108 protein-coding genes and 2 pseudogenes (1 of these 110 only partly in view) are annotated in these 113,454 nt (G+C 60.1%); 57 read left to right on the top strand and 53 right to left on the bottom strand.

Annotated features, from left to right (window positions below; genetic code table 11):
* The 6 genes in view from MF268_RS04140 to MF268_RS04115 are tightly spaced (at most 7 nt apart) and all read left to right on the top strand, a layout consistent with a single transcriptional unit that may run on beyond the window.
* Positions 1 to 306: the end of a TRAP transporter substrate-binding protein gene (locus MF268_RS04140; protein ID WP_238369654.1), read on the top strand. Its footprint begins 711 nt before the window's first position; the window shows 306 of its 1,017 coding nt (coding positions 712–1,017); its start codon lies off the left edge, out of view; its stop codon occupies positions 304 to 306.
* A complete protein-coding gene (locus MF268_RS04135; protein WP_238369653.1) occupies positions 306 to 839 on the top strand; it encodes a TRAP transporter small permease in 534 nt (177 codons plus the stop codon). Before MF268_RS04140 ends, MF268_RS04135 begins: the two co-directional genes overlap by 1 nt.
* Complete coding sequence (locus tag MF268_RS04130) at positions 836 to 2,113, top strand: TRAP transporter large permease (protein WP_238369652.1); 1,278 nt, start codon at positions 836 to 838, stop codon at positions 2,111 to 2,113. The genes MF268_RS04135 and MF268_RS04130 overlap by 4 nt, the downstream gene beginning before the upstream one ends.
* Positions 2,114 to 2,120: 7 nt before the next feature.
* Positions 2,121 to 2,660 (top strand): VOC family protein, encoded by a 540-nt coding sequence (locus tag MF268_RS04125; RefSeq protein WP_238369651.1) that lies wholly within the window; start codon positions 2,121 to 2,123, stop codon positions 2,658 to 2,660.
* Positions 2,660 to 3,925: a ribulose-bisphosphate carboxylase large subunit family protein gene (locus tag MF268_RS04120; RefSeq protein ID WP_238369650.1), complete on the top strand. Its 1,266-nt coding sequence runs from the start codon at positions 2,660 to 2,662 to the stop codon at positions 3,923 to 3,925. Before MF268_RS04125 ends, MF268_RS04120 begins: the two co-directional genes overlap by 1 nt.
* Entirely contained in the window at positions 3,925 to 5,133 is a 1,209-nt protein-coding gene (locus MF268_RS04115) for a four-carbon acid sugar kinase family protein (protein ID WP_238369649.1), read from the top strand. The genes MF268_RS04120 and MF268_RS04115 overlap by 1 nt, the downstream gene beginning before the upstream one ends.
* A gap of 39 nt (positions 5,134 to 5,172) precedes the next feature.
* Here MF268_RS04115 and MF268_RS04110 read toward each other — a convergent pair whose 3' ends face one another.
* On the bottom strand, positions 5,173 to 5,895 hold the full coding sequence (locus MF268_RS04110; RefSeq protein WP_238369648.1) for a GntR family transcriptional regulator: 723 nt from the start codon (positions 5,893 to 5,895) through the stop codon (positions 5,173 to 5,175).
* A gap of 178 nt (positions 5,896 to 6,073) precedes the next feature.
* Here MF268_RS04110 and dctP (MF268_RS04105) point away from each other — a divergent pair, with 178 nt between their 5' ends.
* Genes dctP (MF268_RS04105) through MF268_RS04085 form a run of 5 tightly spaced genes read left to right on the top strand, consistent with a single transcriptional unit; the run spans position 6,074 to position 10,134 of the window.
* Complete coding sequence (gene dctP, locus MF268_RS04105) at positions 6,074 to 7,063, top strand: TRAP transporter substrate-binding protein DctP (RefSeq protein ID WP_238369647.1); 990 nt, start codon at positions 6,074 to 6,076, stop codon at positions 7,061 to 7,063.
* 10 nt (positions 7,064 to 7,073) lie between these two features.
* Complete coding sequence (locus tag MF268_RS04100; RefSeq protein WP_238369646.1) at positions 7,074 to 7,592, top strand: TRAP transporter small permease; 519 nt, start codon at positions 7,074 to 7,076, stop codon at positions 7,590 to 7,592.
* The gene (locus tag MF268_RS04095) at positions 7,589 to 8,878 is read left to right on the top strand and encodes a TRAP transporter large permease (protein ID WP_238369645.1); all 1,290 of its coding nucleotides are present in this window, start codon (positions 7,589 to 7,591) and stop codon (positions 8,876 to 8,878) included. Before MF268_RS04100 ends, MF268_RS04095 begins: the two co-directional genes overlap by 4 nt.
* Before the next feature lie 9 nt (positions 8,879 to 8,887).
* Positions 8,888 to 9,757 carry an alpha/beta hydrolase gene (locus MF268_RS04090; protein WP_238369644.1) on the top strand — a complete coding sequence of 290 codons (870 nt, stop codon included), beginning with the start codon at positions 8,888 to 8,890 and terminating at the stop codon, positions 9,755 to 9,757.
* A complete protein-coding gene (locus MF268_RS04085) occupies positions 9,754 to 10,134 on the top strand; it encodes a RidA family protein (protein ID WP_238369643.1) in 381 nt (126 codons plus the stop codon). The genes MF268_RS04090 and MF268_RS04085 overlap by 4 nt, the downstream gene beginning before the upstream one ends.
* Positions 10,135 to 10,192: 58 nt before the next feature.
* Here MF268_RS04085 and MF268_RS04080 read toward each other — a convergent pair whose 3' ends face one another.
* Together MF268_RS04080 and MF268_RS04075 are read right to left on the bottom strand one after the other, a co-directional pair.
* Positions 10,193 to 11,323, bottom strand: a complete 1,131-nt coding sequence (locus MF268_RS04080; RefSeq protein ID WP_238369642.1) for an FAD-dependent monooxygenase — start codon at positions 11,321 to 11,323, stop codon at positions 10,193 to 10,195.
* A gap of 75 nt (positions 11,324 to 11,398) precedes the next feature.
* Entirely contained in the window at positions 11,399 to 12,346 is a 948-nt protein-coding gene (locus MF268_RS04075) for a cupin domain-containing protein (protein WP_238369641.1), read from the bottom strand.
* Positions 12,347 to 12,433: 87 nt separating this feature from the next.
* Here MF268_RS04075 and MF268_RS04070 point away from each other — a divergent pair, with 87 nt between their 5' ends.
* Complete coding sequence (locus MF268_RS04070; protein ID WP_238369640.1) at positions 12,434 to 13,243, top strand: IclR family transcriptional regulator; 810 nt, start codon at positions 12,434 to 12,436, stop codon at positions 13,241 to 13,243.
* Between the two features lie 6 nt (positions 13,244 to 13,249).
* On the opposite strand, the gene MF268_RS04065 is transcribed toward MF268_RS04070, so the two are convergent.
* From MF268_RS04065 to MF268_RS04055, 3 genes are all read right to left on the bottom strand, one after another.
* Positions 13,250 to 14,077, bottom strand: coding sequence for an IclR family transcriptional regulator (locus tag MF268_RS04065; RefSeq protein WP_238369639.1), 828 nt, complete (start codon positions 14,075 to 14,077; stop codon positions 13,250 to 13,252).
* Positions 14,078 to 14,152: 75 nt separating this feature from the next.
* Positions 14,153 to 14,536, bottom strand: a complete 384-nt coding sequence (locus MF268_RS04060; protein WP_238369638.1) for a RidA family protein — start codon at positions 14,534 to 14,536, stop codon at positions 14,153 to 14,155.
* Positions 14,529 to 14,861: a hypothetical protein gene (locus MF268_RS04055; RefSeq protein WP_238369637.1), complete on the bottom strand. Its 333-nt coding sequence runs from the start codon at positions 14,859 to 14,861 to the stop codon at positions 14,529 to 14,531. Before MF268_RS04055 ends, MF268_RS04060 begins: the two co-directional genes overlap by 8 nt.
* A gap of 137 nt (positions 14,862 to 14,998) precedes the next feature.
* Here MF268_RS04055 and MF268_RS04050 point away from each other — a divergent pair, with 137 nt between their 5' ends.
* From MF268_RS04050 to MF268_RS03980, 15 genes are read left to right on the top strand one after another with little or no spacing between them, the layout of a single operon-like run.
* A complete protein-coding gene (locus MF268_RS04050) occupies positions 14,999 to 15,259 on the top strand; it encodes a recombinase-like helix-turn-helix domain-containing protein (RefSeq protein ID WP_238369636.1) in 261 nt (86 codons plus the stop codon).
* A 14-nt stretch (positions 15,260 to 15,273) separates the two neighbouring features.
* Entirely contained in the window at positions 15,274 to 16,329 is a 1,056-nt protein-coding gene (locus MF268_RS04045; RefSeq protein WP_238369635.1) for an aromatic ring-hydroxylating oxygenase subunit alpha, read from the top strand.
* The gene (locus MF268_RS04040; RefSeq protein ID WP_238369634.1) at positions 16,329 to 16,964 is read left to right on the top strand and encodes a pentapeptide repeat-containing protein; all 636 of its coding nucleotides are present in this window, start codon (positions 16,329 to 16,331) and stop codon (positions 16,962 to 16,964) included. Before MF268_RS04045 ends, MF268_RS04040 begins: the two co-directional genes overlap by 1 nt.
* Positions 16,965 to 16,993: 29 nt before the next feature.
* Positions 16,994 to 17,773: an ABC transporter ATP-binding protein gene (locus MF268_RS04035; RefSeq protein WP_238369633.1), complete on the top strand. Its 780-nt coding sequence runs from the start codon at positions 16,994 to 16,996 to the stop codon at positions 17,771 to 17,773.
* A gap of 24 nt (positions 17,774 to 17,797) precedes the next feature.
* Positions 17,798 to 18,790 (top strand): ABC transporter substrate-binding protein, encoded by a 993-nt coding sequence (locus tag MF268_RS04030; RefSeq protein ID WP_238369632.1) that lies wholly within the window; start codon positions 17,798 to 17,800, stop codon positions 18,788 to 18,790.
* Between the two features lie 2 nt (positions 18,791 to 18,792).
* Complete coding sequence (locus MF268_RS04025; RefSeq protein ID WP_238369631.1) at positions 18,793 to 19,668, top strand: ABC transporter permease; 876 nt, start codon at positions 18,793 to 18,795, stop codon at positions 19,666 to 19,668.
* A gap of 3 nt (positions 19,669 to 19,671) precedes the next feature.
* Positions 19,672 to 20,526: an alpha/beta fold hydrolase gene (locus tag MF268_RS04020; protein WP_238369630.1), complete on the top strand. Its 855-nt coding sequence runs from the start codon at positions 19,672 to 19,674 to the stop codon at positions 20,524 to 20,526.
* Positions 20,523 to 21,455 (top strand): VOC family protein, encoded by a 933-nt coding sequence (locus MF268_RS04015; protein ID WP_238369629.1) that lies wholly within the window; start codon positions 20,523 to 20,525, stop codon positions 21,453 to 21,455. Before MF268_RS04020 ends, MF268_RS04015 begins: the two co-directional genes overlap by 4 nt.
* A 3-nt stretch (positions 21,456 to 21,458) precedes the next feature.
* A complete protein-coding gene (locus tag MF268_RS04010; RefSeq protein WP_238369628.1) occupies positions 21,459 to 22,250 on the top strand; it encodes an SDR family oxidoreductase in 792 nt (263 codons plus the stop codon).
* Entirely contained in the window at positions 22,216 to 23,922 is a 1,707-nt protein-coding gene (locus MF268_RS04005) for a thiamine pyrophosphate-binding protein (RefSeq protein WP_238369627.1), read from the top strand. The genes MF268_RS04010 and MF268_RS04005 overlap by 35 nt, the downstream gene beginning before the upstream one ends.
* On the top strand, positions 23,922 to 24,743 hold the full coding sequence (locus tag MF268_RS04000; protein ID WP_238369626.1) for an aspartate dehydrogenase: 822 nt from the start codon (positions 23,922 to 23,924) through the stop codon (positions 24,741 to 24,743). The genes MF268_RS04005 and MF268_RS04000 overlap by 1 nt, the downstream gene beginning before the upstream one ends.
* Positions 24,744 to 24,750: 7 nt before the next feature.
* The gene (locus MF268_RS03995) at positions 24,751 to 26,247 is read left to right on the top strand and encodes an aldehyde dehydrogenase (protein WP_238369625.1); all 1,497 of its coding nucleotides are present in this window, start codon (positions 24,751 to 24,753) and stop codon (positions 26,245 to 26,247) included.
* Positions 26,244 to 26,990: an SDR family oxidoreductase gene (locus MF268_RS03990; RefSeq protein WP_238369624.1), complete on the top strand. Its 747-nt coding sequence runs from the start codon at positions 26,244 to 26,246 to the stop codon at positions 26,988 to 26,990. Before MF268_RS03995 ends, MF268_RS03990 begins: the two co-directional genes overlap by 4 nt.
* 8 nt (positions 26,991 to 26,998) lie before the next feature.
* Entirely contained in the window at positions 26,999 to 28,282 is a 1,284-nt protein-coding gene (locus tag MF268_RS03985; protein ID WP_238369623.1) for an FAD-dependent oxidoreductase, read from the top strand.
* Positions 28,279 to 28,740: a flavodoxin domain-containing protein gene (locus MF268_RS03980; RefSeq protein WP_238369622.1), complete on the top strand. Its 462-nt coding sequence runs from the start codon at positions 28,279 to 28,281 to the stop codon at positions 28,738 to 28,740. Before MF268_RS03985 ends, MF268_RS03980 begins: the two co-directional genes overlap by 4 nt.
* 143 nt (positions 28,741 to 28,883) lie before the next feature.
* Here MF268_RS03980 and MF268_RS03975 read toward each other — a convergent pair whose 3' ends face one another.
* Positions 28,884 to 29,468 (bottom strand): TetR/AcrR family transcriptional regulator, encoded by a 585-nt coding sequence (locus MF268_RS03975; RefSeq protein ID WP_238369621.1) that lies wholly within the window; start codon positions 29,466 to 29,468, stop codon positions 28,884 to 28,886.
* Between the two features lie 169 nt (positions 29,469 to 29,637).
* Here MF268_RS03975 and MF268_RS03970 point away from each other — a divergent pair, with 169 nt between their 5' ends.
* Genes MF268_RS03970 through MF268_RS03960 form a run of 3 tightly spaced genes read left to right on the top strand, consistent with a single transcriptional unit; the run spans position 29,638 to position 33,432 of the window.
* Positions 29,638 to 30,132, top strand: a complete 495-nt coding sequence (locus tag MF268_RS03970) for a (2Fe-2S)-binding protein (RefSeq protein WP_238369620.1) — start codon at positions 29,638 to 29,640, stop codon at positions 30,130 to 30,132.
* Positions 30,129 to 31,187: an FAD binding domain-containing protein gene (locus MF268_RS03965; RefSeq protein WP_238369619.1), complete on the top strand. Its 1,059-nt coding sequence runs from the start codon at positions 30,129 to 30,131 to the stop codon at positions 31,185 to 31,187. The genes MF268_RS03970 and MF268_RS03965 overlap by 4 nt, the downstream gene beginning before the upstream one ends.
* A complete protein-coding gene (locus MF268_RS03960) occupies positions 31,180 to 33,432 on the top strand; it encodes a xanthine dehydrogenase family protein molybdopterin-binding subunit (RefSeq protein ID WP_238369618.1) in 2,253 nt (750 codons plus the stop codon). The genes MF268_RS03965 and MF268_RS03960 overlap by 8 nt, the downstream gene beginning before the upstream one ends.
* 67 nt (positions 33,433 to 33,499) lie before the next feature.
* Here MF268_RS03960 and MF268_RS03955 read toward each other — a convergent pair whose 3' ends face one another.
* Positions 33,500 to 33,811 (bottom strand): ArsR/SmtB family transcription factor, encoded by a 312-nt coding sequence (locus tag MF268_RS03955; protein WP_238369617.1) that lies wholly within the window; start codon positions 33,809 to 33,811, stop codon positions 33,500 to 33,502.
* A 121-nt stretch (positions 33,812 to 33,932) separates the two neighbouring features.
* On the opposite strand from MF268_RS03955, the gene MF268_RS03950 reads away from it, so the two are divergent.
* The 3 genes from MF268_RS03950 to MF268_RS03940 are packed head-to-tail and all read left to right on the top strand — an operon-like array spanning position 33,933 to position 37,043.
* Positions 33,933 to 34,850, top strand: coding sequence for an MBL fold metallo-hydrolase (locus MF268_RS03950; RefSeq protein ID WP_238369616.1), 918 nt, complete (start codon positions 33,933 to 33,935; stop codon positions 34,848 to 34,850).
* A 9-nt stretch (positions 34,851 to 34,859) separates the two neighbouring features.
* Entirely contained in the window at positions 34,860 to 35,243 is a 384-nt protein-coding gene (locus MF268_RS03945) for a rhodanese-like domain-containing protein (protein WP_238369615.1), read from the top strand.
* Between the two features lie 3 nt (positions 35,244 to 35,246).
* Positions 35,247 to 37,043 (top strand): SulP family inorganic anion transporter, encoded by a 1,797-nt coding sequence (locus MF268_RS03940; RefSeq protein ID WP_238369614.1) that lies wholly within the window; start codon positions 35,247 to 35,249, stop codon positions 37,041 to 37,043.
* Positions 37,044 to 37,052: 9 nt separating this feature from the next.
* On the opposite strand, the gene MF268_RS03935 is transcribed toward MF268_RS03940, so the two are convergent.
* Positions 37,053 to 37,961 carry a LysR family transcriptional regulator gene (locus MF268_RS03935; protein WP_238369613.1) on the bottom strand — a complete coding sequence of 303 codons (909 nt, stop codon included), beginning with the start codon at positions 37,959 to 37,961 and terminating at the stop codon, positions 37,053 to 37,055.
* Between the two features lie 163 nt (positions 37,962 to 38,124).
* Between MF268_RS03935 and MF268_RS03930 the strand changes: the two genes are divergently transcribed.
* Positions 38,125 to 38,547 (top strand): DoxX family protein, encoded by a 423-nt coding sequence (locus tag MF268_RS03930; protein WP_238369612.1) that lies wholly within the window; start codon positions 38,125 to 38,127, stop codon positions 38,545 to 38,547.
* A gap of 66 nt (positions 38,548 to 38,613) precedes the next feature.
* Positions 38,614 to 39,438 (top strand): 4,5-DOPA-extradiol-dioxygenase, encoded by an 825-nt coding sequence (gene ygiD / locus MF268_RS03925; protein ID WP_238369611.1) that lies wholly within the window; start codon positions 38,614 to 38,616, stop codon positions 39,436 to 39,438.
* A gap of 31 nt (positions 39,439 to 39,469) precedes the next feature.
* On the opposite strand, the gene MF268_RS03920 is transcribed toward ygiD, so the two are convergent.
* The 9 genes from MF268_RS03920 to MF268_RS03880 form a co-directional block, all read right to left on the bottom strand.
* Positions 39,470 to 40,162, bottom strand: a complete 693-nt coding sequence (locus tag MF268_RS03920; RefSeq protein WP_238369610.1) for a GntR family transcriptional regulator — start codon at positions 40,160 to 40,162, stop codon at positions 39,470 to 39,472.
* A gap of 117 nt (positions 40,163 to 40,279) precedes the next feature.
* Positions 40,280 to 41,086: an XdhC family protein gene (locus MF268_RS03915; protein ID WP_238369609.1), complete on the bottom strand. Its 807-nt coding sequence runs from the start codon at positions 41,084 to 41,086 to the stop codon at positions 40,280 to 40,282.
* Positions 41,083 to 42,264, bottom strand: a complete 1,182-nt coding sequence (locus MF268_RS03910) for a vWA domain-containing protein (RefSeq protein WP_238369608.1) — start codon at positions 42,262 to 42,264, stop codon at positions 41,083 to 41,085. Before MF268_RS03910 ends, MF268_RS03915 begins: the two co-directional genes overlap by 4 nt.
* Positions 42,261 to 43,136, bottom strand: a complete 876-nt coding sequence (locus MF268_RS03905) for an AAA family ATPase (protein ID WP_238369607.1) — start codon at positions 43,134 to 43,136, stop codon at positions 42,261 to 42,263. Before MF268_RS03905 ends, MF268_RS03910 begins: the two co-directional genes overlap by 4 nt.
* A gap of 112 nt (positions 43,137 to 43,248) precedes the next feature.
* Positions 43,249 to 45,669 carry an aerobic carbon-monoxide dehydrogenase large subunit gene (locus MF268_RS03900; protein WP_238369606.1) on the bottom strand — a complete coding sequence of 807 codons (2,421 nt, stop codon included), beginning with the start codon at positions 45,667 to 45,669 and terminating at the stop codon, positions 43,249 to 43,251.
* The gene (locus MF268_RS03895) at positions 45,666 to 46,160 is read right to left on the bottom strand and encodes a (2Fe-2S)-binding protein (protein WP_238369605.1); all 495 of its coding nucleotides are present in this window, start codon (positions 46,158 to 46,160) and stop codon (positions 45,666 to 45,668) included. The genes MF268_RS03900 and MF268_RS03895 overlap by 4 nt, the downstream gene beginning before the upstream one ends.
* A 13-nt stretch (positions 46,161 to 46,173) precedes the next feature.
* Entirely contained in the window at positions 46,174 to 47,028 is an 855-nt protein-coding gene (locus MF268_RS03890; RefSeq protein WP_238369604.1) for an FAD binding domain-containing protein, read from the bottom strand.
* 144 nt (positions 47,029 to 47,172) lie between these two features.
* Positions 47,173 to 48,288: an MHYT domain-containing protein gene (locus MF268_RS03885; RefSeq protein WP_238369603.1), complete on the bottom strand. Its 1,116-nt coding sequence runs from the start codon at positions 48,286 to 48,288 to the stop codon at positions 47,173 to 47,175.
* Positions 48,289 to 48,363: 75 nt separating this feature from the next.
* The gene (locus MF268_RS03880) at positions 48,364 to 49,728 is read right to left on the bottom strand and encodes an aminotransferase-like domain-containing protein (protein WP_238369602.1); all 1,365 of its coding nucleotides are present in this window, start codon (positions 49,726 to 49,728) and stop codon (positions 48,364 to 48,366) included.
* Positions 49,729 to 49,858: 130 nt separating this feature from the next.
* Between MF268_RS03880 and MF268_RS03875 the strand changes: the two genes are divergently transcribed.
* The 4 genes from MF268_RS03875 to MF268_RS03860 all read left to right on the top strand — a co-directional run bounded on the left by MF268_RS03875 (position 49,859) and on the right by MF268_RS03860 (position 54,115).
* The gene (locus MF268_RS03875) at positions 49,859 to 51,154 is read left to right on the top strand and encodes a hydroxymethylglutaryl-CoA reductase, degradative (RefSeq protein ID WP_238369601.1); all 1,296 of its coding nucleotides are present in this window, start codon (positions 49,859 to 49,861) and stop codon (positions 51,152 to 51,154) included.
* 37 nt (positions 51,155 to 51,191) lie between these two features.
* Positions 51,192 to 52,232 carry a TRAP transporter substrate-binding protein DctP gene (dctP, locus tag MF268_RS03870; RefSeq protein WP_238369600.1) on the top strand — a complete coding sequence of 347 codons (1,041 nt, stop codon included), beginning with the start codon at positions 51,192 to 51,194 and terminating at the stop codon, positions 52,230 to 52,232.
* A gap of 72 nt (positions 52,233 to 52,304) precedes the next feature.
* Entirely contained in the window at positions 52,305 to 52,793 is a 489-nt protein-coding gene (locus tag MF268_RS03865) for a TRAP transporter small permease subunit (protein ID WP_238369599.1), read from the top strand.
* A complete protein-coding gene (locus tag MF268_RS03860) occupies positions 52,793 to 54,115 on the top strand; it encodes a TRAP transporter large permease (protein WP_238369598.1) in 1,323 nt (440 codons plus the stop codon). The genes MF268_RS03865 and MF268_RS03860 overlap by 1 nt, the downstream gene beginning before the upstream one ends.
* A 73-nt stretch (positions 54,116 to 54,188) precedes the next feature.
* On the opposite strand, the gene MF268_RS03855 is transcribed toward MF268_RS03860, so the two are convergent.
* The 3 genes from MF268_RS03855 to MF268_RS03845 all read right to left on the bottom strand — a co-directional run bounded on the left by MF268_RS03855 (position 54,189) and on the right by MF268_RS03845 (position 57,252).
* A complete protein-coding gene (locus tag MF268_RS03855) occupies positions 54,189 to 55,727 on the bottom strand; it encodes a tripartite tricarboxylate transporter permease (protein WP_238369597.1) in 1,539 nt (512 codons plus the stop codon).
* Between the two features lie 9 nt (positions 55,728 to 55,736).
* The gene (locus MF268_RS03850) at positions 55,737 to 56,168 is read right to left on the bottom strand and encodes a tripartite tricarboxylate transporter TctB family protein (protein ID WP_238369596.1); all 432 of its coding nucleotides are present in this window, start codon (positions 56,166 to 56,168) and stop codon (positions 55,737 to 55,739) included.
* A gap of 94 nt (positions 56,169 to 56,262) precedes the next feature.
* Positions 56,263 to 57,252, bottom strand: a complete 990-nt coding sequence (locus MF268_RS03845; RefSeq protein ID WP_238369595.1) for a Bug family tripartite tricarboxylate transporter substrate binding protein — start codon at positions 57,250 to 57,252, stop codon at positions 56,263 to 56,265.
* Between the two features lie 182 nt (positions 57,253 to 57,434).
* On the opposite strand from MF268_RS03845, the gene MF268_RS03840 reads away from it, so the two are divergent.
* From MF268_RS03840 to MF268_RS03830, 3 genes are read left to right on the top strand one after another with little or no spacing between them, the layout of a single operon-like run.
* The gene (locus tag MF268_RS03840; RefSeq protein ID WP_238369594.1) at positions 57,435 to 58,106 is read left to right on the top strand and encodes a response regulator transcription factor; all 672 of its coding nucleotides are present in this window, start codon (positions 57,435 to 57,437) and stop codon (positions 58,104 to 58,106) included.
* On the top strand, positions 58,099 to 59,502 hold the full coding sequence (locus MF268_RS03835; protein ID WP_238369593.1) for a sensor histidine kinase: 1,404 nt from the start codon (positions 58,099 to 58,101) through the stop codon (positions 59,500 to 59,502). Before MF268_RS03840 ends, MF268_RS03835 begins: the two co-directional genes overlap by 8 nt.
* Positions 59,502 to 60,551, top strand: a complete 1,050-nt coding sequence (locus MF268_RS03830) for an ABC transporter substrate-binding protein (protein ID WP_238369592.1) — start codon at positions 59,502 to 59,504, stop codon at positions 60,549 to 60,551. Before MF268_RS03835 ends, MF268_RS03830 begins: the two co-directional genes overlap by 1 nt.
* An 82-nt stretch (positions 60,552 to 60,633) precedes the next feature.
* Here the strand turns inward: MF268_RS03830 and MF268_RS03825 are convergent, their stop codons facing one another.
* The 4 genes from MF268_RS03825 to MF268_RS03810 all read right to left on the bottom strand — a co-directional run bounded on the left by MF268_RS03825 (position 60,634) and on the right by MF268_RS03810 (position 68,375).
* On the bottom strand, positions 60,634 to 61,614 hold the full coding sequence (locus MF268_RS03825; protein WP_238369591.1) for a zinc-binding dehydrogenase: 981 nt from the start codon (positions 61,612 to 61,614) through the stop codon (positions 60,634 to 60,636).
* A 13-nt stretch (positions 61,615 to 61,627) separates the two neighbouring features.
* On the bottom strand, positions 61,628 to 62,230 hold the full coding sequence (locus MF268_RS03820; RefSeq protein ID WP_238369590.1) for a TetR/AcrR family transcriptional regulator: 603 nt from the start codon (positions 62,228 to 62,230) through the stop codon (positions 61,628 to 61,630).
* A gap of 138 nt (positions 62,231 to 62,368) precedes the next feature.
* The gene (locus MF268_RS03815; protein WP_238369589.1) at positions 62,369 to 62,902 is read right to left on the bottom strand and encodes a VPLPA-CTERM sorting domain-containing protein; all 534 of its coding nucleotides are present in this window, start codon (positions 62,900 to 62,902) and stop codon (positions 62,369 to 62,371) included.
* A 64-nt stretch (positions 62,903 to 62,966) separates the two neighbouring features.
* Positions 62,967 to 68,375 carry a LamG-like jellyroll fold domain-containing protein gene (locus tag MF268_RS03810; protein ID WP_238369588.1) on the bottom strand — a complete coding sequence of 1,803 codons (5,409 nt, stop codon included), beginning with the start codon at positions 68,373 to 68,375 and terminating at the stop codon, positions 62,967 to 62,969.
* A gap of 117 nt (positions 68,376 to 68,492) precedes the next feature.
* Here MF268_RS03810 and MF268_RS03805 point away from each other — a divergent pair, with 117 nt between their 5' ends.
* Entirely contained in the window at positions 68,493 to 69,395 is a 903-nt protein-coding gene (locus MF268_RS03805) for a LysR family transcriptional regulator (protein WP_238369587.1), read from the top strand.
* A gap of 117 nt (positions 69,396 to 69,512) precedes the next feature.
* Here the strand turns inward: MF268_RS03805 and MF268_RS03800 are convergent, their stop codons facing one another.
* From MF268_RS03800 to MF268_RS03730, 15 genes are all read right to left on the bottom strand, one after another.
* Entirely contained in the window at positions 69,513 to 69,878 is a 366-nt protein-coding gene (locus MF268_RS03800) for a GMC oxidoreductase (RefSeq protein ID WP_337926789.1), read from the bottom strand.
* A 506-nt stretch (positions 69,879 to 70,384) separates the two neighbouring features.
* Positions 70,385 to 71,323, bottom strand: coding sequence for a carbohydrate kinase family protein (locus MF268_RS03795; RefSeq protein WP_238369585.1), 939 nt, complete (start codon positions 71,321 to 71,323; stop codon positions 70,385 to 70,387).
* A gap of 77 nt (positions 71,324 to 71,400) precedes the next feature.
* Positions 71,401 to 72,870, bottom strand: coding sequence for a mannitol dehydrogenase family protein (locus MF268_RS03790; protein ID WP_238369584.1), 1,470 nt, complete (start codon positions 72,868 to 72,870; stop codon positions 71,401 to 71,403).
* Between the two features lie 25 nt (positions 72,871 to 72,895).
* Positions 72,896 to 73,669, bottom strand: coding sequence for an L-iditol 2-dehydrogenase (locus MF268_RS03785; RefSeq protein WP_238369583.1), 774 nt, complete (start codon positions 73,667 to 73,669; stop codon positions 72,896 to 72,898).
* The gene (locus MF268_RS03780; protein ID WP_337926781.1) at positions 73,666 to 74,670 is read right to left on the bottom strand and encodes an ABC transporter ATP-binding protein; all 1,005 of its coding nucleotides are present in this window, start codon (positions 74,668 to 74,670) and stop codon (positions 73,666 to 73,668) included. Before MF268_RS03780 ends, MF268_RS03785 begins: the two co-directional genes overlap by 4 nt.
* 11 nt (positions 74,671 to 74,681) lie before the next feature.
* The gene (locus MF268_RS03775; protein WP_238369582.1) at positions 74,682 to 75,512 is read right to left on the bottom strand and encodes a carbohydrate ABC transporter permease; all 831 of its coding nucleotides are present in this window, start codon (positions 75,510 to 75,512) and stop codon (positions 74,682 to 74,684) included.
* Between the two features lie 10 nt (positions 75,513 to 75,522).
* Entirely contained in the window at positions 75,523 to 76,389 is an 867-nt protein-coding gene (locus tag MF268_RS03770; RefSeq protein WP_238369581.1) for a carbohydrate ABC transporter permease, read from the bottom strand.
* Between the two features lie 107 nt (positions 76,390 to 76,496).
* On the bottom strand, positions 76,497 to 77,798 hold the full coding sequence (locus MF268_RS03765; protein ID WP_238369580.1) for an ABC transporter substrate-binding protein: 1,302 nt from the start codon (positions 77,796 to 77,798) through the stop codon (positions 76,497 to 76,499).
* Positions 77,799 to 77,915: 117 nt separating this feature from the next.
* Entirely contained in the window at positions 77,916 to 78,947 is a 1,032-nt protein-coding gene (locus MF268_RS03760) for a LacI family DNA-binding transcriptional regulator (protein ID WP_238369579.1), read from the bottom strand.
* 271 nt (positions 78,948 to 79,218) lie between these two features.
* Positions 79,219 to 80,643 (bottom strand): gamma-aminobutyraldehyde dehydrogenase, encoded by a 1,425-nt coding sequence (locus tag MF268_RS03755; RefSeq protein WP_238369578.1) that lies wholly within the window; start codon positions 80,641 to 80,643, stop codon positions 79,219 to 79,221.
* A 12-nt stretch (positions 80,644 to 80,655) separates the two neighbouring features.
* Positions 80,656 to 81,462 carry an ABC transporter permease gene (locus MF268_RS03750; protein ID WP_238369577.1) on the bottom strand — a complete coding sequence of 269 codons (807 nt, stop codon included), beginning with the start codon at positions 81,460 to 81,462 and terminating at the stop codon, positions 80,656 to 80,658.
* Positions 81,452 to 82,402 (bottom strand): ABC transporter permease, encoded by a 951-nt coding sequence (locus tag MF268_RS03745; protein ID WP_238369576.1) that lies wholly within the window; start codon positions 82,400 to 82,402, stop codon positions 81,452 to 81,454. Before MF268_RS03745 ends, MF268_RS03750 begins: the two co-directional genes overlap by 11 nt.
* 2 nt (positions 82,403 to 82,404) lie before the next feature.
* A complete protein-coding gene (locus MF268_RS03740; RefSeq protein WP_238369575.1) occupies positions 82,405 to 83,391 on the bottom strand; it encodes an ABC transporter ATP-binding protein in 987 nt (328 codons plus the stop codon).
* Positions 83,392 to 83,456: 65 nt separating this feature from the next.
* Positions 83,457 to 84,614, bottom strand: a complete 1,158-nt coding sequence (locus MF268_RS03735) for an ABC transporter substrate-binding protein (RefSeq protein WP_238369574.1) — start codon at positions 84,612 to 84,614, stop codon at positions 83,457 to 83,459.
* Positions 84,615 to 84,847: 233 nt separating this feature from the next.
* Positions 84,848 to 85,762, bottom strand: coding sequence for a LysR family transcriptional regulator (locus MF268_RS03730; protein WP_238369573.1), 915 nt, complete (start codon positions 85,760 to 85,762; stop codon positions 84,848 to 84,850).
* Positions 85,763 to 86,391: 629 nt separating this feature from the next.
* Between MF268_RS03730 and MF268_RS03725 the strand changes: the two genes are divergently transcribed.
* The 3 genes from MF268_RS03725 (at position 86,392) to MF268_RS03715 (ending at position 91,051) form a co-directional block, all read left to right on the top strand.
* Positions 86,392 to 88,677 carry an arginine/lysine/ornithine decarboxylase gene (locus tag MF268_RS03725; protein ID WP_238369572.1) on the top strand — a complete coding sequence of 762 codons (2,286 nt, stop codon included), beginning with the start codon at positions 86,392 to 86,394 and terminating at the stop codon, positions 88,675 to 88,677.
* 345 nt (positions 88,678 to 89,022) lie between these two features.
* The gene (locus MF268_RS03720) at positions 89,023 to 89,838 is read left to right on the top strand and encodes an SDR family oxidoreductase (protein ID WP_238369571.1); all 816 of its coding nucleotides are present in this window, start codon (positions 89,023 to 89,025) and stop codon (positions 89,836 to 89,838) included.
* Positions 89,831 to 91,051 carry an AGE family epimerase/isomerase gene (locus MF268_RS03715; RefSeq protein ID WP_238369570.1) on the top strand — a complete coding sequence of 407 codons (1,221 nt, stop codon included), beginning with the start codon at positions 89,831 to 89,833 and terminating at the stop codon, positions 91,049 to 91,051. The genes MF268_RS03720 and MF268_RS03715 overlap by 8 nt, the downstream gene beginning before the upstream one ends.
* A gap of 458 nt (positions 91,052 to 91,509) precedes the next feature.
* On the opposite strand, the gene MF268_RS03710 is transcribed toward MF268_RS03715, so the two are convergent.
* Entirely contained in the window at positions 91,510 to 92,268 is a 759-nt protein-coding gene (locus MF268_RS03710; RefSeq protein WP_238370192.1) for an SDR family NAD(P)-dependent oxidoreductase, read from the bottom strand.
* Positions 92,258 to 92,578, bottom strand: a complete 321-nt coding sequence (locus MF268_RS03705) for a darcynin family protein (protein WP_238369569.1) — start codon at positions 92,576 to 92,578, stop codon at positions 92,258 to 92,260. Before MF268_RS03705 ends, MF268_RS03710 begins: the two co-directional genes overlap by 11 nt.
* Positions 92,579 to 92,655: 77 nt before the next feature.
* On the opposite strand from MF268_RS03705, the gene MF268_RS03700 reads away from it, so the two are divergent.
* The 6 genes from MF268_RS03700 (at position 92,656) to MF268_RS25350 (ending at position 97,726) form a co-directional block, all read left to right on the top strand.
* Entirely contained in the window at positions 92,656 to 93,240 is a 585-nt protein-coding gene (locus tag MF268_RS03700) for a TetR/AcrR family transcriptional regulator (RefSeq protein ID WP_238369568.1), read from the top strand.
* 1,018 nt (positions 93,241 to 94,258) lie between these two features.
* Positions 94,259 to 94,906, top strand: a complete 648-nt coding sequence (locus MF268_RS03695; protein ID WP_238369567.1) for a glutathione S-transferase family protein — start codon at positions 94,259 to 94,261, stop codon at positions 94,904 to 94,906.
* 402 nt (positions 94,907 to 95,308) lie between these two features.
* Positions 95,309 to 95,569 carry a PepSY domain-containing protein gene (locus MF268_RS03690; RefSeq protein WP_238369566.1) on the top strand — a complete coding sequence of 87 codons (261 nt, stop codon included), beginning with the start codon at positions 95,309 to 95,311 and terminating at the stop codon, positions 95,567 to 95,569.
* 4 nt (positions 95,570 to 95,573) lie between these two features.
* Positions 95,574 to 96,218 (top strand): cytochrome b/b6 domain-containing protein, encoded by a 645-nt coding sequence (locus MF268_RS03685; RefSeq protein WP_238369565.1) that lies wholly within the window; start codon positions 95,574 to 95,576, stop codon positions 96,216 to 96,218.
* 1 nt (position 96,219) lies between these two features.
* Positions 96,220 to 96,792, top strand: coding sequence for a helix-turn-helix transcriptional regulator (locus MF268_RS03680; protein ID WP_238369564.1), 573 nt, complete (start codon positions 96,220 to 96,222; stop codon positions 96,790 to 96,792).
* Positions 96,793 to 97,378: 586 nt separating this feature from the next.
* Positions 97,379 to 97,726, top strand: a complete 348-nt coding sequence (locus MF268_RS25350; protein WP_337926780.1) for an HGGxSTG domain-containing protein — start codon at positions 97,379 to 97,381, stop codon at positions 97,724 to 97,726.
* A 78-nt stretch (positions 97,727 to 97,804) separates the two neighbouring features.
* On the opposite strand, the gene MF268_RS03675 is transcribed toward MF268_RS25350, so the two are convergent.
* A complete protein-coding gene (locus MF268_RS03675; RefSeq protein WP_420485411.1) occupies positions 97,805 to 98,278 on the bottom strand; it encodes a sodium:calcium antiporter in 474 nt (157 codons plus the stop codon).
* A gap of 420 nt (positions 98,279 to 98,698) precedes the next feature.
* Here MF268_RS03675 and MF268_RS03670 point away from each other — a divergent pair, with 420 nt between their 5' ends.
* Positions 98,699 to 99,166 carry a pentapeptide repeat-containing protein gene (locus tag MF268_RS03670; RefSeq protein ID WP_238369563.1) on the top strand — a complete coding sequence of 156 codons (468 nt, stop codon included), beginning with the start codon at positions 98,699 to 98,701 and terminating at the stop codon, positions 99,164 to 99,166.
* A gap of 466 nt (positions 99,167 to 99,632) precedes the next feature.
* On the opposite strand, the gene MF268_RS03665 is transcribed toward MF268_RS03670, so the two are convergent.
* The gene (locus MF268_RS03665) at positions 99,633 to 100,412 is read right to left on the bottom strand and encodes an SDR family oxidoreductase (RefSeq protein ID WP_238369562.1); all 780 of its coding nucleotides are present in this window, start codon (positions 100,410 to 100,412) and stop codon (positions 99,633 to 99,635) included.
* Complete coding sequence (locus tag MF268_RS03660; protein ID WP_238369561.1) at positions 100,409 to 100,738, bottom strand: nuclear transport factor 2 family protein; 330 nt, start codon at positions 100,736 to 100,738, stop codon at positions 100,409 to 100,411. The genes MF268_RS03665 and MF268_RS03660 overlap by 4 nt, the downstream gene beginning before the upstream one ends.
* Before the next feature lie 82 nt (positions 100,739 to 100,820).
* On the opposite strand from MF268_RS03660, the gene MF268_RS25345 reads away from it, so the two are divergent.
* Together MF268_RS25345 and MF268_RS25340 are read left to right on the top strand one after the other, a co-directional pair.
* On the top strand, positions 100,821 to 101,054 hold the full coding sequence (locus tag MF268_RS25345; protein WP_337926779.1) for a helix-turn-helix domain-containing protein: 234 nt from the start codon (positions 100,821 to 100,823) through the stop codon (positions 101,052 to 101,054).
* Positions 101,055 to 101,219: 165 nt separating this feature from the next.
* Positions 101,220 to 101,759 (top strand): annotated as a pseudogene (locus MF268_RS25340) (LysR substrate-binding domain-containing protein); the annotation flags it as partial.
* Positions 101,760 to 101,833: 74 nt separating this feature from the next.
* Here MF268_RS25340 and MF268_RS03650 read toward each other — a convergent pair.
* From MF268_RS03650 to MF268_RS03630, 5 genes are all read right to left on the bottom strand, one after another.
* Complete coding sequence (locus MF268_RS03650; protein WP_238369560.1) at positions 101,834 to 102,259, bottom strand: organic hydroperoxide resistance protein; 426 nt, start codon at positions 102,257 to 102,259, stop codon at positions 101,834 to 101,836.
* Positions 102,260 to 102,451: 192 nt separating this feature from the next.
* On the bottom strand, positions 102,452 to 104,098 hold the full coding sequence (locus tag MF268_RS03645; protein WP_238369559.1) for a GMC family oxidoreductase: 1,647 nt from the start codon (positions 104,096 to 104,098) through the stop codon (positions 102,452 to 102,454).
* A gap of 107 nt (positions 104,099 to 104,205) precedes the next feature.
* Positions 104,206 to 105,000 carry an alpha/beta fold hydrolase gene (locus MF268_RS03640; RefSeq protein WP_238369558.1) on the bottom strand — a complete coding sequence of 265 codons (795 nt, stop codon included), beginning with the start codon at positions 104,998 to 105,000 and terminating at the stop codon, positions 104,206 to 104,208.
* Between the two features lie 64 nt (positions 105,001 to 105,064).
* Positions 105,065 to 106,003 carry an alpha/beta hydrolase gene (locus tag MF268_RS03635; RefSeq protein ID WP_337926778.1) on the bottom strand — a complete coding sequence of 313 codons (939 nt, stop codon included), beginning with the start codon at positions 106,001 to 106,003 and terminating at the stop codon, positions 105,065 to 105,067.
* A gap of 178 nt (positions 106,004 to 106,181) precedes the next feature.
* Positions 106,182 to 106,652, bottom strand: coding sequence for a hypothetical protein (locus MF268_RS03630; RefSeq protein WP_238369557.1), 471 nt, complete (start codon positions 106,650 to 106,652; stop codon positions 106,182 to 106,184).
* Positions 106,653 to 106,784: 132 nt separating this feature from the next.
* Here MF268_RS03630 and MF268_RS03625 point away from each other — a divergent pair, with 132 nt between their 5' ends.
* Positions 106,785 to 107,771: a GlxA family transcriptional regulator gene (locus MF268_RS03625; RefSeq protein WP_238369556.1), complete on the top strand. Its 987-nt coding sequence runs from the start codon at positions 106,785 to 106,787 to the stop codon at positions 107,769 to 107,771.
* A gap of 360 nt (positions 107,772 to 108,131) precedes the next feature.
* Here MF268_RS03625 and MF268_RS03620 read toward each other — a convergent pair whose 3' ends face one another.
* Genes MF268_RS03620 through MF268_RS25165 form a run of 3 tightly spaced genes read right to left on the bottom strand, consistent with a single transcriptional unit; the run spans position 108,132 to position 112,004 of the window.
* A complete protein-coding gene (locus MF268_RS03620) occupies positions 108,132 to 108,497 on the bottom strand; it encodes a response regulator (RefSeq protein WP_238369555.1) in 366 nt (121 codons plus the stop codon).
* Entirely contained in the window at positions 108,490 to 111,735 is a 3,246-nt protein-coding gene (locus tag MF268_RS03610) for a CheR family methyltransferase (protein ID WP_273544892.1), read from the bottom strand. Before MF268_RS03610 ends, MF268_RS03620 begins: the two co-directional genes overlap by 8 nt.
* Positions 111,732 to 112,004, bottom strand: coding sequence for a chemotaxis protein CheB (locus tag MF268_RS25165; protein WP_337926777.1), 273 nt, complete (start codon positions 112,002 to 112,004; stop codon positions 111,732 to 111,734). The genes MF268_RS03610 and MF268_RS25165 overlap by 4 nt, the downstream gene beginning before the upstream one ends.
* A 133-nt stretch (positions 112,005 to 112,137) precedes the next feature.
* Between MF268_RS25165 and MF268_RS03605 the strand changes: the two are divergent.
* Positions 112,138 to 113,117 (top strand): annotated as a pseudogene (locus tag MF268_RS03605) (chemotaxis protein CheB).
* Positions 113,118 to 113,454: the final 337 nt, after the last annotated feature.

Genomic DNA, 113,454 nt, shown 5'->3' with positions numbered 1-113,454 from the left:
CTGACCGGGCATATGTCCAACGCCGAAGTCGTCGTGATGAACGAAGACGTATGGCAGGGCATGAGCGACGAACAGAAAACCGCCGTCGAACAGGCCGCAAGCGAAACCCGTGAAAAAGCAACCAAGGCAATCCTCGACAATGAGGAAGCCGAAACGCAGGAACTGCGCGATGCGGGCATGACCGTGATCGGCGAGGAAGACGGGCTTGACCTCGCGGCCTTCCGCGAAGGCGTGAATAAGCTGGTTCAGGAACGTTTTGGCGAGAAATACGGCGCTCTCTACGAAAAGATCGCGGCCATTTCCTGATGACATCTGAAAGCAAGAGTCGCGCGGTGCTCGCGCGGCTTTCCCTTGTCGGTATCTGGCTGGGCATGGCGCTGCTGGCGCTTATGGCCGGGCTGGTGGTGCTGCAGGTCGGCGCGCGCAACCTGGCCGACCTCGGCCTGCCCTGGGCCGATGAGCTGGCGCGGTTCTGCTCCATCGGGCTTGTCTTTATCGGCATCCCGGCGCTGGCCGGGCGCCAGGCACTGGTATCGGTCTCGATCCTGCCTGACATGCTGGACGCTCGCGGGCGCAAGGGTCTCACGCTGGTGTCGGACCTCGCAACGCTGGGCTTCTGCATCCTCCTTCTCTGGGGCTTTGCCGAGTTCCTGCCCCGCGCGGGCAAGTTCATGACCCCTGCCCTGCAACTGCCCAACTATTTCTACTATTCGCTCGCCCTGCTCGGCTCGGCCTTTCTGTGCCTTGTCTCGGTCTACCGGGTTGCGAATGTCCTGCGGGGCCGCGCGCCGTCGCATGGGTTCCCCGACGCCGCCGATCAGATCGGACCCATCGAATGACTGCCCTTCTCCTTCTTATCTTTGTCGCGCTGCTGGTCTGTGGTGTGCCGATTGCCGTTTGTCTTGGTCTGTCTTCGGCGGTCGTGATCGTGACGCAAGGGCTGCCGGTTTCGGTTCTGGCCCAGCGCAGCCTGAATGCGCTCGACAGCTCTCCGCTGCTGGCCGTACCGCTGTTCATTCTTGCAGCCAGCCTGCTGAACGCCATCGGTGTCACCACCCACCTTTTCGACCTTGTACGGATGATCTTTGGCCGCATCCGCGGCGCCGTCGCACAGGTCAGCATCTTTGTTTCCCTGATCTTTTCCGGGATTTCAGGCGCCGCACTGGCCGATATTGGCGCGCTTGGGGCCGTGCAGATAAACCAGATGACCGCGCAGGGGTATCGCAAAGAGTTCGCATCCGGCCTGACGATCGCCGCCGCCACCATCGGGCCGATCTTTCCGCCCTCGATCCCGATCATCATCTATGCCTCGGTCGCCAATGTCTCGACCGTTCAGCTTTTGCTGGCGGGCATCGTCCCGGCGCTGGTGATCACCGCGCTCTTGATGATTCAGGTCGCGATCATCGCCCGTGTCTCGAACCTGCCGCGCGATGACATCCGACCGCAGGCGAGCGACGTGGCCAAGAAATTCGTCATCTCCTTTCCAGCCTTGCTGGCACCTGTCCTCCTGATCGGCGGTCTGATGTCAGGCTGGTTCGGCCCAACCGAAGTTGCAGGAATGACCGTCGCTTATGCGCTGGTGATTGGCATCTTCATCTATCGCAGCCTGTCCTTCCGCGCGACGCTGAACGCGCTGCGTGAAACCGTCGAAGCAACCGCCAACATCCTGTTCATCGTGTCGGCCGCTGCCTTGTTCGCATGGGTGCTGACACTGGATCAGGTGCCGATGAAGGCGACCGGTTTTCTGCTGTCGCTGTCAGATAATCCGCTGGTTCTTCTGTTGCTGGTCAATCTTTTGCTGCTGGTCGTCGGTATGGTGCTGGAAAGCATTGCCGCCATCCTGATCATCGCACCGATCATCGCCCCTGCCCTGACGGCCGCCGGTGTTGACCCGCTCCAGCTTGGCATCGTCTTCGTTCTGAACCTTATGATCGGGTTGCTGACGCCGCCGGTGGGCATGAGCCTTTATATGGTGTCGATCATAACAAAGATGCCGATCACCCGCGTGATCGCCGGGGTCATGCCCTTCTTTATTCCGCTGTTCCTGTCGCTGCTGGTTGTATCTGCTGTTCCGGCGATTTCGACCTGGCTACCCAACCTCTTAATGAAGTGAGCCTCTCATGAGCACTTTTCTCGGCCCCATCCGCCAACTCGGCTATGTCGTGGACGACATCGAAGCCGGTATGAAACACTGGTCCGACGTCATGGGGGTTGGCCCGTGGTTCTACAATCCACAAGTGCCGATCGAAGATTATCTTTACGACGGGAAAAGCTACCAGCCGCATAACTCTGTTGCGCTGGCCAATTCCGGCCCGATGCAGGTCGAGCTGATCCAGACGCGCAATGACGTGCCCTCCATGTATCGCGATTTCAAGGAAAAGGGGCTGCGCGGGCTTCAGCATGTCGCTTTTTGGACCACCAAATACGACGCGGATCTGGCGATGATGCTGGATCGGGACTTTACGCTGAAAATGTCGGGTTGCGTCGGTGTGAACGGGCGGTTTGCCTATTTCGCCGAAGAGCATCACCCGGGCACCGTGATCGAACTGTCCGAGGTCATGGGCCCGAAAGGCAAGATGTTCGACATGATCCGCGACGCCTCGGAAGGCTGGGACGGATCCGACCCGGTGCGCCCCTTTCCTGATCTGAGCGTGCTCTAATGTCACGCGTCACCGCCGAATACCTGCTGGAAACCCCGTTTCCGCCCGACGACGTCGCCGCAACCATGGCGGGCGAACAATCGAGCGGCACCTTCGTCCGTGTCGCGGGCGAGACCGACGAATTGCGCGCCCGATCATCGGCAGAGGTGCTTTCGGTTGACTCCTTAGGCGAAAGTGGCGAACCGACGCTGGCCTCGGCCTATCTGGAACGCAAGCAGATCGGCGGGCCGTATCATCTGGCTCGGGTTCGGATCGCCTATCCGACCGGCAACATCGGCAAGAACCTTGCGACGCTCGCCTCGACCGTTTCCGGCAATCTTTACGATCTCGGCGAGGTGACCGGGCTGAAGCTGATCTCCCTGGACATTCCCGCAGAGTATCGCCGCCGCTATGCCCTGCCGACCCAAGGTATCGAAGGCTCGCGCAAAATGATGGGGGTTATGGGGCGGCCCGTTTTCGGCACGATCATCAAGCCGAATGTCGGCATGCGACCTGCGGAGATTGCCGCGCTGGTCGATCAGCTATGCGCGGCGGGCGTGGATTTCATCAAAGATGACGAGGTCTGCGCCAATCCGGATATCGCCCCGATTGCCGAGCGGGTACCTGCCGTGATGGCTGTGATCCGCAAATGGCAAGAAAAGACCGGCCGCCAGGTCATGATGGCCTTCAACATCACCGATGAGACCGATGCCATGCGCCGCCATGCCGATCTAGTCGCGACTGAGGGCGGGTCCTGCGTGATGGCAAGCCTCAACTGGTGTGGCTTGTCGGGAATAGAAGCGCTGCGCGCCCATACGCCGCTGGCCATTCACGCCCACCGCAACGGTTTCGGCGCGATGAGCCGTCATCCCCGTCTTGGCATGGAGTTTCAGGCCTATCACGCGCTGTATCGTCTGGCCGGGATCGATCACATGCATGTGCATGGCATCGGCGGCAAGTTTGTCGACAGCGCGGAAGAAGTGACCGAGGCCGCGCGCGCCTGTCTTGCGCCGCTGTCCGAGAACGGGCCGGATGACCGCGTCATGCCCGCGTTTTCCTCGGGCCAATGGGCGGGTACGCTGCCGCGCACACTAGAAGCAGCGCAGGGGCCTGACCTGATGTTCATGTGCGGCGGTGGCATTCTGGCCCATCCGCAGGGACCCGAGGCCGGAATCGCATCGCTGCGCGAGGCTTACGAGGCGTTGACCGCCGGTGAAACGCTGGAGGCTGCTTCGGCCACCCGTCCGGCGCTTGCAGCCGCGCTCGACTTTTTCGGCAGCCGGTGATGGTGCGCGCCGTATTCATCGGTGACGATTTCACCGGTGCGTCGGATACGCTCGCCACCTTTGCGCGAGCTGGATGGCGGACGCGGTTGTTCCTGCGCCCGCCACAGCCCTTGGAATGTGAGGGGTTCGACGCCATCGGCATCGCCACCCCCTTGCGGGCGCTGACGCCCGAGGCGGCACAGACTGTCATCGAAGATATCTGGCCCGCTATCGCGGCGCTCGATCCGGAAACTCTGCATTTCAAAACATGCTCGACCTTCGATTCCTCGCAGCGGATCGGGTCGATCGGTGCCGTTGTCAATGATCTTGCGCACCGTTTTGCGCCCGAGCATCTTGCCGTGATTGGCGGCCAACCGAACCTTGGCCGGTATTGCGTATTCGGCACGCTGTTTGCCAAGGCCAGCGACGGAAACGTGCACCGCATCGACCGGCATCCGGTCATGGCGCAGCACCCTGTCACCCCGATGAGTGAAGCTGACCTGCGTCTGTTGTTATCAGAACAGGGGCTTGAAGACCTGACACTCGTGCGAGGGGACACGCCCGCCCAACTCCCCCTGCGCGTACTTTTCGACGTTTACGACAATGGCGACATCTCCCGAATTTCGGAAACTATTGCCGGGTTGCGCGGGCGTCGCCTGCTGGTGGGAGCAAGTTCCGTCGCGCAGATACTAACCCAAGGCACGACCGGCTCGGTCAACACTGTTCCACCTAGTGCTCCGCCCAATTCACGGGTTCTGGTCGTCGCAGGCAGCCGATCCTCGGTGACCAGTGCTCAGGTTGTCAAGGCCGAGGGTTTCACCAATATCCGGATTTTGCCCGAAGACATGGAGAATGCGCCGCAGATTGCCGCAAAGGCGGCCGAACTCCTGAGGGCTAATGTTCCAACCCTTGTCCATATCGACCCGCAGCTTGATTATGGCATGTCGCCCGATGCGCTTGCGCTTGCCCTTGCAAAACTGACCGCGCGCATCATAGCGCTTGCGCCGGTGGGATGGCTGGGTATCGCGGGTGGCGATACGTCAAGCCGCATCTGCGATTTGCTGGACTTTTCGTCCATCGATTATCTTTCGGATTTCCAAGCGGGGATCGGTTTGAACTGCGCGCAGCATTCCTCACCCGAGATCAATGCCATGCGGCTGATCCTGAAAGGCGGCCAAATGGGCACGCCGGACCTTTTCAGTCAGTTTCTTGGGACGGCTCAGGCTTAGCCAAGAGGACGGGCGGAGAAGGACGCTTTTCTACAGTCGTCAGACGGATTCGACCTGGCTGGTCTCGAGGTATTTCTGCACGAAGTCCCGGCTGCTTTCGAAATGTGCAGCGAGCAGATCAGGCGCGCGGGGATCACGCGCGATGATGGCATCCCGAAGCAGGTCATGTTCGCGAATGAAACTGCTGATGTCCTTTGGCCCGAAATGAGCCAGGCGCAGTGCCCGGTAGCGTTCGGTCTGGTCCACCATCTGGGCAATCAGACGTTTCAGCCGGGGCGCGGGGGCCGCCGAGATGAGACTGTTGTGGAAAGCACGATGCCGGATCTCCCAATCGCGCAGGGCAGCCGCATCATGCGGATCCTCCGGCAAGGGTGCATTGGCAAGCCGGTGAGCCGCTGAGAGGATCTGCCCTTCCCAGTGGTCATCGCCGTGCTGCATGGCCAGCACCAGCGCCTCACGTTCTAGCGCGATGCGGATTCGATAGATGTCGTTCAGGTCTTCGACCGTCGGGAGCGGCACGCGCACGCCCTTATGGCTTGCCGCCTCCAGCAGACCCTCGGCCACCAGCTTGGCAAGGGCTTCGCGGATCGGGCTGATTCCGCATCCATAGCGTTCGATCAGCTCGCGCGTCAGCAATGAACGTCCCGGCAAGACCGCCCCGGACAGAATATCCTCTTTCAAGGCGACATAGGTGGCTTCGGCAACGGTCCTTGGCGGAGTCGTCTGCGCCGGAGTGGAGGCGGAACTGTTCATATCTGACATAAGCCGCAGCGCGCCTATGAAGTCAACGTTCGAAAATCCACTTATTTTCCAAAATCCAAAAGTGTTGGAAAATGTGTTGACCCCGTCCCAAAATCGCCTCTAGCATCACGTCACAAGCCGGTTCGAAGAACGCTGTTCAGGCGCGTCCGGCGGGCATGCATCTAACAAGGAGTTTCTTATGACACGCCCCGAATTCCTGCTGTCGCGGCTGGCCGGTATCGGCACCGCAATGCTGATCACCACTACGGCCTATGCCGACGACGTCACCCTGCGTTTCTCGACCGCCGGTCCCGCTGCCGATTTCCTCGCCAAATCGATGGAGAGCTTTGCCGAAAAGGTCGCGGCGGCGGATGTTGGCGTCACCGTCGAAGTCTATCCCGGCTCCTCGCTCGTGCGCCAAGGCGCCGAAGTGCCGGCACTTCAGCGTGGAAACATCGAGATGAGCACCATGTCGACCTTTGAAATTGCCGCGCAGGTGCCTTCGATGGGCTTTCTGAACCGCGCGTTCCTGTTCGACGATTACGACCAGATGATGGAGGTCATGCAAGGCCCCATCGGCGAAACGCTTCATGATGCGGTTGCCAGCGACATGGGGATCGAGATCCTTTCGACCGCCTATCTTGGCTCGCGCCAGCTGAACCTGCGCGAAGTGAAGGAAGTGACCGGGCCCGAGGATCTTGAAGGCGTCCAGATGCGTATGCCCGCGTCGCCCGAGTGGCTGTTGTTGGGTGAAAGCCTTGGTGTTTCGCCCACGCCGCTGGCCATGTCGGAAACCTATGTCGCCTTGCAAACCGGCACCGTTGACGGGCAGGAAAACCCGCTGACGATCCTCAAGGCCGCCAAGTTTGACGAAGTGACAGCCCAAGTGATCATGACAAGCCACCTTGTGCAGCCCGTGTTCTACGCATTGGCGAAACCTGTGTGGGACGAAATGAGCGAAGAACAACAGGAAGCAGTCAAGACTGCGGCCGTCGAAGCCGCTTCCGAAAACAACGAAGCGCGCTTTGCGGATGAACAAAAGGTCGCCAAGATACTGGCAGACGAAGGGCTTCGCGTCGACGAAATCGACCTGACACCGTTCCGTGAAAAAGCTGATGCAGTCTATTCGGAATCGGATCTGGCCAAGGAATGGGATCAGGATCTGATGTCCCAGATCATGGGCAACTGAGCCGATTGAGATGAAGGAAACATCTCCTGTCCTGCGCCGGCTGGGTCTGGCCGGCGCATGGATTGAACGTATCGCTTCGGCCCTTGCGGCGGCGGGTTTCGCCGTCGTGACAGGTGCCTTTATCTGGACGGTGTTCTGCCGCTACGTGCTGCGCGACCCATCGACCAGCAGCGAAGAACTTGCCATCGTCGTCTACCTCTGGGTCGTCACGCTGGGCGCGTCGCTCGCCATGCGGCTTGATGCGCATATATCGTTCGATCTGCTGACGTCCCTTCTGCCCCGGCGGGCGGGGGCCGTGCTGGCCGGGTTGGGTGCCCTGATTGCGGGTGCCGTTCTGCTGATCGCCCTGCCCTACACCATCGATTACATCGATTTCCTCTGGAGAGAGAGAACGACCGTGATGCGTCTGCCGCTGAACTGGCTGTACCTCTGCTTTGGCATTATGCAGGGCGCGTTTGCGCTGAAGCTGCTGGTCGAAGCCGGACGGCAGGGCATGATCGTTCTCGCGCCGCGCGAGGCTACCCGATGAGCCTTGAACTTACTGTTCTATTGGCCGCTTTCGCGGGCCTGTCGCTTTGTCGCGTTCCGATTGCCGTGGCAATGCTGGTTTCCGGTTTCCTGTACCTTGCAGTCGCCGGTCAGGACCCCGGCATCGTGACCGATCAGGTAATGAATTCGCTTTACGGCAGCTATGTGCTGCTGGCCGTGCCGATGTTCATCTTTGCCGCCAATATCATGACGATCAGTTCCATCGCAGACCGGCTGTTCCGTGCCGCAAATGCACTGGTCGGAAGCCTGCCCGGCGGTCTGGGGCATGTTACTGTGACGACGTCGATGCTGTTTTCCTCAATGTCAGGGAGCGCGTTGGCCGATGCGGCCGGACCGAACCTGATTGCGCTGAAAATGATGCGCGACATTGGCGGGTTCCGGCCCGGTTTTGCCACTGCGCTGGCGGCTGCAGCGGCGGTGATCGCGCCGATCATCCCGCCTTCAGTTCCGATGATCCTTTATGCGCTGAATTCCGGCGCTTCGGTCGGTGCGCTTTTCCTTGGCGGGATCGTTCCGGGGCTGATCATGGGGTTCGCACTGATGGGCGGGCTTGCGATCATTGCCAAGCGAAGCGACCTGCCAAGGGGCGAGAAGCTGCCCAAAGGCGAGCTTGGCCCGGTTCTGGCGCGCGCGATCATCCCGCTGTCGATCCCTGTCGTGTTGCTGGGCGGTATCTGGACCGGGGTTTTCACCCCGACCGAGGCCGCTGCGGTGGCCGCTCTCTATTCGCTCGCGATCGGGGTGCTGGTCTATCGCGCCATCACATTCGCAAGCCTCTGGGGCGCTATCGTCGAGTCCATGCGCACTTCTTCGTCGGTGATGCTGCTGATCGCCGGGGCATTCATCATGAACTATGCCATCACGTCCGAACGGCTCGACCGGCTTCTGGCCGACTATGTTCAGGGCGCGGGCTTTTCCCGGCTTGAATTCCTGCTGATGATAAACCTTGTCTTTCTGGCCCTTGGCTGCCTGATCGACACGGGCACGCTGATCCTTGTCTTTGTACCGATGCTACTGCCAACGGTTGTGGCGCAGGACATCGACCCGGTTCATTTCGGGGTGCTGATGACGATCAACATCATGATCGGGCTGATCACACCGCCCTTTGGAATGTTGCTATTCACCCTCTCAAAACTGGGAGAAGTCCCCTTGCGGCAGGTGATTTCCGAGATCTGGCCCTTCATCGGCATCCTGATCCTTGTGCTGCTGCTTGTCACTTATGTCCCCGGCACCGTGCTATGGCTGCCCGGCGTCTTCGGGTTCTGAGGAACTGTCATGATAGAAAAATTCGATCTCGCCCCGCAGCCACCACTGCCGGTTGCTGCTGCCGAGGATTATGCGAGGGCGGCCTTGGACGCCTCGCGCGGCGGCTGGCCTGGAGTGGACGAACACCGGGACATCGTCTTTGGACCGGGTGACTGGCAACGGTTCGACCTGTTCACGCCGACGGTTTCGGTCGAGGGCGGCGCTGACGTGGTGATCTTTTTCCACGGGGGCGGTTGGACCAATGGCTACAAGGAGTGGTGCGGGTTCATGGCCCCGGCGCTGGCCGCGCGAGGCGTGGCGCTGGCGGCGCCGACCTATCGACTGGCACCGGAGGCCCGCTTTCCGGTCTTCTTGGAGGATGCGATGCAGGCGGTGGGTGCGATTGCTGCGCGGGCCTCGGAATACGGATGCAACCCCAGCCGGCTTTTTCTGTCCGGGCATTCTGCTGGTGGGCATATCGCGGCGCTGATTGCCCTGCGGCCAGATTTGTGGAGCGACGCGGGGATCCAGGAGCGGTCGATCCGTGGATGCCTGCCGGTTAGCGGCATTCTGGACCTCCACCATCCCGCGCCCCCTCCGGGCAGCCTTGAGGAGCGGGTTTACCTCGACGTGCTGGACCGTACTGAGGATGATCGCGCGGCCTCGCCATTGAACTGGCTAGACAATCTGTCGGTTCCGCTGGCGCTCACATGGGGCAAAAAGGATACCGAGCGAGTAAGGCGCAGCAACGAGACCGCGCGTGACAAAATTGCGGACAGCAAGCAAAGGTGCTGGTTCCGAACATGGGAGGAGGACCACTTTGGCACTCACCTCATGCTGCGCGATCCGGCGCATGGGTGGTATGATATTCTGGATGACATGCGGAAAGGGACAGCATGAAACGCGAAATCGACATGGGGTTGCCGCGACCTGGGCAGCCGTTTTCCTGGGCCATCGGATCGGGCGAGATGCTGTTCACAACACACGGTCCCGTCATGCCCGAAGGCGGGATTTTGCAGGATACGACCGAGGCGCAGGCGCATCTGACCTTTCAGCACTTTCGCACCACGGTCGAAGCCGCGGGGGGCACGATGGATGATTACCTGCAACTGCAGATTTTCCTAACCGATCCTTCCGATGTCGCCCCGGTAGACGAGGTCTATCGCCAGTATTTCCGCGCGCCCTACCCCAACCGCGCCACGATCATTGTCGCCGGACTTGTCGCGCCGGGTATGAAGATCGAGGTCACAGGAATCGCGCGGGTCAGTTCAGATTGAGCCTGGCCTTAAAGGGGCGCGTAAAACCGGCAGCTGAAGCAGGCTGCCGGTTAACCGTTCAGGCCAGTTCGACATTCCAGGCGTCGTAGCCATAGACCCAGTCGGCGTTCCCCTGACCCTTCATGAATTCATTGGCCAGAGAGTTTTCCTGAATCCGGGCTGTCCGCGGCTTGCGCGCCGCTTCGAACACAGCGAGAGCCGCCGGGACGTCAGAGGCTTCGACGCCTTTCAGGCTGCGCCCCAGGACGACTGCGTCCTCGATCGCCATGCACGCTCCCTGGGCCATGAAGGGCACCATCGGATGTGCCGCGTCGCCAAGGATGGTGGCGTGCCCCTGCGACCATGTCTGCATGGGTTCGCGTACATGCAGGGCCGAGCGCGTGACTTCTTGGCAGTGCGACAGAAGCCGCTGTGCGTCCTCGTGGAAATCGTCGTATTGCGCGCGTAGCTCGTCGGGATCGCCGGCCAGCGTCCAGCCCTCTTCCGTCCAGCCTTCCTGCGGTGTCGTGGCGAAAACAAATATCTCCTCGCCGCGCGTCAAGGGAAAGGTGACAATCTGCTTTTGCGGCGTTTGCCCCCACCATTTGGTAAAAGCATCAAGATCGGTGAGATCCTTGGCCACTTCCTTGGGAAAGACCGACCGGTAGGACACGAGCCCGGTAAAGGTGGGATCGTCCTCGCCCCAAAGGGCGGTTCGCACGACAGAGTGGATACCGTCGGCACCGACAACCAGATCAAAATCGCGAGCGGCACCATCGGCAAAGGTCAGCTTTGCGCCGGCGTCCAGCAGTTCGATGGATTGGGCAGCCATGCCAAAATGGATCTTCTCGGCGGAAATCCGGGCGAGCAGCGCGTTCAGAAGATCGGCGCGGTGAATGGCAAGCTGGGGCGCGCCGTATTTCTGTTCTGCCGCGTCCGACAGTGGAAGCCGGGACGTTTCCTCTCCGGTCACGCCATCACGGCTGATCCGGAACGTGGGCCTTGCAGCGGTTTCGCGCAGCACCTCGCCGACGCCAAGACCGTCGAGCGCGAAGACCGCATTCGGCGTGAGGTTGATATCGGCGCCGATGCGTCCGAAGTTTTTCGCCTTTTCAAAGACTTCGACATCATGGCCGGATTTCTCCAGCGCAATGGCGGCGCAAAGGCCACCGATACCGCCCCCGCAGACGGCGATTTTCAATGCAGACATAGTTGGACCTTTCAACTGCCGGTCATCTCGAACCCGCCCCTAATCGATTGGGGCGGGTTCGGTTTGCATGCCCAATCAGGCGGCTTCGAACTTTACGGCTTCCGGCTCGGCGGAGCCGACGAGATACCAGACAGTAGCTGCCTGCGCGCCGTTGTTACGGAACCAGTGCTTGCGGCCGGCAGGTGTCTTGACCAGATCGCGCGGGCCGAGTTCGGTTTCGACCGTTTCACCGTTCTCTTCCCAGCCGACGATGAGCGAGCCTTCGAGCACGAGGAAGGCATCTTCGACATCGCGGGTGAAGGGTTTCACGCCGACGCGCGATGGGATGCCGAGCATTTCCTTGCGGCAGGTATCGGTTTCGACACCGCCGGGACCGCAGTAGATCTTGCGCGTGAAACCTGCGTCTTCCCAGTGAGTTTCCAGCTCGCTGTGGCGCACGACATATTTCGCCATGAGCTGTTGCAGCGCGTGATCACCCTTGGGGTCGAATTTCATCGTCTTGCCCGGCTCGGCACCAAAGGCACGGGCAAGTTCCGGCGCGTGTTCCTTGGGGTGATAGTGGTAAACCGGCGGCAGCGGCTTGCCCACGTCGACCGAGATCGACATGACGACCGGCTCCGGCCCGTCAACACGGAAACCATGGCCAATTTCGCGGGCGTTAAGGATCATGTCCTTGGGGCCGAGGTTAACCTCGACAACTTCGCCATCCTTTTCCCAGCCGACGATCAGGGCACCGTCGATGATCAGAAAGCTTTCCTCGATTTCGTGGCTGTGGCAGGCGGCGTACTTTCCGGTCTCCTTGTAGATCAGGGAAAGCGTGAAATGATCGGGCTTGAGCGTCGACGTGTCATTCACCTTGGGCGAGCCGCCGGCACCGATATAGCGCATCTGTGCTCGCGCCAGTTCGTCGAAACCGGCGTTGGAAGGAAAGGCATTCCAGTCGAACTGCTTGTCGGTAAAGCGTCCGGTCTGCGATTTCAGCTCATCTGCGAGGGTAGCGAAACCCGTTTCCTGTACGGTCATCTCTGGTTCCTTTCACGGTTGATTCTCGATTTCAGTTGAGAGAAGGATACGCCGACAGCGTTTTACTGAATACAAGGCGTTTTATATATGAAGCAGGAAGAGCCGCCAAAACCGGATACCGGCAACATGGACAGGTATCTTGTGCCGGGCCTTGTGCGCGGGCTGAACGTGCTGAAGCTGTTTACCCCCGCTCAACCGAATCTGTCGTTGCGGGATATTGCCGTTGCGCTTGGCGTGACCCGGTCGGCGGCATTTCGTTCGGTCTATACGCTGGTTGAAACCGGATGCCTTTTGCATGACCAACGCGCCCAGACCTATTCGCTGGGTCCGGGCGTTCTGCGCCTGACCTACGGGTATGTTGCGACCCGCGAAATTGTCGAAATCGCCCAGCCCGAACTGGAACGGCTGCGCGACCGGACCGGCTGGTCCGCACATATGGGCATACTCGACGGATCTTCGGTTTTGTACGTTCTGCGCGCACCGGCGCGAGAGGCAAATGCCTCGATCGTTCAGGTCGGAAGCCGGTTGCCCTCACGCAGCACGACGATGGGGCGGGTATTGCTTGCCGATCTGCCAGATGCGGAGATCATCGAACGTTTCCGCGCCGACAGACCGGGTGCCACCAAAGGCAAAGGGCCGTCACTGCCTGGCTTGCTTGAACAGGTAAAGGGCGATCGCAAGGCCGACGTCATCTGGCACATGGGGGATTTCGAAGCAGGCATCGTCTCGGTCGCAGCCCCGGTGCGGGACCTTACAGGTCGTGTGGCGGCGGCGATCAACCTGACATCGGCAAATGGCCCGCAATCAGGCGCGGAACTGCCGCCGCAGATCATCTCGGACCTCAAAGCGACCGCCATCCGCATTTCCCGCCTGCTGGGGCATGACGGGAGCGGTTGAGAGGGGTCAATTCGTGGGGATATGCCCCATCATGGCTGACAAACGCCGCGCTGCGTCGACCACGCCGGTCATAATCTGCTGGCGCTTTTCCGAGCCTTCCTCGAAATTGGCCTGCGGTCCGGAAAGGCTGATCGCGCAAACCGGCGCGTTATTCTGATCGAGAACGACGCAGGCGCAGGACCCGATGCCTTCTTCGAAAAAGGCGACGGACCAGGCAATGCCAGCGGCACGGTCCAGCTTTAATTGGCCTAGCAGGCTGTCAACCGTTGTAGGGGTCTGATCGGTGAAGGCAGAAAAGTTGTAATCGTCGAAGATGCTGCGTACCTCATCCTCGCGCATGTGCGACAGGATCACCCGCCCCATCACGGTCGCATAGGCAGGCAGGCGGCTGCCCACGCGGATATTCGACACCAGCTGCACCTCGGGCGTTTCCCGGACGAGCACGATGACATCCGTACCAGCCAAAACCCCCAGATGCGCCGACAGACCGGTTTCCGCCGCAAGGTGATGCAGCACGGGTTGTCCGGTACGCACAACATCGCGGCTGCTCAACATGCCAGATGCCAGTTCCAGTACGCCATAGCCTAGAACGTAGCCGTCGCCCCCCGGTGTCTTTTCGATCATCTCCTCACGCTCGAGCGTATGCAGCAAACGGATCAGGGTCGTGCGGTTGATGCCCACGGCGGCCGATGCCTTGGCGATGTTCCTGCAACGATTGCCCGCCGCAATATAGCGCAGCAGCGCCATCGCGCGGGTAACGGGGGGGACGTCATAGGACACGGAGCGCGGCGCTTTTTCGTCGCTTTCCTGGGGCATGGGAGATGTCGTGTTCATCTATGCATTAAATTCCTTTGACTGAAGATGTGGCACCCATTCTGGGCAAGCACGCCTGAATATGGAATGTCTAACTTACAGGTGCGCGACGGCTTCGATTTCGACGAGCAGCGCGGGATCCACGAATGCCGAAACTTCCATCATCGTGGCTGCGGGCAAAACGCCCTGAAAGGTTTCGCGACGGGCGCGCCCGACCTCATCCTTGCGCGCCATGTCGGTCACAAAAACCGAAATCTTGGTTATGCGCTCTTTCCTACCGCCTGCCGCTTCGACAAGAGCGACCACGCGGCGCAATGCCTCTTGCGCCTGCTCGTATATGGTTTCACCCACGACCCCTTCTGGGCCGCCAGCATGCTGGCCAGATACATAGACGATACCGTCGCAGACGATGGCGTTTGAAAACAGTCCCGGAACGGGTCCGGGAATGCCTTCGGCAGTTACGGCGATAGGATCACTCATCTGCAGCGGCCTCTTTTCTTTCCTGCCATTCGCGGGTCAGACGCTCGCGCACCGGGAAGAAATCGTAGGTTGGGAAAAACTCGGTCGAGAAGACTCCCCAGGCCCGGCGTTCGAGTTCGACATTCACTTTGGGCAGCAATTCCGGTGGCATCCGTAGGGTGACGATCTGGCCGATCCCCATCACCACGTTCCAGCTCAATATTTCGACACCCTCGGGCGGGAAACCTGTCCACCATTCCTGTTCGCCCAGATGTGCCTGAATTTGTTCCAGATTCTGCGACTGGTCGTGCTTGAGAAACACGGTGAGCATGACGGTTTCGGTCATCTATCATCCCTTATTTCATGATCGTGACAGCGGGGTGTCATCGAAACTTCTTGAACATAGTACCGCGAATCGGCATGATTGCAAATAAGAACCATACGTTCAAATGTGAACAATCGGCAGAAAGGGAGAATTTGGGGATGCAAGATCCAGCCCTGAAGAACCAATCCAGAGGCCGCCCGCTCAGCGATGCCGAGCGCGCTTTCGCAGAGGCGCTCGAGCGCATTTACGAAACCGGTGAGCATGATTTCGCAAAAGTAGCTGAGAAGCTGAACGAGCGGGGCGAACCGCGCCCGTCCGGAGAGTCTGGCGCGTGGACGCTGGAAATTCTCGATGCGGAACTGAAAGCCATCAATGCCTCCCATGATGCGGCCCATGCCGAACATGGCATCGGCGCCTGAGAGGAGTACGAGACATGGAAGCCACCGCAAAAGGCCGTGACCGGGTCGACGACTATATCAGCCTCGGTCTCCGGGGGTTCTGGATGCCGGTTGCCACATCGGTTCAGTTGAAAGCTGGCAAACCGCTGGCGCGCAAAATTGCCGGCGAAAACCTCGTGCTGTGGCGCGATGGGGCGGGCAAGGTTCGCTGCGTCGAGGATTTCTGCCCGCATCGGGGCGCCAAGCTGAGCCTTGGACATGTTCAGGACGGCAATATCGCCTGTGGTTATCACGGTGTGACGGTCAATGGCGAAGGCACTGTCGTGCGCGTTCCGGCCATGCCCGACTGCGCGCTCGAAGGCCGCAAGGCGCTGACCTATTATGAATGCAACGAAGCTGGCGGCGCTGTCTTTATCTACCTGCCCTCGGCAGATCGCCCCGACGCACCGGAATTCGTGCCGCCAGAAGAATTCACCAGCGACGAATGGCAGGTTTTCCCCTGCATGACATATTGGGATTGCTCCTATCGCTTCAGCCTCGACAACGCGGCCGACCCGATGCACGCAAGCTACCTGCACGCCAACAGCTTTACGCTGGCCTACGGCTCCAAGCAGGACACGATGAAGCTGGAACGCCGCGAAAAAGGCTTTCAGATCGAACGGGTCAACCAGAAGGGCGTCAACTTTGACTACACCGAAGTTGTCATGGACCAAGGCACGATGTTCTTCCGGCTCGACATTCCCTATCCCGATGGTGCCGGTCCGGGCGGCCCGTTCCGTATCGTCGGCTTTGCAACGCCGGTAGATGAACACACGCATTATTCGTTCTTCTGGCGCTGCCGGAAAGTGCAGGGCACGGCGGCTGAAAGCTGGCGCTTCCTGTATCGCGCTTTCCTCGAAGACCGTCACTGGCACGTTCTGGAGCAGGACCGCGTCATGCTGGAATCGATCCCGGAAGACGCCCGTCGCCGCGAGATGCTGTATCAGCACGACATCGGTGTATCCCGGCTTCGCCAGATGATGGTGCGCCGCGCCAAGGAACATTTCAAGGCGCTGGACGCCGAAGAATCCGCAGGAAAGCAGACGGCCTGATGAAAGACGCGGCCCTCACCCCGATCGAGCCGGAGGCGGTGATTGCCGCCCTGACCGCGCCGTTCGAGCCGAAGGTCGCAGTGGATCTTCGCGGGCATCGCGTCAGCGGTGAGCTTGACCTTCGGGGACGCGAGCTTTGCGGGTTCGACCTGTCGGGTTCCGTGTTCGAAGGCGCAGTTCTGCTGGATCGCTGCACGACGCTGGGGCTGAGCTGGTTCCGGGGCTGCACCTTTCAATCGCAGCTCTCTGCACAGGACAGCCGGTTCGGCACCGATCTCAGGCTCGACGAGGCCCGGATCAGCGGCAACCTGACGCTCTCCAAAACTGAATTCTGGGGGGCGCTGGTGCTCAACAAGGCACGTATCGCCAGTACCGCCTTTCTCGACAACATGCAGGTGCTTGGGTCGCTTTCCTGCGCCGATACCTGCTTTGACGGGCCGGTCAGCCTTGAACAGACTGACGCGCTTGGCGGGTTGTGGGCAGATGCGACGCACTTCGGGTCGCGGGTGACCGCGACCGGTATGGAAATTCACGGACGCACCTGGCTACGGCATGTGCGTTTTGGCGACGGGTCGGGCAATCCGATGGCGCGCCTGCTGCCCCAGATCCGCCTCTACGGCTACCTCTGGAACTGAAAACAACTCCGCAAAGACAGGGAAACCCCATGACCTCAAGCCTTGAACTTCGGAACATCACCAAGGTCTTTACCGACCGCAATACGGGCAATTCCGTCACCGCCGTCGAGGACATGAGCTTTTCCGTGGGCGCCGGTGAACTGGTTGCCGTCGTCGGCCCGTCGGGCTGTGGCAAGTCCACCATTCTGAACATGGTCTCCGGCCTTTATGGCACCAGTTCGGGGCAGGTTCTGATTAACGGTGACGAAGTGACCGGCACCCGTCCCGAAGTCGGTTTCATGCTGCAGAAAGACCTGCTGCTGCCCTGGCGCAACATCGTCAAGAATGTCGAGTTCGGGTTGGAAGAGCGCAAGTTCAGCCGTGCCGAGCGCCGGGAACGGGCCATGCAGGAACTTGACCGCATGAAGCTGGCCGAGTTCGCCGAACATTATCCGCACCAGCTTTCCGGCGGGATGCGTCAGCGCGCGGCATTGGCCCGGACGTTAGTAATCGAACCCGACATCATCCTTCTGGACGAACCGTTTTCCGCACTCGATGCGCAGACCAAACTTGTCCTTCAGCGCCATTTTGCCCGCACCATCGCCGAGGCTGGCGTGACCTGCGTGCTGATCACCCATGACCTGAACGAAGCCGTTATCATGGCCGACCGGGTTGTCGTCATGTCAGGGCGCCCCGGCACCGTCGTCGACGAATTCGCCATCGAACTTGGCAACCGCCGCGACCCCCTTGCCCGTTCGATGGAGGCCCAGACCGGCGTCTACGTCAAACGGCTGTTCGACACGTTGCACCTAGAAAACGAAGCGGCCTGAAGGCCGTCCAACAAGGAGAAGTAAATGCGTTTTGGATTTGTAAAGGCGGCGACAATCGCAGCCGCTACCGTGCTGGCGACCATTCCGGCCGCCTCATATGCACAGGAAAAAGTCAGCTACCTGTTCCCGGCCCCGGACTTCCTGCCGGCGTTCACCCCGTTTCAGGTTGCCCGTGTAAAGGGTTACTACGAAGATGCCGGGCTTGATGTAAGCTGGGCCATCGGCAAGGGCGGCGCGGACGTCGCCAAGCAGGTCGCTGTAGGCAACTCGGACCTTGGCGGCGGCATCGGCGACACGCCGATTATCATCCGTCCCAACGGTCTGGACGTCAAAGCCGTGGCCGTTCTTGGCGGCAAAGCCCTGACGCAGCTGGTCATCCGCAAAGACAGTGGCGCGACCGATGTGGCTGGCCTCAAGGGTCTGAATATCGGCGTCATGGCATTCCAAGACACCACCTATTACAACCTGCTCGCAGCGCTCGCTTCTGCCGACATGACCAAGGACGATGCGAATATCCAGGCCGTTGGTCCGGCAGGCATGGTCCAGCTGATGATCTCCGGCGATCTCGACGCGATCTCGGGTACGCCCGACTGGGCCGCCGCGATTGAAGGCGCCGGCATCGACCTGACGATCGTGCCGATCAACGATCTCTTCCCGGCAATGGCGCAGGCGATTATCGCGTCGGACGAAATGATCGAGGAACGTCCCGAAGTGGTCCGCTCCTTTGTTCAGGCGACGCTGCAGGGCATGCGCGACGTGATGGAAGACCCGGAAGGCTCCTCCAAGCTGCTGGCTGACAACATTCCGCAGTTCGAAGGCAAGGCCGCGATGCTGGAAGACATCATGAAGCGCTATACCGAGCTCGTCTATGCCACCCCGGACATGGCCAAGCTTGGCATGATCGATCCCGAACGGATGACCGCCGTTGCCGATTTCTATCTTGAGAACGGAATCGTCAACGAGACGCTCGCCACCGAGGAATACTACGACAACCAGTTCGCAGCACCAACGGAGTGAAAATGGCCGACACGAGTGCATCCCTGAAAAATGGCGCGCCGGAGATTTCCTCCGGTGCCCCCGTCCACAAAGGCAGCAAGATGGCAAACCCGTTCAAGAAACTGACTGCGGGTTCCGGGTCGCGCACGGAAATCCTCGCCATGATCGGTGTAGGTCTCGTGTTTCTCGCGATCTGGGAATTTCTGCCCCCCCTGCTGGACGTGCCTCGCTATATCATCCCGACCTTCAGCAACTGTCTTGAAGAGTTCGGGCGCATGATGCAGCGCGAAAACCTGATGGGGCACTTCATGTCGACCTTGATCTCGGCGCTGGTCGGGTTTGCCCTTGGCGGGCTGCTTGGCGCGGCGTCGGGATATCTCCTCGGGCTGTCGAGCCTGTGGGAGCGGGTTCTGTCCCCCTATATTCTTGCGCTGCAAATCGCGCCGAAGGTCGCCTTTGCCCCGCTATTCATCATGTGGTTCGGCTATAACGCCATCCCCAAGCTGCTCGTCACCGTGTTGATCGTGTTCTTCCCGATCCTCGTGAACGTGCTGCAATCCATGAAGACCGTCGACCGCGATCTTGTGAACCTCGCCCGGGTCTATTCGATGAACCGGCTGACGATCTTCCGCAAGATCGAGGTGCCCTCCTCGCTTCCCAACCTGTTTGCAGGTCTGCGCATCGGCGCGACGCTGGCCGTGATCGGTGTCACCGTAGGTGAGCTTGTTGGTGGCAACACCGGTCTTGGCTTCCTCATCAGCTACGGCGAAGGACAGGCAAATACGGCGATGGTCTTTAACGCCATCTTCCTTTTGACCGTCATCGGTATCGCGCTCTACTTCGCCGTCGCGGCAGTCGAAAAGCGCGTGCTGCACTACCTCGTGCGCGAGGATCACTAAGCCATGTCCGCCCTGCCCCCTTCTGTTGTCCATGACACCATCGCCGGTATCAGCTATTGGCGGCGTACGGGTCATGGGCGGCGGCTCGTCTGCCTGCACGGCATCGGTTCGAATGCCGAAAGCTTTTCACCGCTGCTGGCCGAACTCCCGGAAGACTGGGACGTAATCGCGTGGAACGCGCCGGGCTATGGGGCATCGGAGCCTCTTGGTGCCGACTGGCCAGTCGAAAGTGATTATGCCAAGGCGCTTGGGCGATTTCTGGACGCGCTTTGCCTTGATAGGGTGACGCTGCTCGGCCACTCGCTTGGCACGCTGATGGCGGCCAAATTCGCGGCGCTTTACCCCGCGCGCGTGACAGAGATGATCTTGGGTGCCTGTGCCTGTGGGCATGGTCAGGACCCCGGCGGCAAGCTGTCGGATGCAGCGGCAGCCCGCTTGGCGGAACTGGACGACCTCGGCGCGCGCGCCTTTGCCGAAAAACGCGGCCCGCGCCTGCTGGCCGATCCGGATGGAAAACCCGAAGCCCGCGAACGCGTCATCGACGCTATGGCTTCGGTGAAACAGCCCGGTTACGGGCAAGCGGTTCGCATGCTGGCCTCCGGTCAACTGGTAAAAAACCTGAAAGAGATCCGCTGCCCGACCCAAATCATCTGGGGAGATGGCGATGTCGTCACCCCGCGTATCCAGAGTGAGCTTGCTTCGGCCGCCCTTGGCGGTGCGCCGATCACCGAGATTTCCGGGAGCGGGCATGCGCTGCATGTCGAGACCCCGGCAGAATTATCCAGGGTCATCCTGTCCTGCCTTGAGAGCACGAACGAGGAACCTTGCAGCGACAAGAAAGAGGAGACGGTTCAATGAGTGCCGATATGGTACGGGTCAGTCATCTGCGCGGCATCGTGATGCGCGCGCCGGGCATGACGGCCACCAAGAACTTTTACGTCAACGACTGGGGCCTTGAGATTGCCAAGGAAGAAGAAGGCATAGTCTATCTGGCCGGCACGGGTAAAGAGCCCTTCATCTATGCGTTAAAGGATGGCGACAATTACGGCGTGGAATACATCCATCTTGGAATGCCCGACCGGGCGTCGATGGATGCGCTGCACGCACAGGTCGTTGAAAAAGGCGCGCATGTGCTTGGCACCCCCGCGGTGTTCGACGATGCCATCGGCGGGTACGGGTTCGAGATGCTCGATCCCGATTTCCGTCGGCTGCGGTTCACCACTGATCTGGAACCGGTCGAGCGCGAGACCAAGTTCGCCTACCCCCGGAAGGTGACCCATTGCGTGCTGAACACACCCGATATGGAAGCGACCGAAGCGTGGTATGGTGACGTCCTCGGCTTTCGCGTGTCCGATTATTCCGCCGACCAGATGGTTTTCCTGCGGTCTGCACAGGACATGGAAACTGTTGACCACCATTGCATCGCGCTGGTCCGCGCTCCCTATGCAAGCGTGAACCACGTGGCCTTTGAAATGGCCTCGCTGAACGATTTCATGCGCGGCATCGGGCGGATGAAGCAAAAGGGTCAGGTCCCGTCATGGGGTCCGGGTCGTCATGGACCGGGCGACAACCCGTTCGCCTATTTCGTATCGCCCTCGGGCTTTGTGATCGAATTCACCTCGGAAGTTCAGCAGATCGACGAAGCAACGCACGAGGCGCAGGTCTGGCCACGCGACGACCCGGAGAAGATGGACCAGTGGATGACCGCAGGCCCCCCCACACCGGCGCAACGGGCCGTCATGATGGGCCGTCCCGATCCCGGGTTTCCGCCCTCGAACGCCGAGTGACGCATGCACCTTGGACTGAAAGATAAACCTGTTGTCGTCACCGGCGGCTCTTCGGGCATCGGGCTTGCCACAGCGCGGCTGCTGCTCGAAGAGGGTGCGCAAGTCGCGATCTGCGCCCGTGGGGCCGAACGGCTCGACAAGGTTGCGGCCGAGTTTGCCGACACGTTTGGTGTCGACCGCGTATTCGCACAAGCGGTCGATGTGCTACAGGAAGAACAGGTCAACGGTTTTGCAAAGGCTGTCGAAGACAGGTTCGGCGGCGCAGTGGCGCTGATCAACAATGCCGGACAGGGACGCGTCTCGACCTTTGCCGACACCACAGACGAAGCATGGCGGCAAGAGCTGGAGCTGAAGTATTTCAGCCAGATCCGCCCGATCCGCGCGTTTCAAGAAATGCTCGCGGCAAGCGGCAGCGGCGCGATCGTCGCCACCAATTCACTGCTCGCCCTGCAACCGGAACCGCATATGGTCTGCACCTCCTCGGCGCGTGCCGGGATACAGAACCTGCTGAAGTCACTGGCCCGCGAACTGGCGCCCGACATCCGGGTAAACTCGATCCTGGTGGGGCTGATCGACAGCAATCAATGGCAGCGCCGTTTCGAGGCGCGCGACGACAAGAACCAGACGCGAGAGGCATGGTACGCCGATCTCGCAAAGAACAAGAACATCCCAATGGGGCGGCTCGGAAAACCGGACGAGGCTGCGCGACTGCTCGCGTTTCTCGCCTCGCCTGCCGCGTCCTTTATCACAGGAGCACAAGTTGAAATCTCTGGCGGCATATCCCGATTCATTTGAACCCACCGAGGTCGATCCGGTCCGCGCCGAAATCGTGGGCGACCAGATTGCCCGTGCGCTTGCGGATCTTGGCGTAACCACGGTTTTCGGTGTCATTTCCATCCACAACATGCCGATCCTCGACGCGCTTGCGGAACAGGGACGGATCCGTTTCGTCCCCGCCCGGGGCGAGGCCGGTGCGATGAACATGGCCGATGCCCATGCGCGGGTGACCGGGCAGCTTGGTGTCGTGATGACTTCGACGGGCACGGCGGCGGGCAACGCGGCCGGTGGACAGGTCGAGGCGCTGACGGCGGGCACGCCGCTGTTGCACATCACGACACAGGTGGACCTGAAGTTCGCCGATCGCGACCGTGCGCCGATCCATGATGTTCCCAAGCAGCGCGAAATGCTGCAGGGCATGTCCAAGCAGGTTTTCCGGATCTGGGATCCGCATGCCGCGATGGGTGTCATGCAGGCCGCCGTGTCTGCCGCACTTTCCGCGCCCTCCGGTCCGGTCAGCCTTGAAATTCCGGTCGACATTCAACGCAGTCTGATTTCCGGCACAAAGCATGCCGGTTGGCCCGCGATCACCCGTCCATTTGCCAGCGACGCTGCTATCGAGGCGCTGGCCGAGCGTGTGCTTCAAGCGAAACGGCCGATGATCTGGCTGGGCGGTGGTGCGCGGGGCGCATCGGAACAGGCGCTGGAACTCGTCAATCGCGGCTTTGGCGCCGTCACTTCGACCAACGGCCGTGCGGTCGTCCCCGAGGATCACAAGGCGACGCTTGGGGCGTTCAACATGACCCCGCAGTCGGAACAGCTTTTCCAGTCCTGCGATCTCATGCTGGTGGTCGGCTCGCGCCTGCGCGGAAACGAAACCAAGGATAACAACATGGCGCTGCCGCCGATCTGCCAGATCGACGCCGAGGCAAGCCAGGGCGGGCGCAACTACCCTGTTGAGCTGTTCGTTCATGGCGATGCGGCGGACACATTACAGCGTCTGCTTGATCGCCTGCCGGAAACGCTCGATACCGATCCGAACCTGCCGCATGAAATCTCGACCGCGCGCGCACTGGCCGAAGGTGCATTGCGCCAGCGGCTTGGGCCTTACCACGTCGTGGCGGATGTCCTGCTCGAGAAGGTTTTCAACGGTCGCCACCCCTGGGTTCGGGACGTGACAATTTCCAATTCGACTTTTGGCAATCGCTACGTGCAGATCGCCGACCCGAAACTTGGCGTCCACGCCCTTGGCGGCGGTATCGGACAGGGTATTTCAATGGGGATCGGTGCGGCACTTGCCTCGGAAGGGCCCAAGGCGATCACGCTGCTGGGTGATGGTGGCGCGCAACTTGGGATTGCCGAGTTGATAACCGCGGTGCAGGAAAACTGCCCTCTGGTCTACGTGCTGATGAACGACGCAGCCTATGGCGTAATCCAGAACATTCAGGATGCGCAATATAGCGGTCGGCGGCACTATTCGGCACTTAACACGCCCGACTTCGAATTGCTCTGCCAGTCCGTGGGCATGCCGCACATGAAAGTGTCGGATACCGCAGAATTCGCAGGCGTTCTGGATGCGGCCATCGAACGCGAAGGCCCGGTCCTGATCGAAGTCGATATGATTGCTATCGGTCCTTTTGCACAAGCTTTTGCCGGTCCGCCTGCTGGCGCCGCCGGAAAGGCCGACTGATGCGTCTCGCGCTGATCGGATACGGCAATATTGCCACCTCTCTGCTTGGCATTCTTGCCGAGCAGGGGCTGGTGTTGGACAGGCTGGATATTCTGGCCCGTCCCGGCGCGGAAGATCGCGCAAAGGACAAGCTGTCCGCATCGGCGGAAAAGCTTGGCGGCAGCTTGCACGTTCATGGCTCGGTCGAGGCGCTGATCGATGGGAAACCGGATCTGGTTGTCGAGGTCGCAACGCATGACGCCGTGCGTGAAAGCCTCTTGCGTTGCCTTGAGGCCGGGATTGACGGTGTACTCGTATCCGTCGGGGCGCTTGCTGATGGAGAGACGGAAGCCGCAGTGCATGACGCGGCCAAGACGGGCGGAGCGCTGCTGCGCATCGTGCCCGGCGCGGTCGGCGGGATCGATATGCTGGCCGCCGCCCGGCTTTCTGGCGGGCTGGAAGTGACCTATATTTCCCGCAAGCCGCCACAGGCTTGGCAGGGCACCCCTGCCGAAAAGAAACTTGATCTTGCCGGACTCGAAACAGCCGAAATTTTCTACGAAGGCAGCGCCCGTGAGGCCGCGCGCGAGTATCCCAAGAATGCCAATGTCGCGGCGACTATCGCCCTTGCCGGCGCGGGATTCGAGGCCACCCGGGTCAAGATGATCGCAGATCCGCAGGCGCCAGGAAACATTCACGAATACACAGTCCGGTCGAATGCGCTGGACTTCTCCATCCGGCTTGAGGGCAAACCTTCCCCGGACAATCCAAAGACTTCTTTGTCGACGGTCTATTCGGTAGCGCGGGAAATCCTGAACGCTACCGGGCCAGTCGCGATCTGAGGACGATATGAAAGATATGACGAACGAACTGCCTGATGGACGCCTGTTTGTTGGCGGGGTCTGGGAAGAAGGCCACGGCGCGCCGATCACCTCGGTTTTTTCCCATGACGGCTCCGAGAACATGACGTTCAACGGCGCGTCGCGGGAAGACGGCGAGCGCGCTATCGAACGGGCAAAGGCCGCACAGGCCGACCCGGCATGGCGCGACATGCTGCCCCATGAGCGCGCAAAGATCCTGCACCGCATCGCGGATAGGATCGAGGCGAATATCTCTCGCATCTCGCGGCTGCAATCGCGCGATACCGGCAAGACGCTGACCGAAACGGCGGCCCTAGCTGCCTCGGCCGTCGGTACGTTCCGCTATTTCGCCGCCGTGCTGGAAACCTCTGATGACGCATTAACGACCCGGCGCGGCGGTTTCCTGACCGCTTCGGTACATGAACCCATTGGCGTCGTCGGTGCGATCACCCCGTGGAATTCCCCGATCGCCTCGGATGCGCAAAAGCTGGCCCCCGCCCTTGCCGCAGGCAATGCGGTTGTTCTGAAACCATCAAGCTGGTCGCCGCTCGTCGCGCTCGAACTGGCGCGGATCGTCGATGAGGCCGGGCTGCCCAAGGGGTTGCTGTCGGTCCTGCCCGGCGCGGGCCGCGAGATTGGCAACCTGATCGTCGAACATGCCGAGATCGGTCGCATCGCCTTTACCGGCGGCACCGACACCGGCCGCCGTCTAGGCGAACAAGCCGGGCGCAAGCTGATGCCGATCTCTCTGGAACTCGGTGGCAAATCGCCCACCATAGTCTTCGAGGACGCCGATCAGGATCTTGCCATTGCGGGCATTCTCTTTGGTATTTTCTCTTCCTCGGGACAAAGCTGCATCGCCGGTTCACGGCTTTTCGTGCAGCGCTCGATCTATGACGCGTTCGTCGCGAAACTGGTGGAGGCAACAAAAGCTCTGCGCGTCGGTGATCCCTTTGCCGACGGGACACAGGTTGCGCCACTGATCAACCACGAACACCGTGAGGCGGTCGAGGCATATATTGAAGGCGCAAGGGAAGAAGGCGGCGAGATCCTGTGCGGCGGCAAACGCCTGTCTGGCGCGGAATATGACAAAGGCGCCTATCTTGAACCGACGATCATCACGGGCCTGCCGAACGATGCCAAGACCTGCCGCGAAGAGATATTCGGTCCGGTTCTCGTCGTCCTCCCCTTCGACAGCGAAGAGGACGTGATCGCACAGGGCAATGACAATGAATACGGTCTCGCCTGTGGCATCTGGACCCGCGACTTCCCTCGCGCATGGCGGATCGGAGGAGCAATCCGGGCAGGCACCGTCTGGATCAACACCTACAAGCAGTTCTCAATTTCGACGCCCTTTGGCGGCGACGGCGCATCCGGGATCGGGCGCGAGAAAGGCCGCGAAGGCCTGCGGGTCTGGCAGCGGCAGAAAGGCATCTATTGTGATCTTACGGGCCAACCCCATCCTTGGGCAGGAGTAACACGATGAGTTCTTTGGAAGGTCGCCGTGTCGTTGTCACCGGTGCCGGTGGCGGTCTTGGCAAAACCATTGCATTGGCCTGCGCCTCTGCCGGGGCTGAGCTGATCCTGTCGGATCTGAGCGACGAAAGCCTTGAACCCACCATGGCGGCGGTGCGCGAAACGGGCGCGACGTTTGAAAGCAAGCTGATGGACCTGTCCGACCCGGATTCCATTGCGGCTTTCGGGGCATCGATCAGCGGCCCGGTCCATGGGCTGGTCAATAACGGCGCCATCGCCACCGGTATTGGCGGCATCGGTTTCGAAGACATCGAGATCGAAAGCTGGGACAAGGTCATGACTGTCAACGTGCGCGGCACCTGGCTCGCGATCCGGGCCTTGACACCTGCCCTGCGGTCCTCCGGGTCGGGCCGGATCGTCAATCTCGCCTCGGATACCGCGCTTTGGGGCGCGCCGAACCTGATGAGCTATATTTCATCCAAAGGCGCGGTCATGGCCATGACCCGCGGGTTAGCGCGGGAACTTGGCCCGGACGGCATCGGCGTCACGGCAATCGCGCCAGGGATACTGACGACCCCAAGCACGGAGTACGTGCCCGAAGCGCGGCATAGACTCTATGAAACCCAACGCGCCGTCCCCGGCCCGCAGGGCACCGAGGAAGTCGCGGACGTGGCCGCTTACCTTTTGACCAAGGCGGCAATCACACTAACCGGTCAGGTCCTGCCCGTGGATCACGGCTTCGTTTTCAACTAGGAGAGCGCATGACACGCAAAATTGCCATCATCGGCGCTGGCCCGTCGGGATGTTATCTAGCTCAGGCGCTTCTGAAGCAGGACGCGACGGTCGAGATCGACATCATCGACCGTCTGCCCGTGCCCTTTGGTCTTGTCCGCTATGGCGTTGCGCCCGATCATCAGGGGACCAAGGCGGTCTCGCGCCAGTTCGCCCGCCTGTTTGAACGGCAGGGTGTCAATTTCATCGGCAATCTCGATATCTGTACCGACGCGCATGGTGGTGACATTTCGCTGGATGATTTGCGTGCGATTTACGATGTCGTCGTGCTGGCCACCGGGCTTTCGTCAGACCGTAAACTGGGCATCGCGGGCGAAGACCTGCAGGGCGTCGTTGGTTCTGGCGTCCTGACTCGCGCGTGGAACGATCATCCCGATAGCAAGGACTCAGAGCTGCCCGCCCCCGGCAAACAGGTTGCGATCATCGGCAACGGCAATGTCGCGATGGACGTACTGCGGATACTCTCCAAACAGGACCATGAATACGAGGGGTCGGATTTCGGGTCGCATCACGCCGAAAGTATAGCCGCGGCAAAAGTTGAACGGATCGAGGTAATCGGTCGCTCGCCTGCCGGTATGGCAAAGTTTGACCCGGTCATGGTCAAGGAAATCGGCAAGAGCGCAGGATTGAAGTTTGAGATCCACGATCTCGATTTTGACGCAGCTTCCGACAGTGAAAACCCCAAGATCGCCGCACTGAATGGACTCGCAGAAATCGAACCTGACGCAAAACGTTGCACGATCTCGTTCCGCTTTGGCTGGTCGCCGGTCAGCTTTATCGGGGCTGACGGTAAACTGAACGCCCTGCATATCGCGCGGGCCGACGGGTCCGAAACACTCGAACTTCCCTGCGACATGGCCGTGACCGCTGTCGGGTTCAGCGATGACCAGCGTCTTGGACGCATGGACCTGATCGAAAGCGCGGCCGACCTGGACAACGGACGGCTGGGTGACGGGCTTTACGCCGCCGGATGGTTCCGTCGCGGGCCGCAGGGAACCATTCCGGACAACCGCAGCGACTCGCAGATTGTGGCCGCAGCGATTGCGCAAGACCTCGCGACCATGCCCGAGAGCGACGCGCCCGGGCGCGAAGCCTTGTTCGCCCGGTTTGATCATCTTACGGATTATGCCGCATGGCAGCGGATCGACGAACATGAACGCGCGTCCTGCACTGAGGGTCGCCTGCGCAACAAGCTGCGCACCCGGCGGGACATGCTGAAACTGGCTTTGAACGTGACGGAGACGACACAATGAAGATCAATATCCTCTACGGTACCGAAACCGGTAATTCCGAAATGCTCTGCGAAGACCTCGAAAGCGAGTTCGGTGACGATCACGAACTGGAAATAATGAACCTTGCCGAGGTCGACCCGGCGGATCTGGATTTGTCCGTGTTCCATGTCTTCGTCAGTTCCAGCTATGGCGATGGCGAGCTTCCCGCGTCAGCCAAGCCCTTTGCTGAAAAGCTTGAGGGGTCGGACACCGATCTGGCGGGGCTCAGCTTTGCGATTTTCGGGCTGGGCGACAGCGACTACGAAACCTTTGGGCACGGTTCGGAACAACTGGCTGACATGCTGGTCAAGCACAATGCAAAGCAGGTCGGCCCGCGCGTGATCCATGACGCCCAAGGCGACGATCTCGCGGAGGATGTTGCTTTCCCGTGGTTCGCCGAACGTGTCGCCGAAGCCGAGGCAATGTCTGACGCAGCTTGAGCGCATCGGGATGTGGGCAGGCCTGCGCCTGCCGCCGCCTCTGCTCTCTCAGTCCAACACCCGAATGCCGGAAATCCGGCATTCGACAAACCAGTGATCAAGGTAAGTCATCCGCGTGAACGGCGGTTTCTGATCCGATACGATCAGTCGCGAGAATGCTGGCCCGGCACGACCAGCCCGTCGATAAACACGTCGAGCAGGCGAATAACCGTCTGCTGCCAGCCCTCCTGCTCCCGCGTGTAGCAGATCCCCAGAAACGCCCGCATCAACTCTTCTGACGTGATGTCATTGCGCAACCGGCCTTCCGCGACGCCCCGCTGCATGAGCGTGTCTATCGACGAAAGCAGGCGCGCGGAAACATCCGCATAGAAATCCGATGAGCTGTCGAGCGTCGGGGTAAGCGCGTTGAGCATCCCCCGTTTTGTCGCAACCATGCGGATACTGGCATGCATCCACTTGCGTAGGGCCGCGACCGGGTCAGGATCATTGGCAAGTTCACCCGCAAGCGCGACCATCTCGTCCACTTCGCGGCTGTAGACCGCCTGAAAGAGCGCCTCGCGGGTCGGGAAGTGCCGGTAGAGCGTTCCTATGCCAACCTCGGCCCGACGGGCGACCGCTTCAAGGCTAGCCCCCGGCCCGCCTGCCGAAAAAACATCGCGGGCCGCTTCGAGCAGACGTTCGCGGTTCCGGATCGAATCCGCGCGCGGTTTTTTACCTGTTTTCTGCACTTCTCCGCCCATGATGCCTTTGGGTCACCTTTCCACTTGCTAAACGGAGGATGCCTCCGTATATATGTTTCAGCGGACCACAGGCCCGTACCGAAGATTGCACCTATCGGACCTCGGGCGAAAGAGCTCCCGCTAAATACCCGCAAATAAATCCAACATTGGAGGGACCATGACCCTTTCCATAAGCCTCAGCGTGAATGGCGAAAGCCTGAACGTGCCATTGGAAGACACCCGGACCACCCTGCTTGACCTCTTACGCGAACATATCGGACTGACCGGCACCAAGAAAGGCTGCGATCGCGGCCAGTGCGGTGCCTGCACCGTTCTGCTCGACGGCAAGCGGATCAATGCCTGCCTGACACTCGCCGCAAGCGTCGATGGCACAGACGTTACAACGATCGAAGGTCTTGCACAGGGCGACACGCTGCACCCCGTGCAGGCCGCCTTTATAGAACATGACGGCTTTCAATGCGGCTACTGCACCACGGGCCAGATCATGAGCGCCGTGGGTCTTCTTTCGGAAGGAGACGCAGGTGCCGACCCTGAGCGGATCCGCGAAGGCATGAGCGGCAATATCTGCCGTTGCGCAGCCTATCCCGGAATCACCGCCGCCGTTCTGGACGCCGAGCGCCGACAATCCGAAAGCGAAGGAACCAGCGTATGAACCGTTTTGACTATATCCGCCCTGGCTCGGTCGCCGAGGCTGTTGCCGCCGCCTCCGAGCCGGGTGCGGCCTATCTTGCCGGGGGCACAAATCTGCTGGACCTGATGAAGATCGGCGTCGCCGCGCCCGACAAGGTCATCGACATCACGCGGTTGCCGGGACTTGACCGGATCGACTGGCTTGAAGACGCGTCAGTCCGGATCGGAGCCATGGTGCGCAACGCGGAACTGGCCCGTAACACGGCCTTTTCGGCTGCCTTTCCCGCCATTTCAGAGGCCCTGCTATCCGGCGCGTCGCCGCAGCTCAGGAACGCGGCGACGGTTGGCGGGAATCTCATGCAAGAAACGCGCTGTGCCTATTTTCAGGATCCGCTTAGCCGTTGCAACCGACGCGCGCCAGGTTCAGGATGCGACGCGCTTGAGGGCCATAATCGCTCTCATGCAGTGCTGGGCTGGACGCCCTCCTGCATCGCAACGCACCCCTCGGATTTCTGTGTTCCGCTTGCGGCCTTGGGCGCAATCGTCGAGATCGAAGGGCCGGATGGCAGCCGCGAAATTGACCTCGCGGCGCTGCACGAATTGCCCGGCTCAGAGAGCGCAGGTGGGATTGCTCTCAAGCACGGCGAAATGATCACCGCTCTGCGCCTGCCTGCAGAGGCTACGTCATTCGCAGGCCATTCGCGCTACCTGAAACTGCGCGAGCGGACCTCCTTTGCCTTTGCCCTGGTTTCAGCCGCGGCCATGCTGAGCATGGAACAGGGAACGATAACCGAGGCCCGCATCGCCCTTGGCGCTGTTGCCGCCCGGCCTTGGCACGCGACCGATGCCGAGACGTTTCTGAAGGGTAAGAAGGCCGAAGCCGAAGTCTTTGCCGAGGCCGCTGGAATCGCTTTGAAAGAAGCGTCACCCTCTGGCGATAACGCATTCAAGATCACGCTGGCAACGCGCGTACTGACGCGCGCTCTGACCCTTGCCGCCAAGGGCACGCCGGACCGCGTTCCTGCCCTGCCCGCTTCTGTTTTCATGTCTTCCGAAGGAGCCACCGCCAATGCCTGACACACTTCAGACACCTGCGGGCCATGTCCGCCTCGGGTCGAATTCCGGCCAGCCGATGACCCGTCGCGATGGGATTGCCAAGGTCACCGGCACAGCCACCTACGCCGCCGACAATCGCCCCGACAGGCTTGCCCACGCGGTTTTTGCTTCCGCTGGCATTGCCCGTGGTCGGGTGGTTTCGCTGAATGTCGAAGCCGCAAAATCGCACCCCGAAGTGATCGAAGTCATTACGCCCGACAATCGTCCGGCACTGCACCTCGACCCCGATGGAAAGTCGCACCCGTTTTCATGGCGGATCGAAGCACTGCAGGACAATACTGTCCGTTACGCGGGCCAGCCGATAGCGCTCGTCGTGGCTGAAACTCTCGAGGCCGCGACCGAAGGTGCCCGTCTGCTCGCCCCAGAATATGATACCGACCCCGCACGTATCGGATTCGAAAATGGCGAGGCGTATGATCCACCCGCCGTTGGCATCGGGGGCAATCCGTCCTTCAGCAAGGGCGATTTCGACACTGGCTTTTCCAATTCCGAACATCGGATTGGCGCCTCGGTCGACACGCCCGCTCAATATCATAACGCGATGGAACCCCACGCAATTGTTGCCGAGTGGAGCGGCGATCACCTGACGATCGACACGCCGAACCAAGCCATCCATTTAGCGAGAGGCGCCTTCGCAGGGTATTTCGGTATTCCGCCAGAGAATGTCACGTTGCGCAGTCCGTTCATTGGCGGGGGCTTTGGGTCTAAAGCCATTCTTGTTGGCCCGCAAATCCTGGCGATCATGGCCGCTCGGATGGTGGACCGACCAGTGAAACTGGTGCTTCGCCGGGACCAGATGTTCGGCCCCGTGCAACATCGCGGCGCGACCCGCCAGAAACTGCGGATTGGCACGGATGGTAACGGCCTGATCAAGGCGCTTGAACACGAAGCCACCGCATCCACAAGCAGCTTTGATGACTTCATCGAAGGCGCGGGAAACGCATCGCTGAACATGTACGCCAGCCCTGCAATCGTTGCTCGGCACTCAGCCGTCAGGGTCGACACCGGCACGCCTGGCCCAATGCGCGCGCCGGGCGAAGCCTCCGGTTCCGCAGCGCTGGAAATCGCAATTGACAAGGCAGCGGAAGCCGTCGGCATGGACCCGCTGGAATTCCGGCTGCGCAACTATGCCGAAACCGACCCTGCAAGTGGCAAGCCGTTCTCGGCCAAGTCCCTGCGAGAGTGTTATGAGCTTGCAGCGCAGAAGTTCGGATGGTCGGATCGCCCTCTGGCGCCGGGACAGATGCGGGATGAAAACGGCATGCTCGTCGGCTGGGGCATGGGGAGCGCCCTTTTCCCAGCGCCGATGTTCGCCGCACAAGCCCGCGCGACACTTAGGCGGGACGGAACGGCTCTTGTTGAAACCTCCGGCGCGGATATGGGGCAAGGCGCCTGGACCGCTCTTGCCCAGATCGCGGCGGACGGCGTGGGGCTGCCGGTCGACAGGATCGAGTTCATGTCCGGCACCACCGATCAGCCCGACGCTGGCGTCGCTGGCGGCTCGGGCCATACCGCTTCGGCCGGGGGTGCGCTGTTCGAGGCGGGCAGCAACGCGGTGCAAAAGCTTGCCGATCTGGCCACCGCCGACCCGGAATCCCCTTTGTTCGGCGCTGGGAATACAGGCGTCGAGGCCCGCGAGGGCCGATTATTCCGCGCTGATGACGAAAGTCGCAGCGAAAGCTACGCCGACATTCTTGAACGCGCCGGGTTGGAAAGGATAGATGCGATGGGCTCCGGCGGACGCGATCCAGCTAACACAGAGGCGCGGGCGATGTTTTCGCACGGTGCCGTCTTTGCCGAGGTCAAGATTGATCCAGACCTGTTCCAGATCCGCGTGTCGCGATTGATCGGCGCCTTTGCAGCCGGACGGATCATCAACCCGCACCTTGCCAAGAGCCAGCTTACCGGTGGGATGATTTGGGGTATCGGCTTCGCCCTGCACGAGGAAGGCATTCACGATCTGCGCTCGGGTCGCCCGCTGAACGCGGATCTCGCTGGCTACCACGTGCCTGTGAATGCCGACGCCCCGCATGTCGAGGCGTTGCTCGTGGATGAGGACGATCCCTATGTCAACGCGCTTGGCATCAAGGGGGTCGGCGAAATCGGCATCACGGGTAGCGTCGGCGCAATCGCCAACGCGGTCTGGCACGCGACCGGAAAAAGGATCAGTTCTTATCCTATCCACATAGACGCATTGCTTTCCTGACCGGCACCAAGCTGGTTCTGTAAGAAAATTACGCGCTGCCTTTACGGGTGGCGCGCATTTTTTTGATTTATACTGCGGGTCCCGCATCCCGGCAGAAAGCGTCGTAAAGCGCGGTCATGAGCACATCGAGATCAGGGTCCGTTATGCTGTAATAGATCGTCTGCCCCTCTCGGCGCGTGCCGACCATCCCGGCTTCGCGCAGCCTTGCGAGATGCTGGCTCAGGGCAGATTGACTTATCCCAACCGCCGATTGCAGCATTCCCACCGACTTTTCTCCCTCGACCAATTCGCACAGGATCAACAGCCGCTTGGCATTGGAAACAAGAGACAGGCGCGAGGCGACATGCTCGGCCATCTCTTGAAGAGCGGCAACTGACATTTCTTTTCCATTCGCCATTACATTACCATTGCCTTATTTAGATATTGCTAATATATGACAGTTGCGCAAGGTGATGCAAGCCCGGCGTGTTCGAACTTTCCTACCGGAACGGAGAACCAGAATGAGCACTTCGAAACTCAAACAGCGGATCGTACGCAAATCGGCGTCCAAAGGTCCGGCAAGCCCGGATGTCTGGGGCATTTACGAACCAGATACCGGCTCAATTCAGTATATCTGCGCGGATCCCGCCACGAAGAAGGCGGCGCTGATTGATATCGTGTGGAATTTCGACCCAAAGAACTATCGTTTCTCGAGTGAAAGCATGGATCAGGTTCTTGATCTGGTCGCCGAGAACGGCCTGACGGTCGAATGGGTGCTCGACACCCATCCGCACGCGGACCACGTGATGGCCTCGGCGCACTTGAAGGAGCGCACCGGCGCACCCAATGCGATCGGGTCCAAGCTGCCCGACATTGCAGCCATCTGGTCGAAAATCTACAACTTGCCCGATGCATTTGATCCCGGTCGCGACTTCGACAGGCTGCTTGCAGCGGGCGACAAAATCCCTCTCGGCAATCTGGAACTTGGCGTGATCCTGTCGCCCGGACACACGCTTGGCTCGATCACCTATGTCTGCGGCGACGCCGCTTTCACGCATGATACGCTCATGCAACCGGATGTGGGGACGTCGCGCGCCGATTTCCCCGGCGGAAGCACCGAGGAACTTTGGGATTCGATCCAGGAAATCCTGTCTCTGCCTGCGGATACCCGGCTTTTTGTCGGACATGATTATGGCACCAAGGACCGGGACGAACCCATGTGGGAAGCCACAGTCGCCGAGCACAAGACGAGTAACGAGCACGTCCGCGACGGGACGTCGCGCGAAGAATGGATCAAACGACGCAACGATCGCGATGCGACGCTTGCCCTGCCCGACCGCATTCTGGCTGCCCTCCAGATCAATTTGCGCGGCGGACGTCTGCCCCCTGCCGAGGATGACGGCCATTCCTATCTTAAATTGCCAACAAACAAATTCTAGGAGCATAGCATGACACGCACGATGAAAGATCTTGTTGCCGACGCCAACACACGCGTCGAAACCATAAGCCCTGACGAAGCCAACACGATGGCCGCTGGCGGCGGACTCATCCTCGATGTCCGGGAACCCGGGGAGCTCGAAACGGTTGGCAGCATCGCCGGCGCTTTGAACGTGCCGCGCGGCATTCTCGAAACCCGGGCGGACTCCAGTCTGGATACGGCCGAGGCGGGGCTGGTCGACCGTCGTGGTAGCGCGCCGATACTGGTGCTCTGCGCCGCTGGTGGCCGCGCCGCCCTTGCCGCCGACACCCTGCGCGACATGGGCTATGACGCCAAGGTCATTCAGGGCGGCATCGCCGGCTGGAAATCAGCAGGCCTGCCGGTGGAAAAGTAAGCAATGAGACGCCTGGCGACCTATCTGCCGGTTTTCGAATGGGGAAGCCAGTATACGAGACAGAGCTTTTACAACGACGGGCTTGCCGCCGTCATCGTGACGGTCATGCTGATCCCGCAATCGCTGGCCTATGCCATGCTTGCGGGGCTTCCGCCCGTCGTCGGGCTTTACGCTTCGATCCTGCCCTTGGTCGCCTATGCTATTTTCGGAACCAGCCGAACGCTCGCCGTCGGGCCCGTAGCGGTAGTTTCGCTGCTCACGGCGACAGCGGCCGGAGCTGTCGCCCCACCGGGGAGCGAGCGCTATATCGCCGCGGCCATCGTCCTTGCGACCCTGTCGGGCCTGATGCTCCTTGCCATGGGAATTTTCCGGCTTGGCTTTGTGGCCAACCTGCTGTCGCACCCGGTCATTTCGGGGTTCATTACCGCTTCCGGCATCCTGATCGCGGCCAGCCAACTGCGTCATATCCTCGGGATTGACGCGGGAGGCCACAACCTGCTGGAACTGGCCGCCTCCCTTGGCGGAAATATCGGCAACACGAACATTCCAACACTCGCCATCGGCGCACTTGCCACCGGTTTCCTGTTCTGGTCGCGTTCGTCGCTGAAACCTCTGCTGGAAAGAAGTGGCTTGCCGACGAGTGCCGCAGCCCTGCTTGCGAGGACGGGGCCGGTTCTTGCCATCGTGGTGTCCATTCTGGCCGTCGTTCTGCTGGGTCTGGAAGAACGCGGTGTTTCGGTTGTCGGGGACATCCCGCAAGGCCTCCCGAACCTGAGCCTGCCACTGTTCGACGCGACTTTGTGGCGTGATCTTCTACCGGCCGCGTTTCTGATATCCGTCATCGGCTTCGTCGAATCCGTTTCGGTGGCCCAAACGCTCGCGGCCAAGCGCCGTCAGTCCATTCGACCCGATCAGGAACTGATCGGACTGGGTGTCTCGAACCTCGCTTCGGCTTTTTCCGGCGGCTACCCTGTTACCGGTGGATTTGCCCGCTCGGTCGTGAATTTTGATGCCGGAGCAGAAACGCCCGCGGCAGGCGCTTTTACTGCCATCGGCATCGCGCTGGCCTCGCTTTTCCTGACGCCCCTGCTGAAGCATCTACCTACCGCAGTTCTCGCGGCGACCATCATTGTGGCCGTGCTCAGCCTCGTCGATCTGGGCACGCTGCGACGAACACTTCGCTATTCGCCCTTCGACTTCGCCGCGATGCTCGGCACCATCCTCGTGACGCTCGCCGTCGGGGTTGAGGCGGGCATCATCACCGGCGTCGGGCTTTCACTCCTGCTGCACCTCTGGCGCTCTGCCCGCCCGCACGTCGCTGAAATCGGACAGGTCCCCGGCACCCGGCATTACCGCAATATCCTGCGCCATGACGTGGCTTGTGCAGACACGGTTCTGTCCCTGCGGATCGACGAAAGCCTATGGTTCGGCAATGCCCGTGCCGTCGAGGACATTATCCAGCGCGCCGTCGCCGAGCGCCCCAATCTGCGTCACCTCGTGCTGAACCTCGTCGCCGTCAATTCGATTGACGCCAGTGCGCTGGAAAGCCTTGAACTTATCATCCACCGGCTTGCGGACCAGAAGATTGACCTGCACCTGTCCGAAGTCAAAGGCCCGGTGATGGACAGGCTCGCCCGCTCCGCGCTCATCGACGACCTGACAGGCAATATCTTCCTGTCGCATCACGAAGCGATGGCCAAGCTGGCCCCGGAAGTCACCGATAGCGCCGACCGCTCGCAAATGCCCGACATCGATGCCTCACGCCCCTCGCCTGAACGTCCCCTCCGGCAAGCCCGGTAAAGATCGGTGTCAATCAGCGCCAAAGAACTGGTCGGCCGAGCGGATGTCTGCGGCGGCAAAGTCGATCAGCATGCGCACCTTCCGGGGCAAAGTACGCCCTTCAAGATAAACCGCGTTCAAGACACCAGTTTCGCCGTCATAGTCCGGCAACAGATGCACCAGATCACCTCGTTCGACAGCATCGATGAGCGCGAATCGCGGAATGTAGGCGATGCCCATACCATCGCGTGCCAACCCCGCTGCCGCCTGCGCGGAATTGACCATGAACTGCCCGCGCACGCTCGCCACGTACTCATCTGCGCCCCGGCGAAAGGTCCAGCGACGCGGGTTTCGCCTATTCGTGTCGATGATGCAGTTGTGTCCAACAAGATCCTCGGGTCTCTGAGGTGCGTCATGCTTTTGGAGGTAACCGGGGCTGGCCACGAGGATACTGGAAAATGACGCGAGCTTGCGCGCTTTGAGAGACAGCATGTCGGAACGTCCCAGCCGAAACGCAAGATCAATCCCCTCGGACGCAAGATCAACGAATTGATCGCCAAGCCGTAGATCCAGCGTCAGGCCCGCGTTCGCTCGGGCGAACCGACCCAGCATGTCACTGATATAGACTTCGCCCAGCGTGACAGGTGCCGAAATCCGGATTGTACCCGAAAGCCCCCTCGATTCTTCCGTCACCTCTGCCAGCAGGTCGTCGAGATCATCAAGCAAGGCCGGCGCCCGCGCGAGCAGGGTTTCTCCGTCCGGCGTCAACCCGACTTTCCGCGTCGTACGTTGCAGCAGCCGCACGCCAAGACGTTGTTCCAGCTCGGCGACATATTTCGATGTCAGCCGGTTCGATACGCCCAGTTGATCGGCCGCAGCGGTAAAGGAACCGGTTTGCGCTGTCGCAACAAAGGCCCGCAATTCATCTACAAGATCCATACCACGCATTTTAAGAATGGTTCATGGATAGTCATTCACTAAATTCGCCATTTCATTGAAAGCGCTCAAGTCTTAAATCCTGTTCAGAACAGACAGCCGATGGGCTGGCGAAAAAACTCAAACCGGCTCCGGCGGAGGCCGAGCCAAGATCAGGAGAAGACATATGAATTCTCAGACTTCGGCGGATTTCGCCGCCTTCGCACTGCGCGTCAGCACCGGCATTCTCTTTGTTGCCCACGGCTTGATGAAAGTGCTCGTGTTCACAGTCGCCGGTACGGTCGGATATTTTGAAAGCCTCGGGCTGCCCGGCTTCCTTGCCCACCTCACGATCTTCGCCGAACTGGCGGGCGGGGCTGCGCTGATCCTAGGGATCGGCACACGAGTCGTATCGCTCGCCCTTATCCCTGTGTTGCTGGGAGCGACTTGGGCGCATTCCGGTAATGGCTGGAGCTTTTCGAGCGAAGGCGGCGGCTGGGAATACCCGTTGTTCTGGACCGTGGCACAGGTTGCCGTGGCACTTTTGGGCAGCGGGGCCTATGCCATGCGCGTCCCGGCGCTCGACAAGGCACTGGGCCAGTTCGCCTGAGAATACCACAAAATGGAATATCGGGGCTGCGCAACCGCGGTCCCGCACAGCCAAGGGGACAAGAAAATGAGCACTAGGCAAACAATGAACGACCTTTCCGAACGGCTCTCCCTTTCCGACAGAATGCCGGTTCTCTTTCTTGGGCATGGCAGCCCGATGAACGCCATCGAGAACACCAAATTCAGCAGAGCATGGATCGAGATCGGCAAGACCCTTCCCCGTCCGCAGGCGATACTGGTCGTCTCTGCCCACTGGATGACAAGGAACACCACCCTCGTGGATGTCTCTGCGATGCCGAGCACGATCCATGATTTCTACGGCTTCCCAGACGCCCTTTACGATCAGCAATACGAGGCAAAGGGCAATCCAAAACTGGCCCGTGAAGTTGCCGCGCTGCTGGCCAGCCATCACGCGGAAACCGATGACACTTGGGGGCTGGATCACGGCGCATGGACCGTCCTCAAGTTCCTGTTCCCGGACGCGGACGTCCCGGTATTTCAGCTCTCCATCGACATGTCGAAGGACCTCGACTACCAGCTTGAGATCGGCCAATTGCTGTCGTCGCTGCGGGATCGTGGTGTGCTGATCCTTGGCTCGGGCAACGTCGTGCACAACCTTCGCGCCATGCGCCCCGGCGGCAGACCGCAGGATTTCGCGCTCGAATTCGACAGCCTGTTTGCGGATCGCCTTGCCCAGCGCGATTTTGACACGCTGTCTGATCGCAAGGGACTTGGTTCGCTTTTGACCATGGCCCACCCGTCGGTCGATCACTACCTTCCGGCCCTGACGGTGGCTGGTGCATCCGACGACCGAGATTCGCTGACATTCATGACCGACTCCATCGACCTCGGGTCCGTATCGATGCGATCGTTCCTGTTCCACGCGGCTTGATCACCGCGCGTGAACGGCAGACAAGAACGTGTCAGGCGACGCTGAAACGCCCGGACTGCATGATGTAGTCGACACCACCCTGAACGTGTCTTGTCAACAACTCGACAGCGTCATCTGCTTTTCGGCCGATCACAAGATCTCGCAGTCTTTCGTGCTCTTCCACGACCGTTTCTCCACGGAAAGGAAGCGCGAGCATGTGGTAGCGCGCAAGCCTGTCGTAGATCGAGGAATACGTGCGCATCAGCACTCTCTGACCGCAGGCAGACATCATCGCATAGTGAAAACCCCAGTCGAATGAGACCCAATTCAGGTCACCGGGGGCCTCTCCCTCTATCAAATCGCGCTCGACGGAGGAAAGCTTGTACTGGGCTGCGACGATACCAGCTTCCCACTCGACGTCTCCGCTCACAATCGACTCTCTCAATGCGTGAGTTTCGAGCAACGTGCGCATCCGCGCGAGGTCGTGAAGCTCGGCCTCGTTGATCGGTGCCACACGAAAGCCGCGCTGCCCTTCCGCCGAGACTAGTTCTTCCACTGCCAGACGGTTCAATATCTCGCGCAGGGTGGTCACACTTGCGCGGTAGACCTCCTTCATGCGCTCCAGTTTCAGTTTTTCATCCGGGACCAACCGGCCATGAATGATATCCGAGCGTATCCGGCGATAAGCCGTATCACCGATCGTATCACCCTGACGTTCGTCAGTATCGAAGCGAATTATTTTCATATCTAACAAATACCTTCACCGCCGCGCCAAGGAAACTGGAAACAGCTGGTGCGCGGTTTGCAGTTTGACAGATCATCCTGCTTGACGATGGGTAACGTATGCACGTTGCGGCATTGACTATGTAGTCTTTTCGACCCCGTCCATTCGATTTCCCGGTGCACGACGAATCTGAACCAGTTCCGCAAGAATTGCCAGCGCGATCTCTCGTGCCGTCACAGCTCCGATGTCCAGCCCGGCCGGAGCGCGGACCGCGTCGATCTTTGCGCGTGCTATACCCTGCGCTTCGAGGCGCGTGGCGAGCGATGCAAACTTGCGGTGGCTGCCCACAAAGGAAATATGCTCGGATTGGGTGCCCAACGCCTGTTCCAATGCCTGCATATCGCCCTGTCCTTGCGTAGCGATGACAATGGCGCGACGGTTGTTCGACGAGGAGACCAGCGGCGCGTCGGGCGTGACAGCACGGACCGTCCAGTCGAACCCTCCGGCCAGATCGGCAAGCGCCGTTGCGACGGGCGAGGTTCCAAAGATCACAAGTTCGGGTTGCGGCATGCAGGGTTCGACGAATATCTCGATAAAGCCTTCCGAGGGGCAGCCATTTCGGGCGTAGCTGATACCATCGGCGCTTTCCCCCGCGACATGCCCCTCGTTTTTCAAAACGGCGTCGGGCGCAATGGAAACAAGATGCGGGCGTCCCTCGCTCAGGGCGCGCAGCGCGGCTTCGCGCACCGCACCGCGAATGCACCCGCCTCCGAGAAATCCGTGCAGGATCGAGCCGTCCTGACGCAGCAGCGCCCGGGCGCCGGGCTTGGCGGCGGTGGGGCCCGACGTCCGGACAATTGTAGCGATCACAAACGGTACATTATCCGTACACAAGCCGTACATCGCTCGTGTCATTTCTTCGTCCATCACCGGTGTCGGGATCATATCCGTGCAAGGTCCCCTTCAAGGTTGACCAGATCGGCCAGCGTGTTTGCCGCGCGAAAGAGATCAAGATACGGCAGGGCGGCGCGCATGCTTTGCGCGGTCGGCGCATAGCTCTCCCAGCCTTTCAGCGGGTTCAGCCAGATCACGCTGCCGCCGCGCTTGCGCAGACGGGCGAGCGCTTCGCTCAGCATCTCGGGCGGTTCCGTGTCGTAGCCATCGGACAAAATCAGCACGACAGTCCGTCCGTCAACGATGCGCCTTGCTGGCCCCTTGGCGAACTCCCCGATACTCGCCCCAATGCGCGAGCCGCCCGCAAAGCCATCAGCCATCAACGACATGCGCGCAAGCGCGCGCAGGGCGTCCTTGTCGCGCAGGGCCTCGGTGATGCGAACCAGTCTTGTGTGGAACAGATAGGCGTCCGCTCGCGGGTCAGCGCGCATCAGACCGGCGAGAAAAGCGAGGTACACTTTCGAATAAATGCTCATCGAGCCGGAGACGTCACATAGCGCGATAATCCTGCGGCTGCGGTCAGGGCGGGCCTTGCGCGGCAGAACGACCGGCTCTCCACCGGTGGCAAGGCTGAGCCGAATGAGCTTTCGGAAATGCAACCGGCTGCCGCGATTGGCTGCCTTGCGGCGGCGCGACCGCCGATCCCGCATCGCCGCACCCAAGCGTTCGGCAACGCGGGTAGCTTCTTCGATCTCGGCCCGGGTCACAAGTTCACGCAGATCCTTGCGCATCCTGTTGGTGACATCGCTGGCGATCAGCTTGCCTGTGCCCTGCCCGGCGGTCTCGCCACCGCGATCCCCGGGCGCATCGGGTGTGCCCGATCCAGCGCTTGACCCGATTGAGGCCGGGCGAGAGGAATGCACATCCCTGTTCATCCGCCGCGACAAGGTTGGCGTGACCTTGCGCTTAACACGGCCGCCGTTCAGCCAGTAGGCATCGAATAGCTCGTCAAATCGATCGGCTTCATTTTTGCACCCCGTACAGACCGCTTTCAGCGCCAGCCGGTTTTCATCCGGATGCGCCGCACGGACATGGGTCAAGGCCGTAAGGGCAAGTTCCGCCTCGGCAACGCCAAGGCGCAATCCGTTTTCGCGCAGATGCGCAACAAACCCGCGGACCCGCGAAACCGGGCCGGGGTCGCGGCCAGCAAATCGGGTGACCCGACTCATGCGGCGCGCCCTGCCAGACGCTGTGCGACCTCGGTCGTGATCGCTGCCTGATCGGATTGGGTTTTGAGCAAAGTTGTCAGAGTGTTCTGGAGAACTGCCGGATCATTGGTAAGATCCGCCACGCCGAGCCCCATCAAGGCTGCGGCGAAATCCAGCATCTCGGCGACGCCCGGTGTCTTCTCCAGCTCTTCCTCGCGCAGCTTGCGCACGAAACCGATGATCTGGTCTGCGAGATGGGCCTCTACCATGGGCAGACGACTGCGCAAGATTTCGAATTCTGCGACAGCGTCGGGATAGTCGACATAGGTGTAAAGACAGCGCCGACGCAGCGCGTCCGACAGGTCGCGCGTGCCATTCGACGTCAGGATTACAACGGGGCGCGTGATTGCAGTGATGGTGCCAAGTTCGGGAACGGTAATCTGGAAATCGGCTAGCATTTCAAGCAGGTAGGCTTCGAATTCCTCGTCTGCCCGGTCGATTTCATCGATCAGCAGAACCGGTGATTTTTCCTGACGGATCGCGGCGAGCAGAGGACGTTCCAAAAGGAATTCCTCGGTGAAAAGCCTGTCTTCAATCTGGGCGCCGCTTTCGCCCGACCCCGAGGCTGCGCGTATCGACAGAAGCTGGCGTTGGTAGTTCCACTCATAGATCGCCTGCGCGGCGTCCAAGCCTTCGTAGCATTGAAGACGGATCAGCCGGGTATTGAGCACATCGGCCAGCACTCTGGCAACTTCGGTCTTTCCAACGCCCGCCGCTCCTTCGAGCAGGATCGGGCGTTGCAGCGACAACGCCAGATGCAGAGCCACGGAAAGATCATCAGCCGCGACATAGCCCTGCTGTGCCATCCTGTGCTGAAGTTCGCTCCAATCCATTCCTTTGCCTTTTGCAGCCGCGTTTCGTTTGATCGGGGGGCCGTGACCCTACCTGTAGATGTGACGGCCCCCCTGCGGTTTGCGCGATCCCCCATAACCGCGCGTCCCAACTTTACTTGTGCAGTCCCAGATCCTGGGCCGTCTGCCAGATGCGCCAGTGATCGTGCGGCATGTTGCTATGCCGCAGGCCAAAGGCGCGGAAGGCATCCATCACCGCATTCGAGAAGCAAGGCACGCCGCCCACATGCGGGCTTTCGCCAACGCCCTTGGCGCCTATCGGGTGATGCGGACTGGGGGTGACGGTGTGATCAGTTTCGTAGTTCGGCACTTCCCACGCGGTGGGCAGGAAGAAATCCATCAACGTGCCGGTTTTGACGTTTCCCATATCGTCATAGGCGATTTCCTGTCCCAGCGCGACCGCCAGCGCCTCGGTCAAGCCGCCGTGGATCTGGCCTTCGATCACCATCGGGTTGATGCGGGTGCCGCAATCGTCCAGCGCGTAGAAACGGCGGATCGTCGGCACGCCGGTATCGACGTCGATGTCCATCACGCAGACATAGGCGCCGAAGGGATAGGTCATGTTGGGCGGGTCATAATAGCTGACCGCCTCGAGCCCCGGCTCGATGCCCGGAATGGCCTGATTATAGGCGGCATAGGCCACCTCTGCCATGGTCTTGAAGCGCTCGGGCGCGCCCTTGACCACGAAGCGGTCGACGTCGAATTCCACGTCATCGTCATGCACTTCGAGCAGGTAGGCCGCGATCATCTGCGCTTTGGCGCGGATCTTGCGCCCGGCCATCGCTGTCGCCGCCCCGGCGACCGGGGTCGAACGCGAGCCATAGGTACCTAGGCCATAGGGCGCGGTGTCGGTGTCGCCTTCTTCGATCGTGATGCTGTCGGCGGGAATGCCGATTTCCGAGGCGAGGATCTGCGCGAATGTCGTTGCGTGCCCCTGCCCCTGACTGATCGTGCCGAGCCGCGCGATGGCGCTGCCGGTGGGATGGATGCGGATTTCGCAACTGTCGAACATGCCCATGCCAAGGATGTCGCAGTTCTTGACCGGACCCGCCCCGACGATCTCGGTAAAGAAGGCCAGACCGATCCCCATGAGCGAGCGGGTCTCGCCCTGTTTGAAGGCAGTGACCCTTTCCGACTGTTCGCGGCGCAGGCCTTCATAATCGACGGCTTTCAGCGCCTTGTCCCAAGCCGTGTGATAATCGCCGCTGTCATATTCCCAGCCCAGCGCCGACTGATAGGGGAACTGGTCCTTGCCGATAAAGTTGATGCGGCGCAACTCGGCGGCGTCCATGTTCAGCTCGATCGCGAGCACTTCGATCATGCGTTCGATGAAATAGACCGCCTCGGTCACGCGGAAGGAGCAGCGATAGGACACGCCGCCCGGCGCCTTGTTGGTATAGACACCATCGACGCCAAGGTAAGCGACGGGAATGTCGTAGGAGCCGGTGCAGACGCTCATGAAACCGGCGGGGAATTTGGTCGGGTCCGCGCAGGCGTCGAAGGCGCCGTGGTCGGCGGTGACATGGCAATGGAGGCCGGTGATTTTGCCGTCCTTGGTCGCACTGATCCGCCCCTTCATCCAGTAGTCGCGGGCGAAGGCGGTGGACATCAGGTTTTCCATCCGATCCTCGACCCATTTGACGGGCACACCGGTCACGATGGAGGCAACGATAGAGCAGACATAGCCCGGATAGACGCCGACCTTGTTGCCGAAACCGCCGCCAATGTCCGGAGAAATCACGCGGATGTTGTGCTCTTCGATCCCCGAGAGCAGCGAGGCGACGGTGCGCACGACATGTGGCGCCTGAAAGGTGCCGTAAACCGTGAGCTTGCCATTGACCTTGTCCATGCTGGCGACCGAGCCACAGGTTTCCAGCGGACAGGGATGGGTACGGTGGTAGTACATGGTTTCCTCGGCCACGACCTCGGCCTCATCCATGACCTGGTTCGTCGCCTCTTCGTCGCCGACCTCCCATGTGAAGATGTGGTTGTGATGCTTGCGCGGCCCATGTGCGCCCGAGGTCTGGCCCGCAAGGTCTTCGCGCAGGACGATATCGGATTTCAGCGCCTCGAAGGGGTCGGTGATAACGGGGAGATCTTCGTATTCGACCTCGACCAGTTCCACGGCATCCGCCGCGATATAGCGGTCGGTCGCGACGACAAAGGCGACCTCTTGTCCCTGGAACAGCACCTTGCCATCGGCCAGCACCATCTGCTTGTCGCCCGCAAGCGTCGGCATCCAGTGCAGGCTGAGTGGTTCCAGATCCTTGGCAGTCAAAACCGCGATCACACCGTCGAGCGCCATCGCGGCCTCGGTATTGATCGATAGCACCTTGGCATGGGCATAAGGCGAGCGGACGAAATCGCCGTGCAACATGCCGGGCAGATTGATGTCGTCGATGTAGTTGCCCTTGCCTTGGGTGAAACGCGCATCCTCGACGCGTTTGCGGGCGCAGCCCATGCCCTTGAGATTGGCGACACGGTCTTCGCGGGTGAGTTCGACATCGTCCTTCATTCTGCGGCCTCCTTGGCTGCGTTCATCTCACTCGCCGCAGCGAGAATGGATTTCACGATGTTCTGATAGCCAGTGCAGCGGCAGATGTTGCCAGCCATGCCGAAACGGACTTCCTCCTCGCTCGGGCTTGGGTTTTCCTCGAGCAGCTTGGCGGCGCGGGTGATCATGCCCGGCGTGCAAAAGCCGCATTGCAGCCCGTGATGTTCGCGAAAGCTTTCCTGCAGCACATGCAGTGCGTCGGGTGTGCCCAGCCCTTCGATGGTCGTGATCTCGGCCCCGTTCGCCTGACCGATGAACATGGTGCAGGATTTCACCGACTTGCCGTTCAGGGTCACGGTGCAGGCGCCACAATGGGAACTGTCGCAGCCGATATGCGGGCCGGTGACGCGCAGCCGTTCGCGCAATGTGTGGATGAGCAATTCGCGCGGCTCGGCGAGGAATTCCTCCGACTTACCGTTCACGTTCAGCTTGATATGCAGTTTCTCTGGCATCTCGGTTCCTCCCTTATGCGCGCGACCAGGCGCGTTGGATTGCGCGGGTCAGTATCGCGCCCGCCACGTGGCGTTTGAAGGCCACCGGGCCGCGGTTGTCTTCGGTCGGGTCGATTTCGTCGAGCATGTAGGCGACGGCGGCCTTGATCGCGTCACTGCCGACCTCGGTGTCGACCAGCGCGGAACCGGCCGATTGAGACCACACCGGAACATCGCTGAGGTTGGTCATCGCGATCGAGGCCGAGGCGCATCTGCTGCCGTCTCGCGTGATCTGCACAGCGGCGGCGGCCGTCGCGTAATCGCCGATCTTGCGTTTCTGTTTCTCGTAGGCATAGCCGCCGTTTGGCGTAGCGAGAGTGATTTCGGTGAGCACTTCGTCATCCGCGCGGGCAGTCATATAGGCGGCTTCGTAGAATTCACGTGCCGCCACGCTGCGTTCGCCGTCCGCCCCGACAAGGGTGAACTGCGCATCGAGGCACTGCATAAGGCCGGGCATGTCGTTGCCCGGATCGCCATTGGCGAGGTTGCCCCCGACGGTGCCCATGTAGCGGACCTGCGGATCGGCGATCTGCATCGCGGCTTCGCGCAGGATCGGGGCCGATTGCGCCAGCCCTTCATGCGCGATGATGTCATGCTGGGTCACGAGTGCGCCGATACGGATCTTGCCATCGCCGATCGATATTTCCGACATGCCCGGCACATCCTGAAGGTCGATCAGGTGCGGCACCTCGGCCATGCGCAGTTTCATCATCGGAATGAGACTATGGCCGCCCGCCATCACCCGCGCATCGTCGCCATGTTCCTGTAGCAGGGCCAGAACCCCTGCCATGTCCTTGGGACGATAATAATCGAAAGCTGCTGGTATCATTGCCTTGCCTCCCCGCCTTGCAAATCATCTCGCATCCGGAAGGTGAGCGAAGCCGCAGCTCTTCGCTTGGGAAATTAAATGAAAAACAAGGTGTTTTTCACGAAATGCATCTGTTTTAGCGCGAAATGCGAATTCACCCCTGGGTCAGAGACCAAGGGCATCGCGAACGGCCTTGAGATTCGATCTGCTGACTGGCACCGGCGGCAGTCCCTCACCGGCAAAGCGGCACTGGCCATTGTCCTTGAGACGTTCAAAATTGAGAATATGGGATGGATTGATGAGATAGCTTCGGTGAACTTTCATGAACCCGAATGGCTCGAGCCTGCGTGTCGCCTCAGTGATCGGCCATTGGCAGAAATGGTGCGCGCCGTCGGTGTAGACGTGAGTATAGTGGCCTTCGGCGCGGACAAAGGCGATCTGTTTGGGATCAATCAACAGCGTGTTGCCGTCTTTCTTGCAGGGCACCCGGACCGGGGCAGGTGCCTGTTCGGCGACAGGTTCCGCATTGTCGATAAATGCCTCGGGATCCTGCGGTTTCCTCGCGGGCTGGGTGACGAGGAAAGTCACGCTCATCCACAGAAAGGCGCCGAAGATCAGGAAGCTGGACAGGATCACGCCGAGCGCGAGCACCTCGTTGCTCATGATCGGGCCTAGTTCGCGAAATGTCGGGACCGGCGCAAAGCTTGTTCCAGCGATGGCGACGAAATGAACCGCAAAGACGGCCAGACCGAAACAGAGCGTACCGAGAAGGATGTTGCGATTGGAGCGATGGCCATACGCGATCCAAAAGGCCGCGATGCAGAGGCCAAGCGCCGAAATGACCGCAAGCGTGATACCGAGCGGTGTGTAAAGCGCCTGACACAATTGCAGTCCGGCCATGCCCAGGTAGTGCATCGACAGTATTCCAATCGCGACGATGGCTCCGGCGAGCGTAACTGTGAGCGCGGAACGTTGCACGAAATGCAGCAGGCAGAGCGCTGCGCCAACGATGAGGATTGCCAAAAGCGCCGAGGCGAGCGTGACGGCGGAATCGTAAAAGAACCGGATCGGCAATTGCAGGCCAAGCATGGCGACGAAATGCATGGACCAGATGCCACCGCCAAGCGCGACGGCCGCCATCGCGACAGAAACCTTGCGCTTTGAAAAAGACTGTCTGGACAGGTCCTTGGTCAGGGTAAGTCCGGTGAACCCCGAGACCAGTGCCACGAGGAAAGACGCAAAGACGAGGCCTGCGTTGTGATCAACCTCAAGCAACTCCATGCGCGGAGCCTACTGTAGGTTCATTCATTATTGCAACGCGCCTGCGAGGGGCTTTCCCGATTTACCGTCAGGACATCAGCCGATTTCGCGACGCATGAAGGTCAGGAAACGGTCATCGTCCGTACGGGTGATGTTCAGCCGCAGACCCGCGGTTTTCTGGCCGGAATCCGCCGCGAAGAAAGTCGATGGCGCGAGGAATATGCCGTCTCGTGCGGCCCGGTGAGCAAGATCCGTATCGCTGACCCCGTCCGGCAGGTCGAGCCATGCATAGTAGCCTGGGCCCGGCGTCACCCGCAGTTTCAGGCCAAGCGCTCCCATGTCCGACTGAAGCTTGCCAACGGCTTTTTGCAAGCGTTTGGAAAGTTTCTTGAGATGGCGGGCATAGCGTCGGCTCTGGATCATGTCGGCGACGATCATCTCGGCAAAGCGCGAGGAATTGACCGTGGTGATCATTTTGAGTTCGGCCAGTTCCTCGGTGATCTCGCGTCGGGCAATGATATAGCCGATACGGAAACTGGCCGAGAGCGTCTTGGAAAAAGTGCCGACAAAGATGACCCGGTCGAACCCGCCGAGCGCGGCGAGCCGTACCCCGTCGGGGTCGGGCAGATCGACAAAGGGATCGTCATCCACCACCATGAAATCCGACATTTCGGCCAGCGTCAGCACGCCATGCGCGGTGGGCAGGTCCATCGAAGAACCGGTCGGGTTCTGCGAGAGCGACTGGGTGAAGTAGAGCTTTGGCCGGTGCAGCGCGGCCAGTTCGCGCAGGTGATCGAGATCGGGGCCGTTTGGTCCGCGACTGACCCCGACGTAGCGCACCTGTGAAAATCGCAGTTTGGCGAAGAGAGGGTAATATCCGGGGTCGTCGACCAGCACGGTGTCGCCCGGTTGCAGGTAGCGGCGGATAATCAGATCTAGCCCATGATTGCCGCCGAATGTCGTCACGATCTGGTCGGCTCCGATGGCGATCCCGTCAAGCTGGTGCTGCGCGGCGATGAGGTCTCGCAGGTGCTGGTGTCCCATATGCGAGCCATAGCCGGAGGCGTTCGAGCCGGCCTCATTCAGCTTGTCGAGCGGGGTGCGGATGGCAAGACCGACCATCCAAGAAGACGGCGGTCGTCCGTCGCCGATGCGCACTGCGTAATTCTGATCGAGCTGGGCGCGCAGCAGGGACACGCTGTCAACGGCCTCAACAAGGTGGCGAGGAGCTTCGTCGCTGCCGATGGGACGGGCGGGCATGGCCACGGTAAAGCCCGAACCTTGCCGTGCCACGATCTGCCCGCGGGCAACAAGCCGGTCATAGGCGTCTATAACGGTGTTCTTGGAAACCTCGAACTCCTGCGCGGCGGCGCGGATCGACAGAAGCTTGTCACCGGGCGACAGCCTTCCGGTGGCGATGTTTCTGGCAATTCTCTCTACCAGCTCGTCGGTTTTGGTCACCGCTAACACCCATGAACTGTACCCTAAAGATGAGCAGTACAGTGAGCCACTGTTTTATTCAACTGTACCTGTGCCGTCCCGTCATCCGCGCGTTACAAGATCGCCGGGAGACTGAGGAAAGTTCATATCTATGTCTAAAGAAACACCGACGCGGGTAAACTCGCGGCTGGAAAGCCTGCGCAACCTTGAACCGGAGGCGCGGCTGGACGTGCTGGCGCAGGCGGTCGGTCTGGACGCCGACGACAAGACGGTTCTGGCTGGCCATGACGTGCTGCCGATGTCGCTGGCCAATGGCATGATCGAAAACGTCATCGGCAAGTTCGAGCTGCCGCTGGCGGTGGCTTCGAACTTTACCATCAACGGCAAGGATTACCTGATCCCGATGGCCGTGGAAGAGCCTTCGGTGGTCGCGGCGGCCTCTTACATGGCGAAGATTGCGCGCGATGTGGGTGGGTTCAAGACCTCGTCCGACCAGCCTGTCATGCGGGCGCAGATCCAGGTGGTGGGCCTCAGCGATCCGAACGGCGCGCGGCATCGATTGCTGGCAGCCGAAGCCGAGCTGAAAGAGATGTGCAACGCGCGCGACAAGGTGCTTGTTTCGCTGGGCGGCGGCTGCATCGGGATCGAGGTTCACGTGTTCGAGACCTCTCCGGCCGGGCCGATGGCCGTGCTGCATATCCTTGTCGATGTGCGGGACGCGATGGGCGCGAATACCGTCAACTCGATGGCCGAAACGATTGCACCGCGCGTCGCCGAGATTACCGGCGGGCATACCCGCCTGCGGATCCTGTCGAACCTTGCGGATAAACGGCTGGCGCGGGCGCATGTGACTCTGACGCCGGAATCGCTGACCACCAAGTCGATGGACGGGGCCGACGTGATCGACGGCATGGTCGAAGCCTGTGCGCTGGCGCTGATCGACCCCTACCGCGCCGCAACGCATAACAAGGGCGTGATGAACGGGATCGACCCGGTTGTTGTGGCCACGGGTAATGACTGGCGTGCGATTGAGGCGGGTGCCCACGCCTGGGCTGCACACTCGGGCCAGTATACCTCGTTGACGACGTGGGAAAAAAGCGCAGATGGCAACCTGAACGGTACCATCGAAATGCCGATGGCGCTTGGGCTTGTCGGCGGTGCGACCAAGACGCACCCCGCGGCGCAGGCCGCGCTGCGAGTGCTGGGTGTAGAGACCGCTCAGGAACTGGCGGAAGTCACGGTTGCCGTCGGGCTTGCCCAGAACATGGCGGCGCTGCGCGCGCTGGCGACGGAAGGCATCCAGAAAGGCCATATGGCGCTTCATGCCCGCAACATCGCCATTCTGGCCGGAGCCACCGGCCCGCAGATCGAGATCGTCGCAAAGCAGATCGCGTTGAAAGGACATGTGAGTGTCGACGCGGCAAAGGAAATTCTGGCTGGTCTCTGACCGCCAGATGAATTTGAAGAAAGGGAGGAGTATCCATATGACCAAATCGACCAGAAGACATTTCATTCGCGCAGCAGGTGCAGCAGGGCTTGCCGCCCCGGCCGTGGTGGCCGCATCCAGCGTCCGCGCGCAGGGCACGATCCAATGGCGGATGCAGGCGCTCTGGGGCGGCGGCACAACGCCGATGCTCTACGAGGAAAAGTTCTGCGACCGTGTACGTGAGCTGACCGGCGGAAGCCTTGACATCACGCCCTTCGCGGGCGGTCAGATCGTGCCTTCGGCACAGGCGTTCGACGCCGTGCGCGGTGGGGCGTTTCAGCTAATGAAGACCTTTGACGGCTATACGGCGGGCAAGATCCCGGCGCATGGTTTCTCCTCGACCGTGCCCTTCGGGTTCCCCGAGGCGGACCAGTACGAGGCTTGGTTCTACGAACGCGGCGGCCTGGACATGGCGGCGCGGTCCTATGCACCGGCGGGTCTCACCTATGTCGCGCCGACCGTCTACGGCGAAGAGCCGATCCACTCCAAGGTGGAAATCCGCAAGATCGCCGATATGGACGGGCTCAAGGGTCGTTTCGTCGGGCTGGCCTCGGCCGTGATGGCGGATTTTGGCGTGGCCGTTTCGCCGCTGCCAACCTCCGAAGTCTATTCGGCGCTCGACAAGGGGCTGATCGATTTCGCGGACCGTGGCGACATCAAGGCCAATTACGAAGAGGGCCTGCACGAAGTTGCCAAGTATCTGATACTGCCGGGGGTCCACCAGCCGTCGACCGCAACGTGCTACGTGGCGAATACCGCCGCCTATGGTCAGCTTGACGATCAGCAGCGCGCGGCGCTGGCCGTGGCTGCCCGTGAAGTTTCGGGTGCGCTGCGTCAGAATATCATCGTGGACAATGCCGAGTACCTCTCGAAATACGAGGAAGCCGGTGTCGAAGTCATCACGCTGGATGCGGACGATGTGATCGAGTCGCGCAAGAAGGCCGTCGAGTCCTGGGCCAAGGCGACCAAGGGCGATGAACTGGCAACCGAAATGATGGAAAGCCAGAAGCAGCTGATGCAGGAAATGCGTTTGCTGTAAGGCCATCGTCAATGCAATACGGCCGCGCGGCAGGAATGCTGCGCGGCCGGTTTATCTTGGGGAGGAAGGCACATGTTTCGTGTCGCGGAAGCGATTACCACTTTGAACCGCTGGACGTTCGAAGCCACCAAGTGGCTGGTCTATGTCATCGCCGGGCTGATGCTTTACGAGGTGATCTCGCGCTATTCCCTGCACAATCCGACAAGCTGGGGACCGGAACTGGCGACGCTGCTGTTCGGGCCGTTTTTCCTGTTGGGCGGACCTTACCTTTTGCATCTTGGCGGGCATGTGGCCGTCGACATTGTTTCGTCCAAGGCAGAGGGCTGGCTGAAGACCGTTCTCGCCATTGTCGCGGCCCTGCTGGCATTGCTTTTCGGGGCGATCCTGCTGCGCTATAGCGCGCCGCTGGCGATGCAGGCCTATCAATACGGCGAGACGAGCTATTCCGCGTGGAACCCGGTGGTCTGGCCCGCGAAAATGGTGCTGCCGCTGGCCGCTGTGCTGTTGATCCTTCAGGCCCTGTCCGAAGTTGTCTTTGCGATGCGGGGGCGGACGGCCTGATGGAAAGTACATTCGTTCTGGTCGGGATGTTCGCATCCCTTATGGTCTTGATGCTGAGCGGTGCCGGGCTGGCCTTTGTGCTCGGCGCCATCGCGTTTCTGGCGACGGCGACGCTCTGGGGGCCAAGCGCGCTGATCGTGGCGGTTCTCAACACCTTCGAGACGATGACCTCGGAATCCCTGATGGCGATCCCGCTTTACGTGTTGATGGCCGCGATCCTTCAGAAATCGCAGATCATCGACGATCTTTATAACGCGATGGAGAAATGGTTTGGCGGATTGTCCGGCGGGCTGGCCATTGGCACGGTGGTGATCTGCACCATCATGGCGGCGATGACTGGCGTTGTCGGCGCGGCCGTTGCGGCGATGGGCATCCTTGCCCTGCCCTCGATGCTGTCACGGGGGTATAACCCGCCGCTGGCCCTTGGGTCGATCTGCGCGGGCGGCACGCTGGGCATCCTGATCCCGCCGTCTGTCGTGACCATCGTCTATGCGATCACGGCGCAGATCTCGATCGGTCAGATGTTCATTGCCGGGATCGTTCCGGGCCTGATCCTTGCGGCCTCATACTGCATCTACATCTGGACGCGGGTAAAGCTGAACCCGGATCTTGCCCCGGCCCATCCGGACACCGCGACCTTCACCATGGGTGAAAAGCTGGCATCGCTGCGCAGCCTTGTCCTGCCCGCGCTGGTGATCCTGTCGGTTCTCGGGTCGATCTATGCGGGTATTGCAACCCCGACCGAGGCGGCCGCCGTTGGCGTGCTAGGCGCATTACTGTCGGCGATTGTCGCCGGGCGGCTGCGTTTTGCGAACTTGAATGCGGCGGCCACCGATACCCTGCGGGTGACGGCGATGATCCTATGGATCACGTTGGGTGCCAAGGCGTTCATCTCGGTTTTCGTGGCGACAGGCGGCGCGGATAGCGTTCTGAACTTTGTCGAAGGGCTGGAAGCATCCCGTTATGTCGTGCTGTTCGCAATGCTGCTGGTGCTGATCTTCCTGGGCCTGTTTCTGGACGAGATCGGGATCATCCTGCTTTGCGTGCCGGTCTTTGTGCCGATCATCCAGACGCTTGATTTCGACCCGCTCTGGTTTGGCGTGCTGTTCATGATCACGGCGCAGATGGCGTATATCACGCCGCCCTTCGGCTATACGCTGTTTTATCTCAAGGGGGTGCTGCCGGATCATATCGGCATCGGTCAGGTCTATCGCGGTGTCATCCCGTTCTTCCTGATCCAGGTGGTGATCCTGATCCTGTTCATCGCCTTCCCGGATCTGGTGACATGGCTGCCCGAGCAGACGGCGAACCGGGTGCAGTAAGCCCGGGCCAATAATATGAAAAAGGCCACGTCCTGAATTGGACGTGGCCTTTTTCGTTCTCGTGAGTGGTCATTCAGTCGGTGATCGAGCCTTCCTCGTCGCCGCGTTCGTGCATCCGCGACTTGACCTTGCGGCCAAGGAAGACCGGCAGGAGGAAGCCGATGATCGCGATGGCCCAGAGCGTGATAGAAAGCGGGCTGTCGATCAGGGTGAACCAGTTGCCATTGTCGATGGTGATGGCGCGGCGCAGATTGTTCTCCATCGAGTTGCCGAGCAGCGTCCCGAGGATGATCGGCACCAGCGGCACGTCGAGCTTGCGTAGCACCCAGCCCATGACGCCGAAGCCGATCATGACCAGCAGGTCAAAGGACGACCCGGAGATGCCGTAGATTCCGACAAAGCTAACCATGGCGACGATGGGCATCAGGATGCGCGGCGGCACCATGAGGAGGCGGGTGAACAGGCCTACCATCGGGATGTTCATCGCCAGCAGCATGAAGTTCGCGATGAAGAGCGCGGCGATCAGCCCCCAAACCACATCCGGGTTTTGTGAGAACAGCAGCGGACCGGGCGTGATGTTGAGTGACAACAGCACGGCAAGCAGCACGGCAGTTGTTCCCGACCCCGGTACACCCAGCGCCAGCATCGGAACGAGCGCACCACCGGCGGCCGCGTTATTCCCGGCCTCGGGGGCGGCAACGCCACGCGGATCGCCCTTGCCAAAAGTCTTGTCCTTGTCGACCAGACGTTTCTCGAAGGAGTAAGAGATGAAGGAGCCGAGCGAGGCCCCTGCCCCCGGCAGCACCCCGGCGATAAAGCCCAACACGGTGGAACGCGCCATGGTGGGAGTCGTCTGCTTGAGCATCGAAAGCGGCGGTGTCAGGCGACCAATTTTCAGGTTTGGCTTTGTCCCGTCTGCTTCTCCATGGCGATTTTCGAGAAAGATGAAGACCTCGGAGAGCGCGAAGAGCCCGACGATGGCGACAAGGAAATCAAGACCGTCATAGAGGTGGACTTCGCCAAAGGTAAAGCGCGGCACGCCAGTCTGCGTATCGACGCCGATCATCGCGAGGCCAAGGCCCAGCGCGGCGGCAAAAGCCGATTTTGCCTGATTGGTCGAGGAAACCCCGCCAAGCGTCATGAAGGCCAGCGCGAAGAGCGCGAAATATTCCGCCGGCCCGAAGAGCAGTGCGATTTTCACGAGCTGCGGCGCGAGGAAGATCAGGCCCCATGTGGCAAAGAACGCACCGACGAAGGAAGCGATACCGGAGAGCGAAAGCGCCTGTCCGGCCATGCCGTTTTTCGCCATCGGATAGCCGTCGAGACAAGTCATCATCGCCGGTTCATCGCCGGGAATGTTGAGCAGGATTGACGAGATCCGGCCACCGTACATGGCACCATAGTAGACTGAGGTGAGCAAGATCAGAGACGGCGTGGCCCCCAGACCGAGGGTAAAGGCGAGCGGGATCAGGATGGCAACGCCGTTCGACGGGCCAAGACCCGGCAGCGCACCCATGATCGTGCCAAGAAAGCAGCCGAGCAGGGCCAGCAGGAGGTTCTGCCACGTCAGCGCGATGGCAAAACCGTCAGCCAGAGAAGATAAGGTTTCCATGATGCGCCCCTAAAAGCCGAGCGGGCCGCGAGCGAGAGACAGCCCGAGCACGAGGTGGAAGATGACATAGATGCCGAGCGAGGTGCCGAGACCGGTGGCGAGCGAGGCCAGCAGGTCCGAGCCCAACCGCCACGTCAGGTAAGCGGCGGCAAAGAAAGTCGCGATGACGAAACCGATCTCGGGGAGCAGTTCCGCGTAGAGGATCATCACAACCACCGCGGCGGCGATTTCTGCCAATCGGGCGAGCGTCGGCCATTCGGGTGCGGCGTCGGGGCGAAGTGCGATGACGATGGAACTCAGCCCGAGGACGGCAGCGATGATAAGCGGAAAGGCCTTGGGGCCGACAGCGTCCGAAAGGAAGCTTTCCTCGATGGCGAGGGCGGCAAAGGCAAAGCCGATGGCAAGCAGCAGCCCGAAGATGCCGAAGATGCGATCACTCATCGTAATCTCCTGTAATGGCGGGGAAGAAAGCGGGAGACGCCCTGACGAACGAGGACGCCTCCCGGGGGTATCGGCCGAGGGAGGAGGCAGCCGATTACTTGATGATGCCGATCTCACGCGAGATCTGCTGGATCTGCTCGACTGAATCCATCACGAAAGCCTGGAAGTCGGCGCCTTGAAGGTCGAGCGGGGCAAGGCCGTTGGCTTCCATGACCGCCTTCCATTCGTCGGAGGCGTAGAGATCGCCGATTTTCGACACCCATGCGTCATAGGCCGCGTCCGACATGCCGCCAGGCGCGTAGAAGCCGCGCCAGTTAGCGCCCAGCGCATCGACGCCCTGTTCGCGCGCGGTCGGGAAATCGGCGAATTCACCATCCAGACGTTCGGGCGCGAGCACCGCGATCACCTTGATGTCGCCGCTGTCGACAAAGCCCTTGGCTTCGGAAAGGTCACCGGTGAAGGCCTGTACCGAACCGGCGAGCAGCTGCGTAACCGCCTCGCCACCACCGTCGAAGGCGATGTATTTGACTTTGCGAACGTCCTCGATGCCATAGGCGTTGGCGGCGATCAGAACCTTAAGGTGATCCCAGCCACCCACGGCGGAGCCACCGGCCACGGAAACAGAAGTGGGGTCGGCTTTGATCATGTCAAGAAGCGCGGGCAGCGTATCGACTTCGCTATCTGCGGCCACCGCGATGACACCGTAATCGGCGCCGATAGAGGCAAGCCAGCGTACCTGATCGGTGGTGTTGCCGGGATAGGCACCCTGCGCCAGACGGGTGGCGGTAGCGGACGATGCTGCAACGATCAGGTCATTGTCATCGCCGCGCTTGTTCACGACCTCGGCAAAGGCCACACCGCCACCACCACCGGCGAGGTTGACGACCTGCATGGTCTTGTCGATCAGGCCCAGATCCTGAAGCGATTTGCCGACCTGCCGGCAGGTAAAGTCCCAGCCGCCGCCCGGGTTGGCCGGAGCAATGCATTCGGGGTTTTCGGGGGTGAAATCCTGTGCCGGGGCAGCCATGGCGGACAGGCCAAGGATCGCCGCCGCGAGGGTTACGCGAGTTGCGTTGAAGATCATGTGATAACTCCTCCAGAGTATTTTGTGTCCGGGCTTTCTGGCCGCCCGGGGCCGGGTGCCACCGCACTGCGCTTTGCAGTCTCCTCGCGAGTGGCTATGACTGCTTGTTACAGGGCAAAGCTGTCACCAAGCTGTCATTCAGTGACGGTCAGGCGGTTTGGCCAAGCGGGAGGAAACCCAAATTGCGTGTCCTGATCGTTGAGGATGCCACCGACATGGCCGAAGCCATCGCCATCCGGCTGGGCAAGTCGGGGATGGCCTGCGATCTGGCTGACAGCTGCGGCACGGCCGAGGATTTCCTTGCGGTACAGAGCTATGACGCGATCGTGCTGGACATAAACCTGCCCGACCGCAACGGCACCGAGCTGCTTCAGGACCTACGCCAGAGGAACGACCGTACGCCGGTGCTGATGCTGACGGCCCTGTTTTCGGTCGATGACAGGGTATCGGCGCTGGATCTTGGTGCGGACGACTACCTTGTGAAACCTTTCGACCAACGCGAGCTTGAGGCGCGCTTGCGGGCGTTGGTCCGGAGGGAGGCAGATCAGAAATCTGAAGCGGTCACGCTTGGGCCGCTGACTTTCCATCCGGCGACGCTCGCCGCCAGTTTGGCGGGCAATCAGCTTGTCCTGACCCGGCGGGAGGCGACGCTGCTGGGGCTTTTGCTGAGGAACCGAACGCAGGTGCTGAGCAAGCAGCGTCTGTATGACGGCTTGTTCGCCTTTGACGATGCCGACGTCGGGCTTAATGCGATCGAACTTTACATCGCGCGCCTGCGCAAGAAGCTGGCGGGATCAGGCGTGAGCATCGAAACCCAGCGCGGTCTTGGCTACAGGATCTGTCACGATGGTTGATCGTAGCGGCGTGGCTCCGGTGACGACCTCACTCTTGTCGCGGGTGATGGTCGGGGTTCTGTCGCTTCTCGCCATTGGCGGCTGCGTGATCACGCTCGCGGCCTTTGCCTATGGAAGAAACGCGGCGCGACAGGCCTATGACCGTCTCTTGCTGGGCGCGGCGCAGGACATTGCCGAGAGCGTGGATATCCGCAGTGGCGCGCCCGTGGTCGATATCCCGGTATCGGCATTTGGTTTGCTGGCGCTCGCGACAGATGACAGGATTGGCTATGCGGTGCACGGTCCAAACGGCGCGCTGATCACCGGGCATGACAGGGTGAGACAACCGGAACCGGCGGATGCCCGGAGTGCGGCGCCGGTTTATTTCGACGATACGATGCAGGGAGAAAAGGCGCGGTTCGTTACCGTGCTGCGTCGGTTTACCGAACGCGATTTCTCGGGGACGGTGGCCGTGACAGTGGGTCAGACATTGAGGGCACGTCAGGCGATGGCCTATGAGCTGACACGTGGTGCGATGCTTGTGACCGGGCTTGGGGGTATTGCGTTGATCCTGAGCGCCTATCTGGTGATCCGCTCTGCCATGCGTCCACTGGAGCGGATGGCCGAAGAGCTTATCGCGCGCGATCCGTATGACTTGACCCCGATGACGGCCGATGGTCCGGCCGAAGTCGCCGTTGTCGCACATGCGATGAACCGGTTCATGCAGCGGCTCGACAGGCAGGTCGGCGCGATGAAAAACCTGATTTCGGACACGGCACACCAGTTGCGGACGCCCGTTGCGGCGATCCGCGCGCAGACGGAACTGGCGCTGGAGGACGCCCCTGACCAGCAGCCTCAAAGGCTTGAACGGCTGGTGCGCAGAACACGGTCGCTGGGCGAGCTGCTCGACCAGATGCTGTCGCGGGCATTGGTGATCCACCGGGCAGACAATACGCCGCCCGAGCCGATGGACCTGCGCGATATTGCCTTGCGGGTGATCGAGGAGCAGGACCATGAAGTGCTGGCTCCGGGTGTCGAGGTTGAACTGGTGATCGGCGACCGGGCCGTCATGGTCATGGGCGACGAAATCTCTTTGTGCGAGGCGGTCAAGAACATGTTGGCGAACGCGTTGCGCCATGGTCGTGCACCAATACAGGTGGGCGTGGGTATCGAGGGCGGCGACGCAGTGATCTGGGTGGGAGATGCCGGGGAAGGGCCACCGGAAGAGGTGCTTTCACGGATCGGCCAGCGGTTCGAACGGTCCGCTGCCTCATCCGGGAACAGCGCCGGGCTGGGCCTGTCGATTGTCAAATCCGTTGCAGGCGCGCTGAATGGCTCGTTCCGCATGGAACGCGGCGCAAGCGGATTCAGGGCGACGCTAGCCCTGCCTTTGGACACCTCCGGGGAACAGGCGTGATGCGCCCCTGGCTCATCGCCGCCGTGCTTGTCATCCTGCGCGCAACCGGCTCGATGGCGCAGGAGGCCGTGGCAGAATTCAAAAGCGATACGGGAGTGCCGACGACGCAATTACTGGTGCGTTCGACCACGGATATCGAGATACTGGCCCCGCTGTTGCAGGCGTTCGTCACCGCGACCCCGACGATCCATCTGCAATACGAGCAATGGGGGTCGAACGCGCTTTACGACGATAGCCTGGCCGCATGTGAGCGTGGTGCGGCACCGGCGGATGTCGTTTTTTCGTCAGGCGTTCACCAGATGGTCGATCTTGTGAACCGCGCCTGTGCCCATCCGTACCGCTCGGCCGCCACCGAGGCGTTGCCCGTCTCACGCCGCTGGCGCGACGAGATATGGGGTATCACGCAGGAGCCGGCGGTAATCATCTACAACACGGCATTGGTGCCGGAAGACGAAGCGCCGGTGTCGCGTTTCGCCTTGCTCGACCTGATGCGCCAGCCCGAAAGTGCCTTTACCGGCAAGATCGCGACCTACGATGTCGAGACCTCGGGGCTCGGGTTCCTGTTTGCCTTTATGGACAGCCTTGAGGCAACAACCTTCGGCAGTCTCCTCGAAGGCTTTTCGCGCCTGCAGGCCGTTGCCACTTGCTGCTCCGCCGAAATCATCGACGGGGTAGCCGAAGGCCGATACCTGATCGCGTATAACGTGCTGGGGTCCTACGTGGACGCACGGCCGCGCCGCGATGTCGGCGTGATCCTTCCACGGGATTACACGCTGTTCCTGTCGCGGACTTTCATGATCCCGAAACAGGCGGCGCACAAACGCGAGGCTGCACTGCTGCTTGAATTCCTGCTGTCACCGCAGGGGCAGACCATGCTTGCCGATGTCAACCTGTTTCAACGGATCGACCGCGACGCCCGGCCCCTGCCCGACAGCGCAAGGCGGGTCATTCCCATTGACCCGAAACTGCTGGTGGCCATGGACCGGCACCGTCGGCAGTTGTTTGTCGAGCAATGGCGGACAACCTTTGCGGCAGAGCCACAGGATTAGGTAGAGCAAGGCCCCCCAGCCTGTCGGAATAACCGCCCGCCGGTAATGGCGGGCGGTTTCAGATGCTGTGCGGTGCGCCGGATCAGGGGCGCAGCATCACCTTGCCTTGACGACCGGGCGTCAGCGCAGCCTTTACCGCGCCGCCAATGTCGTCGAGCGGGTAGATGCCCCCGTCTTCGAGCGTGAGTTGCCCTTTCATCGCGAGGGTGACAAGTTCGGTAATCAGGCGTTCGCGCTCTTTCGGGTCCATCTCTTGGCTGACGCGCGCCCCCCAGAAACCCCGGACGCTGATGTGCTTCATGATCAATGTGCCCGAGGACAGCGACAGCGGGGCGCCGGTTGCCGTGCCGAAAACGACGAGTTCGCCGTCCAGCCCGAGCAGATCGGTAAGGTCCATCGCGAGATCTCCGCCAACGGAATCTATGGCCGAAACTGCCCCGGCAGGCCCGATCAATGCCTGCGCTTTCTTTTGCCAGTCCGGCTCGGCCGTGCTGAGGACGTTTTCCATGCCCAATGCCTCTAGTTCCGCAACGGCATCGGCGCGGCGAACGAGATTGAGCAGTTTGATGCCGCGCGATTTCGCAAGGATCGCCATGATCTTGCCGACCGCGCCATTGGCAGCCGTCTGGATCAGCCAGTCGCCGCTGGAGACCTTGAGCTGTTCCAGCAGGGAAATGGCGCTGAAAGGCATGGCGATCAGTTGTGCGCCCAGCGTGTCGGAAATGGCATCCGGCAGGGGCAGGACACCGCCGGCGGGGGCAATAAAGTATTCCGCCCAAGACCCGTGGACGCCTGCAACCGTGATACGCTGACCGACAAGAGCTTCGTCGACGCCCTCACCGACCGCTTCGATCGTTCCGAGCGCTTCAGAGCCGCCAATCGCGCCGGGAAGATCGGGTTTGTAGCCGTAATTGCCGCGAACAGTCCAGAGATCGTGGTTGTGGATGGGCGAGAGGGTCGTTTTGACGAGAACTTCACCCCGGCCGGGGGTCGGTTTATCGGTCTGGCGGCATTCGAGGACATCGGCGGGTTCGCCGAAACTGTCATGGATCGCTGCACGCATGGGTTTTTCCTTTTCAGATGGATGTTTCAGGGCACAGGCGAGCCTTGGCATCGGCCAGAGCGTCGCGCAGGGGCGCGTCATCCTGTGCAAGTTTCGAGAGAATGGCCGCGCCCAACAGTTGCGCGTAGAGGGTGCGGGCCGTTGAGGTTGGATTGGCCAACGGACGGATGGAGCCATCGGAAGCACCAGCCGTCAGCAGATCGGCAATCCGCCCGGTCAGAAGCGCGACCCCGTGGTCGAGAATACCACGCATGTCTTCGGAGAGATCGGCGATTTCGGCTGCGAGTTTGACGACAAGGCAGCGGCTGGCGATACCTTCGGAACGGCTTTGATCCAGCCAGGCCGAGAAGAATGCCGAAAGCTTGTCGCCCGCTTTGTCCGGGCCATCTGCCAGCGCGTCGAAACGGGCGAGGTATTCTTCGACATAATCCTGAAGCAGGGCGCAGCCGAAATCCTCTTTCGAAGTAAAATAGTAATAGAACGAGCCTTTTGGCACCTCGCTATGCGCGAGGATACGAGAGAGTCCGACCCCACCGAACCCGCCGGTGAGGACAAGTTCGCGGCCCTTGGAGAGGATCCTTTGGCGGGTCAGTTCTGATTTGAGCGGGGCGTTCATGAGGTCCGGCTAATAGATAATAGACCGGTCGTCTAGTCACGGTTGGCGTGACGTCGCGTCGCTTTTCTGAAGAGGCAAACAGCCAATAAAAAAAGCCGGGCACGGTGAATGCGCCCGGCGTTGATGGTGTTAAATGTCTCAGGCGCGGCGGCGACGCAGGAAGGCGATGGCTGCGAAACCGGAAACCAGCAGTGGCAGCCCGGCGGGGAGCGGAACATTGCTGACCGTGACCGGTGAAATGACCATCGTGGCCGTGCTATAGATGTCGGTCAGGTCGCTGAAGGGATCGGTGACGGTGTCATCGAACAGGAAGGACAGGTTCAGCGCAGACCCGAAGTACGACGCGGCACTGCCCGTGATGTCGAAGACGAAACTGAGCGTCGCATCGCCATCGAAAAGATAGCTGTCGGTCTCACCGTAGATGACCTCGCCACTTGCATCTTCGAGCGACAACACGAAAGCAGGGTCGAAGCCGAAGACGCCGCCGGAGACGAGTGCATAGACCGGATCGAAACCGGCCGTATCGGAGGCAGGCGCATAGGATTCGGCGATAATGTCGCCGGCGTAGAGCATTACCTCGGCCGAGCTATCGGTCACGGTGGTGGCCTGAGCGGGTGCAAGACCCGCCAGCAGAAGGGCGGCAGCCGCCAGGATCGTTGATTTGAAAGTCATGGTGTGTCTCTTGGGTTGAAGGGAGAAACTGGCCAGCCGCACCCCGGCTGGTCTTTGATCCGGCTCAGGCAAAGGTGAGCTGGTCAAAACTGTCGATGCCGGAAATGATGATCTGGTCGTTGTCTTCGCCGATCCAGAGCATCACGCTATTGCCTGTTTCCTTGACGCGGTTGATGTCCGCCGTGCCGAGGTCGAGCGCGTCGACACCTGCCTCGAAATCGGTGAGGCGTGTGGTTTCGCGCATCCCGTTCATGGTCTCGGCCCCGAAGACGAATGTGTCTGCCCCTGCCCCGCCTTGGGCTTGGTCAAGACGACCGGCACCGAGGAAAATCAGATCATCCGCATCCGTCCCGACCAGCCGGTCATTGCCGTCCGTGCCGTGAATTTCGCTTTGGAAGTCGGAGGACAGATCGACGATGGCGATATTGTCAAAGCTGGTCCCGGCAGCACCCCAGGACCAGACGCCCGCCGCGCCGCTTTCGATTTCGTGGTTTTCGAGATCATAGGCGAAGATGTCATGCCCATCGACCTTGGCCGAGATCATGCCATCAACGATCTGCGCTTCGAGATTGAAGGTCTCGCCGGGCGTGTAGGTCATTGCTCCGCGGGTGAGCATCGATTCATAGTTGTCGACGACCTCGACAAAGGTAAACAATCCCACCCGCTGGTCGATCTCGAGCTTGTAGTAATTGTTTTCGTCGACGTAGTTGAGCATCAGCCCGATGGAACCGGGGGTTGCTTCGACATCGGCGCTGATGACGTAATCGGTCAGCTCGGTATTGCCTTCCCAGAGCGCATAGCTGCCCTTGTGCAGGGCGTAAGTGCCATCGCCGAGGGGTGACCAGCCGCGCTGCCAGACGTCCGAGGCGCTGGCCCCGGCCCAGGTCAGTTCGCGGCTGTAGGCGCCGGAGGTTTCCGTCAGAGCGCCGTCGATCACCTCCCAATTGGCCGGGCCGCCGATTTCCGTGGTATCGACGATTTTCCAGCCATTGTGGTTGCCGTCTTCGAACTGGTCTGCTGCGATCAGCCTGTCACCGGTGGCGACATTCACGGTGAGCGTGTCCGAGGCCTGGCCGTCGATGTCGAGCGTGTAGGTGTTGCGCCCGGCATTGGCCGTGGCCGTTGCGACCAGCCCGTTCTTGGTGACATCGGTGCCGGACCATCTGGCTGTTTCATCGCCGTCAGGAAGGATCGAGGCCGCGCCATTCAGGCTCACCTGTTCGACGCCGTCGCGATCCCAGTCGATGACAAGCATCTCGGGCCCGGCTTCGGCGGTCAGTTCGGGCGCAGAGACGACAACATCGTCAAAGATCGAACTGTGCTGATAGGAGGAGTAGAGACCGATGGTGCCTCCCTTGAGCGGCGCATCGTCCACGACAGCCCCGCCAAAGAGCGCGACACCATCAAGCGTGACGGTAATGCGGCCATCGACGTTACTGAGCTTGAGGTCCTGCTCGACGTTGAACGTATAGCCGCCAGCCTCCATCGCGATGACGGTTTCGGCACCGTCTTCGACCCTGATGATCTGACGCGTATTGGTCTGGTTATCCAGCGTCAGAAGGTAGTGGTTATCCTTGTCTGTAAAGTTGAAGGCCACGCCCATCGTGTCGTCATCCATCGAGCGCATGGTCACTTCCATGGTGATGTCGTCCCAGTCGCCTTCTTCCCAGAGCACGAGATTGTCGGCGTTGTTGGACATGTCAAAGAACGCGCCCTGGGGGTTATCGATGGTGCTGTCTTCGTCCCGCGCGCTGCCTTTGACAAAGAAGTCGCCGGTGCTGGAGTCGCCCGAGAGGTCGATTTCGCTGGCCTCGCCGGAGCCTGCGGTGATGTCGTCCAGCGCGCCGTCGAAGGACAACTGGATTGCGCCTGCAGTCTGTGTGCCGGTCAGGGCGCCTTGGGACGAAACACCGCCCAGCGCGGCGATGGTCGCGTCGTCCAGCACTTCGGGGGTGAAACCGAAGGAGGATACATAGAGATCGCTGGTTTCGTTGGTCTCATCTGCGAAGACCAGGAACCCGGTGTCCGCGTCGATGGTCCATCGGGTGCCGGCGGAGGCATCCGATTGCAGGGTCTGCTCGCCGACAAGCGTGCCGTTGACGAATTTGCGCATGATCTGCTGGTCGGCGCCGTTGATTTCGACCGTGACGATGACGCGGTTCCAGCTGTCATAGGTAATGCTGTCCGGGTAATTTCCCGAGATCCCGAGCCCGGCCGTATCTTTGGCGACGCGGTTAAAGAACAGCTCTCCATCCGAGCCATTGTTCACATCGGTTTGCAAGAGCGCGGCCCAGGACCCCTGCCCCGACGGCAGGTACATGTCGTAGGCGAGCGTATAGTTGGCGATCTTGCCGGTCATGTCCGGCTTGATCAGGATGCCTTCGTCGGGGTTCAGCGCGTCAAGCTTCATGACCGGTGTGGTCCCCGAGCCGATCTGCGGCAAACCATAGCCGGTATCGGTGCCGAAATTCACCTTTTGCACGGGTTCTGCCACGTTCACGAGGCCCCACCCGGCCGCATCGCCATCATTGAAGGTTTCCACGAGATAGGTCTTGTCCGTGGCGACGATGACGCGGAGATCATCCGAATGAACCACGCCTTCTGCCGTTTCGACCGTGAGCGTCAGATCGTTGACCCCGCCCGGCAGGTCTACCTCGACCTTTTCGCCGGTTGCGATGACTTTCCCGTCCTCATCTGTCCAAGTGTAGGAGACGACATTGTCCTGCGGGTTCGTCGTCTCGTCGGCACTAAGGCTGACCTTGGCAGTGGAGTCGCCGGCGTCGGCGGTGACGACCTTGTCGGCACCTGCCTCAGCCTCGACCTGCGCTTTGCGTTCGCCCAGATCTACATTGTAGAATTCTTCCTGATGGCCGACGTAATCGCCAGTCAGGCCATCGCGGCTTTGCTCGCTAGAACCACGTGACGCGGTGAAGTATTCATCCAGCTCGGTGAAATAGGTCTCGGTATAGAAAGCGTCATTTTCCGGATCGACCGTGACCAGACGGACAGCGCCATTGCCGCCGTTGCCGCCATTTGTCGCCTCAAGCGCGACGCCGTTCTGATAGTTCAGCAGGAACTGGTACACCGGGTTGCCATAATCGTTATAGGAAACGACCGTCTCGGCGCCATCGCCAAAGATGTGACCGCCAAAGGCGAAGACGACATTGGCGTGCGACGAAACCACATCGCGCCAGATCTCCTCGCCGTCCCAGGTGCCCTGCGGATCATCGCTGAGCCAGTAATCGTACCCGGCGCCTTCACCTTCGAGCGGTCCGCCGAGCGGATCATGTCGGCCGTTGAAGTTGTTGTAGCTGTGCGTCATGATCATCGCCTTGCGATCACCATATTGCGTCAGCACGTCATCGGCCCAGCGCAGCACGTCGTCGCGCGGTCCGAATTCGAGGTTGATGGCGATCCATTCGGTGCCGTCATCCGCAGTCCAGAGATGGTAGTTATTGTCGTAGCGATCCGGTTCCTGATCGTAGACGCCGCCAAAGCTGGGGTCTTCGGACATGTAGGAGATTGAGAAGGCGTTATTGAAGTTCGACGTGTTGCGGATGTCACCGGCGCTGTTGACGATATCGTGGTTGCCCTGCACCACCGAAAAGCTGACCCCGGCCTGACGCAGCGTATCGTAAGCCGCGCTGGCGATGTCGAACTGGCTGGTCGAGGACCACTGGCTGACGTCGCCAACGTTGGCGACAAAGTTGATGCCCTTGTTTGAGGCATTGTCCGCCAGCCATTGCGTCATCTCGCCAAAGATATGCTCGATCCCGGGGTTGGAGGTGTAATCCTGCGTATCCGGCAGGATGGCGATGGTATAGGCACCCTCACCAGCAACGCGGACACGGATGTTGTCTTCGACTTCCTGACCAGCGGCGTTGAGCGCGGTGACGGTGAGGTCGGCCAGCCCCAGTTCCGTGAAGGCGAGCGTCAGGATACCGTCCTGGATGGTCGCATTGACCGCCTCGCCGTTGGAGTTCGTGACAGTGAAATCGGTCGCGCCCGCGCCGAAGACCTCGGTCAGGTCGTATTCCTGCGCGGCGTCGCTTGTTGCGACCAGCATGTCCTTGATACCGTTGACGGTTATGTCGCCGGGATCGACGGGAGTTGTGTCGATCAGCTCGACATTGCCGAAACCGCTTTCAATGGACGGAACATAATCGTCGAAACCGAATTGTGCGGCCCCGGGAACACCGCTGAACGGTCCTTCGTGCGTGACACCGCCAAGGGCGGCGATTTCGCTGTCGCCCAATGCGCGATCGAGCAGTCCGAAATGGGCAAGGTAACCCTTGGCCGTTTCCCCATCGTTGTCGGTCAGGATTTTGAAGCCAGTCGCCGCATCGACCGTGAAACGCTCCGTCGAGACTGACTGGGTGCCGACCAGCGTGCCATCGATGTATTTCGACAGGGTCGATGTGCCATTGCCGTTATCGGTGACCGAGATCGCGATCCGCGCCCAGTGGTTCGCGGGCACTGTGCCCGTGTAGTTACCGCTGATGCCGATACCCCCGCTGCCGTTGATGAAGATATCGCCGTCCGAGGTGTTGTCCGCGCCAAGCTGAAGCAGGGCCTGATAGCCACCTGTATCCGAGGTATTGATGTCCCACACCATGGTAAAGCTGGTCAGGTCACCCGCGTTTTCGGCCAGATCGATATGGAGGCCCTCATCAGAAGCGAAGGCCGCGTAGTTCAGGATCACCGCGTCACCTCCCGGCAGCGGGACGCCCAATTCGGCTGCGTTGCCGATGGTGCTGTCCCCATTGGCGACGGCCGTCCGATAACCGGATCCTTCGAGGATGACATCGGCGCTACCGTATTTCGTATTGATCGTCTCGTTGGCAAAATTGATCTCGACCGACGAGCCAGTCGGGTCAGCCTGAAAGAACCCGTCTGCGGAAGGTGTCGGGATGGCAGCAAGCGCCTCGGCCACATCGCTTGCCTGCTGCGAGCCTTGCATCAGGAAGATGGACGACACAAAGCCTGACGACGTTTCGCCGTCATTATCGGTGAAGAGGCGCAGCCCGAGCAGCGGGTCGATCGTCCAGCGATCGGTTTCGCCCATGTTGAGCGAACCGATCTGCACGCCGTTCGCAAAGGTAGTGATGATCGTATCCGCGCCTTCGATCTGCACGCTGAACGCCAGCCGGACCCACTCATTATAGGCAATTTCACCACTGTACTGCCCGCTGATGCCGATACCCGCCGTCGCGCCCGAGCCTTTCAGGAAAAGATCGGCATCGCCCGACCCGGTCTGGATCAGACCGAGGTAACCGCTGGACGGCGGCGTAAGGTAAACATCCATGATCATGGCGTATTCGCGGATCGGTTCATCGCTGTCCGGCAGGATCTGGACGGACTGGTCGGATGTCAGCTTGTCAAACGCCAGAACCGAGGCGTCTACGCCTGCAATCGCGTCGATGCCAAATTCGCTGGTTGTGCCCAAGGCGTGGAAGGTGAGTTCGGTGGTCATGTCTAGCCCCTGATGACTGGCCGGCACAAAGCGCGGCCGAAAGATCTGTCACTGGCTTGACGGTCACAAAAGCTTCGATCAAATCGTTTATTCCTCCCGAAAACTTAGGGGGAACCTATGAATTATCAGCAGATCCGGGCGTTTAGCCTTGTGGCTCAGGAAGGCAGCGTTCGGCGTGCCTCGGAAGTTCTGGGGGTCTCGCAGCCCACGGTTTCACAGCATTTGAAGGCGCTTGAGCAGCGTCACGGGCTTAGGCTGCTGGAAAAACGTGGCCGGGGGCTGGTGCTGACCGACGCGGGGAGGGAGCTGTACTCTGTAACCAAAACATTAATGTTCGCGGCCAAAGAGGTTGAAGAATTACTGCAGCGGCGGCCGAGCGCGGGCAACGGTCGCCTCAGGATTGTGAGCGACTCTCCGGCGCTCGCCGTTCATATCGTTTCCCTCATGCTCGAAGAAACGCCGGACCTGCAGATTTCGATTCGAAAGGACAGCGTGGCAGGCGTGGTCGAAGCCGTGCAGGACATGCGAGCTGATGTGGGCATTGCTGTCGATCCGATGATTGGCACCGCCCTGCATGTGCAACCGGTCAAACGGGAGGAATTGTGGGTCGCGCTGCCAAGCGAGGATTCCTTGTCCAAGCAGAACAGGTTTCCGATCGAGATGGTGGCGCAACGCGTTCTGGTCATGCGGGAAAAGAGTTCGCGCACGCGGGCGCTGATCGAAAGAGCGCTGTCACTGGAGAATATCCAGCCTCGACGTGTCATCGAGATCGAAGGCGCCGAAGTGGTGCGCGAGGCCGTTGCCAAGGGGCTGGGGATCGCATTCTGCGCCGGTTCCGAATGCCCGCCGGATCACAGGATCGCCTACCGGCGCATCACGATGAGACATGGCAAGATCGGTTTCGTTGAAAACGTGATCATCCGGCAGGACCGGCGCCGCGTGCCGGAAATCGCCCAGTTTCTGGGAGCTGCGGAAAAGGTGCGGAGTGCACCGGTCGAAAGTCTGAAGCAGAAAAAATGATCAAGGCGCGAAACGCGCGCCGTGAACTCTTACTTGGCGCGTCGCATCGGGGAGACAGAAATGCAGCGCGGCAGTAAGGGCCGCCTGAGATTACGCAGTGACCTTTCGGGCAACAGATCAAGACCGGGTCGAACTAGCGACACGTTCGGCGATCAAGACCGTCGAGGTGTTGAGATTGCCTGACGCCATCGCGGGAATTGCCGAGGCATCGGCGACGCAAAGCCTTTCGATACGGTGGAACTTCAGCGTCGCGCGGTCGACCACTGCCGCTGCGTCCGTCCCAACTCGACAGGTCGACGACTGATGATAGATTGTCATGCATTGGCTCCGAATAACGGCTTCAAACTCTTCACCGGTCTGGGCATCGCCAGCGGGAACATTTCTCCGTCCACAAGATCCTTGAGCGCTCCACTCTGGGCCACGCGACGCTGGATGCGGATCGCTTCGATCAGCGTAGCCAGTTCTGTGCCCGACAGGTGCAATAAGAGCTACTTCGGATTGATATCCGGATACTTGATCGGATCTGCCGAGCGAAACGAGATATTAACCCGGCTTTTCGGATGCTTAAGGGTCGAGTACATGGTCATGCCCGGTTTCTGGCTCAGGAAGCAGTAGTTATCGCGATGCGGCGTGACCGCTCCGTCAAACTGAAGGTAAGGTTCGACAGCGGGTCGTAACCGCACATGAGCAACGGCGTCCGGCTCGAAAAACCGGCCCAGTTTAGAGAGCAGAGTTCATGCGCAACCCAACCCATTCGCCGTTGCGGTACAGAGCTGTTCATAACCATCGCGGTTGTTTTTCCCCTGCTGAGCGTTCGGGAAGTTGCTTGCATCGACGTGAGTGACCGGGAATAGGCAGAAGAATAATAAAACGACGCAAGGCTTAGGAGTTGCGCAGTTTTTCGACAGATTTTCTGTCGCGCCAGAAACCAGTACCGTAAGCTGGTTGGCCCCATGCGGCAAACAGAACCGCCCGCATGAAGTCCGAGATCAGGTGTCAGAAAGTTCCGCTGCCCATGGCGGATTAGCGCCGGCCCTTGAAACGGTAACCGCAGCCACCTTTGCGCCGAATTCCAACGCCGCCCGCACCTTGTCCGGCGTCAAGTCCCGAATGCCCGCTTTGGTCAGATCACCGCCATTGGTTAGCTGCGCCATCAGCCCGGCATTGAATGTATCGCCTGCTCCAACGGTATCGACAGCGCGCACCGGTGCCGCAGGCACCGAAACCTCGAAACCCTCGACATGAAAAGCGGTCGCCCCTTTGGCACCCTGTGTCACGATGACTAGAGAAACGCCCTGCGCAAGCATCTGATCCGCCTGATCACGAAGTCCGCCCCCCGTGTCTCCCGTCATCCATCCAAGATCATCATCCGAAACCTTCACGATGTCACATTCCGCAATGATCGTGGCCATCCGGGCGCGATAGCGGGCTTCATCCTGAATAAAGGCGGGCCGGATGTTTGGGTCCAGCATGATCGCGCAATCGGGCGCCTTGCGAAGCAGGAGATCCGCATAAGTGTCGGCGCAGGGTTCGCAGGCAAGGCTGATACCTCCGAAATAAATGGCCGATACGTCAGCAGAGATTTCCGGAATATTTTCGGGCAGCAGCATGCGACCGGCAGAGTTTTCGTCCAAGAAATCGTAGGTTGCCTGCCCATCGGAAAGATGAACGAAGGCCAGAGTCGTGTTCCGCTCTGACCTTACAATCGTTGACGTATCCACGTTGCTTGCCTGCAGTTCAGTCAATAGTTGCTGACCGAACAGATCCGTCGAGAGCCCCGTGAGCATCCCGGCGTTGACCCCCAGTCGTCCAAGCGCAATGGTGGTGTTGAAAATCGCGCCGCCAGCATGCGGTACAAAGCCGGTGCGGCCGTCCGCCAGTCGTTCTGGGATCATGTCGATTAGTGCTTCACCGCAACACAGGATCATCTTGCTTCCTTGGCAGAAAATACCCTTTTAAAGGGCAAAGACTTAATGACGTCAGGTGTCTTGCACCATAACCCGATTCAGGAGCCACCCACATATGCGTCGATTGCGGCAATAGTGCCTTTCGACCATATCAGATTGAGCCATTTGGTGAATTCCGCCGAGAACTGCGGATCGTCAGCCAGATCACCATAGATCTTTGCCTGACCGACCCAGCGTTCCGGGTTTTCCCGAGCCTCCAACGCCATCGCCGAAAGTACCTCCCACTGCGGATCGTTCGGTGCAATCGACGTTCCGTCTTCTCGCGCGCCGGCACACATCCTTGCCCAGAGCGCCTCGACAAGGCTGAGTCCGCTGATCGGACCACCTGCAGCAAGCGCATCACGCAGGATCGGGAGGACAAACCCCATGTGCCGGGAAGACCCGTCGAAAGCGACGCGCCTTGTGGTGTCATGGATGGCCGGGTTGGCAAACCGGGTCTCAATCAGCTCGACATAAGCGGAAGGTGTCATACCCGGAACCGGTTTAACGTAAGGGGCGATCTCTTCACTTTCGACCTTTGCAAAAAGTGACCTGATGGCCGGATGCGTCATGCACTCTGCAATGGTCGCAACAGAAAGCAATTCGCCCGCGTTCGCGATAACCTGATGACCAGCGTTCAGGATGCGGATCTTCATCGTCTCGTAATCGTGCACCGCATCCGTAAAGGTCGCGCCGACCTTGTCCCAGTCAGGACGCCCCGCGCAAAAGTCATCTTCGATCACCCATTGGCGGAAATTCTCATGGGTGACAGGCACGGCGTCTTCGATCCCCATCTTGCTCGCCAGCGCGATCTCATCAGGGCCGGTCGCCGGCACGATGCAATCGACCATGGAATTGGGGAATGCCCCTTGTCCGTCGATCCAGTCCGCAAGTCCGGCGTCGATTTCCCGGGCAAGCGTTACCACCGCGTTTCTGGTGATCGCCCCGTTGCCTTGCAGGTTGTCGCAGCTTTGCACCGTGAAGGGCGAAAGCCCCGCGTCACGGCGACGTCCCAACGCGGCGACAATCGCACCAAAGACCGAGCTCGGCGCCTCGGGTCGGGAAATGTCATGCTGGATATCCGGATGGTTCACATCCAGTTTTCCCGTCGCCGAGTCGGTGTAATACCCCCCCTCTGTCACCGTCAGCGCGACGATGCGGATCGAAGGGTCAGCCATCGTCTTGACCAGCGGACCGTTGCCTTCTTCGATGGGCAGGTAGTCGATCATCGATCCCGTCACTTCTGCCGATGTACCCGACGGGTCGAGTTCGATCAGCGTGGTCAGGCAATCCTGCGTAAGCAGCTTTTCACGCATGTTGATATCATAAGACCGCACCCCGGCACCAATGATCGCCCAGTCCAGAGCCAGCCCCTGCTGCATCAGCCGGTGCAGGTACCACGCCTGATGCGCGCGGTGGAAATTGCCCAGCCCGATGTGCACGATACCGGGTTTCAGCGCGTTGCGGTCATACGTCGGGCGCAGAACGTCGTCCGGCAGTTCCCCGAGCGTTGCATCTGAGAGTTTCATATTCCTGTTTCCTGCAACTGGCCTGTCAGCTCATCCACTGACCGCCGTCCACATTGTAGGTTTGAGCGACGACATATCGGGCTTCCTCGCTGGCAAGGAAAACCGCCATGCCTGTTAGATCTTCGGCTGTTCCGATTCGACCGAAGGGAACCGCCTCGCCGACTTCCTTCTTTTTCTGTCCCGGTGCCTTGCCTTCGCATTTTGCGAAGAAGGCATCCACGCCGTCCCAATGTTCCCCGTCGACGACACCGGGCGAGATCGCGTTGACGTTGATACCGTGGCGGATCAGGTCCAGCCCTGCGGATTGCGTCAGGCTGATGACGGCAGCCTTGCTGGCGCAATAAACCGCGACCAAGGGTTCACCACGGCGTCCCGCCTGGCTGGCCATATTGATGATCTTTCCGCCCTGCCCGCGCTCGATCATGTGCCGCGCGACCGCCTGCAACATGAAGAGCGTTCCGGCCACGTTGATCTGAAACACGCGGTCGAAATCGGTGCGCGTGATTTCAACAGTCGGTGCGGCGGAAAAGATCGCCGCATTGTTGATCAGGATGTCGATATGACTGAAACCGGCAATCGTGGCGTCCACGGCCTCTTCGATGCTGGACTGGTTGCTGATGTCCAGTTCGACCGCCATCGCCGCTTTGCCCAGCGCGGAGGCAACTTCTCTCGCACGGTCGATATCGATATCGGCAATCGCGACCTTCGCGCCTTCGTCGACATAAGCCTGTGCGAAAGCGCGCCCGATGCCGCGCGCGGCGCCCGTGATCAGGGCCGTCTTTCCCGCAAGCCGCTTCACGCGATCCTCAGGCCTTGGGCATCGAAGCGGTGAAGCTGCGTCAGATCCGGTGTCAGGAAAACCTTGTCGCCGTATTTGAGTGCAACCTCACCACCAGCCCGCACGGTCAGCGGGTCGTCGAAGCCGTCGCATTTGACGTGAAAGAATGTGTCGGATCCAAGATGCTCGGACACGCCGATCGTACCGGACCACGTTCCCTCGGTCTGCGAAATCGCGATGTGTTCGGGCCGGGTGCCGATGGTGTGAGCATTGTGTTTCGCAGCCTCGGGTCCGGTCAGCAGGTTCATCTTTGGTGAGCCGATGAAACCGGCGACGAACACATTCCTGGGCGCGCGGTAGAGTTCGAGCGGGCTGCCCACCTGTTCGATCACGCCAGCCTGCAGCACAACGATCTTATCGGCCATCGTCATCGCTTCGACCTGATCGTGGGTGACGTAGATCATGGTCGTCTTGAGACGTTTATGCAGTTCGGAAATCTCAAGTCGCATACCCACGCGAAGCGCGGCGTCGAGGTTCGACAGCGGTTCGTCGAAAAGGAAAGCCCCGGGTTCACGGACGATGGCACGACCGATGGCCACACGCTGGCGCTGCCCGCCGGAAAGCTGGCCGGGGCGACGATCAAGGTAATCCGTCAGGTTCAGCGCGGCGGCAGCAGCTTCGATGCGCCGGTTCTGTTCCTCGACCGGTACGCCTGCCATCTTCATCGGAAAGGCGATGTTCTTGCGCACCGACATATGCGGGTAAAGCGCGTAGGACTGGAAAACCATGGCGAGACCGCGTTTCGCGGGGGGCACATGGGTCGCATCCTGTCCGTCGATGCTGATCTTGCCCGAGGTGATATCCTCAAGTCCGGCGATCAGGCGCAGGAGCGTGGATTTACCGCACCCCGAGGGGCCTACGAAAACGGTGAATTCGCCGTCTTCAATGGTCAGATCCAGTGGAGGAATGACTTCGACCGGACCAAAACTCTTGGTGACGGATTCAAGCTTTATTTGTCCCACAGTCCCGTTCCTTATTTCACAGCGCCAAACGTCAGGCCGCTTACAAGTTGCTTCTGGCTGAACCATCCGAGGATAAGAATAGGTGCGATTGCCATCGTGGAAGCCGCCGAAAGTTTCGCATAGAACAGCCCTTCGGGGCTGGAATAGCTGGCGATAAAGGCCGTTAGCGGAGCCGCCTTGGCCGCCGTCAGATTCAGCGTCCAGAAGGCTTCGTTCCAGGCGAGGATGATGTTCAGCAGCAGGGTCGAAGCAATGCCCGGCATCGCCATCGGCGTCAGCACGTAAAGAATTTCTTCCTTGAGCGAAGCGCCGTCCATCCGTGCGGCTTCAAGTATCTCGCCGGGGATTTCCCGGAAATATGTGTACAGCATCCAGACGATGATCGGCAGGTTGATGAGCATCAGCACCACGACGAGACCCATCCGCGTATCCAGAATGCCCATCCGGATGAAGATTAGGTAGATCGGGTAAAGCACGCCAACGGCGGGCAGCATCTTGGTCGACAGCATCCAGAGAAGGATGTCCTTGGTCCGCTTGGAGGGCACAAAGGCCATCGACCATGCGGCAGGGATCGCGATGATGATGCCAAGGATCGTCGAGCCGCCCGCGATGATCACGGAATTCCAGAGGAAGCGCATGTAGTCCGAGCGTTCCTGCACGACCGAGTAGTTTTCCAGCGTCCAGTCGAAGAACAGGAAAACCGGCGGGTCGCTGATTGCCTGCGCCTCGGTCTTGAAGCTGGTCAGGATCGTCCAGAGGATTGGAAAGAATATCAGCAGGCCGATCCCCCATGCGATGGCGGTGTTCAGGGCCTTGCGTTGCGGTGTTACTGCGCGTGCCATTCCAGCCTCCTCATGCGTCCAGGTTCTTGCCGACGATGCGCATCAGGAAGATCGCAACGATATTTGCGAGGATGATGGCATAGACGCCACCGGCGGAGCCGAGCCCGACGTTCTGGCTTTCGAGTACCCGCTGATAGATCAGGTACGTCAGGGTCTTGGTGCCAAATGCGCCCTGGGTGGTGACGAATATCTCGGCAAAGATAGACAGCAGGAAGATCGTCTGGATCAGCAGGACAACAGTGATCGCCCGCGACAGGTGTGGCAGGGTGATATAGCCAAAGCGCGAGAGCGGCGAGGCCCCGTCCATTTCGGCGGCTTCAAGCTGTTCGCTGTCAAGCGACTGTATCGCGGTCAGCAGGATGAGCGTCGCGAAAGGCAGCCACTGCCAGCTTACGATCAGGATGATGGATTGCAGCGAGGCTTCGGACAGCCACGAAATCGGCTCGGCGCCAAAGAACTTCCAAAGATGTGCGAAAAGTCCGTTCACGGGATCCATGAACATGTTCTTCCAGACGAGCGCCGACACGGTCGGCATCACGAAAAACGGGGCAATGACCAGAATGCGAACGATCCCCTGCCCCCACATCGGCTGGTTCAGAAGAATGGCCAGCAGCACACCAAAGATGATGGTGATCGCCAGAACGCCGCCAACGATGATCAGGGTCGCCTGAATGCTGGGCCAGAAAGAGCTTGAGGAGATGAAGCGGACGTAGTTGTCGAACCCGACCCATCCAAGATCGCCACCACGTAGCGGCAGATACTTCTTGAAAGAGAACCACAGTGTCATGAGGAGCGGCACAAGCATCCAGCCCAAGAGCAGGATTACCGCCGGAGCCATCATGATACGCGCAGCGGACCGCGAATGCTGGGTGGCCATATCATACCTCCATCGCTGAACGGCACTATGCCGTCACCTTTGCGTTTGGCAGCGTAGGTAAAAGGGCCAGAGGGTAGACTTCGATACCCTCTGGCCAGGGAGGAGGACTAGTATCCTGCGGCTTCCATCTCATCGACGGTCAGCGCCTGAGCTTTTTCGAGAGCTTCTTCTGCGCTTTGCTGACCGGCCAATGCAGCCGAGAATTCCTGTCCTACCTGAGTGGCGATCCCCGCAAATTCGGGAATGGCCGCAAACTGGACACCTACGTAGGGCACCGGATCAACCGCGGGGTTGTTCGGATCCGCCGAGAGGATGCTGTCGAGCGTCATCTTGGCGAAAGGGACGTCCTTGTAATTCGCGTTTTCATAAAGCGAGGTCCGCGCTCCCGGAGGGACGTTGGCCCAGCCTTCTTTCGAAGCCACGAGCTCGATGTATTCCTTGGAGGTCGCCCAGTTGATGAACTCCTTGGCAGCGTCTTCCTTCTGGGTGCCAGCCGGGATTGCCAGCGCCCATGCCCAGAGCCAGTTGCTGCGCTTGCCAAGACCCGCATCCGGAGCCAGCGCAAAGCCAACCTTGTCGGCCACGGTGGAATCGTCAGGGTTCGTCACAAAGGAAGCAGCCACGGTGGCGTCAATCCACATGCCGCATTTGCCTTGCTGGAACAGCGACAGGTTTTCGTTGAAACCGTTGTTGGATGCGCCCGGAGGTCCGGCATCGTTCATCAGGTCGATGTAGAAGTTCAGCGTGTTCGACCATGCTTCGCTGTCGAACTGAGGCGTCCAGTCCTCATCGAACCAACGTGCCCCAAAGGAGTTTGCGGTCGCGGTCAGGAAGGCCATGTTCTCGCCCCAGCCCGCCTTGCCGCGCAGACAGATGCCGTAGATCTCGTTGTCCTTGTCGGTCATCTTGCGCGCCGCATCGGCCACGAATTCCCAAGTCGGAGCGTCAGGCATTTCCAGCCCCGCCTCTTCCATCAGGTCCGTGCGGTACATGATCATCGAGCTTTCGCCGTAGAATGGAGCGGCATATAGTGTGCCGTCCAGCGACAGGCCGCCGCGCATCGCCGGCAAAAGATCGTCCACGTCGTATTCAGCGGGAAGATCATCGAGCGGCACGAGCCAGTTGTTCTTTGCCCAGATCGGCGTTTCGTACATGCCGATGGTCATGATGTCGAACTGACCGCCCTTGGCGGAAATATCCGTCGTGACGCGCTGTCTCAGCACGTTTTCTTCCAGTGTAACCCACTCGACCTCGTGACCCGTCTTTTCGGTGAAGTCATCGGTCAGACCCTGCATGCGGATCATGTCACCGTTGTTGACTGTCGCGATGGTGATGGTCTCGGCATATGCCGCGCTGGTGGCCAGGACCGACAGCGCCGTTGCCGCACGAAATGCGTTTCTCAAGGACATCCGGCTCCTCCCTATGGTTTGGATGTTGTCCGGATACGCTAATGGAAAACATATCGCCGCGTCAATTTTAAATTTACGCGCGTAAATTTATTTGCAGAAACCTGCGATTACATATGCTTAGGCAGACCCTCGCATGACGAGTTTTCCATCAAGCATCGTTACGGTCCGCCGCTCTGCCCGCTTTTCCGATTCGATGAGTTCGAACAGGGTTTTTGCGCTTTTTTCGGCAATGACCTCGTAATCCTGCGACACGGTCGTCAGCGTTGGACAGGTGTAGCGGGAGAAAGGATGGTCATCGTGCCCGGCCACCCTTAGATCGCAATCCCCCTCTATCCCGACCTTGAAGCCCAGCTGATAGGCGGCCGAAAGAACACCGATCGCGAGGCGATCGTTGCTGCAGAGAATGGTATCGGTAGGCAACTTTCCCTCGGACAGCACTTTGGTGCCTTCGCGAAACCCGATTTCCTCGAGATTCCAACCTTCTCCATCTACCTGGATCAGCCGAGGTTCGTGGCCCAGTTCCTCCATTGCCTGGACATAAGTATTGCGCCGCTTGAAGGCATTCGGGTTGGCAGGCGTCTTCATTTCAAAGAATGCCGGGGGCTGGCCCGTCCTGCACAGGTAGTCGACAATCAGGCAGACGCTCTGCACGTTGTTCGATCCGACAAAGGCTTCGCCGATATCGTCGATGTTGGAGTCGAAGAGAACAGTCGGCACGTCCTCGCAGAAACTGGCAATCCGCGATGCCAAAGACATCCGTCCAAGCGGGGCCATCAAGACACCGGCTGGCTTGATAAGGCGCAGGTTGTCGAGATTTTCGATCTCCTGTTCCGGATCGCCATGCGAGCCAAGCAGGACCGGACGGAAACCGGCTTTGATGACCCAGTTCTCGATATTTCGGGCCATTTCCGCGAAAAACGGGTCAGACAGGTTGGGTACCACGATCCCGATGTTCTTGGTCAGCCGCCGGTTCTGATTCATCGCATAGATGTTGGGATGAAAATCGAACTGTTCCAGCGCCGTTTCGATACGCGCACGGGTTGAACTGCGTACGCTGGCTGGATCGTTGAAATACTTGGACAATGTAGGCCGCGAGATGCCGCTGACCGACGCAAAATCTTCCATATTCCTGATCTTCGGTTGGCTCATCGATCTGTCCGCTTGAGAAGTCCGGCCCGGTCGCGAAACCGGTATCTGCCGATAATGGCAAAACCTTACAAATTTTTCCAAGGGTAGTTTACACGCGCAAAATTTGCCAGCCTTCGCGACAATTCTCCCTGCACGGGAAACGGGCCGAACCGGGACCCTATCACCGCAGGCGAAGACAACTATGCACGGCTGTTGATTACAGCCGTGCATCTAAACCTTTTCAGGCAGATCAACCATTTAACAGCGATGCAAGCACCGCGTCGAATAATCCTCAGTGCGCAATCATGACATGCCGCGCGACCGTATAGTCCTCAAGCGCATACATTGACATGTCCTTGCCATATCCCGACTGCTTGAGACCGCCGTGCGGCATTTCATTGACCAGCATGAAATGCGTGTTCACCCAGGTGCAGCCGTATTGAAGACGCGCAGAGATATCGAGCGCGCGACCGATGTCGCTGGTCCAGACGGAGGAGGCGAGACCGTACTGGCTTTCATTCGCCCATGCGACGGCCTTGTCGGCGTCATCGAAACGCGTGACTGACACCACCGGCCCGAAGACCTCGCGCTGGACGATTTCGTCTTCCTGCAAAGCTCCTGCGACCACCGTGGGGCGGTAATAGAATCCCGAACCCTCGGCGACGTCTCCGCCCGTGGTGATCTCGATATGCTTCAGTTCCGATGCACGCTGCACGAAACTGGCGACCCGGTCTCGCTGGCGCTGCGAGATCAGCGGCGGAATTTCATTCTGGGTGTCGTCGGCATTGTCGAAAACGATAGACGACGCCGCGCTTGTCAGATCGGCGACGAGATTGTCGTAGATCTTGGGTCCGGCGTAGATCCGGCAAGCGGCCGTACAATCCTGCCCCGCGTTGTAATAGCCAAACGCCCGCAGCCCTTCGACCGTGCGGCTCAGATCGGCATCGTCCATCACCAGAACCGGGGCTTTGCCGCCCAGTTCGAGATGCGTGCGTTTGACCGATTTCGATGCGGCCTGAAGCACTTTCTTGCCTGTCGCGACGTCGCCGGTAATGGAAACCATGTCCACTTCGGGGTGATTGATCAGCGCGTTGCCAACACTGCCGCCCTGCCCCACGATCACGTTCACGACGCCCTGCGGGAAAATGCCGGCGATGATCTCGGCCATCAGCAGCGCCGTCAGAGGTGTCTGTTCAGAGGGTTTCATGACCACCGTGTTTCCGCCCGCCAGTGCCGGAGCAAGCTTCCACGCCATCATCATCATCGGATAGTTCCACGGCGCGATGGAAGCGACGACACCAATCGGATCACGGCGGATCATCGAGGTATGGCCTTCCATATATTCGCCGGCGAGAGGCCCGTGCATGTTGCGCACGGCCCCCGCGAAGAATCGGAAGCAGTCAGCCACGGCGGGGACTTCCTCGTTACGAACCTCGTTGATCGGCTTGCCGCAGTTCAACGCCTCGAGTTGAGCAAACTCCTCGATCCGGGCTTCGACGGCATCGGCAAGGGCAAGCAGCAGGCCCGAGCGGTGGCCCGGCGTCGTGCGCGCCCAACTGGGAAAGGCCGCACGGGCGGCAGCGACGGCCCGGTTGACCTGATCCATATCCGCCTCTGCCATCTTCACGATGACTTCACCGGTCCGGGGGTTCAGGACTTGTTCCTCGGTTTCTGTGCCCGCTTCCTGAGCACCGCCAATCAGCATCTTGGTCTGCATGGGTTTCCTCCGTTACTTTCCTTGTCCCGCGACCTGATCGGTCCCACGGGTCAGATAATAGGCGCCCAGAATGGGCAGCATGGTGACAAGCACGACAACCATGGCCACCACGTTGGTCACGGGCCGTTCGCGCGGACGCACCAGTTCTTCAAGCATCCAGATCGGCAGAGTTTGCTGCTGTCCGGCGGTAAAGGTGGTGACGATGACTTCGTCAAAGCTCAGCGCAAAGGCGAGCATGCCACCCACCACAAGCGCCGTCGCGATATTGGGCAGGATCACATGACGTAGCGTCTGGAACATGTTCGCGCCAAGATCCATCGATGCCTCGATAAGGCTGCCGCTCGTCCGACGGAACCGCGCCACGGCATTGTTATAGACGATGACGACGCAGAAGGTCGCGTGCCCGAGAATGATGGTCCAGGTGCTGAAGGGGATATCCGCGATAGAGAATGCCGAGCGCAGCGCGATACCGGTGACGACACCCGGCAGGGCAATCGGCAGGATCACCAACAAGGATACGGTTTCCCGCCCGAAGAACCGGGTCCGGCTGACAGCAGCGGCGCAAAGCGTGCCAAGGAACATCGCAATAACGGTCGAGATCGACGCGACCTTTACCGAAAGGCTTAGCGCTTCCCACACATCGGGCCGGTTCCACGTGACCGCGAACCACTTCAGCGTCAGCCCCGGCGGCGGCCATGCAAAGCTCTTTTCCTCGGTCGTGAACGCATAGGCAAAGATCAGCAGGATCGGCAGGTGCAGGAACAGCAATCCGGCGGCCGCTGCGATCTTGAGGGACAGGGGCGCGCGGTCAGAGAGCATCGAAAGCCCCCATGCGTTTCGCGCCCCAGAGATAGAAGCCCATGATCACGATGGGCACCACAGCGAAAGCAGCGGCGAGAGGTATGTTACCGGCAATCCCCTGATGCTGGTAAACAGCCTGCCCGATGAAAAGACGCGATGTGCCAATGATTTGCGGGATGATGTAATCGCCAAGCGTGAGCGAAAAGGTGAAAATCGATCCGGCGACAACACCCGGCAACGCCAGCGGGAAAAGGACATGGCGAAAGGTCTGACCGGGACGCGCGCCAAGATCGCCAGACGCCTCGAGCATCGACGTCGGCACGCGTTCAAGCGCCGCCTGAATCGGCAGGATCATGAAGGGCATCCAGACATAGACGAAGACGATAAAGGTGCCCGTCACGCTGACCGACAAAGAATTTCCACCGACGACGGGGAGCGACAGGTAAGCATCCAATAGCCAGTTAAGGTGCAGGCCTTCCAGCGCCCAAGTCAGGATGCCTTCCTTGGCAAGGATCAGCTTCCACGCGTAGATTTTCACGAGATAGCTGGACCAAAGCGGCATCATGATCCCGAGGTAGAAAACCGCCCTCCAGCGTCCCTTAGCGTAGCGCGCGGCGTAGAACGCAATTGGAAAGGCTATGATCGCCGAGGCGACCGTGGTGCAGGCCGCCATCAGGACAGTCCGCAAGATGATGTCGAAGTTCGCCGGGGTAAAAAGTTCTGCATAGGTGCGAAGCGTGAATTCGTAATTGATCATCCCGGTGAAGTGATCAATCGAAAAAAAGCTCTGCAAGAGAAGGGCAAATAGCGAGCCGAGGTAAATGATGCCGAGCCACAGGACCGGGGGCAAAAGCAGCAGGAACAGCAGCAGGGATGGGCGCCGCCAGAGCGTGTCGGAAAGCCGCGCCCCCAGCCCTTCGTTTCGGGACTGCACCAAGCTGGCGTCGGTCTGCGCCATGCTCACGCTCCGGCCCGCATCAGGTGCAGGTCGTCTTCGGCCCATGTCAGCGCAACTGTATCGCCCTTGGCGGGTCGCGGCGCATCCTGTGGTAGCAATGCTGTCAGCCGCGTCCCTTCGGCCTGAAAACTGACACGCGTGGTCAGCCCCAGAAAGCTGAGCCCGATGACCTGCGCGCTCAACGGCCCGGTCTCTGCCAGTTTCAGACGTTCAGGACGGATTGCGGCCGGTCGCGACTGGCCCGTCAGGCGCGCCACCAGATCTGCGGGCAACACGTTGGAAGAACCGACGAAATCCGCGACGAAAGGCACGTCGGGACGGAAATAGATGTCTTCCGGCGCGCCGACCTGAATGATCTTGCCATCATTGAAGACTGCCACCCGGTCCGCCATCGACAGGGCCTCGCCCTGATCGTGGGTGACGAAAACGAATGTGATGCCAAGCTGGCGTTGGAGACCTTTAAGTTCTTCCTGCATCTGCTCGCGCAGCTTAAGATCAAGCGCACCGAGCGGTTCATCCAGCAACAGGACGCGCGGCTTGTTCACCAAGGCCCGGGCCAGCGCGACGCGCTGACGCTGACCGCCGGAAAGCTCTGACGGTTTGCGCGCGCCGTATCCGCCAAGCCGCACCATCTCCAGCGCTTCATCGGCGGCCTTGTGGCGTTGCTTCTTGCCCTGCCCCGCGATCATCAGCCCGTAGGCCACGTTGTCGCGCACATTCAGATGCGGGAAAAGGGCGTAGTCTTGGAAAACCGTATTCACGTGCCGCTTGTAGGGCGGCAGATCGGCGACCTGTTCGCCAAAAATGCGGATGTCGCCGCCGGTCGGCCGTTCAAACCCTGCTATCAGGCGCAGGCAGGTGGTCTTGCCTGACCCCGAGGGGCCCAGCATCGCAAAAAACTCACCTTCTTCGATGGCAAGGCTGACGCCATCCACTGCCCGAACCGCGCCGAAATGGCGCGACACGTGGTCGAAAACTACGGCTGACATGGGGGAACTTCCGGTCTTAGCCCGTGCCGCCAGTAAATTGGCGACACGGACTGGGTTTCAGGGGATCAACGGCCGCCGATCACGCCGATGTAATCCGATACCCAACGATAATAGGGCACGCATTCGTCTTGGCTTTCGCATTGCGCAACAGGCGTTTTCCAAAACTTGATCTGGTCGAACTGGGCAAGACCGTTGGCATCGCAGCCCTCTTGCGTCTGCATGCCGCGGCCGTCCGTACAGGCGGACGGCACCGACGGAACAGCGCCGAACCAGACAGAAAGGTCGGATTGAAGGTTCGAGCTGAGCTGATGTTCCATCCACTTGTAGGCACAGTTGGGATGCTCGGCATCCGCATGCAGCATGGTGGTGTCGGCCCAGCCGGTTGCGCCTTCTTCCGGGATAACCGAGGCGACTTTCACGTCATCGGCCTGAAGCAGGTTCACCTGGAACGGCCAAGAGCCCGAAGCGACCATGCCTTCGTTCTTGAAGTCGTCGATCTGGATGAAGGCGTCATGCCAGTAGCGGCTGACCAGTTCGCGTTGCTGGCGCAGCAGGTCAAGCGCGGCATTGTACTGGTCCTGCGTCAACTCGTAGGGGTCTTTGATGCCCAGATCAGGCTGATGGTGCATCAGGTAGTTGGCCGCATCGGCAATATGGATCGGTCCATCGTAAGCCTGAACGCGCCCCGCGTTGGATTGACCGTCCGAAAGGGTGGTTTCCTCAAATACCACGCTCCACGACGTCGGCGCCTCGGCGAAGGCTTCGGTGTTGTACATCAGCACATTGGGCCCCCACATGTAGGGCGTGCCGTAATGCACTCCATCGACCGTGTGCCAAGGCGCGTCTTTCAGGCGATCATCCACCGCGTCCCATGACGGGATCAGGTCGATGTTGATCGGCTGAACCCGCTTGCCCGCAATCATCCGAAGCGACGCGTCGCCGGACGCGGTCACGAGGTCGAAGCCGCCTTCGTTCATCAGGGCGACCATTTCGTCCGAGGTATTGGCCGTCTTGACCGAGACCATACAACCCGTTTCTTCCTCGAACTTGGTGACCCAGTCAAAAGCGGGGTCGGTTTCGCCCCGCTCGATGTAACCGGCCCATGCGACGATAGAGAGCTCTCCCTCGCCTTCTCCGATTTCCGTCATCTGCGCCAGCGAACCGGTGGCAACCGAGGCGGCGGTAATGGAACTCACCACGGCGGTGATGAATGTCTGCTTCATTGCGATCTCCCTGCGGGCAGGCCGCGCGACCTCATGGACCGCTCATCGAGAACCGGTCCGGCGCCGCCGGATACCCAAGATTTTGATTAGTAAAGTCCGGTCCGTTCACCGGCTCGCAGTCCGAAATCCCACCCGGGAAGATCAGCCGCATCTCGACCATATGAAGCGGTTGCTGCGTTCGCAAATTCATAAATCAGATAATAGCATTCGGAAAATCCGATAGCTCGCCCACGTCATAGTCGCAGGTGTCGGCCAGATTGCCCCATCCGCGCAAGAGAGATGAAATCGCGCACGGCCTGCGACAAGGGCAGGCCCCGGCGCCAAACAACACCGACCTGAACGATCGGCAGGGCGCCCGACACATCGCGGCTTTCAATCCGGTCACCATCGAGCGACCACGGCCTGTAAACCAGATCAGGCAAAAGCGCGACACCCGCCCCCGTGGCGACAAGGCTCCGCACCGCCTCGACGCTACGCGTGCGAAATGCGATCTGCGGACGCCGCCCGAATGCCGACAAAAGCTTTACCGCTTCTTCTTCCATTTCATCGACATTCAGCATGATCAGCGGCTCGCGCGCGACGTCGTCCAGCCCGATGCTCTCGCGCCCGGCAAGACGATGGCCAAGCGGCAGCCAGAGCCGGAAAGACGATACATCAAGAATTTCGGATTGCAGCGCCATCCGGTCACGCAGGTTCGAGATCACCATGACCGCCACGTCCAGCTCACCCCCGATGAGCAGATGCTCAAGATACTCACCGGAATCCTCAAGCGCCGAGACATTAACCACGGGATTCATGCGCCGGTAACGCGCAAGGAGATCGGACATGACATAGCCCGCCATCAGGGAAGTCACGCCGATGTTGAGCCGTCCGGAGGTCGTCCCGGGTGGCCTTCGAAACGCACCCTGCGCGCGCGAAACATCCGACAGGATCTTGGTCGCATGGCGCAGAAACTGGTGACCGCTGTGGGTAATATTGAGCCCGCGCGCGTGACGCTCGAAGAGGTTCACGCCAAGATCGGCCTCGAGGTTTTTCAAAGCCTCGGTAACAGAGGACTGCGATATGGAAAGCGTCTGCGCGGCACCGATGACCGATCCACTCTCGGCAACCGCTACAAAATACCGCAACTGCTTGAGTGTAAACGACATCCCGGTCCGCCCCTGTTCGTTTCAAATATTGGTAAACCGCGCAATTGATACCGGCAAGACAAACGCAAGGTCTGACAGCCGGCAAGGCACAGAAGCCAAAAGGCCGCGCTTTTCGATGCATAAAGATAAATACGGCTTAACATCTGGCACTTACGCCAGATCAGCCCGAAGAGTTCAGGCTTTATCCGCCCTGAAAAACAGTAGCGGCAATTCTTAGAGAACCTCAAAGGATCAATCCAACAACAAGTCATTCCGCCCCGTGCACAATCTCAATTTGCTCGAGAATTTACTGATTGTTCGGGGAGAACGATGTGGCAAGGCGAGTCGAAGCTTTTGGTTTACTGCGTGAGCGCGCGATTGCTGCGCGGTCACGCCAAAAGCCCCACGGTCGAAGATGTCGGCAGAAATTATCCCTCGCACAAGCGTAGCGGATAGCGTCCCAACACCGTCCTTTTGGCCGCATTACAGCCCCCTTTGCAGCACGTACAAGTGCAAGTGGCTGCATTCCAGCAGGCAAGACGAACCTGCCAAGGACGGTGTAATTTCCCTATAACCTTTCGCAGTCTTGACGTTGTCTTTCCCGGCGTTGAGAACATGTAAGGATCAAAGGCCGCCTTAAGGACAGACCGATGAAGTTTTGCTTTCCCATAGTTATCATCGACGAAGATTTCCGCTCCGAGAATACATCGGGCTTCGGAATTCGAGCGCTCGCACAGGCCATTGAAAAGGAAGGCTTCGAGGTGCTCGGCGCAACAAGCTACGGCGACCTGTCGCAATTTGCACAGCAGCAGAGCCGTGCATCTGCCTTTGTCCTCTCCATCGACGATGAAGAGTTCAGCCCCGGTCCCGATCTCGACCCGGCCGTTCTGAACCTACGAAATTTTATCGAGGAGGTCCGCGCCAAGAACGAAGATGTCCCGATCTATATCTATGGCGAGACCAAGACATCGCGGCATCTGCCGAACGATGTCCTTCGAGAGCTGCACGGCTTTATCCATGCCTTCGAGGACACGCCCGAGTTTGTCGCCCGGCATATCATCCGTGAAGCGAAAAACTACCTTGAATACATCCAGCCGCCGTTCTTCAAGGCGCTGCTGGATTATGCCGAGGACGGCTCCTACTCTTGGCACTGTCCGGGGCATTCGGGTGGCGTGGCCTTCCTCAAATCGCCGATCGGGCAAATGTATCACCAGTTCTACGGTGAAAACATGCTCCGAGCCGATGTATGCAATTCGGTCGAGGAACTGGGCCAGCTGCTGGATCACAACGGGGCCATCGGCGCGTCGGAGCGCAATGCGGCCCGGATTTTCAACGCCGATCACTGCTTTTTCGTAACGAACGGCACCTCGACTTCGAACAAGATGGTCTGGCACCACAATGTCGCGCCGGGCGATGTGGTGCTCGTGGACCGCAATTGTCACAAATCGATCCTGCATTCGATCATCATGACGGGCGCGATCCCGATTTTCCTCAAGCCCACACGCAACCATTGGGGCATCATCGGGCCGATCCAGAAGTCCGAATTCGAGCCCGAGGCGATCAAGGCCAAAATCCGGGCCAACCCGCTGCTGGACGGCATCGACCCCGACACGGTAAAGCCGCGCATCCTGACCCTGACGCAATCGACCTATGACGGCGTGCTTTACAACACCGAGGTGGTGAAAGAACTGCTCGACGGCTACGTCGACACGCTGCATTTCGACGAGGCCTGGCTGCCGCACGCGGCCTTCCACCCGTTCTACGGCACCTATCACGCCATGGGTCGCAAGCGGGAGCGCACGAAACATTCGGTGACCTACGCCACACAATCGGTCCACAAGCTTCTGGCCGGGATCAGCCAGGCCAGCCACGTGCTCGTGCAGGATGCGGAAGAAGCAAAGCTCGACCGGCATCTGTTCAACGAATCCTACCTCATGCACACCTCGACGAGCCCGCAGTATTCGATCATCGCAAGCTGCGATGTCGCTGCGGCAATGATGGAACCGCCGGGAGGCACCGCGCTGGTCGAAGAGAGCCTTGCAGAGGCGCTCGATTTCCGGCGCGCGATGCGAGAGGTCGATGCGGAATATGGCAATGACTGGTGGTTTCAGGTCTGGGGACCCGACACGCTGGCCGAAACCGGCATCGGGCGGGCCAAGGATTGGGAGCTGAAGAAAACCGACAGCGAGGCCGTCGAAAGCTCGGGCGAAGATGCTTGGCACGGTTTTGGCGACATGGCCCGCAACTTTAACATGCTGGACCCGATCAAGGCGACGATCATCACGCCTGGGTTGAACATTGACGGCAAGTTCGAGGAAACCGGTATTCCGGCCTCCATCGTGTCGAAGTACCTGACCGAACATGGCGTCGTCGTCGAAAAGACCGGCCTCTACAGTTTCTTCATCATGTTCACGATCGGGATAACGAAAGGCCGCTGGAATACTCTTCTCGCCGCGCTTCAGCAGTGCAAGGACGATTACGACCGGAACCAGCCGCTCTGGCGCGTCATGCCGGAATTCTGCGCCAAGCAGCCCCGGTACGAACACATGGGCCTCAACGACCTTTCCCAGCACGTCCATCGCCTCTACACGAAATACGACGTGGCACGGCTGTCGACCGAGATCTACGTCGGCGACCACCAGCCGGCGATGTCGCCACTGGATGCGTTTTCCCAGATCGCCCGCAGAAAGACCGAAAGGGTCGCAATCGACGATCTGGAAGGCCGTGTAACGACAAGCCTGATTACCCCCTACCCGCCCGGCATTCCTCTACTTGTCCCGGGCGAGATCTTCAGCAAGGAAATCGTCAACTACCTTCGCTTCAACCGCGAATTCGCCAGGGAATGCCCCGGCTTTGAAACCGACATCCACGGGCTTGTTCAGGAAACCGCGGAAAATGGCGAAGTCAGATACTTCGCAGATTGTGTAGCTGAGTAACGGCGAAACAGATCGTAAGGTCAAGGCGGCCTCGGAATTGGTTTCCGAGGCTTCCCGCCCTGCTCAGGAACTCCCATCTTTTCGCGCGAAGGCACAGCTTTAGGCCGCGTAAAAGTCGGACGGAGCGGAAATTTGCGAACTTCGGCAGAGGACCTTTCACTCCACTGCGGTACGTGCGCGCCAACCTATCACGGACCGCTTCGGGCATTCCTAGGAACTCACGGCTCGCACGTCGCGTTTGGTAAACGAACGGCAGAGCCGGTCGAGCCTCTCACGAAGCGCTCGGCAAAACCCAATCACTCACGCCAGCTGCCAAGCGGCCGCGAGCCTGTAAGGAGCCCTCAGATGACAGACCATATCGACGACCTGATGCCGCCCGCGGAGTACATTACGGATGCCTACAAGGGCGCGGAGAAGCTCAGGGGCAAGCGCGCCCTGATAACCGGTGGCGATAGCGGCATCGGTCGTGCAGTCGCGTTTCATATGGCCCGCGAAGGCGCCAAGGTCGCTATTTTATATCACACCGACAAGGACAGCGCAGAAGAGACGCGCGTGGGCATCGAAAACGAAGGCGCGGAGGCACTCGTTTTGCAAGGGGACACCGCTGACAGCGCCAGCTGCACCGCAGCGGTGGAGGCCGTCGCGAAGCAATGGGGCGGCATAGATGTGTTGGTAAATAACGCCGGCATGCAGAAGCCATATGACACGCAAGCGGAGATCAGCGACGCCGACTGGCAGAAGCACTTTGACGTCAACATGCACGGCATTTTCTATACCACTCGCGCTGCGCTCGACCATATGAACGAGGGCGGCAGCATCATCAACGCCACCTCCGTCAATGCCTACGTTGGCAACGACGCGCTGGTGCCCTACACCGCTACCAAGGGCGCCATCGTCAGCTACACGCGTGCACTGGCGCGGGAATTGCTCGACCGTGGCATTCGGGTGAACCAGGTCGCCCCCGGGCCAGTGGTTACCGAGATCCAACTGGTCTTCAAGGATTTCGACAAGGAAATGCTCAAGAGCATGTCGTCCCCCATGGGCCGGATGGGCCAGCCGCGCGAGCTGGGCCCGGCCTACGTATTTCTCGCCTGCCAGGACAGCAGCTTTATCACCGGCCAGACGATCCACGTGAACGGTGGGATGATCACCAATGGCTGACCTCGGGTCCGCCTGGGCGGACCGGGAAGGCCACCGCTCCTGGTTGCGCGACGAGGGCCAGCGCCTTCTCGACCACTACCGCCGCGCACGGGTTCCGGCTGGGTTTGCAACGCTCGGCAACAGCGGCACGATGGTGGACGAGACTGCGAAAGCCATTATCACGGCGCGCATGGTACATTGCTACGCGCTGGCGAGCCTTATGGGGGTGCCGAGCGCGGCCCCTTTGGCCGATCACGGGCTCGAAGCATTGCTGGACGGGCCCCTTCGCGATGCAGGTCGTGGCGGCTGGTTCGCCGATGCCAGCGGCCCCTCGCGGAAGCAGGCGTATCTTCACGCTTTCGTCGCGCTGGCCGGTGCCTCCGCGACCATGGCCGGACGACCGCGCGGCGATGAGCTGATGTGCGCTGCAATCGACACGATCGATACTCACTTCTGGATCGCGGGCGAAGAGGTGTTGCGCCCGAGCTTCGCCGCCGACTGGTCGGACCCTGAAGCCTATCGCGGAGCCAATTGCTGCATGCATGGAACGGAAGCCTGCCTCGCCCTGGCCGACGCGACAGGCGAGGAGCGCTGGCTGGATAGGGCACTGTCGATGGCGCGGCGCTTCGGCCACGACATCCCGGCAGCGCATGACGGCCGCCTGCCCGAACATTTCGATGCGGACTGGACGCTGCTTCCCGATTACGGCGCCGATCACCCGGCGGACGATAGGCGGCCATGGGGACTGACACCGGGGCATTTTGCGGAATGGGGCGGACTGCTTCTCAAGGTTGAAGCAGCCTGTCTGGCGCTTGGGCGCCTTGCGCCCGACTGGCTGCTGTCACAGGCCACAGCGCTGTTCGACAAGGCAATGGCGCAGGGTTGGGCGCCGGACGGCAAGCCCGGTATGGTCTATACCATCGGCTGGTGCGGCGAGATCTCGGTGCCGAACCGGGCGTATTGGGTTCAGGCTGAAACCGCGAACACGGCGTTGATGCTGCATCGACGAACAGGCGAAGACCGGTTCGAGGCGACCTACCGTATGATCTGGGATTATATCGCCGAAACGTTGATTGACCGCGAAGTCGGAGGTTGGCGGCCCGAAGTGGATGCCGATGGGCACCTGAGCGTCGCCGTCTATCCGACACGCGAAGACCTCTACCACGATTTCCAGGCAACGGTGACGCCACTGATCCCGGTGTCTGCTTCCGTTGCGGGAGGACTTCTGGCGTGAGCGCCGCAAGGCCTGACGCTGGGGTAGCGGATGATCGCGTTCGGTCGGATTTTTGCATTGTGATCGCGCCGCGGTTTCCATTGTCGGGCCGTTCGTAGCGCACCCCAGTTCGTACAATGCTGCCCCCAATCATCGCATTCCTAAGCTCAAGGGTTTGTAAATAGAGACAAACTCTATTCCTCATTAAGCGAGGCTTTGTCAGGCGGGCGATAGTCAAAGCGTTCTAAAGAAAGTCCCTTCCGCCCGTTCTACCGCCATCCACTAATCGAAGTGTTGCACACTGCATTTATGGCGGATTTGGCGACACTATGATGCAACTTCGGCTCAGAAGGCGAAAATGCCCTTCGGGTCCGTAAACTACTCATGGGCTACTATTGCCGCTCCGTCTCCGAGATTGGCAATGAAACGGGACGACATAACGCGGCTCGTTGCACGCAAGCCGGCCGTACATTTACCCGCTATCGAAGGATGCGCTCGGTCATGCGGGGTGCAAGACGGTGCAGCCAAGGGAGAAACTTGGCTTTTGCAACCCAAATCTCCTCCTTGCCCGCCCGAAGACCGGACAGGATTGCCGCGGCAGCGTGCTCGGGCGATATTTTGGCCTTTCCCCGACCACGGGTCATATCAGTATCGACCAAGGGTATGATAACGTCGACGACGAGCAGATCGTGCCACGAAGATTGTGACTGGTATCTCAGAGCCTTTGTGAAGCTCCGCAATCCCGCTTTCGTCGCGCAATAGACAGGCGCGGCCGCTTTCGGCGCGATTGCGAGGCCAGACGTGACATTGACCACAAAAGGCGTGGTGCTGCCACGCATAGCGGGCACCAAGCCTGAAACGAGGTGGATCGGTGCCTCAAGGTTGATTGCAATATCTTGTGTCCATTGCATCTCTCGGTCTGCAGGGCTTTCGCCGACAAAAGACATTTCTGTTTGTATCCCGGCATTGTTGATCAGCCCGTCCAAACGGTCAAAACGCTGAATGACGTCATCAATCATCTGTCGGCGATCACCGGACCGGGACAGGTCACCAGGGAACGGAATAACACGTTCCCCCAGTTCGTCCTGAAGGGCCCTGAGGTGCGCCTCATCCCGGGCAATTGCAGCAACCGTCGCCCCCTCGGCGATCAGCTGACCGCACAAGGCTTTGCCAATGCCGCGCGTGGCCCCTGTGAGGACAACATTCGCGCCGTCGAAAGTAATAGATTTATTGCGCATTGCTGAATGCCCGATATCCGTCTTCGTAAGCCGGTATGATATCCACGATCTGCCAATAGGAATTCGCAACCAGCGCTGTATCGCGCAGGCGTTCGATTGCAAAGTAGTAGGCCGTTGCCGTTTCGGCGGTGATCACCATGATGTCGGAAACGTGCGCATTGAACGCCTCGGCGTCGTAGAAGCGAAATGTGATCGTCTCGTCGCAAAATACTGCGTTCAGAGCCGCATCCGAAATGTCATCCCGTTCCGAGCGATCAAGCGCCAACCACTTCGGCGTCGCCGCGAGCAACAGAAAGATGGTGAGTTTCATGTGTTTTCTCCATATTGCGGTTGCGATCAAGAATGTGAACTATTGCTCAGTTTCTCAACTCGCATCTGGAGGACTCCATGGTCGGGAATATTGAGCCAAGAAAAAGAGGGCGCCAGTCGCGGGCCAAAGCAACGGAGGATGCAATTGTGGAAGCCGTTGCTCGCTTTCTGGAAGAGGTTGGCCTTGAGCCTTTGACCACCAACAAGATTGCTGAACGCGCCGGGGTAAGCATCGGCTCGCTCTATCAGTACTTCCCGAATAAAGAGGCGATCCTTGTGGCACTCATCCGACGGGAAAGATCACTGTTGCTCGCCGATGTGGCGATGATCGCTGACAGTGGAGCCAGTCCGCAGGAGAAGATCGAAAGGTTGATTGGCGCAGGCATCAAACACCAGTTCGCGAGACCGCGTCTGGCACTTGCGCTTGAGTATGTCGAGCAGACGGTGAATCTTGGAGAAGAAGCGCAAGACCTTGAACGTCGCCTGTCTGAAGCCGTTTCCGGCATTGTGTCCCTGCAGTTTCCTGACGCAGACAGCCATGCACCAAGAGACGTGGTCGCGATGGCCCAAGCACTCATCAATAGCTCCGCAATGGCTGGCGAAACCGATCTGCAAGCTCTCCGTTCGCGCATCACCAAGGCCGTTTACGGGTATCTCGGCTGAACAAGGATACATCGACATGGGTGTCTCTTCGCGCTGCTGTGCGCAAGCAATTCTTGGCGCAGCCGTAGCGAGTTTGCACGGTGTCCCGCGAACGACGGGCTCGATCCCCTCTGGATTTCGCAAGCGCGCCGAACGGCCGGTAAGCGAGTCGAAAGCGCAAAACCCAGATGGAAGCGTGAAAGTCCGGCCAGGGCCAGCAGCGTCATGTTGCTTCGCAAGCTGGCGCAATCCGGCTCGCTGCGCTTTGGCATGACCGCTCGGAGCGTATTTCTACGCATTGATAATCGTCTGAGAAAGGCTGGTTTGGTGTCAAATAATGAGGACTAGGATCCGCTCAGTTCGTGCGGAGGATCCTACCACGTTCAGCGCTAGCGGGGCGGGAATGGTATTTTGCAAGAAGAGAGGCCTTCGCGATTCATGAAGAGCAGTGCCACTGAAACCGGGCGTCCGGCAAGCAACAAAACAACAATCGCGCGGCAACTGAATTTTGCGTTCCCCGCACGAAGCGCCCAGGCGTATCCTGTCCAGAACAAGACGTCCGAGCCATTTGGACATGCAAACAGATGCCAACGATCTGGCAAGGCGCATGACATCATCGGCACCTCACTTGCCCCTTGGCATCGGGACGCTAGTGAACCTTCAAACAGAAGTTGACGTAAATCTGGGGGCTCGGATGGAAGCATTCGCGCGGCATTTCCCGACTTCCAAAATCGGCCATTAGTGCGATCTCAAAGAAAGTTGCGGCATGCGCACAGCAGACCATCACACCTGTAAAATGCTGTACAATATTTCCAAGGGCGGCTTCGAGGAAGTTGCACCGCAGCGCCGGGCCAGAAAGCGAAAGTCGGGTTTGAGCCTCCCGCGACAGTTTCAGAAGCCAAGCTAGCGGCGCCGTCCGCTGCAAAGTCGCATGACCGCTTCGAGCCCAAGATTGCCGAATGCTGCATTTTCCAGCAAAGTTAGCTTTTTAAGAGACTTGCTTCAAACGCATTCATCTAAAATCCACCTCGGAGACCTCGTGCCAACCATCACCGCATTCAAATCATCTCCCGACAAAGGTGTCGGCCTTGCGCGTGATATGCGCGTCCGTTGGTCGCTTGAAGAAGTCGGACAATCCTATGATGTACGACTGGTGACTTTCGAAGAAATGAAGCAGCCAGCGCACCTCGGCCTCCAGCCCTTCGGTCAGATACCGACTTATGAAGATGGTGACGTGGCATTGTTCGAATCAGGGGCCATCGTGCTCCACATCGCCGAGCGTCACACTGGCATGCTGCCCAGCGATGAAGCAGGACGCGCCCGGGCGATAAGCTGGATGTTCGCCGCCCTGAACACTGTCGAGCCTCCGATCGTCGAGCGCGATTACGTCAAGTATTTTGAGGCCGACAAGAGTTGGCAGGCTGAACATTTGTCCATGGTCGATGACCGCATCCGAACACGGTTGGATCAACTCGCGGCCGCCATGGGAGAGCTGATCTGGCTGGCCGGAGGTTTCAGCGCAGCCGATGTGCTTATGGTTCATGCGATTCGCAGGTTAGAGGGTTCGGGCATATTGGAAGAATATCCAATATTAATGGATTACATCGCGCGGGCAGCTGAACGACCCGCCTACAAGCGAGCGTTCGACGCGCAGTACGAGGTATTTCAGAAAGGCTCGTCTCATTGAGAAAGCGGACGTTGCCCGCGACAAAAACAGATGGCCGCAAAGTCCCGCACAGCGGACCATCGCGATGGATACGATGCTTTGCGACGGCGCGAACGCCCGCTTTCGAGCCAGAGCACCACGGCACCGGGACAACCGGTGAATGGGACTATGGGCCGTGAGTTTCATGTTTGTAAGTGAAAATGGGTACGCAGCCCGCCGCAGCGCCGCATGACCGCTTAGAGCCCAAAAGCAGCGGTTGTTAGACGACATGAGTTTGCCAGCGTAGCGATGCACGGTTCTGTCGTAAGCACCTGCTTATGCCGATACGGATCAGCGTTGCTCCAATCGAAAGTCGTGCTCTCGCCTGCCATGTCAATCCCGCGGCCAGCCCGGTCGCATCACCTATCCCGGAAAGGATACGACATGACCAAGCATCTTATTCTCGCACTGAGCCTTGTTTTCACGCCGGCCATCGGCTTCGCTTTGCCCTCTGTCGGAGACGTGGTCGGCACAAACCCAGAGGACGCGACGGCGGCGCTCGCAACCGCAGGATGCACTGTCGACGAGTTCGAAGCCGAGGACGGACAGATCGAGGCCAAGTGCCATGACGACTCTTCCAAGCGCTACGAGGTCTACATCGATCCCGCGTCCGGGGCCGTCACCAAGATCAAGTCCGAGGACTGATCCCATGTCGGATCATGTGGAACCGGGCGGCCGCGCGGCGCCCGAGATCACCCAACCCTGGGACCCGGTGGTGCGACTGACCCATTGGAGCATTGCCGCCGCCGTCATTGCCAACGGTCTTCTGACCAAGCCAGGCGGCACGATCCATGTCTGGATCGGCTGGGCCGCGATGGCCGTGCTGGCACTTCGCCTCGTCTGGGGCCTGATCGGCCCGGTCGAGGCGCGGTTCGCCTCGTTTCTTCCCGCTCCCCGCGCCGCGGTGAGTCATCTCGCCGACCTGCTGTGCGGACGCCCGCGTGAACACTCCTCGCACAATCCGGCTGGAGCGATCATGGCCTATGCGCTTTGGGCCTGTCTGGCCGTAATGATCGGCACTGGCCTTGTCATGACCGGCGGCAAGAGCCCCATCACCATCGCCGAGGAGAAGGCCGCCGTCGCCGCGGGTGACTGGTCGGTTCTGGTCACTGAGAACGCCGGCGACCGGCACGGCGACGAAGAGGGACTTGGCGACGTCGCGGAAGACGTGCATGAAGTGACGGCGAACCTGATGCTGCTCCTCGCCCTGTTACACGTTGCGGGAGTCGCGGTCGAGAGCCGCGCGCTTGGCCGCAATCTGGTCCGCGGGATGGTAACCGGACGGCGGAGGTGATGTGAACGGTGAGAGCCTGACCCAAGCGAAGCTGAAGCGGCGTCAACTCGGCCTCGCCGTGGTGATCGTCCTGCAATGCGTCGCGGCGGTGTTCTTCGTCGGTGATGTATTGGTGGATCTCATACAAGCACCGCTCGCCGAGCATGCCCTTCTGGAACTGCTCGTGACGCTGGCCCTCATCGTCGGGATCGGTCTGAACGCATGTCAGCTGCGACGCATGCTGGAACGGATGCAAGTACAGGACAGGGCTCTGGGCACAGCCCGAGGCGATCTCGCGCGGATCGTGGAGTCTCAGTTCGAGATCTGGTGTCTGACGCCCGCTGAACGCGATGTCGGGTTTCTGGCGCTAAAGGGCCTCGACGCCGCCGAGATCGCTGCGATCCGAGGCGCTGCGAAGGGCACGGTCCGGGCGCAGCTTACTCGAATCTATGCCAAAGCCGGCGTCTCGGGCCGCGCCCAGTTCGCAGCGTGGTTCGTCGAAGACCTTCTCGATGGCGGGCTCGGTCCCGCTGGCTCTAATCCAAGAGGCCTAACAAAGGCACCCATCCAAACCGAGCGCCTCGACCAAAATTAAGATCTGTTTTCGGAGCCGTAATGATGCGCGTCCGGCGAAGCTCGGCTGTCCGTTCCTCCTTGCGTGAGACTTTGCAGCTTGAATAGAAATTGAGCAGGTGCGGCGAAAGGCAGCTAAGTCCGCATACGGTAGCGAATTTCCTCACAATCGCAAGGTAGTCCACATCGAACACTGGCGTAACGCATGTAACATTAATTGGTTGACCAGCGGCGTCAGCGAAAATGCGGGACGCATGGCATTCACGCGCACAAAGGACAAACTGATGGAATTGGACGAGGTGCGGGTGTGGGGCGATTATGTTTGGCGTGTACAGGAAGATGACTGAAGAATGGCGTCACAAACGTCACAACCTGTCACTGTGCGTCACATGTGCGGGCCAGTTAGCCAGTCACAAACGTCACACACCTCTAGGAGGGGTGACGTTTGTGACGCTGGCGTGGATTGTTGTCGACAGAAGTCTGGCAACCTTTGCCAACTGCAGACAGGCTCCGAATGACCGCCCCATTCTAGAAAAATTAGATCAAAAGAACGTGGGACGTACGGATTGGGACCTCGTCATGGGGTTCGCCAACTCTGTTGGAAATTGATGGTGTTTCTCATGGGACGACCGAGCAACTTAGAAAAGATGATAATCGAGCTCTGCAATACTGAACCGGTTAACTGGCAGGATCTGAAATCACGCTGGCGGTCATGCCCGGCGGAAAGAAAAAAACATCCGAACTATCAAAAGTCGTGCTTAAAGTGCGATGGCCAGATTTGCAGGCGGATGAAAGAATTGGGCTTGGATAAAGGCGAAAACCCTTCACCCAAGAACAAGCGCCCCAGCTGCGGCGCGAAAACTCGCACCGGAGGCCAATGTCAGATGAAAGTCGTACCCGGAAAGCGGCGCTGCCGTCTCTATGGCGGACTGAGCACAGGTCCGAAGCGGAGGTGACCAGCTCCCCTAAAAAGTCCGCGGTTTGAAGTTAGCCTGTTCTCCAAACGAGGCGACAGACGATGCGGAAAAGCCGTTTCAGCAAAGAGCAGATTGCCCGTCCGCGGCGCGTTCCAACCGGATGACCAAGAATATGTAGGCCATCAAAACCGTCACAAAGATCACGCCGAGAACTCCTTCCATAGGTAAAAAGAACGCCAATCCGGCAAAAGTCGCCGCTACACCGAGCATCAGGAACGCATGCCGCCGGCGCGCGGCCTCGGTTACAATCACGGGACATAGCAAGGCGGAGACGCCACCGATCAGTAATATGTTGGCAATATTTGAGCCGACCACATTGCCATAAGCGATGCCCGGGAACCCCGCCAGCCCGGCCTGCACCGAGGTCACCAGTTCCGGCATCGATGTCCCGAAGCCAACAAATGTGAGACCGATAACAAGGGGTGAAACGCCAAATCTTTCCGCTACCTGCACAGCCCCACGAACCAGTAATTCACCGCCTAAGAGCAACAACGCAAAGCCTGCAATGAGCGGAAACCAAGTCTCAAACATATCAAACTCCTGCGCCCCGGCATCGACGCACTGTGCAGCAGGTGGCGATCCGCTGGATTTCTTTCAAGGGCCCACCGTTGACAGCGAAGGCGACGCGAACAAATTGGTCCAGCAGCGCTACTCAAGAAAATGGTTTGTGCACTATAAAATCTGACAGTGACGACTTTTGGCCTATTCACGCCGGTTCAAAGTAAGAGAGCCGCATGGCAGAAGGCTTTCGCATCGAACAACCGGCCCTGGTGTCTTGTAATGTGTAAATCGAGTACAGAAATTAGTCGCAATCCATACAGGCAAACCCTCGATTAGGATGCCCATGCTTAATGCCTCTCTTCCGGCGGGTGCTCGTACCGATTGACTAGAGGCAACGCCCTCGGTCAAAAGACACAAACACGCTTTTCGCGTATTACCCAAGGTGTATTGATGGTGGCTAACAGACTTGCCGTTTTCTTTTCCGCGACCCTGACAGTTTTTCTGACGGGTTCGGCCCCCGCACTCGCTGAAGAAACGGATCGATCGAAAGATGTGCGCGCTCTGGGACGCTGCGCCGGGTGCGTTCTGCAACAAAGTGATTTCAGTGGACGCAACCTCATGGGGATCGATTTCACATCCGCTGATTTAAATTCTGTTAAATTCGACGGCTCCAACATGAACCTGGCAGTGTTCGAGAATGCAGTACTCAAAGGCACGAGTTTTGCCAGCGTCAACCTGCGTGGTGCCAATTTTGTAGGCGCCCGCCTTACTGAAGTGTCTTTCGAAGAGGCCGACTTGAAAGGGGCTGTCTTCGATGGCGCCATCCTCGAAGGTACCGATCTCGACCCGGCCATACTCTGCAACACTCAGACAGCTTCCGACGAGATCGACAACTCTGATTGCGCTGCGGCACGCTGAGGCAGCTAGTTTGCAAGATGCTGCCCCCAAACTTTCAACTGTCTGGCCAATCTTCAAGAAATTGCATCGAAGCTTCGAACCGACTCACTTCCCGCAAGTTTTCGCTTAAGGTCGAGGTATCCGATGGAGTTGGGGCCGGTTCGAACAATCGAATTTTTTGAGCAGGCATGCCCCCTGGCACCGAGGACAAACACCTTAGAAAGCTCCACAACTTATTGACCTAAGCCGACCCCTTTGAATTGGCGCCGGTCGATTCATCACCCTATGACGAATGGCAATTTCGCCGCATGTACACCTTCGGCGCCGTCGGCGGAGTCGCGAACTTTATAGAAAGGTTTGATGAGTACCCTCGAAGACAAGAAACCGGGTCATTTACGCCTGCGCAGTGATTTAGATATCGACAAAGCAGGATATCATGAAACTGGTGACCTGTTGCTTCGGACTTATGATACTACTCACTCCTGCATTAGGCCGTTGGCACGGTACCGCCGTCGATCACGTATTCCGTGCCGGTGATGGTGCCCGCGCGGTCTGACGCGATGAAGGCGATTAGGTTCGCAATCTCTTCAGGCTTTGACGGCCGCCCGATGGGCACGCCGCCGAGCGAGTCCATGATCATCTGCTTGCCCTCCTCCACGCTCACTCCGTGCTCCGAAGCAAGGCGCCTTGCCAGTTCCACGGCCGACTCCGTCTCAATCCAGCCCGGAGAGACCCGCGCCACGCGCACGCCCCTGGGCGAGACCTGTTTCGACAGGCTTTTGGAGTAGGTTGAGAGCGCCGCCTTTGCCGCGGCATAGGCCGTCGTCGCCTCCGGCAATGGTAATTGGCTCTGAATCGAGGTGACATGGATCACCACACCCGAGCCCTGCGCCTCCATCGCCGGAAGCAGTGCGCGGTCCAGCCGGACGGCGGGCATCAAGTTGAGGTTGAGCTCGCGCTGCCAATCGGCGTCATTGAGCGCCCGGTAGCCGCCTGCGGGGGCCGAGGAACCGCCGAGCATGTGGACGATGATGTCCACCCCGCCGAGATGGTCCTGCGCCGCGGCGGCGAGGCTATCACAGCCCTCCACGGTGGTCAGATCTGCGGCGACGAACTGCGCCCTCTCCCAGTCGGCCGGCTTGCTGCGGGCACTGGTGAGCACCTGCGCGCCCAATTCTTCGAAGAGCCGCACCGTGGCGGCTCCGGCACCGCGTGTGCCGGAGGTGACGATGGCGCGCTTGCCTTCAAGCGTCACGAACGGGTTCATGGGACGATCTCCAGCTCGGCGATCATTCCGTCCTTAAGAACGAAGAAGTAGCGCAAGTCCACCGGGCTGCCGGGGAAGTTACCGACCAGGTGGCTGGTGATGACGGTGCGCCCGTCCTCCTCGACCCGTGCGAATGGCTCTACGGTGTAGGTGTACTTGGTGGAGGCGTTCGCCATCCACTGCCGGATCGCGTCGCGTCCAGTATAAGTGTTGCCCTCGTCGACAACCACGGCGTCCTGTGTGAAGCACTCCGAGATCGCCAAGGCGTTGTCCTTTTTGTCAGCCTTGAAATAGGCGTCGATGACTTCGGGAAGATCGATACTCATGGTATTTCTCCTGTTCTTCTCATTTCCCTTGTTGATGGCCCGAAATCTAGAGCGTTGACGTCATGTCGATAACCGGGACAAAGTGAGATGCGGAATTGCGGATTTCAGAATAATAGCCATCGACAAGTTCACGGATTTCGACGCAGTTCTGGCGATCAGCCGCAGAGGCTCCTTCAGGGCCGCCGCGCTCGATCTGGGCATGTCGACCAGCGCGCTGAGCAACGCGATCGCCAAGCTCGAGGAGCATCTTGGTTTGCGCCTGTTCAACCGCACCATCCGCAGCGTGTCGCTGACCGGCGCCGGCGCAGGTTCGTAGACCAGGTGAGCCCCGCCCTGCGCGACATCTACCAGGCGCTCGACACGGTTCGCGCGCAGCGAGAAACTCCGCGCGGCACGCTCCGGATCAACACTTTCGCCACAGCGGGGCGCGAGATCCTGGCCCCACTGGTCTTGGAGTTCCTCCGGCGGTTTCCCCGAGGTCCGCGTCGACGTTGTCACCGAGGGCAACCTCGTGGACATCGTCGCCGACGGCTTCGACTTCGGGGTGCGGAGCCAGCCGCTCGTCCCAAGCGACATGACTGCTAATCCGATCGGACCCGCGCGACGCTACGTGGTGGTCGGAAGCCCGGCCTATTTCGCCAGCCGCGAGACGCCGCGCGTTTCCTCCGACCTGCTGTCCCATGCCTGCATCCGCACGCGGCTCCCCAACGGGGGCATGTTTCGCTGGCAATTCGCATCCGAGGGCGAGCCGATGCAGGTGGACGTCGACGGTCCGATCCCGCTCGACGAGGCCAGCCTCGCGCGCATAGGCGCGCTCGAGTCCGTCGGAATCGGTTATTTTATGGAATCGGATGTTAAGGCCGACATCGAGGCCGGTCGCCTGGTGCGGGTGCTGGACGAGTGGACCCCACCGCTCTCCCCCCTCTGCCTCTACTACCCCAGCCGTCGTAACACGCCCGCGGCCTTCAAGGTCTTCTTGGACCTGGCGCGCGAGCTCGCCCGTTCGTCTCGCGGGCCTTGAGCGTATGGATCATGAGAAAGGCACCGGGAGCGGACCAGCCCACGGTGCCCTTGAGAAGAGATCCGCGAAGGGGCTCAGGCAACACTCAGCCGCACCTGCGCACCCTCACGCGTCAGGTGCGAATAGGGGCATGTGGCATGGGCCTCTTCCACCAGTTTCGAGGCGATCTCGCCATCGAGGCCGGGCAGGCTCGCGGCCAGCGCAGTGTCCAGGGCAAAGCCTGCCCCGTCGTCCCGGGGGCCGATGCCCACGGTGACGGTCACGCTCGTGTCCTCGGGCAACTTCTGCTTCTGATGACCGGCAATGAAGCGCAGCGCGCTGAGGAAGCACGCCGCATAACCGCTGGCGAAGAGTTGCTCGGGGTTGGTGCCCTCGCCACCCGGGCCGCCCAAGGCCTTGGAGGTCGACAGCGACAAGGTCAGTGCCCCGTCCTCGATGGTTGCGATGCCGTCCCGGCCGCTTCCGGTGGCCTTGGCGTAGGTCTTGTACTGCATGTTCATGATGTGCTCCGCAGTGTGATTGCTCGTCCGTGACGCTGGCTGAATCCCGTCACGAGCCGATTTGATTGATGGCAGTTTTTGCGATGGACAAACCCGTAAGCCGCACTGCGCCCGGCGGGATTTTCCGGTCACGGCAGCCCGCAAACCGGTTCCAGGTGCGACCGGAAATAGGGCGTCTCCGGTGGCAGAGTCTCAGTTGGCAGGCACCAAGGCTTCGTCGAAAGCGGTCGACAATCCGTACTCCCTGCCAATCAGGTCGCCCGCGCGCTCGCCGATGACGACGCATGGCGCCATGGTGTTGCCGACCGTAATGCGCGGCAAAATGGAGGCGTCTGCAATACGAAGTTTGTCGATCCCGTAAACCTTGAGCTGATGATCGACGACTGACATGGTGTCACGCCCCATCTTGGCCGTGCAGGACTGATGCCAATAGGTTACCGCCGAGTTGCGGATGAACTCAGCCATGGCCTTGCGATCACGGGCTCCCGGGACCACCTCCGCTTTGACCAGCTGAGCGAAGGAAGCGTGATTGCCGATCTCCCTGCAGAGCTCGATTGCAGTGAAGGCCGCTTTCAGATCCTCGGGCTCGCTCAAAGAATTGGGCTCGATGAGGATAGCATCATCGACACGCGGCCCGGAGAGCCTGAGGCGTCCACGGCTTTTTGGCTGCGCGAGTCCGGCAAACATCGTCCAGCCGTGCTCGGGCGTTTCGACACCGGCCTCCTCCGGCGAGGGCACCGGGAACTCAAGCTGACATTGCAGGATGTCGGGCTGTTGTAGTCTCGAGTCGCTTTGCCAGTATAGCGTTGCCTCGCAGCCGCCACCGCCTACGGCTTCGGGTTTCCTATAGGCCCAGGTACACCCAAAGGCCAGGTGATCCTGATGGTTACGCCCTACCCCCTCAAGGTGCTCGACGATTTTGATGCCGTGCGGCTGCAACTCGCTCTCGGGACCGATCCCCGATTGCATCAGCACCTTCGGCGTCTGGACAGCGCCAAGCGAAAGAATGGTCTCGCATCGTGCGCGGAACTCGCAGGTCTTTCCCTCCAGCACCGCCTCGACGCCAATTGCTTTTTTACCAAGCAATAGAATGCGCGAAACCAACGCTCCGGTAACAACAGTCAAGTTGGGCTGGTGCATCACGCGATAGGTGTATGACCGGAAGACGGATTCACGCTTTCCGTTACGGATGCGCAGGTCGGCAATGGCTGCTCCGCCGGGACGCTCCATCATCTCTCCGTTCGGGGAATCGAAAATCGGAACGCCCATCTGTCGCGCCGTATCGATCATCGCATGGGCCGCCGGCTGCGGCGAGGTTGGCTGTGCCACGTATACCGGACCGCCAGTGCCACGTCTTTGTGAGTCGGGACTACCCTGCCAATCCTCGATGCGGCGGTAATAATCCAGAATAGACTCGTAGCCCCACTCGTTATCGTCGGCCTCCGCGGCAAAGTGGTCCCAGTCCTCCTTATGTCCGCGAGCCCAGACCATGACGTTGATGCTGGAGCCGCCGCCCAGCCCCTTGCCCATGCTGAGTGGAAGGCGACGGCCACCAAGGGTTTTGGCAGGCTCACCCAGAAAGCCCCAGTCGCGCTCGCTCCAAAGGTTCAGGGGCCACTGCGCCGGCTCACGGACGGAGTCGGCGACGTCGTCCCCACCGGCTTCGAGAAGAAGGACACTCACGTTTGCATCCGCGGCCAGCCTGGCCGCCAGCACAGAACCGCTGGAGCCCGCGCCGCACACAATGAAATCGTATTCAGAGCGAAGCGCGCGGCGCAAAGATGCTTGGTTGTTCTCGACAGCGATATCATGCCGCGAGTTCGCTTTTTGGTATTCCATTTCGCAAACTTTCTTCAGTTTTGGGGGTATCTTGTTCTGAGCGCATTTCATCGAATGCGCTCAGAGGCGGGGATGGGTTTCGGCCTGGCTTTGCCGCAATCGAGAGGTCAGTCGGCCTTGACCACGGCCCCGCGGGCGGCCTCGTCAATGGTCTCGGCCACCACGGCGGGTTGCGTCATGAAGACCGCGTGGCTCGCCGAGACTTCGGTGACCTTCGCGCCGATGCGCTCGGCCATGTGGTGCAGCATCTCCTGCGCAAAGGCCTTGTCCTCGGTGGCAATCACGGCCCAGCTCGGTTTGGTCCGCCAGGCGGCGTTTTCCAGTACGGTGCCGAACACCTCCATGTTGATCGGTACCTGCGCGTCCCTCATGAAGGCGGCGTCTGCGTCGCTCACATCATGGGCGAAGCCCGCCTGGAAGCTGTCCGGCGCGACAAAGCCGTAGCCGTCCTCGCCGATGTCGAGCTTGAACTCGGGCGGCGAGGTAAATCCCTCGTACTGCTGCGCGGTGGTTTCGCCCGCATCCGGCGAGAGGGCGGAGACATAGACCAGCCCGGCGACCTGGGGATGCACGCCTGCCTCGGTGATCACCGTGCCGCCCCAGGAATGGCCGACGAGGATCGCCGGACCGTCCTGGCGCTCCAGCGCGCGGTTGGTGGCGGCCACGTCATCGGCCAGCGACGTCAACGGGTTCTGCACCATCGTCACGTTGTACCCCCGCGCGGTGAGGTCGTCGTAGACCCCGCGCCAGCCGGAGGCATCGGCGAAGGCGCCGTGCACCAGCACGACGTTGTGGATGGGCTGGTCGTCGGGAATGCGGGTCTGCCCCTGGCCGGTCGTGGCAATGGTGCCGATGAAGGCGGCGGCGGCCGAGGCGGCGAGGAAGTTCTGGAATCTGGTCATGTCGTCAGTCCTTGCGAGAAAGGGTTGGGGCGGGCCGCACCAGTGGCGCGGCCCCGGGGAAGCGTCAGCCGCGGGCGAAGGCCAGCAAGTCGGCATTGACGATGTCGGGGTGCGTCGCGAAGAAGCCGTGCGACAGGCCGGGATAGGTTTTCAGGGTGCCGTTTCGCAGCAGTCCGATCGCCTTGTGGGCCGAGTTGTCGATCGGCACGACCTGGTCATCCTCGCCGTGCAGCACCAGCACTGGCTGGGTGATGGCCTTCAGATCCTCGGTGAAGTCGGTTTCCGAGAAGGCCTTGATCCCATCGTAATGCGCCTTGGCGCCGCCGTTCATTCCCTGCCGCCACCAGTTGCGGATCAAGCCCTCGCTGACCTCGGCACCCTCGCGGTTGAAGCCGTAAAACGGACCCGTGGGCACATCGAGGTAGAACTGCGCGCGGTTCTGGGCCAGCGCCGCGCGGAAGCCGTCGAAGACCTCCAGCGGCACGCCGCCGGGGTTGTGTTCGGAGGCCACCATGACCGGCGGCACCGCACCCAGCAGCGCGGCCTTCGCCACCCTGCCCCGCTCGGCATTGGCAACATAGCGCGCCACCTCGCCGCCACCGGTGGAGTGGCCGATGTGGATGGCATCGCGTAGGTCCAGCGCCCGGACGAGATCGGCCACGTCGGCGGCGTAGTGGTCCATGTCGTGCCCGTCCGAGACCTGCTCGGAGCGGCCGTGGCCGCGGCGGTCATGGGCGATGACCCGGTAGCCCTGGGCGAGGAAGAACAACATCTGGTTGTCCCAGTCGTCGCCGGAGAGCGGCCAGCCGTGGTGGAAAACGATGGGCTGGGCGTCTTTCGTGCCCCAGTCCTTGTAGAAGATTTCGATGCCGTCGCGGGTGGTGATCGTAGCCATGGTGAAGGGTCCTTCAGTTTGAGCGAGGATGGAGGTCGGCAAGGTGAGGAGCGCGGCCGCGGCCGTTGCGCCCTTGAGAAGTGCCCGCCGTGTGAGATCGGGTGTCATTGCCAGTCCTTTCGGTTTCGATGTGGACAGAGATAGACAAGGCGTGACATCAATGGGCGTGGCGATTCTGACAATCTTCGAGGCAAAAATGACAATGATGAAAAACGTGGTCCCTTTGGCGGCATCGCCTTGTCCAATTGTTACTCGGGCGGCGGAGGGGGCTCCGCCGGGGGGCTTGTCAGGTGCGGGTGCCGATCTCGCCGTTGGAACTCTTAGTCCGCGACGGGATTTGCTCGCTGGGCACGAAGGTGAGGGCCACCGTCGCATCCACCGGTTCGGGCGCGGCCAGTTCGCCCTTGCCTTCGAAGGAGGCGTCGAGCAGGAGGCGCAGCGAGCGGTTGGTCTCAATCGGCAGGAAGGAGATCATGCAGACCTCCTCGAGCGAGGCGGCCTCGGCCACTTCGATCAGCTCCTCCTTCAGGTCCTCGCGGGTGTAGCTGATGATGTAGTTGTAATCCTGCTCCAACGTCAGCAGCTTCGGCTTGCGCATGCTCTCGGGCACGTCGCTGTCCTTGAAGTTCCAGAGAAATTTGGCCGGGCCACCGACGATGGGGCCGCCGAAGACGAGCTGCTTAGCGATGAGCGCGTCGAGGATGCGATAGGCCTGAGCGGTCTGTTCGGCGCTGATGAAGACTTGGTAGTATTGCATGGTTTTCACTCCGATTACGTTGTGACTCGAAGCTATGGCCCTGGGTTAATTCCGTTAAGTGGGACAAAATGAGATGTGGAATTTCATTTTTCAGGATAATCTCGATCCTCGAAATCGGGTGGGAGCGGACGCATGAAGATAAAACCGAAAACGACGAACGCCTCCGCGCCCGCGGCTGAGATCGGGCTGTTGATTTACCCCGACTGCCAGCTCTCTGCGATCTACGGTATGACCGACCTCTTCCGCATCGCCGGCGAATGGGCCGGAGGGCGCGTGATCCGCGTGTCGCATTGGGCGGCGTCCGACGAAGCGGTGACCTGCAACTGGGACAGCCACCCCGACCTGCCGCACAGGCTAAGCCATGCCATCGCTCCGCCGAGCCTCGTGATACCGGAGAAAATGGAGCCCTTTCCCGCCGCTGCCGACTGGCTGCGGGCGCGCCACAGCGAGGGGACCGTGCTGGGGTCCGTCTGCGCAGGCGCCTTCGTGCTGGCAGAGACGGGGCTGATGAGCGGACGACGCGCCACCACCCACTGGGCCTTCGCCGCTCAACTTGCCCGGCGCTTTCCCGATATCGAGGTGGCCGATGACCGGATGGTGCTGGATGACGGCGACATCGTCACCGCCGGCGGCATCTTGGCCTGGACAGACTTGGGCCTCACCCTCGTCGAGCGCTTTCTCGGCCCCGCCACCATGCTGGCCACCGCGCGGTTCCTGCTGATCGACCCGCCGCGCTCCAGCCAACGGCCCTTCGCGGCCTTCATCCCGCGCTTCGACCATGGCGACGAGGCCATCCGCCGGGCGCAGCACCATCTCCACGCGCACTTCACAAAGGCTCTACAGCAAGCCGACCTGCACGCCGTCGCCGGGCTGACCGAACGCACATTCCTGCGTCGTTTCACCGCCGCCACCGGGCACAAGCCGAACGCCTACCTCCAGCAGGTGCGAATCGCCAAAGCCCGTGAACGCCTTGAGCGCACGCCGGAAACGGTGGATCACATTGCCTGGGACGTCGGCTACTCCGATCCAGCAGCCTTCCGAAAGATCTTCCACAAGCTCGTCGGCGTCTCGCCCGCCGCCTACCGTCAGCGCTTCGGGATTGCGGCGGCGGAGGGTTAGGGCGTCGGCTTTGTCGATTGGGGAGGACATCTCGCAACAAATGGCCGCAAAGTCTGCTCAACAAATCTGTGTTAGAGTGCGGCGGAGAGCCGCTCTGCTCCATACCCAGCTCTGGCCGCCAACGCAGCGAATGGCCGCAGTCCGTTCTTTGTCGACCAACACGACCGGCCCAAACCGGCCATTGAAGTTTATCACAGCGAACGGCAGCTTCGAAGCCAAGTCATCAAAAGCTAAACGGCACATGAATGTTAGCTAATCGCATGCAGGCGCGTCGTCGAATTCGGTGCTGTTTGTTCACCAGTTCCCGGTGGGCGTCCCTCGCCAACTAGACACGAGACCGAAATTGCTGCCTTTGACCGGCTAAGACCCGCCCAGGACACGCTCTACCTGTTCGACCAGTTCAGCACTCCGGAAGGGTTTTGCGAGGCGTTGTGCGTTGGAAAGCCCATCAGGAATCTCGACCGTGAATTCTGTATATCCACTCAGAAAAACGACCGGGACGTCGCTCTGGCTGAGCCGTTCCGCAACCGGAACACTGGTCGCATCTTTGCCAAGATTGAAATCGAGAAGCGCGATTTTGGGATTTCCCTTGTCGATCTGCTCCATTGCCTCAACCACTGTATGACAGATGGCAATGTTCTTATAGCCAGCGTCCGCCAGCGTCATCCCGATATCCATCGCGATGAATGCTTCATCTTCAAGAACCAGGATGTCGCACTCACTCATCGGGGTCATCCAAGCGAAAATCCACCTGAAAGCACAAACCCTCTTCGCGATAGTCGATAAGCACTTCGCCAGACAGATCGACTTTTAAAACGCGTTCAAGGACGAGGCTGCCAAACCCTTTACGGCCCGGTTCGCTCTCGATCTTTGGGCCGTTGTATTCTTTCCAGACAATTCGCACCTCGTTCTTTTCGTCGATGGCGTCGTGCGAAGTGCCGATTACAACGTGCCCTCCCTCCACGGAGAGCGCGCCGTACTTGGCTGCATTGGTCATCAATTCATGTATGGCCATGCCAAAGGCCAAGGCTTGCTTCGCACTCAGATTAAGCTCGGGGCCAGTTTGTCTGACGCGTTCCTGATCGCCACGCTGGTAAGGAGCTGCTTCAGTTCTGACAATTTCCGAGAATGTCGTCGTCGTCCAACCGCCTTCGGTCAGCAGATCGTGCGTTCTGGAAATGGAGCCCAGTCGGTCGTCCAGCCTTGATTGATAAACCGCAGGATCATCGACACCTTTCAAAAGCATTTTCGAGATTGAGCTGATGGTCGCCAAAGTATTCTTCACCCGGTGTTGCAATTCTGCCAACAACAAGTTCTGTTGGGCATTTTGCGCCTGAATACGCTGCATCATCTTCGCCTGATCGGTCACCTCGCGAACACAGGTGCCAACGGCGAAAACCTCCTCACCCTGGCACACAGGGTAAAAATCACCGATCCAGTGCCGGGTCTCGCCCGGTGCGGCGGGGGTTTCCCCCTCGATGGCCATATTGAGCACAGGCTTGCCGGTTTCTAGAATCCAATCATAGGTTTCGCGAAGATCATCCTCGAGGTCGGGCAGGAGTTCCTTGAAGGTCTTGCCGATATGATCCTCACGCGGAATGCCGTTGATCTGGGCAAGACTTTCATTGATCCGGATATAGCGCAAATCCCGATCAACCAGGGAAATGCCAACCGGTGTCGTATCATAAAGGTTTTCCAGCTCGGCATATTGCCGCGCCAATGTCTCTTCGTTCCGCTTGAGCGCTTCTTCGTAGTTTTTGCGTTCCGTAATATCGATGAACGACAGCACATAGCCATCGAGCCTGTTGTCGGTGGTCCGGTAAGGTTTGATGCGCAACAAAAAGGTCTGGCGGGTCGCTTTCACCATGACCTCGCGCTCGAACGATTGGAGGGTCTCGTCCACCTTGTGCGCGTCTTCCTCCAGATCGGGGTAGTCGATCCGTGACGAAAGGTCGGAAATAGGCCGCCCGATGTCACGCGACCGGATACCAAACAGGGTCGCCGTGGAAGGTGTGAAGTTTCGAACGCAAAATTCCCGATCCAGAAACAGAACTGCCAGATCTGTGGATTCGAATAGGTTTTTCAGGTCTGAATTGGCGCGTATCAGAAGGCGGTTGTTGTCCTGCAATTCCGCGTTAACGGTCTCGAGCTCTTCGTTGATCGATTGAAGTTCTTCGCGCGATGTCTCAAGCTCTTCATTCGAGGATTGCAACTCCTCGTTCATGCTCATCAGTTCTTCGTTGGTGCTTTTCAGCTCCTGACCGAACGTCTCGTATTCCTGCAATGTCGTGGCAAGCTGCTTTCGAAGCTGGATGTTCTCCGTTTCCAGAATGTCTCGGTTCGCCGTCTCGCGTTTTTCGACCGCGGTCCCGAGGTCAGCTGCATCGACGGCGCGGGCTTCGGTCAGCACAAGGATGAATTCCGACCCGCTTGGCCCCACCTCGACATCGAAGACTCGCGGCCGGGGGGCGCCTGCGACCATCACATTGTCGATACGCTGTGCCTCTCCGGTCTGTTTCGCCTCTGTCAACGCCGTCCGCACGGCGAGGCGCAACTCGGGCGCAAGATAGGCGTCAAGCATCGTCGAGGACGTTCCCGGAGACGGCCGAGCAAACTCGGCCATCTTTTCTGAAAGATACAGCACGTCACCGGTACGCGACAAAAGCGCAAAAGGTGCAGCGTAGCTTCGAAGGAAGTCACGCTGGACTGACGCCTCTCTCGACAGGTCGAGCGATACTTCCGCCCGCGGCTCGTCCATCAGTTTCTCGTGTGGCAAGGCACGCGGTCGGCGCGGTGCGTCTAGCAAGGCGGAGTAGGTGGTCCGCGCATCCGGGTTCTTTCGGAAAATCCGATGTGTCTTGTCCACGACATCGAATAATCCCTCTTCTCCGGCAAGGCTTTCAGATGGACCAAGAAACAGGTGGCCCTTGCCGCGTAGTGAGAAATGAAAGCGCGGAATGACCTGCCGTTGCAAACCGGCCGAGAGGTAGATCAGCAGGTTCCGGCAGGAAATCAGGTCAAGTCGCGAAAACGGTGGATCCTGCAGCAGATTGTGTGGCGCGAAAACGCACATCTCTCGCAACTTGGGAATGGCGCGATACTGCCCGTTTTCGAGCTGAAAAAAATTCTGCAGGCGCTCTTCGCTCAGCTTTCCCACCGAATTGGCGGAGTATAGACCGTAGCGCGCCGCAACCAGCGAAGGGGTGTCGATGTCGGTGCCGAAAACCTGAACCACACGCTGGTCTTTGCGGGCCTCCATTTCCTCAATCATCAACATGGCAAGCGAATAAGCCTCTTCGCCGGTGGAACAGCCCGGGACCCAGATACGGATATTGCTTTCGGTTGATGCGAACAGAGAGTCGACCGCAAGAGTTCGCAACGCCTCGAAAGCCTCGGGGTCCCGAAAGAACTGCGTTACGCCAATCAGAAACTCCTGCGCCAGCAGTTGTGCTTCCGTCTCGTCATCAAGCGTATTGAGAAACGCTTCAGTGTCCGTCAGCCGCAGGACGGTCATGCGGCGCTCGATCCGGCGCACCAGCGTTCCAGGCTTGTAGTCGCTGAAATCGTTACCGGCGACTTCGGCAAGGCGCTCCGCAAAGCGTGGCAGAGCCGCTTCAATCTCCTGCTTCAGCGCATCAGCATCATCACCTTTGCTCAATCGCCAGCGATGCTGGATGATCTCGTCCAGTCGCCCCGCGATCTTTCCGGCTGGAAGAATGAAGTCGACCAATCCTGTTGCGACCGCCGAGTCAGGCATACCGGGAAAGCGAGCGCCCTTGCTTTCCTGCACAAGCGCAAAGCCTCCTGCGGCCTTGATTTCCTTCAGACCGGCCGAGCCGTCACTTCCGGTGCCCGAAAGGATGACGCAATAGGCGTCGCGCCCACGTTCGGCGGCCAGCGACCCGAAAAAGGTATCTATCGGGCGGTGGTGAGCATCGTGCGAATCCCTGACGGTTAGTTTCAACCGGTCGCCTTCGATGCTCGCCACGTTTCCGGGGGCACCACGTAAAAATGGTTCGCCTCGATATACTCGCCGTCGTCGATCTGTGACACCGGGATGTCTGTCTGCGTCTGCAGCAGCTCGTGCAGGATCGACTTTTGATCCGGGGACAGATGCTGAACGATCACGTAGGCGGCCCCCGTATGGGGCGACGTGCGGCTGATCATGGTTTTGAGGGCTTCAAGCCCGCCAGCGGACGCACCTATGCCTACGACAGGGATCACTGGAAACACAAACAAGACCCCCTTTCACAGATACATTGTGTGAATCTTAAGAAACGGTAACATCGAAGATACCGTTTGCCAATTGGCCACAAGCAATTCGCGGGCATCGACAAATTGCATATTACAGGAGGGGCTCAATGGGATGACGCAACGCATAGACACCGTGGTCATTGGAGGTTCCGCGGGTAGCTTTACCGCGTTGCGACGCTTGCTGGCTGACTTGCCGTCGGACCTGCCCGCCGCCGTTCTGGTATGCCAGCATTTCTCCAACGTGGGTGACACTCATTCTGTTGATCTATTGTCAGGCTATTCCAAGATGCCCGCCTTTTGGCCGAGGACGGCATGGCGATTGAGGCAGGCAGGATCATATTTGCCAGACCTGACTTTCACATGATGATCGGCGACGACCACCTGCATCTGCGTCGTGGGGCCCACGAGAACAATTTTCGGCCCGCCATCGACCAGCTGTTCCGCTCCGCAGCGGTTTATCGCGGTCCTCGTGCCATTGGCGTGATCCTCTCGGGTCTGATGGATGACGGTGCGGCAGGCGCAAGGGCGCTGCACAGGACCGGTGGGCAGATCCTTGTACAGTCGCCGGAAAGCGCGGATTTTCCCGACATGCCGAACGCCGCCCTAACAGCTGTGCCCGAGGCGGAGCCGGTTGTGTTGGAAACACTTGGCGCCGAAATCGCGGCCTTGACCAACACGCCCTGCGGCCCCGGAAATGCCGTGCCCTGGGACATCGGGATCGAGTTGAAAATCGCAGGGCTGGAAGGAGCGACCATGGCCAACGAGGAACGTCTGGGAGAGCTATCGCCGTATAATTGTCCGCATTGCAACGGGGTTCTTTGGCAGATCGAAGACGGTCCGATGACCCGTTTTCGATGCCACACCGGGCATGCATACACACTGGACAGTTTGAACGAGAGCCAAAACCGGGCGCTGGACGAAAGCCTGTTCAACGCGCTGCACGTCCACAAAGGCCGCGCCGCCTTGATCCGACAGATGGCCAGCAAAGCAAGAGGGGCTGAAAGTCGGCGTAGACTTGAGGATCGGGCGGCACGATTTGAGGAAGACACCGAACGGCTGCAACAGATAATTCAAAGCAGAACTATGGGATAGCCGTCAGTGGCTTGGTATTGCCGGACGCGATTTCCAGCCTGCCTAGCCCATTGGAGCATCCGCAGCGAACGACCGCTTTCCGCCCATTCTTCGGAAAAGCAACGTGTTGCTTGCGCACAAAATGACGGCACAAACTGAGCGCGAGCGCATCTCCTGTAGGCTTTGCGCGTTTGCTGCAGTGCTGGAAAGATCTTGACTAATTCGCGAAGGATTTGGGCGGTTGCGGCGAGGAGAAATTCGTCATTTGCACCGCATGGCCCGCTTAGGGTCAGGATTCATAACCAGTAGATGACGAGGGCGGCGAGGGCGATGGCCGAAAGGAAGACCTTCGGGCATC

The organism is Heliomarina baculiformis (assembly GCF_019966545.1).
GTDB lineage: Bacteria > Pseudomonadota > Alphaproteobacteria > Rhodobacterales > Rhodobacteraceae > Heliomarina > Heliomarina baculiformis.
Note: the sequence above shows the minus strand (reverse complement) of the source record. Positions and strands in the feature narration are given on the sequence as shown.

Excerpts from the sequence above, each read along its gene's own strand:
- MF268_RS04135 (WP_238369653.1), top strand. The coding sequence starts at position 306 with ATGACATCTGAAAGCAAGAGTCGCGCGGTGCTCGCGCGGCTTTCCCTT.
- MF268_RS04130 (WP_238369652.1), top strand. The coding sequence starts at position 836 with ATGACTGCCCTTCTCCTTCTTATCTTTGTCGCGCTGCTGGTCTGTGGT.
- MF268_RS04125 (WP_238369651.1), top strand. The coding sequence starts at position 2,121 with ATGAGCACTTTTCTCGGCCCCATCCGCCAACTCGGCTATGTCGTGGAC.
- MF268_RS04120 (WP_238369650.1), top strand. The coding sequence starts at position 2,660 with ATGTCACGCGTCACCGCCGAATACCTGCTGGAAACCCCGTTTCCGCCC.
- MF268_RS04115 (WP_238369649.1), top strand. The coding sequence starts at position 3,925 with ATGGTGCGCGCCGTATTCATCGGTGACGATTTCACCGGTGCGTCGGAT.
- MF268_RS04110 (WP_238369648.1), bottom strand. The coding sequence starts at position 5,895 with ATGTCAGATATGAACAGTTCCGCCTCCACTCCGGCGCAGACGACTCCG.
- dctP (WP_238369647.1), top strand. The coding sequence starts at position 6,074 with ATGACACGCCCCGAATTCCTGCTGTCGCGGCTGGCCGGTATCGGCACC.
- MF268_RS04100 (WP_238369646.1), top strand. The coding sequence starts at position 7,074 with ATGAAGGAAACATCTCCTGTCCTGCGCCGGCTGGGTCTGGCCGGCGCA.
- MF268_RS04095 (WP_238369645.1), top strand. The coding sequence starts at position 7,589 with ATGAGCCTTGAACTTACTGTTCTATTGGCCGCTTTCGCGGGCCTGTCG.
- MF268_RS04090 (WP_238369644.1), top strand. The coding sequence starts at position 8,888 with ATGATAGAAAAATTCGATCTCGCCCCGCAGCCACCACTGCCGGTTGCT.
- MF268_RS04085 (WP_238369643.1), top strand. The coding sequence starts at position 9,754 with ATGAAACGCGAAATCGACATGGGGTTGCCGCGACCTGGGCAGCCGTTT.
- MF268_RS04080 (WP_238369642.1), bottom strand. The coding sequence starts at position 11,323 with ATGTCTGCATTGAAAATCGCCGTCTGCGGGGGCGGTATCGGTGGCCTT.
- MF268_RS04075 (WP_238369641.1), bottom strand. The coding sequence starts at position 12,346 with ATGACCGTACAGGAAACGGGTTTCGCTACCCTCGCAGATGAGCTGAAA.
- MF268_RS04070 (WP_238369640.1), top strand. The coding sequence starts at position 12,434 with ATGAAGCAGGAAGAGCCGCCAAAACCGGATACCGGCAACATGGACAGG.
- MF268_RS04065 (WP_238369639.1), bottom strand. The coding sequence starts at position 14,077 with ATGAACACGACATCTCCCATGCCCCAGGAAAGCGACGAAAAAGCGCCG.
- MF268_RS04060 (WP_238369638.1), bottom strand. The coding sequence starts at position 14,536 with ATGAGTGATCCTATCGCCGTAACTGCCGAAGGCATTCCCGGACCCGTT.
- MF268_RS04055 (WP_238369637.1), bottom strand. The coding sequence starts at position 14,861 with ATGACCGAAACCGTCATGCTCACCGTGTTTCTCAAGCACGACCAGTCG.
- MF268_RS04050 (WP_238369636.1), top strand. The coding sequence starts at position 14,999 with ATGCAAGATCCAGCCCTGAAGAACCAATCCAGAGGCCGCCCGCTCAGC.
- MF268_RS04045 (WP_238369635.1), top strand. The coding sequence starts at position 15,274 with ATGGAAGCCACCGCAAAAGGCCGTGACCGGGTCGACGACTATATCAGC.
- MF268_RS04040 (WP_238369634.1), top strand. The coding sequence starts at position 16,329 with ATGAAAGACGCGGCCCTCACCCCGATCGAGCCGGAGGCGGTGATTGCC.
- MF268_RS04035 (WP_238369633.1), top strand. The coding sequence starts at position 16,994 with ATGACCTCAAGCCTTGAACTTCGGAACATCACCAAGGTCTTTACCGAC.
- MF268_RS04030 (WP_238369632.1), top strand. The coding sequence starts at position 17,798 with ATGCGTTTTGGATTTGTAAAGGCGGCGACAATCGCAGCCGCTACCGTG.
- MF268_RS04025 (WP_238369631.1), top strand. The coding sequence starts at position 18,793 with ATGGCCGACACGAGTGCATCCCTGAAAAATGGCGCGCCGGAGATTTCC.
- MF268_RS04020 (WP_238369630.1), top strand. The coding sequence starts at position 19,672 with ATGTCCGCCCTGCCCCCTTCTGTTGTCCATGACACCATCGCCGGTATC.
- MF268_RS04015 (WP_238369629.1), top strand. The coding sequence starts at position 20,523 with ATGAGTGCCGATATGGTACGGGTCAGTCATCTGCGCGGCATCGTGATG.
- MF268_RS04010 (WP_238369628.1), top strand. The coding sequence starts at position 21,459 with ATGCACCTTGGACTGAAAGATAAACCTGTTGTCGTCACCGGCGGCTCT.
- MF268_RS04000 (WP_238369626.1), top strand. The coding sequence starts at position 23,922 with ATGCGTCTCGCGCTGATCGGATACGGCAATATTGCCACCTCTCTGCTT.
- MF268_RS03995 (WP_238369625.1), top strand. The coding sequence starts at position 24,751 with ATGAAAGATATGACGAACGAACTGCCTGATGGACGCCTGTTTGTTGGC.
- MF268_RS03990 (WP_238369624.1), top strand. The coding sequence starts at position 26,244 with ATGAGTTCTTTGGAAGGTCGCCGTGTCGTTGTCACCGGTGCCGGTGGC.
- MF268_RS03985 (WP_238369623.1), top strand. The coding sequence starts at position 26,999 with ATGACACGCAAAATTGCCATCATCGGCGCTGGCCCGTCGGGATGTTAT.
- MF268_RS03980 (WP_238369622.1), top strand. The coding sequence starts at position 28,279 with ATGAAGATCAATATCCTCTACGGTACCGAAACCGGTAATTCCGAAATG.
- MF268_RS03970 (WP_238369620.1), top strand. The coding sequence starts at position 29,638 with ATGACCCTTTCCATAAGCCTCAGCGTGAATGGCGAAAGCCTGAACGTG.
- MF268_RS03965 (WP_238369619.1), top strand. The coding sequence starts at position 30,129 with ATGAACCGTTTTGACTATATCCGCCCTGGCTCGGTCGCCGAGGCTGTT.
- MF268_RS03960 (WP_238369618.1), top strand. The coding sequence starts at position 31,180 with ATGCCTGACACACTTCAGACACCTGCGGGCCATGTCCGCCTCGGGTCG.
- MF268_RS03955 (WP_238369617.1), bottom strand. The coding sequence starts at position 33,811 with ATGTCAGTTGCCGCTCTTCAAGAGATGGCCGAGCATGTCGCCTCGCGC.
- MF268_RS03950 (WP_238369616.1), top strand. The coding sequence starts at position 33,933 with ATGAGCACTTCGAAACTCAAACAGCGGATCGTACGCAAATCGGCGTCC.
- MF268_RS03945 (WP_238369615.1), top strand. The coding sequence starts at position 34,860 with ATGACACGCACGATGAAAGATCTTGTTGCCGACGCCAACACACGCGTC.
- MF268_RS03940 (WP_238369614.1), top strand. The coding sequence starts at position 35,247 with ATGAGACGCCTGGCGACCTATCTGCCGGTTTTCGAATGGGGAAGCCAG.
- MF268_RS03935 (WP_238369613.1), bottom strand. The coding sequence starts at position 37,961 with ATGGATCTTGTAGATGAATTGCGGGCCTTTGTTGCGACAGCGCAAACC.
- MF268_RS03930 (WP_238369612.1), top strand. The coding sequence starts at position 38,125 with ATGAATTCTCAGACTTCGGCGGATTTCGCCGCCTTCGCACTGCGCGTC.
- ygiD (WP_238369611.1), top strand. The coding sequence starts at position 38,614 with ATGAGCACTAGGCAAACAATGAACGACCTTTCCGAACGGCTCTCCCTT.
- MF268_RS03920 (WP_238369610.1), bottom strand. The coding sequence starts at position 40,162 with ATGAAAATAATTCGCTTCGATACTGACGAACGTCAGGGTGATACGATC.
- MF268_RS03915 (WP_238369609.1), bottom strand. The coding sequence starts at position 41,086 with ATGATCCCGACACCGGTGATGGACGAAGAAATGACACGAGCGATGTAC.
- MF268_RS03910 (WP_238369608.1), bottom strand. The coding sequence starts at position 42,264 with ATGAGTCGGGTCACCCGATTTGCTGGCCGCGACCCCGGCCCGGTTTCG.
- MF268_RS03905 (WP_238369607.1), bottom strand. The coding sequence starts at position 43,136 with ATGGATTGGAGCGAACTTCAGCACAGGATGGCACAGCAGGGCTATGTC.
- MF268_RS03900 (WP_238369606.1), bottom strand. The coding sequence starts at position 45,669 with ATGAAGGACGATGTCGAACTCACCCGCGAAGACCGTGTCGCCAATCTC.
- MF268_RS03895 (WP_238369605.1), bottom strand. The coding sequence starts at position 46,160 with ATGCCAGAGAAACTGCATATCAAGCTGAACGTGAACGGTAAGTCGGAG.
- MF268_RS03890 (WP_238369604.1), bottom strand. The coding sequence starts at position 47,028 with ATGATACCAGCAGCTTTCGATTATTATCGTCCCAAGGACATGGCAGGG.
- MF268_RS03885 (WP_238369603.1), bottom strand. The coding sequence starts at position 48,288 with ATGGAGTTGCTTGAGGTTGATCACAACGCAGGCCTCGTCTTTGCGTCT.
- MF268_RS03875 (WP_238369601.1), top strand. The coding sequence starts at position 49,859 with ATGTCTAAAGAAACACCGACGCGGGTAAACTCGCGGCTGGAAAGCCTG.
- dctP (WP_238369600.1), top strand. The coding sequence starts at position 51,192 with ATGACCAAATCGACCAGAAGACATTTCATTCGCGCAGCAGGTGCAGCA.
- MF268_RS03865 (WP_238369599.1), top strand. The coding sequence starts at position 52,305 with ATGTTTCGTGTCGCGGAAGCGATTACCACTTTGAACCGCTGGACGTTC.
- MF268_RS03860 (WP_238369598.1), top strand. The coding sequence starts at position 52,793 with ATGGAAAGTACATTCGTTCTGGTCGGGATGTTCGCATCCCTTATGGTC.
- MF268_RS03855 (WP_238369597.1), bottom strand. The coding sequence starts at position 55,727 with ATGGAAACCTTATCTTCTCTGGCTGACGGTTTTGCCATCGCGCTGACG.
- MF268_RS03850 (WP_238369596.1), bottom strand. The coding sequence starts at position 56,168 with ATGAGTGATCGCATCTTCGGCATCTTCGGGCTGCTGCTTGCCATCGGC.
- MF268_RS03845 (WP_238369595.1), bottom strand. The coding sequence starts at position 57,252 with ATGATCTTCAACGCAACTCGCGTAACCCTCGCGGCGGCGATCCTTGGC.
- MF268_RS03835 (WP_238369593.1), top strand. The coding sequence starts at position 58,099 with ATGGTTGATCGTAGCGGCGTGGCTCCGGTGACGACCTCACTCTTGTCG.
- MF268_RS03830 (WP_238369592.1), top strand. The coding sequence starts at position 59,502 with ATGCGCCCCTGGCTCATCGCCGCCGTGCTTGTCATCCTGCGCGCAACC.
- MF268_RS03825 (WP_238369591.1), bottom strand. The coding sequence starts at position 61,614 with ATGCGTGCAGCGATCCATGACAGTTTCGGCGAACCCGCCGATGTCCTC.
- MF268_RS03820 (WP_238369590.1), bottom strand. The coding sequence starts at position 62,230 with ATGAACGCCCCGCTCAAATCAGAACTGACCCGCCAAAGGATCCTCTCC.
- MF268_RS03815 (WP_238369589.1), bottom strand. The coding sequence starts at position 62,902 with ATGACTTTCAAATCAACGATCCTGGCGGCTGCCGCCCTTCTGCTGGCG.
- MF268_RS03810 (WP_238369588.1), bottom strand. The coding sequence starts at position 68,375 with ATGACCACCGAACTCACCTTCCACGCCTTGGGCACAACCAGCGAATTT.
- MF268_RS03805 (WP_238369587.1), top strand. The coding sequence starts at position 68,493 with ATGAATTATCAGCAGATCCGGGCGTTTAGCCTTGTGGCTCAGGAAGGC.
- MF268_RS03795 (WP_238369585.1), bottom strand. The coding sequence starts at position 71,323 with ATGATCCTGTGTTGCGGTGAAGCACTAATCGACATGATCCCAGAACGA.
- MF268_RS03790 (WP_238369584.1), bottom strand. The coding sequence starts at position 72,870 with ATGAAACTCTCAGATGCAACGCTCGGGGAACTGCCGGACGACGTTCTG.
- MF268_RS03775 (WP_238369582.1), bottom strand. The coding sequence starts at position 75,512 with ATGGCACGCGCAGTAACACCGCAACGCAAGGCCCTGAACACCGCCATC.
- MF268_RS03770 (WP_238369581.1), bottom strand. The coding sequence starts at position 76,389 with ATGGCCACCCAGCATTCGCGGTCCGCTGCGCGTATCATGATGGCTCCG.
- MF268_RS03765 (WP_238369580.1), bottom strand. The coding sequence starts at position 77,798 with ATGTCCTTGAGAAACGCATTTCGTGCGGCAACGGCGCTGTCGGTCCTG.
- MF268_RS03760 (WP_238369579.1), bottom strand. The coding sequence starts at position 78,947 with ATGAGCCAACCGAAGATCAGGAATATGGAAGATTTTGCGTCGGTCAGC.
- MF268_RS03755 (WP_238369578.1), bottom strand. The coding sequence starts at position 80,643 with ATGCAGACCAAGATGCTGATTGGCGGTGCTCAGGAAGCGGGCACAGAA.
- MF268_RS03750 (WP_238369577.1), bottom strand. The coding sequence starts at position 81,462 with ATGCTCTCTGACCGCGCGCCCCTGTCCCTCAAGATCGCAGCGGCCGCC.
- MF268_RS03745 (WP_238369576.1), bottom strand. The coding sequence starts at position 82,402 with ATGGCGCAGACCGACGCCAGCTTGGTGCAGTCCCGAAACGAAGGGCTG.
- MF268_RS03740 (WP_238369575.1), bottom strand. The coding sequence starts at position 83,391 with ATGTCAGCCGTAGTTTTCGACCACGTGTCGCGCCATTTCGGCGCGGTT.
- MF268_RS03735 (WP_238369574.1), bottom strand. The coding sequence starts at position 84,614 with ATGAAGCAGACATTCATCACCGCCGTGGTGAGTTCCATTACCGCCGCC.
- MF268_RS03730 (WP_238369573.1), bottom strand. The coding sequence starts at position 85,762 with ATGTCGTTTACACTCAAGCAGTTGCGGTATTTTGTAGCGGTTGCCGAG.
- MF268_RS03725 (WP_238369572.1), top strand. The coding sequence starts at position 86,392 with ATGAAGTTTTGCTTTCCCATAGTTATCATCGACGAAGATTTCCGCTCC.
- MF268_RS03720 (WP_238369571.1), top strand. The coding sequence starts at position 89,023 with ATGACAGACCATATCGACGACCTGATGCCGCCCGCGGAGTACATTACG.
- MF268_RS03715 (WP_238369570.1), top strand. The coding sequence starts at position 89,831 with ATGGCTGACCTCGGGTCCGCCTGGGCGGACCGGGAAGGCCACCGCTCC.
- MF268_RS03710 (WP_238370192.1), bottom strand. The coding sequence starts at position 92,268 with ATGCGCAATAAATCTATTACTTTCGACGGCGCGAATGTTGTCCTCACA.
- MF268_RS03705 (WP_238369569.1), bottom strand. The coding sequence starts at position 92,578 with ATGAAACTCACCATCTTTCTGTTGCTCGCGGCGACGCCGAAGTGGTTG.
- MF268_RS03700 (WP_238369568.1), top strand. The coding sequence starts at position 92,656 with ATGGTCGGGAATATTGAGCCAAGAAAAAGAGGGCGCCAGTCGCGGGCC.
- MF268_RS03690 (WP_238369566.1), top strand. The coding sequence starts at position 95,309 with ATGACCAAGCATCTTATTCTCGCACTGAGCCTTGTTTTCACGCCGGCC.
- MF268_RS03685 (WP_238369565.1), top strand. The coding sequence starts at position 95,574 with ATGTCGGATCATGTGGAACCGGGCGGCCGCGCGGCGCCCGAGATCACC.
- MF268_RS25350 (WP_337926780.1), top strand. The coding sequence starts at position 97,379 with ATGGTGTTTCTCATGGGACGACCGAGCAACTTAGAAAAGATGATAATC.
- MF268_RS03675 (WP_420485411.1), bottom strand. The coding sequence starts at position 98,278 with ATGTTTGAGACTTGGTTTCCGCTCATTGCAGGCTTTGCGTTGTTGCTC.
- MF268_RS03670 (WP_238369563.1), top strand. The coding sequence starts at position 98,699 with ATGGTGGCTAACAGACTTGCCGTTTTCTTTTCCGCGACCCTGACAGTT.
- MF268_RS03665 (WP_238369562.1), bottom strand. The coding sequence starts at position 100,412 with ATGAACCCGTTCGTGACGCTTGAAGGCAAGCGCGCCATCGTCACCTCC.
- MF268_RS03660 (WP_238369561.1), bottom strand. The coding sequence starts at position 100,738 with ATGAGTATCGATCTTCCCGAAGTCATCGACGCCTATTTCAAGGCTGAC.
- MF268_RS03650 (WP_238369560.1), bottom strand. The coding sequence starts at position 102,259 with ATGAACATGCAGTACAAGACCTACGCCAAGGCCACCGGAAGCGGCCGG.
- MF268_RS03645 (WP_238369559.1), bottom strand. The coding sequence starts at position 104,098 with ATGGAATACCAAAAAGCGAACTCGCGGCATGATATCGCTGTCGAGAAC.
- MF268_RS03640 (WP_238369558.1), bottom strand. The coding sequence starts at position 105,000 with ATGACCAGATTCCAGAACTTCCTCGCCGCCTCGGCCGCCGCCGCCTTC.
- MF268_RS03635 (WP_337926778.1), bottom strand. The coding sequence starts at position 106,003 with ATGACACCCGATCTCACACGGCGGGCACTTCTCAAGGGCGCAACGGCC.
- MF268_RS03630 (WP_238369557.1), bottom strand. The coding sequence starts at position 106,652 with ATGCAATACTACCAAGTCTTCATCAGCGCCGAACAGACCGCTCAGGCC.
- MF268_RS03625 (WP_238369556.1), top strand. The coding sequence starts at position 106,785 with ATGAAGATAAAACCGAAAACGACGAACGCCTCCGCGCCCGCGGCTGAG.
- MF268_RS03620 (WP_238369555.1), bottom strand. The coding sequence starts at position 108,497 with ATGAGTGAGTGCGACATCCTGGTTCTTGAAGATGAAGCATTCATCGCG.